The organism is Streptomyces sp. NPDC056128, from assembly GCF_042263835.1.
GTDB lineage: Bacteria > Actinomycetota > Actinomycetes > Streptomycetales > Streptomycetaceae > Streptomyces.
This window is the reverse complement of record NZ_JBHJVQ010000004.1, coordinates 115344-227663: the sequence shown is the minus strand read 5'-3', so window position 1 is coordinate 227663 and position 112320 is coordinate 115344. Positions and strand designations below refer to the sequence as shown.

The following is a 112320-nucleotide window of genomic DNA, read 5'->3' as shown; positions in this document are numbered from 1 at the left end:
GGAGCGGCCGGGGTCCGGTGACCCCACGCTGGACGCGGCGGCGTCCCAGGTCGGGAAGGAACCGGACGAGTCGGTGGAGGACTGGCTGTGGCGCCGGGGGCGGGGGCTGGCGGCCGAGTACCTCGCCGCCGAAGGGGTGGAGGACACCCGCCGCAAGCGGCCGCGCTGGATGGGGCGGCGCGAAGCCGACCGGCCGGCGCCGGCCGATCCGGAGACCCGTCGGCGGGCCACCGACCGCTGGGCCTCCGGCGACCCCGTGCTGGTGGGCCTCGCGGCCGCGGTCGGAATCCACCACGAGTCGGCCGACCGGGTCGAGGATCCCGAGGACGACAGGATCGCCGCCGTGCTCGCCGCCGTGAACGACGCCGTGGTGGAACTGGCCGCCATCAGGCAACGCCGCAGCATCGAGGACGCGGCCTTCGACAACATCTGGCGCGGACTGTGACGGCCGGCCGGAACGCCTGAAGCCACCCGGCGCGCGCGGCCTTCCCGCCCGTCGGCATGTCGCGGCCCGGCCCGCCCTGACGGTCGGCGAGGATTCCGGCAGAGCACGCCTTGGCGAACCCGGACGAACGCGCAGGGAGGCAGCGGTGACGGTCGAGCGGGTCGGACTCGTGGTGCACGGTGGCCGCGAGGGCGCGGCGGCGGCGGCGCGGGACGTCCGGCAGTGGTGCCAGGAGAACGCGGTCGGATGTGCCGACATCGACGTGTGGAGCGGCGAAGGCCGGCACAGCGCCCGGGAGGAGGTCGAAGCGGCCGGCGACCCGGACCTCATCGTCACCCTGGGCGGCGACGGCACCTTCCTGCGCGGCGCCCGGCTGGCGGCCGAGAACGACGCGCTGATCCTGGGCGTGGACCTGGGCCGGGTCGGGTTCCTGACCGAGGTCCCCGCCCCGGCGGTACGCTCCGCCCTCGACGCCGTCCGGGACGGTCACGTGGACCCGGAGAACCGCATGCTGCTCACCCTCAGGGCCTCCCGACTGCTGGAGATCCCGTCGGAGATGGAGGCGCTGCTGCGGTACGGCCGGGGCCCGTTGCTGCCGCCGCCGCGCGTGCGCACGGACTGCGAGAGCGGTGACGAGTGGGGCATCGCGCTGAACGTCACCGCCCTCAACGACGTCGTACTGGAGAAGCTGTCCCGGGACCGGCAGATCTCCGTCGGCGTCTACGTCTCCGGCCGCCTCCTGGCCTCGTACTCCGCCGACGCCCTGCTGGTCGCCACCCCGACGGGCTCCACCGCCTACAGCTTCGCGGCGGGCGGTCCAGTGGTCTCCCCCCGGGCCGAGGCGCTCGTCTTCACCGCGGTGGCCCCGCACATGACCTTCGACCGCTCGGTGGTCACCGCGCCCGACGAACCCGTCGGGCTGCGCATCCTCGAACGGTCCGGACAGGCCGCCGTGAGCATCGACGGACAACTGCGCGGCGTCCTCGACCCGGGGGACTGGCTCGGCGTCTACGCCGCGCCCCGCCGCCTGCGGGCCGTACGGCTCGGGCCCATGGACTTCTACGGACGGCTGCGCGAGCGCATGCGGCTGACCGACGCCCCCGCGGCGGTCGCCGACGGCACCCCCGCGCCCCTGTGGCCGGTGAGCACGCCCCCGCCAGGGGACCTCGCCCACCTGGCGATGCCCCTGCCGGTGGCCGAGGGGACCGCGGCCGAGGATGTCTCGCCGAGCGGCGCGTGACATAACCTCTCCCCAGGAGACGTCAGTTGTGGCGTGGGTCCACGGGTAGGAGGCGATGGTGCTCAGGAAGGGCGGCTCGCGATTGCTCGCATGCGCCGTGGCCGTGGCGTGTCTGCTGCTCCTGGGCCCGAGTGCGCCGGACGGTGGGGCTCCCTTCACCAGGGCACTGCCCGTCGACGCCGTCACGGACGTCGTGCCGAACCGGGTCATGACGTGGAACCTCTGCAACCCCTGCGACGCGAGCAACGTCGACCGCGCCGCGGAGATCGCGACGTACGCCCCCCAGGTCGTCGGCATGCAGGAAGCGTGCGCACGTGACGTCGAGAAGATCCGGGACTACCTGGAGGTCTTCTACGGCCTGCGCTACCACGTCGCGTACGGCTCGGTCCTGCAGAACTGGAGCCGCTGCGGGGGAGCGCCGTGGAACCCGGGCGGGTTCGGCCAGGCGCTCCTGTCGGCGGCGCCGATGACGGACCGCGTCGAGGTGGAGTATCCCGAGGGCGGATCCGAGGACCGCGGGTACATGGCGGTCACCACCACCGTCGGCGGCCAGTCCGTCCGGGTCTTCAACACCCACCTCGCCCAACGCCGCCAGGAGGAGTTCCGCGACGGCCAGACCCGGGTACTGGCGAAGGCCGTCGCCCGGCACGACCGCGCCATCGTCCTCGGCGACTTCAACGCCGTTCCGGACGCGCCCGAACTCAGCCGAATATGGGCCCTGGCCACGGACACGGACCCCGCGTGCCGACCCGCACCGGACGCGGGCTGCGCCCCCACCACCGAATGGCAGAGCAAGTTCGACTACGTCTTCCTGCGCGGCATCGCACCGCTGCGGCACCGGGTACTGCGGAGCGAGTACTCGGACCACTACCTGCTCCACACCGACGTGGACCCGACGCGGCGGGTGGACGAGCCGGGGACGTGAGCCCGACGCGACGTCATGGTTCACAGCCGGGTGCATGAACCGGTCACTGATCGCCTACCTGACCTCGTACGGCTTCTCCACCCTGGGCAACTCCGTCGCGGCGACGTACCGGGGCTCACGGCGCGCGAGGCCCTGGTGCCGCGGGTGGCACGCCGCAGCGGCATGACTCTGGACCGTGTCGTCGCCGGCAAGGAGGGACAGCTCGGCCTGGTGCTCAGCTCGCTGGCCGTCGGCATGCTGATCGGTTCCGGCGTCTACGCGGCGGCCGGAGCGCGCGCGACCAGGCGCACCTGGCTGACGATCGCGCTGCCGGGGTCGGCGGTCGGAGTCGCTCTGATCGGGACGCTGCCGCCGGTGGGTGTCGTCTTCGCCGGAGCGGTCGTCCTCGGCTTCTTCGGCGGCATCCTGAGTACCGTGCTCGGCGTCCTGATGACGGAGCGCATCCCCGACGACCTGCGCGGCCGGGTGATGGGCACCCAGAACGCGATCATGACCGCCGCTCCGTCGGTCGGCCTGTTCGGAACGGGCGTCCTCGTCGAGTACGCCTCGCTCACGGCGGCGGGTCTCGCCGTCGCCGCGATCTGGCTCGTCGCCGTCGTCACCGCACTGCTCGCACCGCCCGGGTGCTGGAGCAAAGTGGTGGCCGACAGGCGCTGTTGGGGAGAGGATGGGAGCCATGACGGGAGAGATTTCCTCCATCGACAGCACCAGGCCCAGTATCGCCCGCGTCTACGACTACCTGGCCGAGAAGGTCCTCCAGGGGACGTTCGGCCGCGGCCGGTGGCGGACCGACGACGAGATCGAGTCCCTGCTGGACGGTTTGGAGATCCTCGAGCCCGGGATCGTCCCGGCGTCCCTGTGGCGCGCCGGGGCGGCCGAGCCGGAACTCACCGTGTGGGAGCGCCTCATCGCCGCCGGGATGGCCCGCAAGCGGTGAAGGGGACGGGCTGGCGGGCCGACGGCGGTCCGGGTAGCGTCACCGTGTGGATCACGACGAACGGCCCTCTCACGCCTCGTCGTTCGGCGCGGCGGCGGTCGAGTACGCCGAACACCGTCCGGACTACGCGCAGGCCGCGGTGGGCTGGGCACTGGCGCCGGCCCCCGGACCGCGCGTGCTCGACCTCGGCGCCGGGACCGGCAAGCTGACCGCCACGCTCGTCGCCCTCGGTGCCGAGGTCGTCGCGGTCGAGCCCGACCCGGCGATGCTCGGCGAGCTGCGCCGCTCGCTGCCCGACGTGCGTGCCCTGCGGGGGAGCGCCGAGGCGATCCCGCTGCCGGACGCCTCCGTCGACGCCGTGCTGGCCGGCAACGCCATGCACTGGTTCGACATGGCCGTCGCGGGACCCGAGATCGCCAGGGTCCTCGCACCCGACGGCATCCTGGCCGGCCTCTGGAACCTCCTCGACGACCGGGCCGAGTGGGTTGCCGGACTCGCCCGGGTGGGCGGCGGCGCGGCCGTCGGCCCGCGCGACACGCCCGCCGCCTGGCGGGCCGAGACGGCCGGCATGCACCTCCCGAAGACATCGGCCGCCGCCCGGTTCGGCTCCCCGGAGCAGGCCGAGTTCCCGCACGCGCAGCGCCGCACCGCCGACTCCCTCGTCGCGACCCTCGCCACACGCGCGGGGGTGCTGGTCATGCCGGAACCGGAACGAGCGGCCACGCTGGACCGGATCCGCGCGTTCCTGGCCGGCACAGCGGAGACCGCCCGCGGCGAGTTCACCCTGCCGATGCTGACGGGGGTGCTCCGCGTCCGGCGGCTGTGAGTCCGTTGCCGGAGTGAGCCCGTCGCCGTAGCGAGTCCGTCGCCCGAGAGAGGTACGGGAATGGCCCAGGTGGGGACGACGGCGGTGCTGGCCGTGCTGCCGGACGCCGAACCGCTGCTCGAGTCGGCGGCCCGCGTGGACCCGCGGGCGGTGCGGCCGGGGGTGCCCGCACACGCCGCGCTGTTCTACCCGTGGCTCGCCGCCGACGAGGTGGGGGAGCGGGAGCTGCGCCGACTGCGGGCCGCGCTGCCGAGCGGGCGTATCCCGATCAGGCTGGCGGCCGTCGAACGGACCGGTGGTTTCGTCGGGATCCCGGTCCCCGAGTTGCGCGGCGTGGCCACCGCCGTCCGTACCGCCTTTCCGGCACCGGCTCCCTACGGCGGCCGGTTCGGCCCCGATCCGCCGGTGCACGTCACCGTGGCTCTGGACGTGGAGCCCGAGGCCGCCGCCGACATCGCCGCCCGCACGGCGGCCCGCCTCCCGATCGTCACCGGGATCGACGCCTTGCACGTGGTCGCCCTGACGCCCACGGGATGGCAGGCCCTCGCCGAGCTGCCGCTCGCCGACGGAGGTCCGATCGGTTCGTACGTTAAACTTACTTAGCGAGCCTCACTGCTTTAACGGGCACGTTCCCGCTCGTCGAGCTCTCACGGCCTTCCTGTGGACCTGCGCCGGGAATCCGCCGCGACTCCCGCCACCGCCAGGAGGGGCATGTGACCGTGCAAGACCCGCCCGCGGCGTTCCTCGACGGCTTCGTACAGGTCCTGGCCGACGCCGCCACCACCGGCCGCCGCCTCACCCGCGAGGAACGCGCCACCCGCCGCGAACTGGGCGCACGTGCCGCGGCCTCGGGACTCGGCTGGCGGGTCCTCGTCCGGGAACACCTCGCCGCCAGCCGCGGCGCGTGGCCTGCCGCGGCGTCGCCCGACCACGTGCTGTCCGTCGTCGAACAGGCCCTGGACGCCTTCGCCGAGGGCTACGAGAGCGCCCAGCGGCTGGTCATCCGCCAGGAGGAGGCGGCCCGGCGGGAGTTCATCGACGACCTGCTCCACGGGCGCGGCGACTCCGGCCATCTCGCCGCACGGGCCGAACGGTTCGGACTGCGCCTGTCCCGCGACCACGCCGTCGCCGTGGCCGAGGGACCGGTCGCCTACGACGAGACCGACTCCGTCCCCCGGCAGGTTCAGGACGCCCTGTTCAGCCACTTCGAGAGCCGGCGTCTCCTGCTCACCACCAAGGACGGCCGGATGGTCTGCATCGCCCCCGGCGACCAGGCGGACGTGCTGACCCGCTTCGCCAAACAGGCCCACGCCGCGACCGATGGCGGCCAGGTCGCCGTCGGCCGCCCCCGCTCCGGCGCGGTGGGGATCGGGCACAGCTACCAGGAGGCGCTCAACGCCTTGGACGTCGCCCACCGGATGGGCTTCGACGACCCGCTCCTGCGCGCCGCCGACCTGCTGGTCTTCCCGGTCCTCGCCCGCGACCGGCCCGCCCTGGTCGACCTCGTGCGCGAGACGCTCAGCCCGCTGGAGCAGGCCCGCGGCGGCGCGCAGCCACTCCTCAACACGCTGAACGAGTACTTCGACGCAGGCTGCGTCGCCGCCGAGACCGCCCGCAGACTTTCACTGAGCGTCCGGGCGCTGACCTACCGCCTGGAACGCGTCCACACGCTGACGGGCGTCGATCCCACGGAGCCCGTACAGCGCTACATGCTGCAGACCGCGGTCATCGGCGCCCGCCTGCTCGACTGGCCGACCAGACCGCTGTGACCGCGGTCGCGGGCAGCCGCTCCGGGACTCAGAGATCGGCGCAGATGCCGCGGGCCTCGCTCAGTTTCGCCTTCACCCCGGCATCGACCTCGAAGACCTGGCGGTGCCGATTGTGCGCGCCGGTCACGGCCTTCGCGAGCGGCTCGTAGGAGGAGTCGCCCGCGGCGGCGGCCGTCGACAGGTCGAAGGCGGCGGCGAAGCGGTACAGCGCCTGCTCGCCCGCCTTGCCGCGCGTCGCCAGCTTCGACTCGTCCATGGCGGTCAGCGCGTCGCACGCGCCCCGGGCGTCGCCCCGCGCGCCGCCACCGCCGGCGGCCTCGTCACCGGTCAGCGCCCAGGCGGCACCCACGCCTCCCGCACCGATCAGCAGGCCCACCAGGACGGCGGTCGCCAGCGGCCACCGGCTGCGGGCGGGCGGAGGCGGGGCGGCGGGGACGTATGTGGGCTGCATGTACACGACGATATCCGGCCGACGTGTGCGGTCGGCGGGTGGGGGAGGAGGGGCTGGGGCGGGGACCGAGGAGCCCTGGACATCGTCCCCATATCAGAGACCTCGTCACCGAGTGAGCCATACCCGTGACTTCAGCCTGATTTCCCTTGGAACGGAGCGATCCGGCCAACCTGCCACCGCTTTCCCCGACCCGGACAACCGGGCATCGCGTCCTCTCCTCTCACAGCGCGGGCACAGCGAGTGCCCCCAACACCCGGAGGACGAGGGATCGATGACCAGAACGCGCACCACCCGGCTGCGGCGTCCGCTGCTCGCCGGCACCACGGCCGTCGCCGCCATGGCCGTGACGGCCGGCCTCGTGGCCGCCACGTCGGAACCGGCGAAGGCGGCGACAGGACCCAAGCTGAGCCTCATCGCCGCGACCAACTCGATCACGCTCACCTCCTGGAAGGAGGAGCCGGGCGTCTACCTCGACCTCGGTACCTACCTCACCGCCGAGGGAACCCCGTTCGAGCTGAAGGTGACCCGGAAGTCCTACAAGGACCCGGTGGCCATCAGCCAGACCGTGTACGAGGGCGGCAAGGCCAAGTCAAAGGCGCTGCCCAAGGGCACGGTGAAGGACTTCGCCGGGCTACCCGGCTTCGCGGAGATCACGGTCACCGACAAGGCCGGCAAGAAGGTCCTCGGCAGGACCGAGGACTTCTGCCCGAACAACGCCAGCGGCCGGGTGCGGCCCGACGCGCCCGCCACCTCCAAGTATCCGGAGAGCTGCCCCACCAACCCGTTCACCCTCGGATCGGTATGGGGAGTCGAGAAGGGCTGGGCGGCCAACACCTACGCGGGCTCCTACACCGAGCCGGTCAAGCTGGCGGCCGGCACCTACACCGCCAAGGTCGGCGTCGCCAAGAAGTACCGCGACCTGTTCGGCATCGCCAACAAGCCCGCCACGGTGAAGGTGACCGTGCAGGAGCGGAGTTACGAGGACGAGGAGGGCACCGCCGAGCCCGCCTCCCGGGCCGCGTCGGCCGGCAAGCACGCCGGGCACGGCGCCGCCCACCAGGCACCGGCCGCGCACGCGGGCCACGGGCCGGGACACGCCCCGACGCCCGCCCAGGCCGGCGCGCCGGTCACCAGCGGCGCCAGCCCCTCGTACAACGTGGGCCACGGGCCGCTGAAGGCCGCTCCGCCGGCCCTGCCGTGGGCGCTGAAGAAGAAGGAGCAGGCCGCGCGCTCGATGCGGGTCGGCGACACGGGTGGCCAGACCGACGGCTCGCGCAAGGCGCCCGCCCTCCAGCCGCTCGCGAAGCGGCCCGCGGGCAAGCCCACCGTGCCGAACGTCCCCAAGCCCGACCTGCGCTCGCTGCCGGCCTACGGCATCGTCATCAGCGACGGCGAGAAGGACATCCCCGGCAAGGACTACCTGGCGTTCAGCGCCAACGTGTGGAACGCCGGCCCGGCACAGCTGGTGGTGGACGGCTTCCGCTCACCCGGCAAGGCCAAGATGGACGCCTACCAGTACTTCTACGACGCCAAGGGCAAGCAGGTCGGCTACACCCCGACCGGCACCATGGAATGGGACCCGCGCCCGGGCCACGTGCACTGGCACTTCACCGACTTCGCCAGCTACCGGCTGCTGAAGGCGGACAAGAAGGAGGCCGTGCGCAGCGGCAAGGAGGCCTTCTGCCTCGCCAACACCGACGCGATCGACTACACGGTGAAGAACGCCAACTGGCACCCGTTCAACACCGACCTGTCCACCGCCTGCGGTGAGGAGAACTCGATCTCCGTCCGCGAGGTGCTGGACGTCGGCTCCGGCGACACGTACTCGCAGGACCTGCCGGGCCAGTCCTTCGACATCACCGACGTGCCCAACGGCACCTACTACATCCAGGTGCTGGCCAACCCGGAGAAGCGGCTCAAGGAGACCAGCGTCGACAACAACAGCGCCCTGCGGAAGATCGTGCTGGGCGGCAAGCCGGACAAGCGGACGGTGACCGTGCCGCCGCACGACCTGGTGAACGCGAACTGACCGCACGCCGCAAGAGCGACTGACCGACACCAGAACGCCGACGGCCACCCCACAGTGGCCGTCGGCCCGGCCGCGCTTGCCTCCGTAACTCCTTCCGGTGGAATGTCCCGTACACCTCCTCGCGGCGACGCGCGCCTCCTACGCTGGATGCCCGCCCAACCGCGAAGGGACGGTCATGCACGTTGAGTTGAGGGCCGAGCCGGACGACGACGTACAGACCGCGCTCGACCTGTACGCATGGCTGCGCAAGGACCCCGACGTCCGCCGCCACGCCGAGCTGACCCTCGGGTCGTCGGACCCCACCGGCGAGGCCATGGGCGCCACCGATATCGTCAACCTCGTACTCGGCCAGACCTTCGCGGCACTCAACCTCGCCCTCGCCTACGCGAGTTGGCGCGCGGCACGACGCACCGCCCCGCCCATCACCATCACCGTCGGCTCCAGGTCGCTCACGGTGGCGGGCGCGTCGGACGAGACCCTGCTGCGGATCGTGGAGCTGCTGGGCGAACCGGGTGGCGAGGACGGACCGGCACCGCGCCCGGACGCTGCGGACGAACCCCCGCGGAGGGACGACGACGAAACCCCGGGGCCGGCGTGACGTCCCTGCCCGACCCCGCCGCCTCCCGCGCGGTGCTCATCGGGGTGGAGCAGTACACCGAACCGCTCCAGCCCCTGCCCACGGTCGCCAACAACCTCACCGGACTCAAGGACGTACTGACCGGCCCCGACTCGTGGCGCCTGCCACCCGAGCACTGCACCGTCCTGTCCAACCCCGAATCGGCCACACAGGTCCTCGACGCCGTGCACGCCGCCGCCACCGAGGCGACCGACGCCCTGTTCGTCTACTTCGCCGGCCACGGCCTGCTGTCCCCGGTCGGCGACCTCTACCTGGCCCTCTCCGACTCGCCGCCGGGCCGGCTCTTCCACGCCGTGGCCTACGACCAGCTCCGCTACCAGGTCGCCGAGGAGTGCGCCGCGCTCAGCCGCGTTGTCGTCCTCGACTGCTGCTACAGCGGCCGCGCCCTGCACGGATACATGGGCGCCCCGCTCGAACTCGCCGACTGCGGCGACATCGACGGCACGTACGTCCTGACCGCGTCCGCCGAGACCAAGCGGGCCATGGCACCGAAGGGCGAGCACTACACGGCGTTCTCCGGCGCCCTGCTGAGAGCAGTCACCGAAGGCGTGCCGCACGGCCCCGAAATGCTGGACATGGAGACCGTCTACCGGCACGTACGCCGGGAACTGCAGGCCAGGAAGCGGCCGGTGCCGCAGCAGCGCGCCCGCAACGAGGGCCACCGCATCACCCTCGCCCGCAACCGGTGGAGCCCGGCAGCCGGACCCGAGGCGCAGGAGTACGCGGCGGCCCTGCGCAAGGCCGTGCGCGACGGCGACAACGCGGCGGACCCGGACACCGCCGCCTACCTCCGCGGCGAACGCGTTGCCCCGCGCGCCTTCGTGAACGCCTTGGCCGACCGCCTGCCCGAGACCGAACTGACCCGCCTGCACGCCCTGCGCCGCACCGCCCAGCGAGCCGCACCCGATGCCGCGACCCAGCTCCAGTACTGGCAGGAGGAGGTGGAACTCCTCACCCACCGCCTCACCCGGGCGGGCGACTACAACCGTGGCATCGAGGGCGAGCTGACGCTGGCACAGGAGCGGGTGCGGCAGCTGGACGTGGAGGTGCGGGTACTGAACCGGCAGGTGCGCCTGCTCCTTGACGAGAAGGGGCGGGACACCACCACCGCCGAGGCACTGGTGGGCGTGGCCTCCACGCAGTCCGAAGCCGCGGAATCGGCGGTGCGCGGCGGCGTACCGCCGAAGACCCCGGCGGCACGGGGCGCGCCGGGCACGACACCTGCCGCACGCCCACCCGCACCCGTGGCCCGCACCTCCTGGACGCTGGCCGTCCTCGCCGTCCTGTACGTCGTGATCGCCTGGGCGTTCACGCTGGACACGGTTGCGCTGACGTACGACTCCGGGCGGAAGCCCGCGTCGATGCCGAGCACGTCCGACCTGGCGAGCGGTGAGGGCCCTCACTACGTCTGGGACGTGGAGACCGACGTGACCAGCACGTTCCGCCCGGACGAGAACGACGCCGCCGACAAGCTGACCGGCGACCTCGTGGTCTCCGTGCCCGGCCCCTGCGAGGACCGGACGATCGAGTGGGAGATCACGGTCGACGGCCGGGAAGGCGACCACGGCTCCCTCACCGGCGACACGGAACACCAGGTGTCCCTCGACGTACCCCTGGACGGGTCCCCGGACCGCGTCACGGTCAGCGCCTCCTGGGCGGGCGGCACCGAAACCTGCCCCAGCTTCGGACTGGTCTGGACGGATCCCCGCCTCGCGGTGAACCTCGACCTGGTCCCGTGGTGAGGAGGAGCGGATGGGATTCACCGACCGCCCGCGCGCCTGGCTCGGCGGCACCACAGCGGGCCTGCTGCTCACCATGGGCGTCCTCGCCGGATTCGCGGCGGCCTGCAGCGTCTCCGGCCGCCAACTGAGATACGACAGCGGGGACCGACCCGTGCAGCAGACCGTCTCCCGCGGCGGCAAGTTCGCCGACCCGGTCTACGCCTACGTCTGGGACGTCCGGCACGACGTCGACAGCACGTTCACCGTCCCGTCGGGCTTCGGCACCGGCGAGGCGTGGCTGCTGAGCAGCACCGTCCGCGTCTCCGTACCGGAGGGCTGCACCGACCACACGGTCCACTGGCAGGTGACCGCCGACGGCGAACACCGCATCGGCCAGGGGACCACCCGATGGCTGCGCCAGTACGACGAGACCTTCAAGCCGCGGCCGCACGGGCTGCACCCCCGGACCGTCACCGTCGAGGCCTGGTGGGACGGCGGGGACGCGGCCTGCCCGTCCTTCTCCTTCATCTGGCAGGACCCGACCCTCTACTTCGAGGCGGACCCGGACTTCCTGGACGGTGACTACTACCCGACTTGACCTTGACACCGTGGCAGGGTCTTCACTGCCCGTCAGGGAGGTGGTCTCGATGACGACCACGACACAGGACGACGCCGACGCCCTCCGGGTGCTGCGGACGCTGGAGGACCACCGTTCGTCGGTGCGGCTGCGGGCCGCGTTGACGGTGGGCACGACACCCGACCCGCGCTTCGTCGACAAGCTCGTCGAGCGAAGCGCGGTCGAGCCCGACTTCTTCGTCCGCGACATGCTGACCTGGGCGCTCACCCGGCACCCGGTCTCCGTGACCCTCCCCGGGCTGGTCCGTGAGGTCCGCTCGGAGCGCGCCCAGGCGAGGAGCCAGGCGTTGCACACACTGTCCAAGATCGGGGACCGGCGGGCGTGGCCGGCCATCACGCCCGCGCTGCTGGCCGACGCCGACGACGAGGTGGCGCGGAGCGCGTGGCGGGCCGCGGTCGTGCTGGTGCCGGAGGGCGAGGAGCCCGCGCTGGCCGCGCTGCTGGTGACGCAGCTGGGCCGCGGTGGGCGGGAGACGCAGCTGAGTCTCAGCCGGGCGCTGGTCGCACTGGGCGAGGCGGTCGTGCCCGCTCTGCGTGCGGTCGCCACGGCCGCCGACCCACTCGTGCGGGCGCACGCCCTCGCCACCGAGCGGCTGCTGCGGGACCCGGACACCGGCTTCGGGTACGCCATCGAGGAGGCGAAGCGCGTGGTGGCCCTCGGCGGAGCCGCCGCCGAGGGCGATGAGGGATGAGGGATGGGGGACGAGACATGAGGCATGAGGGATGATGGGACGTGTTGATCGGTGAGGTGGCGCGACGGTCCGGGGTCAGTGCCCGCATGCTCCGGCACTACGAGTCGCTCGGTCTGGTGAGACCCTCCGGCCGCACCGGCTCCGGATACCGGGAGTACTCCGGGCAGGACATCCGGCGGATCTTCCACATCGAGAGCCTGCGGTCACTGGGACTGTCGCTGCGGGAGATCGGGCGCGCGCTCGACGACCCCGGCTTCATGCCCTCGGAACTCGTCGGCGACCTCATCCACCGGACACGCGAACGCGTCGCGGCCGAGACCGAGCTGCTGACGCGGCTGTCCCGGATCGACGCCGCGGATCCCACCGGCTGGGAGGACGTTCTCCAGGTCGTCGCGCTCCTCCAGGCGCTGGGATCGAAGAGTCCCGGCGCCCGCCAACGCGCGGCCCTCTCCTCCGGCGAGGAGGTCCCGGTGCCGGTGGAGGCGTTGGTCGAGGCGGTGCTGAGCGAGCCGGACCCGATCGTCGCCGGCGCCCTGCGGTGGGCGCTGGCGCGGTCGGGCGACCGGGGCCCGGCGCTCCTGGCCGAAGCCCTCGGCTCACCGGCGGCCGCGGTGCGGGAACGTGCCGTGCAGAGCCTCGCCGAGCTGCCGGGCGACGAGGTCACCGGGTACCTGCGACACGCTCTCACCGGCCCCGACGCCGCGGTGCGCGGGTGCGCGGCGCTGGCGCTCGGGACGCGTGGCGTGGCCGAGGCGGTGCCGGAGCTGGTCGACATGATCGTGGAGGGGCGGAACGACACCGATGCCGCGGACGCCCTGAGCGTGCTGGCCGCCGACACCGCGACGGCGGACCGGATCGCCGGCCAGCTCGTCGGCCGCCTCGCCCACGCCACCACCGGAGCACCGGCACGCGGGCGGCTGACCCAGGCGCTGGCGGGCATCCCGGGAACGAGGGCGTCACATGCCCTGGAGGAACTGTCCCAGGACGAGGACCGTGCCGTCGCGCTGACCGCGGTGTACCTTCGCCGCTTGCGCGCCTGACCAACGCCCCCGCTCCGCGGCGGCGTGCGGGGCCGGGACCCCGTACGTACATTGGAGAGGTGGGTGTGACTGCTGAGCCACCGTGGGCGGGCCAGGTCGACTACGCGGCGCTGTTCGCCGCGACCCCCAGCCCGTACCTGGTCGTCGACCGGGACCTGGTGATCGTGAGCGTCAACGCCGCCTACTGCCGCGTGACGGGCCGGGCGGCGGGGGACCTGCTCGGCCGGTACCTCTTCGACGCCATCCCCGAGAATCCGGCCGACCCCGAGTCCGACGGAGCGCGCAAGGTGTCGGCCTCCCTGCGACGGGTGCTGGCCACGGGGCAGGCCGAGAGCATGGCGGTCCAGCGCTACGACATCCCCAGCGCCGAACACCCCGGGGGCTTCGAGGAACGCTGGTGGTCACCGGTGAACACACCCGTCTTCGGCCCCGAGGACAAGGTCGCGTGGATCATCCACCGGGTCGAGGACGTGACCGCCTTCATCCGCGACCGCCGGCACTGGCGCCGCTCTCCCGTCGACTCCCCGGGCCCGCCGGAAGCCGGCATGGAGGCCGGCATCGAGGCCGAACTGTACGCCCGGGCCAAAGCACTGGAGCGACTGAACGAGGAACTGCGGCAGGCACACGCCCGGGAGCGGCAGGTGGCGATCACCCTCCAGGAGGCCATGCTGCGCTCGCCCGACCTCGCACGCCACCCCGACGTGGCGGTGCGCTACCTGCCTGCCATCGGTTCGCTGAACGTGTGCGGGGACTGGTACGACGCCGTGGACCTGACCGACGGGCGCTTCTTCGTCGCCGTGGGCGACGTGGTGGGCCACGGCCTGGAGGCGGCCACCGTCATGGGAATGCTGCGCAGCGCGCTGTCGGCGGCCAGCCGCACCGTCCCCGGCCCCGCCCAGGCACTGGAGGTGCTGGGCCTGTACGCGCGTTCCGTGGAGGGCGCCCTGGCCGCGACCGCCGTCACCGCCCTCGTCGACACCCGCTCACGGCTGATCATCTACTCCAGCGCCGGGCACCCGCCGCCCGTCCTGATGCACGGCGACGGCACCTGCCACCTTCTCGACCAGGCCACCGACCCACCGCTCGGCGCGCGGCTCACGCACGTGCCGCGCCCCCAGGCCGGCATCTCCTACCAGCCGGGCGACATCCTGGTCCTCTACACGGACGGTCTGGTCGAACGCCGGGAGGAGGACATCGACATCAGCCTGCGGCGCCTGACCGACACCCTGCGCCAGTGCCTCGGCCTGGACCCCGAGCGCCTCGCCGACGTCCTCCTGGAGGGCCTGGGCGTCAGTCACGGCGCCCGCGACGACATCGCCCTGGTCGTGGTGGGACTGTGAGGCGGCGGCCGTTCAGCCCCTGCGTGAACGCCAGAACTCGGTGACCGCGCTCCCCCTACCGCCCACCACCCCACCACCGGGCCCCCATCACTCCACCACCGACCATCACCCCCACGACCACCCCGGCCGCCACCACCCGCCCCGCACCGAACTCCGCCCCGGTCACCGGAGCCACCGCGGCCGCCGCCACCACGCCGGCGCCCGCGCACGCCGCCACCGCCTCTCCCCACACGCGCCCGGTCCCGCGCCCCCACCTCCACGGCCGGCTCTCACTCGTCACCAGGTACGCGACCAACAGCACGACCACCCCGGCGCCCTCCCACCACGCCGGTTCCCCGAACGCGGCGACGACCACAACACCCGCCGCCAGCACGGTCGTCCGGTACCGCATCAGGAGGTGGGACCAGCGGGCCGACTCCAGCGTCGGCCGCCGGTCCAGCGCCGGTGCCGCCCACACCGCGAAGACGACCGCGCATCCGAACAGCAGGGCGTCCCGCGCCCCACCCAGCGTCGCCCACGGCCGCCACGCCATCACGACGGCCGCCGACCCGATCACCCGCACGGGCAGGGTGCCGACCCAGTAACCCGCCCACTCCCGCAGGCTCACCCGCGTCTCGAACACCGTCATCGCCCCCTCCCGCCGACCCGCCCGGACAACAGCGGTGCCAACGCCAGATCCAGCGGATCACCCACGACGTGCCGCAGCACCGGCACCCCGCTGTCCCGCAGGGCGAACCTCATGGCGTCCCGGTCCGCGTGCCACAGCCGCAGCCCCAACTCGCCCGACACGTCACCCGGTTCGACCGGTGGGTCCCCGCTCGGGATCTCCACGACCACCGGCCGGCGTCCCCGCCCCTGAAGATCCCGCAGCACCTTGAGTACCCGGGCGTCGCTCAACGGAGTGAACACGTAGACGAGCGCGCCCTCCGGCAGCGCGGGCGGCGGCACCCGCTCGAGCCCGGGCCCGTCGAAGCGCCGGTCCCTGCGGACGTCGAGGACACTCTCGACGATGCGGTAGAACGCCGCGTCCCCGGTGCCCGGCGCCAGCCAGCGCGTGGTGCCCCCGGTCGAGACGACCCCCACCCGGTCGTGGGTGCGCAGATACGCGCGGGCCAGCCCGGCGGCCGCCCGCACCGTCTCGTCCAGGGACGACACCCCGGTCACCGGGTCGACCACGTCCCCGAACGCGTCGAGCAGCATCACCGTGTCGGCGGCCCGCTCGGCCGCGAACCGGTGCAGTTGCACAGTGCCGCGCCGGGTCGTCGACGGCCAGTGGATGCGCCGCTGCCGTTCCCCGGGCACCCACGCCCCCACCCCGACGACCTCGACGCCCTCTCCGGCCTGTGCGGAGGCGTGTTCGCCGAGCCGCTGCGGCAACCGCGCCGGAATCGGCGTGAACCGCGCCTGGGTGGGGCGCGGGAACACGGACACCTCGGCCGCCTCGACCCGCACGGTACGGCGCACGGTGCCCCCGGCGTCGTACACGTCGAGGTCCACGGGCCCGAGCGACCAGCGCCCCCAGAGCAGCGCCGTATGGCGCAACGTCACCGTGGACGCGCCGACCACGACCTCGTCGAGCCGCAGGCCCGGGCCGAGGGTGACACCGGGATCGAGCCGGACGGCGCCACCGTCGTGGGCCACCGAGATCCGGAGGGTGACGGTGTCACCCTCGAAGCAGCGCCTCGGTTCCACGGCGGCCGACGTCTCGACACGCCGGGCGTACGCGCGTGGCAGCGCGAGCGCGAGCAGCACAAGGGGCGCGGCCGCGAGCGCGAGCAGCCACGCCCGGCCGGTGAGCAGGGCGGCGGACAGCGCGACGACGGCGACCGTCAGCAGGCGCAGCGCCCGTCCACCCGGGCGCGGCCCGCCGGGCGGCGGGGGCGGCGGCTGCGCGGGGGAGGAGCGCCCCTCCAGGGCACGGACCACCGCGGCGCCGGGCCGGGGCGGCGGCGGGGGCGCGGTCACGACGACACGGCGGCCGTACGCCGCGTGGACGGCGTGCCGACGCTGTCGACTATCTCCCGCAGCACGTCGTCCGTGGCCACCTCGCGCACCCACAACTCCGGCCGCAGCGACACCCGGTGGGCCAGTGCGGGCACCGCGAGGGCCTTGACGTCCTCCGGGACGACGTAGTCACGGCCGTTCAGCACCGCGCGGGCCCGCGCGAGCTGGACCAGAGCGAGTGCGCCCCGCGGTGAGGCGCCGATGCTGATCTGGGGGTGCTCCCGGGTCGCGCCGACGAGCGCGACGGCGTACTCCAGCAGGTCGTCGTCGATCTCCACACCCTCCACCACGCGCCGCCAGGCCACGACGTCCGCCGGCCCCGCCAGCGGCTGGAGCACCGCCTCGGGCGCGGCCCGGTCGACCCGGGCCCGCAGCATCGTCAGCTCCTCCCGCGCGCTCAGATAACCCATCCGCACCCGCAGCTGGAACCGGTCGAGCTGCGCCTCGGGCAGCGAGTACGTGCCCTCGTACTCCACCGGGTTGGCGGTCGCGACCACCATGAACGGGTCGGCGAGCGGCCGCGTCTCACCGTCCACGGTCACCTGCGACTCGGCCATCGCCTCCAGCAGCGCGGCCTGCGTCTTGGGCGGCGTCCGGTTGATCTCGTCGGCGAGCAGCAGGTGCGTGAAGACCGGCCCGGGACGGAACACCATCTCGCCGGTGCGCTGGTCGTACAACGGCGCCCCCGTGACGTCCGACGGCAGCAGGTCGGGCGTGAACTGGATCCGCCGGAAGTCCAGGCCGAGCGTGGTGGCGAAGGACCGCGCCAGGAGCGTCTTGCCGAGCCCCGGCAGATCCTCGACGAGGACGTGCCCGCCGGCCAGCACGCCCAGCATCACCAGCTCGAGGGCGTCCGGCTTGCCGACGACGGCACGTCCGATCTCGCGCAGCACGGCACCGGCCTGCTCGCCAACCTGCTCGGGGGTACGGGGCTGAGGCGTGGTGGGACTCGTCACGTCGCTTCTTCCTTGTGAGTGCCGGGGGTACGAGTGCGGGGTGCGCCGAGGTGTTCGAGCCGGTCGACGAGGCGGTGCAGTACGTCGACGGGGATGCCGCCGTCGGGTCCGGTGCGGGGCGTGTCGGACCCGAGCCAGGGCCACAGTTCGGGTCCGATCAGATCGGCGGCGCGTCGGGGCTGCTGGTCGAGTGAGACATGGTGGTGCTCGGCGAGTGCCGCGGCGTAGAGGCGGCGCAGCTCGGGCCGCAGCACTGCGCGGTAGTACAGCGCGCCGTCGGGGCCGGTGGCGGTGCGTACGTTCCGTCGCCATTCGCCCATGCCCGGCGTCCGGGTCCGCAGCAGCCGTACGTCCTCCCGCCGTCCGGAGTCGAGGGCGCCCGCCCCGGCGACGTACCGGGCCACGATCAGCGTCGCGACCGCAAGCAGGGTGACAATGGCCCCGGCCGCCCGGGGGCCGTCGAGGAGCAGGACGAGCAGGACGCCGGAGGCGGCGACCGCCGCGCCGAGCAGACCGAGTAGGCGCAGCGTGAGCGTGTCCTGCCCTGCGGGCCGTTCCGTGCGCCCGTTCACCGCTGCGCCTCCCGTTCCTGGAGCAGCGACGCGATCTCTTCCAGGGCGCCGGCCGCGGCCTCCCGGTGCGAGGGCCCCATCGGATGCGAGGAATAGCGGGCCTCGCGGAACAGCGTGGTGAGCCGTGGCGCGGCCGGGCCCGGGGCGAGGCCCGCGTCGGCGGCGCGGGTCAGCAGGTCGGCGGGACTGTCGGAGGCGTGCCGCCGTACGCCGGACGCGACGAGGGCGTCCTCCATCGCCGCGTAACAGGCGATGACGGCCGTACGGGCGTCACCGGTGTCGGCGAGGGCGCGGCGGCCCGAGTGCACGGCGGACAGGAGCAGACGCGCGTCCTCGTCCTCCGCCGGGGCGCCCGCGCGTTCGGGCAGCGCCGGAACGGTCAGACCCCGCCGCCGCAGCCGCCGCACGACGACCACCGTGACGACCACGACGACCACCGCGGCCAGCAGGCCGAGCAGAACGTACAGCGGCAGGGAGTAGCCGTGCCCGGAACCCCCTTCGGGATCGGTCCTGCCGATAACCGGCGGCGGTGAGACCGGCGGCGGCAGGTCCACCGGCGGGGCGGGTGATGTGCTCCGGTGGTTGAACCGATGCATGACCAGCGCCAGTACGCCGATGACGCCCGGCCCGGCCAGGAGCAGCGGCACAGCCGGCCGCCGCAGCCGTTCCTCGCCCGGTGTCAGCGGGTCGCGCTCGGCCGCGATCCTGGGGCGCAGCCGCTCGACGCCGAGCATCACCCCTACCGCCCAGGCGACGGACGACCCGATCGCGACGATGCCCCAGTGGCCGAGCGGCCCCTGTCCGGAGTGCAGCAGGCCCTCGGCGGGACGCAGTACGAGCGCCGCGACCGCCAGCGCCCCGACCACCCCGGCGGCGACCACCGCCCCGGGCACTGCCCGGCGTCTCTCGTGCTCCCCATGTTCCATGCCGACCCCCCGGCTGAACCCTTTCCCCCAAGGTCAGTTCACCGCATCCTGACACATGAAGAGCCCCGCCGGACGGGCCACCCCGCCCACGGCACGGCACGGCTCGCCGCCCGACTGCCGGACCCGGTCCCGCGCGACATGCCGTCTACCGTCGACGCACGAACCTCGCCCGGTCCTCCGCTCCAGGCGCTCGGTCGCGTGGCGCACGGTCATCCGAGGCAGTTCGGGGGCGTGCCGGTCGAGGAAGTCGACCAACGCCCGTGCGTCGCGGCGGCCGATCTCCCGGAGCATCCACCCCAACGCCTTGTGAATGAGCGGCTCCGGATCCTGGCGGAGCGCGATGACCAGGGAGAACGTCGGCTCGTAGCGGTCCGCGCGAATCAGTGTCAGCGTGGCCACGACGGCGATCCGCCGCTCCCACAGGGAGGCCGACCCGGCCAGTCGGTCCAGCACCTCGTCGAGGACGTCCTGTGACTCCTCCAGCAGCCACGTGCCCAGCACGACCGGCGCGGATCCGTCCACCAGATCCCAGTTGTCCACGCAGTCGGTGTGCGCCAGGTAGAAGTCCACCAGCGTCCCGCGCTCCACGCTGCCACGGGCCAAACGCATCTGCTCCGCCAGCACCAGCAGCCCGGCGAACCGCTCGTCGTGGACGCGGCTGCGCAGCAGGGCGTCCACCTCCTCCGGCCGCAACCCGCGGTAGCGCCGCGCGAGCTTGCGCAGCACCGGGACGCGTACGCCGAGCAGTTCGTCGTCGTCCGCGGGGCTCAGCACTCGTTCGAGCTGGGCGCGTACCTGCGGTTCGGCCAGCTCCCGCAGCTCGGACCGCAGCCGCTCCAGCGGCGCGCTTGAGGAAGACGTCATGTGTCTGGACGCTAGCGCGCCCCGGGACGGCGGGCGTCCCGAGCCGTCCAGGAAGCGAGGATCCGCAGACGCTCGCGGCTGGGGGAGCCCGGCTCGGCGGTCAGGGTGATGAGTTGCTGGTCGGGGTCCGTCGTGGGGGGTGAGGAAGGACCAGTCGAGGGTGAGTCGGCCCACGACCGGATGCTGGAGAACCTTCGTGCCGGTGCCCTGGGTGGCGACGCGATGGGTTCCCCACCAGCGCCGGAAGTCGAAGTTGCGCCGTTCCTCGGGAATCCGCGCAGGCCGGTGCGCAGCGCACGGCGGATGGACGCCATGCCAGCGGGTGTGGTCAAGATCCGCCGGGTTACAGGACTGTCCCAGGGGGCGGCAGTCGCGAACAGGTGAGGAACGGCGGCTGGAGGTGTCTGTCCGGCCGACCGAGGGTGTGCCCTGGCCGGGCGTGCGCTGGTGGTGGTGCGTCGCGCGTCTTGCTGTGCGTGTAACAGGAATGTCTTCAGGGGCGGTTGTGCGGAACGGACTCCCGGGAGGGGTGGCTCTTCGTGTGCACAAACGCCGGTACAGCAGCGACTCGTACCGACGGTCGGCACGCTCAACCGATACTGAGGAAGAAACGATGCGCGTTCACAAGCTCACCTTCGCCGCCCTCGCCGTTGCCGCGAGCCTCTCGCTCACGGCCTGCCAGAACGACGAAGACGCCACGGGGCAGAGCGACCCGTCGGCGGCGTCGAGCGAGGCGTCCTCGGGCGATTCGCAGCAGGGCGCCGGGGACGAGTCTGCCGGGGAGGGCACCGGTGGACAGGGGACGGCAGCGGGGACCGGCTCCGACTCCAGCTCCGGCTCCGGCGAGACCGACAAGGTCGGCAAGTGCCGTACCGACGAGCTGAAGTTCAAGGCGATGGACGCCACCATCGACGGCGACACCGATGGCACCGTCGCGGTGGAACTGACCAACGGCGGCGGCCGGGAGTGCGCGATCTCCGGATACGCAGGCGTCGACCTGAAGACCAACTCGGGCACGCTGTCCGCGAAGCGCAGCGGCGAGCCGGTCGTCCCGGGCACCCTCAAGGACGGGGAGACCGTGGCCTTCGGCATCCACTACCCGATCAACGACTCGGGCGGCTCCGGAGTCCGTATCACCGGCCTCGTTGTCACCCCGCCCGACGAGACGAAGTCCGTCACCCTCGACTGGCCGGGCGCCGCCACGCTGCCCGTCACGGACGGCACCGGTTCCCCCGTGAAGGTCGGCCCGATCGGCAGCGCCGGCCAGGGCGGCTGACGGCGTTCAGCCGCCGGTACCGTGTGCCAGGACCGCCCCCGCTCGATGACGATCTCAACCTGAAGTACCGTCAAACAGCGCAGGGGAGCCGCGATGCGCCGTAGCAGGAAGCGTTCAGGAGAGAGGGGCAGAGCAACACATGCAGGAAGCGGAGTTCCGTCGAGCGGTGACCGCGGCCACGTCGATTGCCTCATCACTCGGCCTGGCCACCGAAGACGTGACCGTTCTCCATGACTCGAACAAGCTCACCCTGCGTCTACTGCCCTGTGACGTCCTGGCCCGGGTGGCACCTGTCGCGCAGCAGGTCGCGGAGTTCGAGGTCGAGCTGGCACAGCGGCTCGCCGCATCCGGGTGCCCGGTGGCCGCCCTCGAACCTCGTGTGGAACCACGCGTTTATGAGCGTGACGGCTTCGCGGTCACGTTCTGGACCTACTACGAGCCCATGGCACCACCCGAGGTGTCACCGGTCGACTACGCCGACGCGCTGAAGCGTCTGCATGCCGGCATGAGTCGGCTCGATGTCCCGACGCCGCACTTCACGGACCGGGTCGAGCAGGCTCAACAACTCATCGCCAACCGCGACCGCACCCCGGACCTCGCCGAAGCGGACCGACAACTGCTGCGCAACACGCTACGAAGCCTGCGGCGTGCGATCTGCGAGCGCGGCGAGCCCGACCAGCTGCTGCACGGCGAGCCGCACGCGGGCAACGTCCTCACGACGCAGCACGGACTGCTGTTCATCGACCTGGAGACGTGCTGCCGCGGCCCCGTCGAATTCGACCTCGCCCATGCCCCCGAGGAGGTCGGCGCACACTATCCGGGCGCCAACCAGCACCTGCTGCGCGAGTGCCGCCTCCTCGTACTGGCGTTGATCACAACGTGGCGCTGGGACCGAGACGACCAGTTCCCCGACGGGCGACGGATGGGAACGGAGTGGCTCAGCCGGATCCGAGCAGAACTCGACGACGACGGGGTGGGCACCCAGCGCTGACCGCGGAGTAACGGCGCCTGAACCGCGTACCGGCTTCGTGCACAGGCCGCCAGGGGAGCACCGCGTGCCTGCGGCGCGTTCTCACACCGTACTGGAAGACCTGGCTCGCGTGGTCGGCGCCACGACTCCCGAGCAGGACGGCTGGTCTTGGACTGCTCCGCCACGCTGTGGTTGCGTGTCGGCACCAGGGTGCCGTCCATGATCAGCACCGTGTCTCCGCGGAAGCGGACCCGCGGCCGACTTGGAGATTCCGGGCCGGGCGGGACCGCCCATGATCATGGCACCGGAAGTCTTTTCCTCCGTTGCCGACGGCCCGCCGCCCGAGTGGGACGCCGAGGAGGAAGAGATAGATCGGCATGTCACCCAGCTCGAAGCGACCAGTAAGCCGGTGACAGGAGAGGAAGCAGCTGCCCTCGTTGCCTGCTTCGGTTCCGAGGACTGCTACGGGGTTGCCTGGACACTCCTGCACCTCATCGAGACCGGCCCCAACCCGGTCCTCAAGACCAAGCCCGCCCCGGACGCCAACGAGCGGCACCACCGGCTCTACGACCGTGCCGTGTTCGAAGAGCCCACGTTAACGACTTGACGCGTTTGAGACGTGAGGTGTCTATGTGTTTGGTCAAGGTCCAAGGTCGTAGGTTCGTGCGGTCGAGGGCGGGCCGAGCCGTGGGGGTGTGCATGAGTGATAGCCAGGTCACGATCAAGCTTTCGAGTGACGAGGCACTGGTGCTGTCGCACTGGCTGGAGAAGCTCCAGATGACGGACCTGAAGGGCGTTGTCGACGATCCGGCGGTCTGGGCGTCGATCCATCGGATCGCCGGAACGCTGGACAAGGCGCTTCCTGAGCTGTTCGCGCCTGATTACGACCGGCGGCTTGAGGCCGCCCGCCAGCGGCTTCGGCCGGAGGTCTGACCGGGCTCTCTGGGCTCCTCACTTGGCCGCAGCCGGTTGGGGCTGGTAGGAGGTTCCGTCGCGGAGCATCACGAAGAGGACATCGGCCCGGCGTCAGGCGAGACAGAGGAGCGCGTGAGTGGGGTGCTTGCCCTGGGCGATTTTCTTGTCGTAGTAGGACTTTCTTGTCGTATTCGGACCGCGATGCCGGGCCGCCCAGAGCGGCGACGCGGAGAGGAGAAAGCCCGTTTGAACGGTTCTTTTCCTCCCTTTGACGGTTGTTCACCGCGGATCAACTCGATCTGGATGCGGGCTCCGGTCCTGACGCCGACTCCCGGCACCGACGTCAGGACCTTCGAAAGAGGGTATGCCTTCACGTCGCCTTCGCTGGGCGTAGACTCCGGCGGGACAGCACGGTGGCCGGAACGAGGAGCACCGCGCCGAGGAAGAAGTAGCCGTTGATCACCATGGTCTTCCAGAAGTCCCATGACCCTGTGTCAGCGGCCTCCTTCTCCATCCCGAGCAGGCCGTGCGGAGTTAGTCCCGTCGCTGTGGTGACGTTCTCGACGAGACCGGGCACGCCCCGCATCGCCAGCGCGCATACCACACCGACCGCCGACATGAGGACGATGAGGGCGTCGTCGGAGAGGAAGAGCCACACCGGAGTGCCGTCGTCGGGACCCATCGAATCCTCGTACATGACACCCATCTGCACGTGCCACACGAAGCACACCACGAACCAGGCGACGGCAGCGTATGCCCAGCGACGGAGAGTTCTCCCGGGTTCGGATTGCATGACCTCGACGCTACGAGCCGGGGCCGGACGAGGCGTCGGCTCGCAGGAGGAGCGCCTCCACCGCACGGGGGAGATGCGCCGACACCGAGCGGGAATGGGCGGCCCGTACGGCGTGCTTGAGCCGTCTGGAATGGGGCCTGATCACGCACCACGAGGTCTGCGAGTATGAGCTGCCCGCGGCTGCGGGGAAGGCCGGCGACCCTAGCTGGGCCGGGTTGGCGCGCCGATACGGGCTCGCCCGACCTCCTCCCCGGCCGGTCAACAAACGACTCCCGTGCCCGCGTACAGAGCCAGACGTCACCTCATCAGGACGGACGTTCTACTGTGGTCGTCGAGCGAAGGGGGGCAGCACATGGCCAACGTCACGGAGCTGATCTGCTATCCCGTCAAGGGGTGCGCAGGCAAGTCGATGAGCGATGCGCTTCTGACGCCGGCAGGCCTCGCGCACGACCGCAGCTTCATGGTCATCAGCCAGGACGGAATCTTCCGCACACAGCGCCGGCACCCCCGCCTCGCCCTGATCCGGCCCGCCGTCAGCACCGACGGCACCCGACTCACACTCGAGTCGGTCGACAGCACGGACCGTCACGGCACGGTACGCCTCGACGTGATGACGTCCGCGCCGCGCCGCGACGTCGATCTGTTCGGCACCGCCTTCCACGGGATCGACCAGGGTGACGACGTCGCCGCCTGGCTCTCGGAGGTCCTCGGCACCCCCAGCCGTCTGGTCCGCGTGCCGCCGGAGCACGACCGGATCGCCGACGGCCTGACCCCTGGCCCGTCCGGCTATGCGGACAGCAGCGCCGTGCACCTGCTGTCCCATGCCTCCCTCGCCCTCCTCAACCGGCGGATGGCCGAGCGAGGCGCGCCACCCCTGTCGATGAACCGCTTCCGCCCGAACATCGTCGTCGACAGCCACGACGGTCACGACCACGACAGTGGCGGCGACTGGGCAGCCCTACCGCACGCCGAGGACCGCGCACGCCGCATCACCATCGGCAGTGCCGAGTTGGGCTATGCCAAGCTCGCGGTGCGCTGTGCCGTCACACTGGTCGAGCAGGAGGTCGGAGCGCGGCAGGGGCCGGAGCCCTTGCGCACGCTCGCCGGCTACCGGCGGGTGGCGAGCGGCGGCGTAGTGTTCGGCGCGAAGTTCTCCGTGATCACGCCGGGGAAGCTGTCGGTCGGCGACGAGGTGGTCATCCAGGAGTGGGGCGACTCCGATCTGTAAGAACACCTAGTGGGATGGCTTCGGATGTCGCCAGCAGATCAGTGCACAACCGAGGGTGTGGAATGCCCCGTCGATGTCGTCGCGGCTCTCCCAGCGGATTCGCAGTACGCCGAAGAGGGGTGGCCTGTGGCGTGAACAGCCGCTGCGGCGCCGGAACTGCGAGGCGACCATCCCCGAGGCCGCGATGTCGTCGAGCGGTCTTGCTCCAGCTGGCCTTGGTGTCGGACCGACTCGCAGAGGCCTTCTAGCCACGGGACTAGATCGGCCAGGATGGATCCGAAGGCGCGCCTTTCGAAGAGGCCAGCCCGCCTACGTCAGGATGCGTCGATGTAGGCGAGGTGGGTGTCGCAGACGGTGCACCGGAAGAGCATGGCGGTGGCGTCCTCGCCCAGGTGGGTCAGGAAACTCTCGGGTCTGTCCTCGTCGTGCCGGCCATCCATGCCCATGTTCGCCCGTAGTTGGGCGAGGGCTTCGGGATGCTCCATCAGTTCGGTGTGCCCGACTTCGCCAAGGAATGCCGCCGCATCGCCGCAGTGGGTGAGCCAGTGCGGATCCTGCCAGGCGTGGAAGGCAGGGGTGCGGCGGGTGACTTCGTGCATGGCGTCCTCGCTGATTCCCTCAAGCCCGTAGGAATCGGCGAATTCCCCCTCGAAGCGTTCAGCCGCGCGTCCGTCTGCGATGCACCATGGGCAGAAGCGGCCGCTGACTTCCTGGGCACTGTAGAAGGAGGCGGTGTAGAGCCAGCCTCTACTGCGCTCGCAACAGGCGCACGGTTCGGCGGCGGCACGGATGGCCCCGCTGGCGACGGGGTCCGGGTGATAGCGGAAGAAGGGCAGGGCAGCACTCATCGTGGGTCTTCGGTTGGCGACGCTGTGGCCATGCCTGTTGATCTCACGGAGGTCAGTCTGTCCGGGTGAACGTCTCCCCATCAAGTGAGCCCTGCTGGGAGAGCACAGGACTCTGCCGGGAAGTTCGGTCCGTGTGGGCACCCGCTTCACCGGAGATGGGTAAGAGCTGCCGCCGCGACGGACGCCCCGGCGGGACAGGTGCCGTCCTGTGAGACCCCGCGTTCCGGAATGGTCGTCGTGCCGACCAGGCGATCGATGTCGTCGACCGCGACGAAGATGAAGCAGATGTTCTGGAACTCGGCCTGGATGGCGTTGTGCTGTCCCACCGGTACTTGCGAGACGCGTCCGTTCTTGGTCATGGTCCGCGCATAGGACAGGGGGAGATCCACTGCGAGGCTGACGCTCTGGCCCGCCAACTTCCACATGCACGAGGCGCCGTGCTTGCCGGCCTCCTGCTTTCCCCGGCCCTTGATTCCGAGGGCGGCGAGGTCGCGTGCGTCGAGTGCTTGGCACGGCCGTGAGGCCAACTCCTTCTGGGTGTACTTGCGAGGTGCGGCGGCGGAGGCAGAGGCGGTTGCGGAGGGTGAGGGCGAGGGCGTGGGGGTAAGGGTTTGCGATGCGGTGGGGGAGGAGGGGACCGGCGAGGTCGATGACGCCGTACCTGTCTGCCCGCCCGAGCACCCGACGCCGAGCAAGCCCACCGCAACAACGAACGCGAGTCCGACGAGCTTTCGGGAGCCGGAGCCCCGGCTCCTGGGATACTGCTGCTCAGAGTCAAGTCGCGGCATTCAGCCGCCCCCTTCGGGTAATGATGGCCGGCTCGGGTTCGATTTCGAGCGCCGGGTCAGAACACGTCGAGGCTGCCCTCCAGGCTCAGCCACGACAGGGACGCAACGGTGCTCAGCGTTGGGCACAGCTCACGCAGCTTGTCCGGACTCGTCTTCGGGGGCTTCGGGCTCATCCCGTAGCAGCCGGCTTTCCGAAGCATGTTCACCGCACGCGCCACCTGACCTGCGGCCTTCTTGGGGTCGGAGTACTCGCTGCCGGGGAAGTGCTTCTGAATGTGCCGGGTCATCGCGTTGGCGACTTCGCCGGCCGCGGTGAGGTCCTTTCCACAACCGGCGTCATCCCAGGGGACACCCGTGCACGCAGGCGTTCCGACGAGGCCGTAGACGGTCTGATAGACCGGCATGATCTCCGGCGGTGTCGCGGGATCGTCCGAGGCTCCGGCACCCGACGGCGACTGCGAGGTCGGGAGGGTCGACGACGGAGAAGGAGAGGGGGAGGTGGTGACGGAGGACGACGCCCCAGGCGACGTACGGCCGTCGTCCGCCTGTCCGTTCCCGTTTCCGCCCCCGCAGGCGGTCAGCGTCAGGACCGCCGTGAGTGTGGTGGTCAAGGTGGTGGCAGCATGCCGGTGCTTGATCATCGGTTCCCTGTTTGGTTGCGTCGGGGCGACCCGGCGCGGCCCGTACGGCCGCCGGGGTAGTCGCGTCCCAGACTCAACCGACTGGCGAGTTGTTCAGCCACGGGAACCGCAGGACTGAACAACGTCCCTCCCCGGATCGGTCATGGTTCGCCCGTGCTCCCGTTGCCCTTCAGACGTTCCAGGTCCGACGCGCGGACCTGGATGACGAACAACGCGATGACGGCGGCCAGCCCGGCCATCACGGCGGCTACGACGAACGCCGCGCTCACGCCCGCGGTAAGCACCTGATCGCCCCAGACCCCCGGCAACTCCCCGGTGCGTTGCGCCTCCGCCTGCTCCTGCGGCGTCGCTTCGGAGAGGAACCTCGGCAGCAACGACTCGGCTTCATTTCGGCTGGCCGTGCCGAAGGTGGTCACCAGAATGGACAGGCCGAGCGAACCGCCGACCTGCTGGGTCGCGTTGAGCACCCCGGACGCCGCCCCCGACTCGCGCTCCGCGACCCCGGAGACCGCCATCAGCGTGAGGGATACGAATTCCATGCCCATGCCGAGGCCGAACACCAGCATCGGCCCCAGCACACTGCCCGCGTAGGTGCTATTGATGTCGGTCAGCGTCAGCCACGACAGGCCCGCAGCCGCGAGCAGTCCGCCGAGCACCATGAACGGCTTGGGGCCCGTTCTCGGCAGCAGCTGCGACGCCAGGCCGGCGCCGACCGCGATCACGGCGCTCACCGGGAGGAAGGCGAGCCCGGCCTCCAGCGGCCCGAAACCCAGCACGTTCTGCACGTACAGCGTGAGGAAGAAGAACATGCCGAAGATGGCCGCGGACAGGCTGAGCATCATCGCGTACGTGCCGGCCCGATTGCGGTCGCGGAACATCCGCAGCGGCGTGATCGGCTGCCGGGACCGCCGTTCCACCAGCAGAAACGCGGCCAGCAGGACCACGGCGCCCGCGAAGGCGACGAGGGTGACCGTGTCCCGCCAGCCGTCCTCGGACGCCCGGATGAAGCCGTACACCAGGGAGACCATGCCGAGTGTCGAGGTCAGCGCGCCGGTGACGTCGAAACGGCCCGGGCGGCGCTGCGACTCACGGATGTACCGTGGCGTCGCCAGCGCGATGAGCAGGCCTATCGGCACGTTCACGAAGAAGATCCAGCGCCAGTCGAGCCACTCGACCAGGACCCCACCCGCGAGCAGCCCGACCGCGCCGCCGCCCGCCGACACCGCGGCGAACACACCGAACGCCCGATTGCGTTCGGGCCCCTCGGTGAACGTCGTCGCGATCAGCGCCAACGCCGTAGGGGAGGCGATGGCGCCGCCCATGCCCTGGACCGACCGGGCCACCAGCAACTCCCACGGGTTCTGCGCCAGCCCGCACAGCAGCGATGCTCCGACGAACAGCAGCACTCCGATGATGAACATCCGCCGTCGGCCCAGGATGTCCCCGGACCGGCCGCCGAGCAGCAACAGCCCGCCGAAGGTGAGGGTGTACGCGTTGATCACCCACGACAGCCCTTCGGTGGAGAAACCGAGCGAGGTCTGGATCTGGGGGAGTGCGATGTTCACGATGGTGATGTCCAGGACCACCATCAGCTGACACGAGGCGATGACCAGCAGTGCTACGCCTCTGCCGCGCTTTCGTCGCGGCTGAGTGATCGAATCGGCCGGGACAGGCTGAGGGTTCGACATGTGCGTTCCCTATGGCGAGGGCCTGAGGGCGGGCTGCACGAGCCCCACGACGACCGTAAGCCCACACCTCGGACTGCACCAATCGGGTGAGTACGGACATCAGCTACCGGCTACCGGCTCGTCGCTACCGGCCACCGCTATACAGCGTGTACGCAATTCGTACGGATGCGGTACGGCGCCGACCCGGTGTCCGTTCGATTGTGACCGCGGCTCGCGTCCCGCGGCTCGCGTCCCGCGCCTCTCGCCCCCGAACCAGGGGGAGGGGGACCCTGACAACCGGATCAGGGAGGTCTGAGGGACGGCCCCGGGCCGTCCCTGATGTCTGGGTCATGGGGCGGCAAGGAGTCTGGGAGCATGTCCCGGACCAAACGTCTACTCATCATCTGCGGCTCCGTCCTCACGGTCCTCTCCCTCCTCGTGGGCGGAGGGTTCCTCTGGCTGTGGACCAGCGCCGACGTGCACACCGTCGGCGAGGAACCGTTCGACACCGCACTCGCGATACCGCCCCTCGCCGAATCCCGCGTCGACAAGGACGGCACGCGCGTGTTCGATCTGCGGATGCGGGCGGGACAGAAGGAGTTCAGGGAGGGACGCAAGACCCGCACCTGGGGCTTCAACGGCGACTACCTCGGCCCGACCCTCCGCGCCGAGCGGGGCGAAAAGGTGCGCGTCCGGGTCCGGAACGACCTGAACGAACCTTCCACCGTGCACTGGCACGGGATGCACCTGCCCGCGAAGATGGACGGCGGCCCGCACCAGATGGTGGCCGCCGGCGCCACTTGGGCCCCGCAGTGGAACATCGACCAGCCGGCGGCGTCCCTCTGGTACCACCCGCATCCTCACGGTGCGACCGAGAAGCACGTCCAGCGTGGCCTGGCGGGCATGTTCATCCTCGACGACGCCGCGTCCAAGAAGTTGGCGCTGCCCAAGCGCTACGGAGTCGACGACCTTCCTCTCATCGTGCAGGACGTCAAGTTCGACGGCGACGACTTCGACCACGGCCGGGGCATGATGCAGGAAGCCGGCTTCCTCGGCGAGCGCACCATGGTCAACGGCACCCTGAGTCCCTACCGGGAGATCAAGGACGAACGCGTACGCCTGCGACTCCTGAACGCCTCGACGGCCCGCACCTACAACTTCGGATTCTCCGACGACCGGGCGTTCGACCTCATAGGTACCGACGGCGGGCTGCTGGAGCGGCCGTCCTCCCTGAAGCGGATTCAGATGTCCCCGGGCGAGCGGGCGGAGATAGTCGTGACCGTGCGGCCCGGAGAGCGGACCGTGCTGCGCAGCTTCCCCCAGGACAACTACGGGGACGCCTGGCAGCAGCGGTTCAACGGCGGTGAGGACTCCTTCGACGTGCTCCAGCTGAGGGCGGCCGAGCGACTGCGGCCGTCCCCCGAACTACCGGCCGAACTGGGCGAACTGGAGGTTCCGGACGGCAGCGAGGCGGTGCGGGGCCGTCATTTCGACCTCAAGCGTTCTGGGATCAACGGCCGTGCCATGGCCATGGACCGGGTGGACGAGACCGTCACGAGAGGAACGACCGAGACCTGGACCGTCCGCAACACCAACGGCATGCCGCACAACTTCCATGTCCACGACGTTCAGTTCCGCGTTCTGGAAGTGAACGGCAAGACACCGCCGGTCGAGCTGAGAGGCCCCAAGGACACGGTGTTCGTGCCGAACGGGACGACGATGAAACTGGCGATGCGTTTCGACGGGCCGGCCGACCCGGACACCCCGTACATGTACCACTGTCATCTGCTGTACCACGAGGACCAGGGCATGATGGGCCAGTTCGTGGTCGTCGAGAAGGGACAGCAGGCGGGCCGCCCCGGCGGACATCAGCACTGACTCCCGCCCCCGCCCGGGAGGGGGAGTGACCGAGCCGTACCGGCTACCTCATCGCGCTCGCCCGCCCGTCTTCACGCGGCCGGCACTCCATCGGCCCGGCAGCCACCAGTTCGCCCGGCCGAGCGCTGCCACCAGCGCGGGGGCCAGGACCCCGCGGACGATCGTCGCGTCGATGACGATCCCGAGGGCGAGGGCCGTGGCGAGGATCTTGACGTCCGTGACCGGGACGCGGGAGAGCGAGATGAACGCCAGGAACAGGATGACGGCCGCGCAGGTGATGAGGCGGCCGGTGCGGGCCACGCCGTCGATGGTGGCCCGGTCGGTGGAGCCCGTCCATAGGTACTCCTCACGGATCCTGGAGAGCAGGAACACCTCGTAGTCCATCGACAGTCCGAACAGGAAGGAGAACACGGCGATCGGCACCCAGGTCGTGATGGCGTCGGAGGCGCTCTGGCCGAAGAGCAGCTCGGTGCCGTGTCCCTCCTGCCAGATGAGCACGGTGACCCCGTACGCGGCGGCGAGGGAGATGACGTTCAGCACCAGTGCCTTGAGCGGGAGCACCACCGACCGCAGCGCGCGGACCAGCAGCACGAACGTCACCAGGACGATGATGCCGCCGATCCACCAGGCGTTGCCGTACACGGCGTCGACGAAGTCGGCGTCCTGCGCGGGCAGTCCGCCGACCCGCTGACCGGCCTCCTCGGCCGCGGTACGGATCCGCTCCGCGGCCGCCGAGCCACCGGACGTGGCGGGATCCTCGGCCGTCCACACGTCGACGACCGTGCGGTCACCGCGCCGCCACTGCTCAGGGCTCGCGGTGCCGGCCACGCCGGGCAGGTCCGCCACGGCGGCCAGCGTCACGTCCGGGTCGGCCGTGAGTACCTCCACCGGCTGGGTGAGGCCCTTGCCGAGACCCGCGTCCTGGACCCGCTGGAGGGCCGCTGCCGCCGGGCCGCCGGCGCTGATCACCGAGTCGTTGCTCGGCGCGCCCAGCCGTAGACCGAGCACCGGCGCGGCGAGCGCGAGCAGGACGACGAGGCTGACCGTGGCGGAGATCCAGCGGTGCCGCACCACGGTCGTCGCGATCCGCCGCCACAGCTTGCTGTCCGGTTCGGTCCGGCGCCGGTGCGGCCAGTCCAGCCGGCCACCGGCGACCATCAGCAGCGCCGGCAGCAGCGTGAGCGCGGTGACCACGCTGACCAGTGGGATCAGCAGGCCCGTGAACCCCACACTGCGCAGGAAGGGAACCGGCAGCGCGATCAGGGCGGCCAGACTGATCGCCACGGTCAGCCCGGAGAAGAGCACCGCGCGCCCCGCGGTGGCCATGGACCGCACGATCGCCTCCTCCGCGCCGGCGCCGTGGCCGCGCTCCTCCCGCCAGCGGGTGACGATCAGCAGCGCGTAGTCGATCGCCACACCCAGCCCGATCAGCGCCAGCAGATACTGCACGATGAACGAGACCTCGGTCAGCGCCGTCAGCCACCACATGATCAGGAACGTCGTGAGGATCGAGACCGCCGCGACGACCAGCGGCGTGACGGCGAGCACCGAGCCGAAGACCAGCACCAGCACGATCAGCGCACCCACACCACCGAACAGGGTCTCGCCCAGGACCCCGGAATCACCGCCGCCGCCCTCGGCGAGCGCCGCCTGCCCCGTCACCGTCACCTCGGTCCCGGACGCGCGGGCCGCCCGCTGGGCCGCGCCCTCCAGGGCGGGCAGCACGTGCGCGTACGGCTCGGGCGCGCCGGGAAGCGGACGCGGATAGACCAGCACCACGCCGGTACGCCCGTCCCGTGCCAGCAGGTCCGGCGCCTGCTCCCACGTGACCAGCCGGCCGCCGGGCCGGGTCCGTTCCACGGCCGCGGCGACCTCACGGGCCTGCGCGGTGCCCAGAGTTCCCCGCTCGGCGGTGACGGTCATCAGCACCGGAGCGTTCTCGCCGCCCGAGTCGAAACGCCTGGCGATCTCCTGATTGGCCTCATAGCCCGGACGCCCGGGCAGCCCGAAGTCGTAACTGAGCGCGTCCGTGGCCCGTGGAGCGGCGAAAGCCCCGGCGAGGGCGAGCACGATCCAGGCGACGACGGTCCACCAGCGGTGCCGCACGACGCATCGGGCCAAGGCGGTCATCGGGTCTCCTCGCACCTGCGCTGTCCGGCTCACCTTCCCCTCAGGGAACACCACCTGACGCACCGCCAGGAGGGGACACGCGGCGCGCGACGCGTGCCGGGCCCGACCAGGCGCCGGGCGCGCAAGTTGCTTCAGAACCCGTCCGGTGCACTCTGGTCCAACCAGTTGACCAGATGCCGCGCACGGTTCAGGCTCTGGGCCATGACAGAGCAGCCGATCCGGCGTGAGGCGGTCTCCGACCAGTTGTTCACGCTGCTGAGAGACCGAATCCTGAGCGGGACGCTCGCCGCCGGAGCGCCCATGACCGCCGAACGGGAGCTGGCCGCAGAGTTCGGGGTGAACCGGCACGCCGTACGGGAGGCGGTCAAGCGCCTGCAGCAGGCGCGGCTCGTCGAGGTGAGCCACGGCGGACGCACCAGGGTCCTGGACTGGCGACGCACCGCCGGACTCGACCTCGCCGTGCAGCTCGCCCGCGCGACCGGGTCCCCCACGCACGACCTGCGGCGGGACGTGCTGGAGATGCGGGCCTCGCTCGGCGCGGACGCCGCCCGGCTGTGTGCGGCCCGTTGCTCGCGCGAGACCGCCGCCGACATTGTCAGCGGCGCGGCCGGGTACATCGGCTGCGGACCCGACCTCGCCGAACTGGGCGCCGCGGACGTCGCGTGGTGGCGGCTGATCGTGGAGGGCTCCGGAAACCTCGCCTACCTCCTCGCCTTCAACACCCTCGTCGACGGCTCCCTCATCGCCGGTGAGGTGCCGATGGAGCTACGCGCGGCCGAACTGCTGGACATCGAGGGCCACGTGCGGCTCGCCGCGCTCATCGGGACGCGCGACGAGCGGGGCGCGGAGGCCGCGGCGCGCGCCCTGCTCGCCCGCAGTGTGCCCACCGCACCCGTCGCCCCCGAGCGCGAAGGAGGACCGGCGTGATACCCGCCGTCGTCTACGCGATACCCGCGTTCCTGCTGCTGGTCGCCGTGGAGGCGCTGTCGTACCGCTTCCTGCCGGACGACGAGGAACGGGGCTACGAGACCCGCGACACCGTCACCAGCATGTCGATGGGCGCGGGCAGCCAGGTCGTCGGCCTCCCGTGGAAGGCGGTCGCGATCGTCGCCTACGCCGGGCTCTACACCCTGGCGCCCTGGCAGCTTTCCCCCGTCTCGGTCTGGACCTGGGTGCTGCTGTTCTTCGCGGACGACCTCGCCTACTACGTCTTCCACCGCGCGCACCACCGGATCCGGGTGCTGTGGGCGAGCCATGTCGTCCACCACTCCAGCGTGCGCTTCAACCTCTCCACCGCGCTGCGGCAGAGCTGGACGCCCATGACCACGCTGCCGTTCTGGCTCCCGCTCGCCCTGCTCGGCGTACCCCCGTGGATGATTCTGCTCCAGCAGTCGATCAGTCTCGTCTACCAGTTCTTCCTGCACACCGAACGCGTGGACAAGCTCTGGCGCCCGATCGAGTTCCTCTTCAACACCCCTTCGCACCACCGCGTCCACCACGGCTCCAACAACGCCTATCTGGACCGCAACTACGGCGGCATCCTGATCGTCTGGGACCGGCTCTTCGGTACGTTCGAACCCGAGGGCGAGCGGGTGGTCTACGGCCTGACGAAGAACATCGACACCTACAACCCGCTGCGCGTCGCCTTCCACGAGTACGCGGCCACCTGGCGCGACGTACGCTCCGCCACCCGCTGGCGGGACCGCGCGGGCCACGTCTTCGGCCCGCCCGGCTGGAGACCGAAGGCGGACCACTGAGCCGCGGCTGCCGCCGGTCGCGCCCCGCCGGCGAGGACAATGGAACAACGCGTTCCCGCGAGAGAGCCGCGACGAAGGTGAGGACGATGGATCCGGGTGAGCACAGCATCGGCGTACTCGTGTTCGACGGGATGAAGATGCTGGACCTGTCCGGGCCCGCCGAGGTCTTCAGCGAGGCCAACCGGTACGGCGCCCGCTACCGGCTGACCCTCGTGTCGGTCGGCGGCGGCGCGGTCGCCACCTCCATCGGCGTCCGCGTCCCGGTCGACGCCGACGTCACCGAGGCCTCCGCCTTCGACACCCTGCTGGTCGTCGGCGGCGACCAGGTGCCCCACGGCACGGTGGCCCCGGACCTCGCCGCCGCCGCACGAGAGCTGGCCTCCCGGTCCGGCCGGGTCGCCTCGATCTGTACCGGTGCGTTCATCCTCGGCTCCGCGGGGCTGCTCGACGGCAGGCGGGCGACGACGCACTGGCAGCACACCGCGCTGCTGGCCCGTCGCTGCCCCGCCGCACGCGTGGAGCCCGACGCGCTCTACGTACGGGACGGCGCGCTCTACACCTCGGCCGGCGTCACCGCGGGCATCGACCTGGCGCTGGCCCTGGTGGAGCACGACCACGGACCGGACCTGGCCCGCGGCGTCGCCCGCTCCCTGGTCGTGTACATGCAGCGGGCGGGCGGACAGTCCCAGTTCTCCGCCTCCCTCCAGGGGCCGCCCCCGCGCACGCCGGTCCTGCGGCAGGTCCAGGACGCCGTACAGGCCGACCCCACGGCCGATCACGGCCTGGAGGCCCTCGCAGCGCGGGTGCGGGTCAGCCCCCGGCACCTGACCCGCATGTTCCGTACGGAGCTGGACACGACGCCGATGAGGTACGTGGAGCTGATCCGCTTCGACATGGCGAAGGCGCTGCTGGACGCCGGGCACAACGCGACGGAGGCGGCCGCGCGGTCGGGATTCCCCAGCTACGAGAGCCTGCGCCGCGCCTTCGCCCGGCATCTGGGCGTCTCACCGACCAGGTACCAGCGCCGCTTCACCACGACCGGGGCGGGTACCCGGGCCGTGCGCGCCTCTCGCTGACATGCCGGGGTGGCCCCGCGCGGCTGTGTCCGTCCGCGAGGGGTTGTCGGCCATCCGTAAGCGGACGCGCGGACGCCGGCGGACGCAGGGTGGAACCCACCGATCACCTCTGCCAAGGAGTGCCGTCATGAGTGAGAAGATCGCCGGCGTCGAGATCCCCGACAGCGCCCTCGTCCGTGAAGCCACGGAGCTGATCCGCACCACCACACCACCGCTGATCTTCCACCACTCCCGGCGGGTCTACCTGTTCGGCAGCCTCCAGGCCACCGCGCTCGGGCTCCGCCCCGACCCCGAGCTGCTGTACGTGGCGGCGCTGTTCCACGACACCGGGCTCGTCCCGCCCTACCGCGGCGACGACCAGCGGTTCGAGATGGACGGCGCCGACCAGGCCCGCGCCTTCCTGCTGGCCCGCGGAGGGTCCGCGTCGGACGCCGAGACGGTCTGGACGGCCGTCGCCCTGCACACCACACCCGAGGTGCCCTACAAGCTGGCGCCGGAGATCGCGGCCACCACGGCGGGGGTGGAGACGGACGTGCTCGGCCTGAACCTGGGCAACCTCACCCGGGCCCAGATCGACGAGGTCACGGCGGCCCACCCCCGCCCGGACTTCAAGCGGCAGATCCTCCACGCGTTCACGGAGGGCTTCAGGCACCGTCCGGCCACCACCTTCGGGACGGTGAACGCGGACGTCCTCGAACACTTCGTCCCCGGCTTCCGCCGCACCGACTTCGTCGAGGTCATAGAGGGCTCCGACTGGCCCGAGTGAGCGGACCCGCGAAGGCTTGCTCTCAGGGGCTGGTCGGCGGCCCACAGGGGGCGCGTGCCGAGTCCGGCGGTGACCAGCGTGGCCGGGTGAACCGGTGGGGGTCGTCCTTGTGCGAAACGTCGGCGACGAGGGGCAGCGGCAGCAGTCCGGGGGCATGTTGGCGTCGTCCAACAGCAGCGCGTTGCCGTTGCCGTTCACCTCGTAGGCGTGGATCAGGCCGAACTCCGGGCGACGGGCGATCCCCGTCCCGCGTGGGGCGGGGTGTTGCCGGGCGGACAGTCGCGGCGGCGGAACCGGTACGCGGATCCGCCCGGTCGCCGCCCAGAACTTGTGGGCGGCAGGAGACCGCACAGGTCGTCCAAGTCGTCGGCCCGCCCCGGACGGACCGGCGTTGAAGGCGTTGGCATGGCGCGGCGGCGGACACGTCCCCGAGGGAGGGGTGACCCGCGAGCCAACACAGGCCGGACGAGCTGCGCAGCAGGAAGCGGCGAAGTCCAACCGGTCGGCGCAGCAGGGAATCGATTCGGCGGGTGAACGGTGTCCGGAGGAGCCGAAACGGCTGCTCCGAGCTGTGAGTCTCGGACACCGACAGCGGATCGGCGGACACCCTGCGGAGGGGACGCCGATCCCCCTACCGTTGGGAGCTCTCCTTGCGTCTTCGTCGTATCGCGACCAGTGCCCTCGGCTCCGTCGCTCTCGTCCTCGCGTCCGCCGGCGCGGTCACCCTGACCGCAGGTCCCGCCGCCGCGAACCCCTGCGGCTTCTACGAGACCGCCTCCGACGCCTACTACAACCACTGCACCTCGGACGGCTCACGCATCGTCATCGAGATCGACGACTGGGGGCCGAACAGCGAGCAGTGCGTGGGCCCGGGCGTGACCTGGATCGGCTCCAGCTCCGGTGTCGACGGCGCCTGGTACACCGGCCGCACGTGCTGACCGGGTAGCGCCCGGTCACCTGACGAGGCCGTAGCACCGAGCGCCGTGCGGGGAGGCCATCGCGAGATCGCGGCCTCCCCGCACGCACTCACTCGTCGATCGCCGCCCCGAACCGCGCATCGGCGGCCAGCGCCCCCTGACGCGCTCGGTCGTAGGGGTGAGGAGAGCGGTGGCCGTGACGGCCGCTTGCCTGGGGTGACGCACAGGAATTCCTCCCTGGTTTCCGAGGCCCGCCCGCGGCGACCGGTCGGTCGCGTCGTGGGCGTGGACGTGCGGCCCTGCCCGGGCGGGAGGGCATTGCGACCATGTGCGCTCCCGCCGTCGGACGGAGCAGTGAGGGCACGGACTTCGCTGCGTTCGCCGGAAGACCTCCGCACGTCGGCAAAGTTGGACGCGCGCCTCTCAGGGACCCCGCTCAACCGTCCTCCGGACCGGCCCGGTTCTGGTCGCGCCACTCCCGGGGCGACATGCCGTACGTCCGTTTGAAGACCTTGCTGAAATGCGTGGCGTTCACGAAGCCCCAGCTGCGGCCGACCGCCGCGATGGTCCGCCGACGACCGGCCGGGCCGGCCAGTTCCCGCCGGCATTCGGCGAGGCGGCGGGTACGGATCCAGTCTCCGAGGCTGATGCCCGAGCGGGCCAGGACGGCGTAGAGGTGGCGCACGGAGATGCCGTGCGCGGCGGCGATCCGGGCCGCCGACAGATCGGCGTCCGCCAAGTGCTCCCGCAGGAACCGGGTGATCCGCAGGCCCAGTGTCGCCTCCAACGGGCCCCTGGCCCGGCCGGAGTTGCCGTGCTGGGTGGTGAGGACCGCACGCAGGAGTTCGACACTGGGCTCCACGACGGCGTCGGCGTTCCCGCCCTGGTGCAAGGCGTCGGTGTCGGCCAGCTGGGAGAAGTAGCTGAAGGCGAGCGGTGCGACCGGGTTGTCGGCTCCCATCGCCACCGCGCCGGTCTCCCGGAGCAACCGGTCCGGCAACGCGAGCGCTGAGCGGGGGAAGCGCAGGAAGTGGTGGTCGACACCGTTGTCGAAGAGCAGCGTGTAGGGAGAGATCGACTCGTAGACGGCCAACTGGCCCGGCTCCAGCACGCACTCGCGGCCGTTCTGCACCACGAGGCTGGTGCCGGCCACCTGGAGGCCGAGGAAGACGGCCGGCTCCTCGTCCTGCCGGGCCAGCCGCTCCGTCCGCCGGACGGTGACCGCGGACGCCCGCGCCGAACAGAACCTCATGGGCCCGACGGCGCCGAGCCCGATGCGGACGGAGATCTCCTCGGCCGGCGGCCGGTGGTCGATGTCGACCGCCACCAGGGACTCCCACACGGCATGCCGGACCACCTCCTCCCGGTCCCGCGGCGAAACGAACGCCGTGTCCAGAACCGGACTCATGAGGCAGACCTCCCGTTGCGCCGGTCATGGCGCCGCCCCCGCGGCTCCTCGGCCCGATCCCCCACAAGTCCCCCTCGGCACGGACGGATCCCGGCCTCATTCTGACCCGAAGCTCACGCGCTGAACAGCGTCTTCGGCATGTCACCGTGGGGCTTCACCCGCCCCTTACGGGCCGGCGACGGCGCGGCGCACACGTTCGCGCACGCCTGACAAAGTACTCCGCACGCACGACAAAACCTCCTCCCCACGACCGCCCTAGGGTCTTCCACGGCACGTCCGGAGTGCCGGCGCACAGACCGCCGATCCTCCGGCCGGGAAAGGTGACACGTTCGTGAGGAAGAAGACCCTCGTCGCCGCCGCCCTCGCCGCGGCGGTGTGCTGCGCGGCCGGCTGCCACGCCCCGGCGGAACGGCAGACCGTCTCGAACACGGAGGCCCGGGACCTCACCGTCGGGGAGGAGATCCGCATCGGGCGCGCCGAGGAGCGGCTCGTGAAGGAGTGCATGGCCGCGAAGGGCTACCCGTACTGGGAGTTGCCGGTCCCCGGCGTCGACGAGCGCAAGGCCGGTCGCTACGTCACCGACGACGTGGACTGGGCGCGGAAGTACGGCTACGGCCGCGTCTTCGAGGAACGCGGCGAAGAGATCCGCAGGACCGACCCGACCACCGTCCACATCAACAAGCTGCGCCCCCGCGAGCGAGCCGCCTACAACAAGGCCCTGGACGGCGACCACCGGAACCGGATGAGCACCGAACTGCCGGGCGGGACGGGCACGGTGGACGCGCCCCGCGGCGGGTGTGCCAACCAGGCACGCTCCACGCTCTACGGTGACGCCGAGAAATGGTTCGCCGCCCGCAAGACCATCGAGGGCATCCTGCCGCTCTACGGCCGGGACCTCATGGAGGACAGCCGGCTCACGACGCCGGTCGCACAGTGGGCGCGCTGCATGAAGGACGCCGGCCGCCCCTTCGACGACCCCGGCCGGCTCCGCCAGGAACGTGCCAGGGCCACGGCTGACATGCCGTCCGCCGAGGCCCACAGGTTCGACAGGACACTGGCGGTGCTCGACGCGACCTGTGCCGGGAAGACCTCCCTCGCCCGGACCATGCGCGCCCTGGAGACCTCGTACCGGGAGAACGTGCTGAAGCGGTACGTGAAGCAGAGGGCCGCCTACCGCACGATGCGCCTGCACGCCCTGCGCCAGGCCGAAGACGTCCTGTCCTGACGCCGGCATCGCGATCACACCCACCGAAGGAGATCCACCATGCGCAAACTGTCTGCCGCGGCCGCCGTGGCCGTGTTCGCCGGCATCAGCCTCCTCGGCCCCGTGCCCGGCGCGTCCGCCGCCGCGGCGGCCACCTGCGCCGACAACTACGAATCGGCGCTCGCCGGCTACATGTACGCCTACAACGGCGCCAACTGCGAGGGACAGCTCGGCCTCGCGCTCGGCAACGACCAGAACTGGGGCGACTCCGCGAGCAGCTTCCAGGGCTCCGACACCAACAGGGCCTCCTCGGTCCTGAACATGGGCCGCTACTCGGAGGTCAAGTTCTTCGCGAACCCGACCACCTTCTCCGGCTTCAACCCCCACATCTGCCTCACCCGAGCGGAGGGCTACGCCTCGAACCTCAGCGACGACTACTTCATGGAGGACCCGATCTTCGGCAGTGCCAACAACAGCATCAGCGCCCACATCTGGGTGGACCGCACCTCGTGCAGCGCCTACGCGGTGTGACGGCCGTCCGACCCGCGTCAGGCGCCGGCCCATCAGAAGGTGCGCTGAGAGACGGCGCATGGTAGGTGGGTGGGGAGCCCGACGTCGCAGTCATGTGCCCCAGTCGTCGGGCCCCTCGCCCCGCCATTCGATGCCCTTGGACCGGACGACGTCCATGTCGTCGAAATCCTGCAACCCGGCCTCCTGTATGAAGGCGGCGATGTCGGTGGTGGTGTAAGCGATGCCGACGAAGTGACCGTTGATGCGGACGCGTCTGCCGCTGTCCGCTCCGGCGGGGTAGATGACGATCGGCTGCTCACTCATGGTCTCAGGGTGGGCCGGACGGCGGCGGCACGCACGCGGAGCGCTCAGGCGCGGAAGTCCTTGCGGAACACCGTGGAGCCGTGCCGCACCGTGATGCCCACTCGCAGGTACAGGTCGAGTGCGCCGGTGTCCGAGTGCGTCCACAGGGTTCAGGAGACGTGGCCCGCCCGATGGAAGGCGCGAAACGTGTGGCGCAGGAGGAGGCGGGCGATGCCGCGGCCGCGATGGTCCGGGGTGCGGTGATCTGCTCGACGCAGCCCTCGTCCGATCCAGGTACCTCCAAACCGAGCGCGGCACCGACCAGTTGATCCCCGCAGAGGGGCACGAACGCCTGGGCAGGCGCGAGCGCGGGTCGTTCGACGGTGTGCGTGGCCCACTCCTCGTATCCTCGCCGCCGCTCCTGCCACTCGTCGAAAGCGTCCTGTACGAGCGCGTGCGCGGAGACGGCGTCGCCGACGCGGAACGTCCGCACCGTCACACCTGCGGAGGCTCGTCACCACGGGCTCGACCGGCAGGGCGAACTCCAGATGCCACGCCGTCACCAGCGGGCTGCACCCGCGCGAGCGCAACAGCGCGACGGCGGCGGCATCCGCGTCCGGAACGGTCTGCACGATGCCGTCGGCGCCTGCCGCCCGCGCCAGCGCCCGGCTCCAGTCGAGGAGCGCCGCGCGCAGGCCCCAGCTTCGGTGGTCGGGGGTGCCCGTCGACCTCGGAGCGCCGGTCGACCCACGCCCAGGCGGCCGGACGGCCGGGTCGAGGACGAGCACGGTGTCCGACAGCGCGGTACGCGAGCCCCAGGACCTCCCGGCATTCACGCGCTGGTCGCGGCCTGCGAGCGGCTGGTGCACGGGCGTGTGCAGAGCGAAGCCGGTGCCGTCGCCGCAGCCCTGGCGCGCCCGGGTCTGGTGCCGGACCTGGTCGACGTTGGCACGCGGACGCACTCGCCTGGTTGCGACGCCGGCGGGTCGTGACCGCGCCGCTCCACGGTAGCCGGGCGGCAGTGGCAGGACAGCGGAAGACCTCACCGGGCCGACCCTGGCGGCTGGGAGGAGGACGCGTGCTCCGGAGCGGACGGCGGGTTCACGAGAGGGCCGTGCCGGGGACGCGGTTGCGGATGGCCTCCATCTCGTCCTACGAGGGAGGCCACGGCGTCGTCGATCTGCCGGATCGAGCCGGAGCCGACGAGACGTGGAAATCACCGACGACGAGGTGAGCCCCCTGGAGGCCCCGTACACGCCCCGGCACGACTGGTAGGGCGTCTGGGACGAAAGGCCAGGCTGCGTCGCCGCCTGCTCCTGCCTCAAGGATCTCCCAGCAAAGGATCTCCCAGCAAAGGATCTCCCAGAGGCGATGGACGGTTCTCGGCCGAATGCCAGCGCCGCACGGGTCGGCGGGCGAGCGCCGGCTGTCGCACGGCGGAGGGCGCCCGGGCGACAGCTGTCGTACCGACGCGACCGGGCCTGCTCGACCGCTCCGAGCCCGGCCATCCCGCGCCATGCCGGTCCCGGGTGATTGAGCCGACACGGCGTCGCGCGTCGTGCTGGACTTGTTGACATGCTCAGCGCCCGTCGCGATCCTGTGACAGCCGACTTCCATCGATGTAAATGCCCGATGTCCGATGCGAGCCGCTCGGCGCACCCCCTCGACGTACCTGCCGACCGCACGGACAACCCGCTCGACGGTCACGGGCCGACCCCACAGACTCCGCCGACCCGCTGCTGACCGGATGCCAGGCCCGACCCGCCACGCCACGGCCGGGCCGGCGTCGAACAGGAGACCGATCAGGGAACGGGACCATGAAACCTATTCGCCTGCTCCACGCCGCCGTCGCCTGCGGACTCTCCGGCATCCTCGCCGCCGCGCTGTCCCTGGCGTCCGCGGAGCCCGCCACCGCGGACCAGACCGGCCTGCGCGCCGCCGACCCGAGCGTCCTGCGCGTCGGCGGCACCTACGTCTCCGTGCAGTCGGCGGGCGGCGGCCTAGTCGTGCGCCAGGCCCCGTCGACGGCCGCGCTGGCCTCGGCGCCCGCCCGCCAGGTCTGGTCGGACACCCGGAACCGCGGGGAGGTGTGGGCCCCCGAGATCGTGCGGGACGGCGGCCGCTACTACATCTACTTCACGGCCGGCCGCGGCGCCGCCCACCGGATGTACGTCATCAGCTCCGCCTTCCCGGACAGCGGATACACCGCCGAGACGAAGCTGGCGCTGCCGGACGACAAGTGGGCCATCGACGGCACCCTGTTCACGTTCAACGGGCAGCGGTGGTTCGTGTGGTCCGGCTGGGCGGGCGACACCAACGTCGAGCAGAACCTGTACATCGCGCGGATGAGCAGCCCCACCACACCGACCGGCGCGCGCCACGTCATCTCGCAGCCGCGGGAGAGCTGGGAGCGCGTGGTCGGCAACCCGTACATCAACGAGGGGCCCGAGCCCATCAAGGACCCCAATGGACAGCTGCACATCGCCTACTCCGCCAACGGCAGCTGGAGCGACCAGTACTGCCTGGCCGACCTGCGGCTGCGGGCCGGCGGCGATCCGACATACGTATGGGACTGGTACAAGTCCAACGGCTGCCTCTTCGGCTCGAACCGCGCCACCATGATGTCCGGCTGGGACCCGACGCTGCACGTCAACGGACCCGGCCACCACACCTTCGTGCTGCTCGACGGCGACATCAACACGAGCCCGCCCGCCGGCCCGCGCTTCCCCCTGATGTTCCACGCGGTGCCGAAGGGCACGCCGTACTCCTGGGAGAACCGGTACTGGTACACCGGCACCTTCGCCTGGTGGGGGAACACCACCTACAGCCGCGCCAACGTGCCCGGCCCCGACAACGACACCGGCTGGAGCCTCAAGTTCTTCGAGTAGCACGCCCGTGCGGCCCGCCTCTCGGCGGTGTGTGCGACCATCCCGGATAGTCCGGTGCCGGTCGGTCACCATGCTTGTCAGCGCCGGGAGACGAGCTGTATAACGTTGTAAACTCGTGCCCAGGGGCTTGGAGTCCGGCTCACCGTGGGGACACCCGCCCCGCACCGAACACCGACTGGGGACGCTTCGGAGGGATTCGACGTGCGGGTCAGCCTCAAGGACGTCGCCGCGCACGCGGGGGTCTCCGTCAAGACGGTCTCCAACGTGGTGAACGACTATCCCTACGTCACCGCCGGAATGCGGGAGCGCGTCCAACGCTCCATCGACGAGCTGGGGTACCGGCCGAACCTGACCGCACGCCACCTGCGCAAGGGACGCACCGGCATCATCGCGCTCGCCCTGCCCGAGCTGGGGAACCCCTACTTCGCCGAGCTGGCCGCCGCCGTCATCGACGCCGCCGCCGCGCACGACTACACCGTGCTCCTCGACCACACCGGCGGGCTGCGGGAGCAGGAGATCCTGGTCAGCCAGGGATTCCGGGCGCGGGTCATCGACGGGCTCATCCTCAGTCCCATCGAGCTGGAGACGGAGGACCTGCGCGACCGTACCGAGAACGTGCCGCTGGTGCTCCTCGGCGAGCGGGACTACGACCTGCCCTACGACCACATCGCCATCGACAACGTCGCGGCGGCGCGCACCGCGGTGCGCCACCTGATCGGCCTCGGCCGCCGGGAGGTGGCGTTCATCGGTGACCGGCGCGGTCGCAGCGAACCCGCCCAGCTGCGCGTGCGCGGCTGGCGCGAGGAACTGGCCGCCGCCGGGCTCCCGGCCGACGACGGACTCGTCGCCGCCACCGACGGCTGGGGACACGCGGACGGCGCGGCGGCCATGGCCCGGATCCTGGAGGCCGGCCGGCGGCCCGACGCGGTCTTCGCCTACAACGACCTCGTGGCCATCGGGGCGATGCGCGTCCTGCACGCGCGAGGGCTGCGGGTGCCCGAGGACATCGCGGTCGTCGGGTTCGACGACGTGGTCGAGGGCCGGTTCGGTGCGGTGACGCTCACCTCGGTGTCGCCGGACAAGGAGGCCATCGGCCGGCTCGCGGTGGAGTCGGTACTGGCCCGGCTGGGCGGCCAGCCGGCCGAACCCCGCCGCTTCCGGGCCGACCACCGGCTCGTGGAGCGGGAGAGCACGCTGGGCCGCGGCGCCGAAGGCGTCTGAACACACGCACCGACCGACACCCGGGGGTGGGCCGTATGACGTAGGTGCTGGTCGAGTTGACATCGTTGTCACGCGCCTCGATGACTCAGTCTCGGTCGAACGGCGGCAACAAGTCAAGAGGCTGCCGCGTGTTCGCCGGGGTTCGGTGAACGGGGCCGCCTGAAAAGCGAGTTCGACCCGCACGCTCTGATCGCAGGTCGCGCACGGGGGGTTTACAGCATCCTTGCAACGATGTAAAACCTCTGTGCGACGGACCGGACAACGTCCGCCGCAGGGGGAGAAGCAGTAGTCGTCGCACGTAGTCCGGCTCCCCAATTCCCTTTCAGCGCCACCCGGATCGGGGTCACCATGCAGCGCACCACTCACCGTCCACACCTCCTCGGCCGCCCGGCTGTCGTGGCCCTGGCCGCCGCCGTGGCCCTCACCGCGACCGCCTGCGCCAAGTCGGAGGACGACGCGTCGGACAAGAAGCAGTCCGGGTCGTCCGCGGCCGGCGCAGAGCAGAAGGCCGTCACGCCGAAGCCGGGCAGCAAGACCTGCACCATCGACGCCTACGGCGCTGAGAAGCTGGACCTGAAGGGTGCGACCGTCGGCTTCTCCCAGTCGGAGAAGGAGGCGAACCCGTTCCGCATCGCCGAGACCCAGTCCATCAAGGACGAGGCGGAGAAGCGGGGCGTCAAGCTGCTCACCGCCAACGCCCAGTCGCAGTTCTCCAAGCAGATCACCGACGTGCAGGACCTGCTCGCCAAGGGCGCCGACCTGCTGGTCATCGCGCCGCTCAACTCCGACGGCTGGGACCCGGTGCTGCAGGCCGCCGCCGCGAAGAAGGTCCCGATCATCACGATCGACCGCAAGATCAACGCCGAGGCGTGCAAGGACTACGTCTCCTTCATCGCCTCGGACTTCGTCGAGCAGGGACGCCGCGCCGCCGACCAGATGATCGAGGCGACGGGCGGCAAGGGTGAGGTCGCCATCCTCCTCGGCGCGGCCGGGAACAACGTCACCACCGAGCGGACCAAGGGCTTCAAGGACCGCGTGGCCGAGAAGGCCCCCGGGCTGAAGGTGGTCTTCGAGCAAACCGGTGACTTCGCCCGCGAGAAGGGTCAGCAGGTCACGGAGCAGCTCATCCAGTCGAACCCCGGCATCAAGGGCATCTACGCGGAGAACGACGAGATGGGCCTGGGTGCGGTGGCCGCGCTCAAGGGAGCCGGCAAGAAGGCGGGCGACGTCAAGATCATCACCGTGGACGGCACGCGCAACGCCGTGCAGGGCATCGTCGACGGCTGGATCAGCGGGGTCATCGAGTCCAACCCGCGCTTCGGACCGCTGGCGTTCCAGACCCTCGACACCTTCACCAAGGGCGAGGCGGTGCCGCAGGACATCGTCATCGAGGACGGCGCGTACAACGCGGACAACGCCAAGCAGGACATCGGCAAGGCCTACTGACCCTCCACGGGGCCCGGGACACCCGGGCCCCGTCGTCCTGCCCGCACCACACTTCCTGGAGGCACAGGTGGCACCCCCCGCCGAAGTCCTCGCCGTCCGCGGACTGAGCAAGACCTTCCCCGGCGTCCGCGCCCTGGACGACGTGGACCTGACCGTGCACGCCGGCGAGGTCCACGCCCTGATCGGCGAGAACGGCGCCGGAAAGTCGACCCTCATCAAGCTGCTCACCGGCGTCTACCGGCCGGACGCCGGCCGCATCACCTTCCAGGACCGGGAGGTCTCCTTCGAGACCCCGCTGGAGGCGCAGAAGGCCGGCATCTCGACCATCTACCAAGAGGTCAACCTCATCCCGCTGCTGAGCGTGGCCCGCAACCTCTTCCTCGGCCGCGAGCCCCGCACCCGCCTCGGCCTGCTCGACTTCGCCCGCATGAACCGCGAGGCCGACGAGATCCTGCGGACCTACGGCGTCCGCGTCGACGTGCGCCAGTCGCTGCGCACCCTCGGTGTCGGCGCCCAGCAGATGGTGGCCCTGGCCCGTGCCGTGGCCACCGACGCACGCGTCGTCATCATGGACGAACCGACCTCCTCCCTCGAACCGCGGGAGGTGGAGACCCTGTTCTCGGTCATCCGCCGCCTGCGCGACCAGGGCATCGCCGTCATCTACGTCAGCCACCGCCTGGACGAGCTGTACGCCGTGTGCAGCAAGGTCACCGTGCTGCGCGACGGCCGCCGGGTCCACCACGGCGACCTGGCCGACCTGGACCGCATCGACCTGGTGTCGACCATGCTCGGCCGCGAACTGGGGGAGGTGCGCGCGGAGGGGCAGACCAAGTTCTCCGGCGACCACCTGATCGCCGACGATCAACCGGTGCTGTCGGCGCGGGAGTTGTCGGCCCGGCACAAGCTGCACGGTGTCTCCCTCGACATCCGGCCCGGCGAGGTCGTCGGCCTCGGCGGTCTCCTCGGCTCCGGACGCACCGAGACCGCCAAGGCCATCTCCGGCGCCCTGGCGTTGAGTTCGGGCAACGTCACGGTGGCCGGGGCACCGCTGCGCGGCGGCTCCACACCCGCCGCCATCCGGGCGGGCATCAGCCTGCTGCCCGAGGACCGCAAGAGCGAGGGCATCGTCCCCGGTCTCTCCGTGCGGGAGAACATCGCGCTCGCCGTCCTGCCCCGGCTCTCCCGCTTCGGGCTGGTCTCCGAGTCCCGCGTCGACGCCGTGGTCGACACCTTCATGAAGCGGCTGCGCATCAAGGCGTCCTCACCCCACCAGAAGGTCGGCGAACTGTCCGGCGGCAACCAGCAGAAGGTGCTCCTGGCCCGCTGGCTGGCGATGAACCCGAAGGTGCTGCTCCTCGACGAGCCCACCCGCGGCATCGATGTCGGCGCCAAGGCCGAGGTGCAGAAACTCGTGGACGAACTGGCCGCGGACGGCCTTGGCGTCCTGCTCATCTCCTCCGACCTGGAGGAACTGATCGAAGGGTCCGACCGCGTGGTCGTACTGAAGGACGGTGCGGTCGTCGGCGAACTGACCGGCGACGACGTCACCGAGGACCAGCTGATGCGCGCCATCGCCGGCGAGGCCCCGCCGCGGGACACGGCCGAGGAGGCGGTCACCCATGGCTGAAGCCACCCTCCGCACCGCCCCACTCGACAAGGCCCGCCTCATGCAGTGGCTGCAGACGTACGGCGTCTACGCCGGCGTGGCACTGCTGCTGATCGTCAACATCGTCATCACCCCGCACTTCCTGTCCGCCGAGAACTTCCGCACCCAGGCCGTCCAGGTCGCCCCGGTCATCATCGTCGCGCTCGGCATGGCCCTGGTCATCGGCACCGAGGGCGTCGACCTGTCCGTCGGCGCCGTGATGGCGCTGGCCGCCTCCGCCACCGCCCTCTACCTCGGATACGGGCTGCTGCCCGCCCTGCTGGTGGTGGCGCTGTTCGCGGCCGGTGTCGGGCTCGCCAACGGAGCGCTGGTCGCCTTCATCGGCGTCCAGCCGATCGTGGCCACTCTGGCCCTCATGGTCGGCGGCCGGGGTCTCGCCCTGGTGCTGCTGCCCCAGCTGGAGGACCTGCGCAACCCCGCGCTCGCCTCCCTCGGTTCGGGCGACGTCCTCGGCCTGCCGTACCTCATCCTGATCGCCGCCGGGCTGGCCCTGCTGGTGGCCTTCGTGGTCCGCCGGACCACCTTCGGCCGCCAGCTCCTCGCCATCGGCGACAGCCGGCCCGCCGCCGAGCTGGCCGGACTCCCGGTGCGCCGTGTGCTCATCATCGTGTACGTGGCCTGCGCCCTGCTCGCGGCCGTGGCGGGGGTGCTGGCGACCGCCCGGCTCCAGGCCAGCGACCCCACCTCGCTCGGCAACCTGATGGAACTCTCGGCCATCACCGCCGTCGTGGTGGGCGGCACACCCCTGACCGGCGGCCGGGTCAACATCGCCGGCACCGTGGCGGGCGCCGTCCTGATCCAGCTGCTCACCGCCACGCTGATCAAGCACGATCTGCCGCCCTCGTGGACCCAGATCGCCCAGGCCATAGTGATCGTGTGCGCCGTTTACGCGGCACGAGGACGGGGGAAGCGATGAGCGCGACGAAGACGGACGCGCCCATGGTCACCGCGAGCAACGAACCGACGGACGCCACCGAGCCGGCCGGCTCCGCGCGCTCCGAGCGGCTGAGCGCCCTGGTCCAGCAGCACGGCGCCCTGGCCGTCCTGGTGATCGTCTCCCTGGTGGCGTCGTTCTCCTTCGACTCCTTCGCCACCGGCGACAACATCACCAACATGGCGACCAGTTCGGCGTTCCTGGCCATCGTCGCCCTCGGCATGACCTTCGTCATCATCACCGGCGGCATCGACCTCTCCGTCGGCTCCCTGTTCGCCCTCGGGGGCGTCCTCGCCGCCTGGGGATCACGCCACGGCACCCTGGTGGCCCTGCTGCTCCCGCTGGCGGTCTGCGGACTGATCGGCGTCGTCAACGGACTGCTCGTGGCGCGCTCCCGTCTCGCCCCCTTCATCGTCACCCTGGCCGCCATGCTGGGCGCCCGCGGCCTGATGCTGGCCATCACCGACGAAGGCGCGAACACGTACCTCATCGCCAAGGGCTCCTTCCTCGCCGAACTCGGCCAGGGCAGCACGCTGGGCCTCGGCAACCCGGTGTGGATCACGGTCGCCCTCTTCGCCGCGGGCGCCGTGGTCCTGCGCCGCACCCGCTTCGGCCAGCACGTGTACGCCGTCGGCGGCAACGAGGACGCGGCGGCCCTGATGGGGGCGCCGGTCGCCCGCACCAAGATCCTCGTCTACACCCTGTCCGGGCTGCTGGCCGGACTGGCCGGCGCCCTGAACGCCGCCTGGCTCGCCTCCGGCGTGACCATCCTCGGCAACGGCATGGAGCTGGACGCCATCTCCGCCGTCGTCATCGGCGGCACCCTGCTCACCGGCGGCCTCGGCTACGTCAGCGGCTCGCTCGTCGGCGTCCTGCTGCTCAAGGTCATCCAGAACGTCATCAACCAGATCGGCTCCCTCGACTCCTCCTACCAACTCGTCGTCAGCGGCGCCTTCCTGGCCCTCGTCGTCATCGCCCAGACCTGGCTCGGGCGCAGACGCAGGCTGATGTGACAAGCCCCGGATGCGGCAGCCGTGCCTCACTCGCCCCGGCTGCCGCGTCCGGTTTCCACGGCCGGTGCCACGTCCACCCGCCGGCCGGTGTACCCCCCACCACCGACCGACAGGAGAAGCCCAGCCATGACCACCGTCAAAGCGACCGGGCTCGTAGCCAAGTCCTGCGCATCGTTACTCGCCGGCGGACTGATCGCGATGCTCTCGCCCTCCGCCGCCGTCGCCGCCCCCGAGTACTCGACCTCCGAAGCGGGCAACCCCTTCGTCGACGGCTGGTACGCCGACCCCGACACCGCGCGCTACGACGGGCGCTACTGGGTCTTCCCGACGACCTCCAAGAGCTACGCCGAACAGACCTACCTCGACGCGTTCTCCTCGACGGACCTGGTCCACTGGACCAAGCACAGCGAGGTCCTCAAGACGGCCGACGTCTCCTGGGCCAAGTACGCCCTCTGGGCGCCGGCGCCGATCGAGCGCGACGGCAAGTACTACCTGTACTTCGCCGCCAACGACATCCAGAACGACTCCCAGCTCGGCGGCATCGGAGTGGCCGTCGCGGACCGCCCGGAAGGACCGTACAAGGACGCCATCGGCCGCCCGCTCGTCTCCCGCTTCCACAACGGCGCCCAGCCCATCGACCAGGACGTCTTCATCGACGACGACGGACAGGCGTACATGTACTACGGCGGCTGGGGACACGCCAACGTCGTCAAGCTCAACCGGGACATGACCAGCCTCGGCACCTTCGCCGACGGGTCGACGTACAAGGAGATCACACCGGCGGACTACGTCGAGGGGCCCCAGATGTTCAAACGGGGCGGCAAGTACTACCTGATGTGGTCCGAGGGCGGCTGGACCGGACCCGACTACTCGGTGTCCTACGCGATCTCCGACTCACCGACCGGCCCCTTCGAGAAGATCGACCGAGTGCTCGCCCAGGACCCCGCGGTCGCCAAGGGATCCGGGCACAACTCCGTGATCAATGTGCCGGGTACCGACATCTGGTACATCGTCTACCACCGCCGCCCGCTCGGCGAGACCGACGGCAACCACCGCCAACTCGCCTATGACCGCATGTACTTCAACTCGGACGGAACCATCCGACGCATCCAGATGGGCGTGAAGGACAACTTCGCCGACGACAATGCCCTCGGCTGGCGGACCTACGGCGGCTCCTGGTCGGCCGACGGCGGACGCTACCGGGCGGGACACTCGCTGGGCGGCAAGGCACTCCTCGACACCGACTTCGCCGACTTCACCTACGACGCCGACGTACGCCTCGGCTCGGGCAACGGCGACGCGGGCCTGACCTTCCGGGTGACCCGGCCGTCGGTCGGCGTGGACGCCTACACCGGGTATTACGCGGGCATCCGCCGGGACGGCCGGGTCGTGCTCGGCCGGGTCGCCGACTCCTGGACACCGCTGGCGACCGCGCACACGTCCCTTGACCCCGGGGCCACCCACCGGGTGAGGGTCACGGCCGTCGGTCCCTCCATCAAGGTGTACGTGGACGACATGACGACCCCGAGGATCTCCGTCACCGACGCCACGTACCGCAGCGGTGCCAACGGCGTCCGGGTCTTCGACACCGGTGCCTCCTTCGACAACGTGGCGGTCGGCCCGGTCCGCTGAGACATCCGGCGGGAAGCGGGGCGAACCCGCTTCCCGCCGGGACCTCGGAGGGCCTGGAACCTACGGCCTCTCCTCGGAGTACAGAGCCCTCACCTCCTCGGCGGTGAGGGCCTTGTCGTAGGCGTGGACCTGGTCGACCGCCCCGTTCCAGAAGTCCGTCGGGTTGCCGTCCCACTGGGCGCGGCCCACGGTCAGCGGGCCGGTGCTCGGGTAGGCCGGTCCCGCGGCCGACGTGGCGGCCGGCTCACCGTCGACGTACAGGCTGAGCCGGTTGTCCGCGCCGTCACGCACGCCGACGAGGTGGTACCAGCGGCCCGTCTCCGGAGTGGTCTCCATCCGGGCCCGCTTCTCGCCGGGCGTGCTGAAGGCGAAGGCGCCCTGACCGTACTGAAGGTAGAACGGGCTGGCCTGGCGCCGCGTGTCCTGACTGACCGCGGTGGCGTAGTTGCCGGGAAGCTCGTCGAGCCGTACCCAGGCGGACACCGAGTAGCTGCTGGTGGTGTCGAGCACCGGCCCGTCCGTCTGCGCGGACTGGCCCTGACCGTCGAACTTCAGCGCGCTGCCGCTGACGCCGGGGGTCCAGGCCGTGCCCGCGGCGAGCGTCAGGTCCCGGCCGCCTGGCCCGCCGTCCTCGGCGGTGGTGCCGGAGCCCTCGTCGAGGGACCAGCTGCCGCCGCCCGTCAGCGGCTCCCGGTCGCCCGCGGCCGCGCCGGCCGCGATGACCTTGCGGTTGACCTCGCGGACCCGGACCGGATCGACCTTGATCTCCCGGCGGTCGTACGTGTACAGACCGTTGAGCTCGTTCTCCAGGTCGGTGATCTGCGTGTACACCGAGCCGGACAGCTCCGCACCGGCCTGGGCCAGGTAGAACTCCTCCGTGTTCGCCACGTACTTGCGGGTCAGCGCCTCCTTGTCGGCGACACCGCTGTAGATCACGGTCGGCGCGCCCGGCCACATGTGCCCCGGCGTGCGCAGCGTGAAGCCACCGTGTTCGCCGTCCATGGCGGCCCTGGTCTCGTCGGGGAAGGGCGGATCCTCGTTGTTGTAGTCGTGGTGGTCGATGATGTCGCCCTTGCCCGAGTCACCCTTGGAGTTGCAGCAGTTGACACCGCTGTGGGCGTTGACGATCCGGGACGGGTCGGCGGCCTTCACGGACTCGGCGAGACGGCCGGTGGCCTCCCGGTTCCACTCGCCCCAGCCCTCGTTGAAGACGATCCACCCGATGATGGAGGGCGAGTTGTGATGCTGCCGCATCATCTCCGTGCCCTGCTCGACGAACGCCTGCTGCCCGGACTCGTCGGGGAAGTTCCCGGAGACGAAGTCCTGCCACACCAGCAGCCCGAGCCGGTCCGCGTGGTAGAACCAGCGCGGCGACTCCACCTTGATGTGCTTGCGCACGGCGTTGAAGCCGAGCTTCTTGTGGGCCTCGAGGTCGAAGGCGAGCGCGTCGTCGCTCGGTGCCGTGTACAGACCGTCCGGCCAGAAGCCCTGGTCGAGGGTGGCGAGCGAGAAGACGGGCTTCCCGTTCAGGACCAGCTTCGGGAACCCGCCGACCTTTTCGACGCTGATCTTCCGCATGCCGAAGTAGCCGCCGACCCGGTCGGTGGACCTGCCGTCGACGAGCTTCACGTCGAGGTCGTAGAGGTACGGGTCGTCGGGGCTCCACAGGTGCTGCTTCGCGACGGGCAGCCGCAGCTTCTCGTTGGCCGGCCCGCTGACCCTGCCGACCACCTTGCCGCGCTTGTCACGCGCGACGGCCTCGACCCGTGCCTTGTCGGAGGCGTCACCGGACTCGACGGTCACCGCGAGGCTGCTGGTGTCGATGTCCGGGGTCGTGACTACGTTGTCAACGGACGCGCGGGCGACGGGTTCCATCCACACCGTCTGCCAGATGCCGGAGGACTGGGTGTAGAAGATGCCGCCGGGGTTCCGGGACTGCTTGCCCATCGGCTGGTTGGCGCCGCCGGTGTCGGTCACCGCGACGACGACCTCCTGCGGTCCCTTGCCCTTCAGCGCGTCGGTGATGTCGGCACTGAAGGCGTTGTATCCGCCGGTGTGCTCCGCGACCTTCTTGCCGTTGACGAAGACGCGTGCCTGGTAGTCGACGGCGCCGAAGTTGAGCTTCAGGCGGTTGCCGGCCTTGTCGCTCTTGCCGACCTTCCAGCTCTTCGGCACCTCGACGAGCTTGCGGTAGAACATGTGGTCCTCGTGCCGCTCCAGCCCGGAGAGCTGCGACTCGACCGGGAACGGCACGATGATCTTCTCGTCGAGGTTCTTGCCGAAGACCGGCTGCTCCCCGGCCTCCGCGGCGCTGAACTGCCACGGCCCGTTGAGGTTCTTCCACTTCGACCGTACCTGCTGGGGGCGCGGGTACTCGGGCAGCGGGTTCTTCTCGTCGAGCCGGTCGCCCCACGGGGTGGTGAGCCGGTGGGTGGACTCGTTCTGCGCGTACCGGACGACCTGGGGCACCGTCTCGCCGCCGTCGGTGAGGCCGCCCTCGCCGTCGTAGGAGAACTTGACCTGCTGGTTCTTCTGGATCGGCTCCGCGAGCGTGATGAGGAGCGAGTTGCGGTCCCCGGGCGCCACCCGGACCGACTTGATGGGCATCGCGGTCGTGTCGGCCTCGACCTTCAGGTGCTTCGCGAGCCCCCTGACGTCGCCGACCCTGTCCTCGAAGCTGGCCCGCACCTGCCGGCCGTCCTCGCCGACGTTCAGCGCCAGCGGGTAGACCTCGAAGTCGTCCGGCGGGGTGAACGCCGACATCGGCACGAGCTGCTTGGCCGTCGTCGGCGTCGACCAGCGCAGGAACATGTTGGCGCCGCCGGTGTCCTGGAACATCTCCAGGCGGAAGTCGTGCTTCTCACCCGCCTTCAGGTGGACCGCCGCGCTGGTCTGCTCGTTGTCCCAGTCCGGCTGCCAGTGGTCGATGACCGGCTCGCCGTCGATGAAGAGCCGGAAGCCGTTGTCGCCGATGGCGTGGAAGGTGTAGTCGCCGGTGGCAGGTGCCGCGATCTGCCCGGTCCAGCGGGCGGTCGTGTGCTCCGTCTTGCCGGTCAGCTCCTGGAAGGTGCTGGTCAGACCGGAGAAGTTGACCTGCGGGTCGAGCACGGTACCGCCGAGTTCGGCGAAGTCCCTCGCCCCCGGCGCGGACATGCTGAAGTACTCGCCCTTCAGGCCCTGCACCTCGACGGCGGCCGGGCCGTCCTTCTCGGCCTGGACCGCGGACGTGCCGGTGGCCGCCTCCGCGGCCGTGGCGGAGGCCGTGAGGCCGCTCGTGGGCAGCACCAGGGCCGCCGCTGTCAGGATTGCCCACACTCTGGCTCGTGGGCGGGTGTGTGGTCTCGTCATCGGACCCTTCCTCGGAAGCCATCTTTGCAACGTTGGAAAGCTTTTGTCAGCGGAATGACAACACGCCCCTCCGCGCCTGTCCAGACCTCGCGCACCACTTCACTGATCCGCCGTCAACCCAGGCGCGGCAAAGGCTCACTCCCGACGCGTCACAGGAACTTCCAGAGGTGGTCGGCGGTCCCGTTGTCGTCGAACTGGACGACCTGCGCGCTGTTGCCGGTCGACATGCCGTCGACGCCCAGGACCTTGCCGCTGTGCCGGTTCCGGATGCGGTACCAGCCGTCCCCGTCGTCCACCAGCGTCCACAGGTGGTCGGCGGTGCCGTTGTCCTCGTACTGGACGACGCGGGCGCTGTTGGCGGTGGACATGCCGTCGACGCCGAGGACCTTGCCGCTGTTGCCGTTGCGGATCAGGTACCAGCCCTCACCCCGGTCCACGAGCTGCCAGGCGTGGTCGCTGGTACCGGAGTTGTCGAACTGCACGACGCGCGCGCTGTTCTCCAGGGACATGCCGTCCACGGCGAGGACCTTGCCGCTGTGCTTGTTCTGGACGCGCCGGAACGGGGGTTCGGGCGTCCAGGTCCTGCCGTCGGGCGTGGCCGTGGGGAACGAGGTGATGCGCAGCCTGGCGGCGCCCATGGGGACGAGCGTGACCGTCTCGGCGGGGGAGTCGCTGCGCGCCGGCCCGGCCTGCAGGGGCGCGACCACGTTCTCGTCGTCCGCGATCCACTCCTCGACGCGACGGGCCTCGGCGCTGATGCGGACCGGGACCGTGTCGTGGGTGAAGGGATTGTCGGGCACGGGACCGCGCGCCGGGGTGAACTCCAGTCGGGGCGACGCGGCGAGACCGTAGTTCCACGGCGAGGTGGCGTGCACCGCGTACTCGGGGAAGGTGTCGTCGCCCCCGTACCGCTCGTACCGCTCGCCGATCCGCAGGGAGTAGGTGAGGGGCCCGTGCTGGACGCTGACGGCGTCGTGCTGGTCGGGCCAGTGGCGCAGTGTGGTCCGCTGGGGGAGGCGCAGGGTCACCGTGTCGCCGCTGCGCCAGGTCCGCCGCACGGTGACCCAGCCGGGTCCGACCGGCGCGGCGACGGAGCGGCCGTTGACGCGGACCTCCGGCCCGTCGCACCAGCCCGGCACCCGCAACCGCAGCGGGAAGGAGACCGGGCGCGGCGTGGACACGGTCAGCGCGACGGTCTCGGTGAAGGGATAGCCGGTGTCCTCGGTGACGGTGACCGTCGTGCCCCCGGCGACCTGCGCGCGGACCTCGCTCGGGGCGTACATCGCCGCCGCCAGTCCGCCGTCCGGGGTGGCCAGCCACAGCTCCTCGGTGAAGTAGGGCCAGCCCATGCCGTAGTTGTGCGGACAGCAGCGGTACTGGTCGACGCCGGGCTGGAAGGACTGCATGGCGAAGCCGTTCTGGAACTGCCCCTGCGTCTTCGGCCGGTTGTCCAGGTCGATGCCGTTGGCGCTGGTGACGTAGTGGATGGCCTTGCCCCGCGGGTCGAGGGAGGCGGGCAGCATGTTGAAGGCCAGGTCCTCGCACCGGTCGGCCCAGACCGGGTCGCCGGTGATCCTGGTGAGCAGTTCGTGGCTGGCCATGAATTCGACGATCCCGCAGGTCTCGAAGCCCTGCCGCGGGTCGGTGAACCCGGGCCGGTAGTTCTCGTCGCCTGCCATGCCGCCGCCGGGGAACCGCCCGTAGACGTCCATGACCCGGTCGTAGGCCCGGTAGGTGGCCCGGATCAGCTCCGGATCACCGGTCACCTGCGCGTACTGCGCGGGCTCACGGAAACCCTGGGCGATGTTGACGTTGTGCCGGGAGGGTGTGGGACCCGTCCAGTCGGCGCCCAGGGTGTGCATCTTGGTGGCCAGGTCGAGCAGGAACCCCTCGCCGGTGCGGCGGTGCAGCCACAGGGCGACGTCGAGGCCGTCGCCCCAACGGTAGGAGACCCAGCTGGTGTTGAAGGCGCCGGGGCCCTGGGCGTTCATGAAGCGAAGGAACCGGGTGATGAAGGGGACGACGCGCTCGTCCCCCGTGTACTCCTCGTGCGTGCGCAGGGCCTGGAGGAGCGGCAGGAACGGCCAGAAGTCCGGACCGCCGTTCAGCGACGTACGCAGCGCGCGCGGCCCGAAGAAGCCGTCGCTCTGCTGGGTGGCCAGGATCGCCTCGATCCACGTGTCCGAGCGCGCGAGCGCCTCCCGGTCCCCGGTGGCGACCGCCATGGGCACGTATCCGCGCAGCCAGTACGGCACTTCCTCCCACGCCCCGCGCTCCGGGTGCACCCAGCCGGTCGCGGAGAAGTCGAGGAAGTGCGACAGGCTCTCGAACCGGCCGCACAGGCCGTCGAGCTGGAGTCTGAGCTGACCGGCGAGCCAGCCCCGGGCGGTGACGCTGCCGGCGGGCAACTTCCGGAAGGCGTCCGGCGCGAGCGCGCCGGTCGCCCTCGTCGTGGCGGCGGACGCGGAGGTGATGAGCGGGCCGCCCAGCGCCGCCGTGCCGAGGGCCAGGGCGCCGGTGCCGAGGAGGGCGCGTCTGCTGACGGACATTGCGGGTCTCCTGACTGTGGACTCGGATCCTTCAGTGCCGCCGGTCCCACCACGGGCCGCACGGGGGCAGGGCACCGTGCCGACGGGCGTACGAGGTCGCGGAGTTGTACATCGTTGGAAGACGGGAGCGCACTGAGGATCAGAGCACACCCCCGTGACGACCGTCCAGGGGTGTGACTCGCCCGATCCGGCCGGACGCGTGCTTCCGGCCAACGGCTCAGGGCAGCGGCTCAGGACCGCCCGGGATGGTCGGAATCAGGCACCGCGACGGGCCGGAGCACCGTCAGGGGCCCCTCCTGACGAGCCACCATGGCGAACGGGAACCTGTCGACCTCCAGGCAGAGACCGACGTCATCGGGGTGGAACCCGCTCCGCAGCCCTCCGGCGAGTTCAGCCGCGGCGCGAGAGTTGCGCGCACGGTGGACATACGGGGCAGCGTCGACACCGCCGCCGTCGATACCGCCGCCGTCCACACAACGGCCGATGTACTCGGCACAGGCCAGGTCCTCGTCGGCCCTGCCGTCCTCCCCGGTGACGACGAACGTGACCGGACCGGCCTCCTGGCTCCGCAGGAACCGCGCGGTAGGTCCGGCCACCACGAAGCTCGCGCACAGGACCAGCGGCGCGTCCGCGACGGCCAGCGCGCCCACGGTTCCCGCCGTCGTCTTCTGCACCAGCGTGCGACCGGCGAAATCGGCGGACCTGAGCAGGCCCGGCGAGTTCACCGCGTCGAACCCCGCCGCCGGAGCCCCGTCCTTCAAGGCGAGCCAACCGGGCCGGCTCTCCTTCAACTCCAGCGCCTCACGCTCCGTGGAGGCCAGGACAATCCTCTCCACTCCACGCGAGAAGGCCCAGGCGGCCACGGTGAAGGCCCGCATGACGTCGATGACGACCGCGACACGCGGAACGTCGGTCAACTCCGGTATGCCAACGAACTGATGATCCATCGTGCCATTGTGCCGCCCGGTCAGTCGTCGAGTGCTTCGGCCATGGCGTCGAGGTCGGCGAGGAGCGAGGGCAGGCGGTCTGCGGGAACCTTGCTGATCATGCGTGTCTCGATGGCGTAGACGGCCTCCCGGGCGGCATGGAGGCGTTCCTGTCCGGCCGGGGTGAGGTGGACGGGCAGGGCGCGGCCGTGCTCGGCGGACTCCGGCCGGGTGATCAGGCCGGAGTCCTTGAGGCCGCGCAGGACGACGTTGGCGGACTGCCGGGTGACGAAGGTGCCGCGGGCGAGGTCGGCGTTGGACAGGCCGGGCCGTTGATCGAGCAGTTCCAGGCAGGAGTACTGCGGGACGGTCAGCCCGTGTTCGCGCAGTGCCTTGTCCATGCTGTTGCGCAGGGCGGCCGCGGTGCGTTTGAGGCGGTATCCCACGTGCTCGGTGATGGTGTGGGCGGGATGCGGCGGGGGGACGGGCGTCCGGTCTTCCATGTCAGCATTTTGACATGCGCGCCGGCAGCCGCCTACAGTCCTCAATGTCAAAGTCCTGACATGCTCATCTCTGGAGGAACCATGACCGCCACCGTCCACGGCCCCGACTTCATCGCCCTGCAGGTCAAGGACGTACCGGCCGCCGCGGCCTTCTTCGAGGAGCACCTCGGCCTGGACCGCGCCCCGGCCTCTCCGCCGGGCGCGGTGGTCTTCGCCACCACCCCGATCCCCTTCGCCGTGCGCGAGCCGCTCCCGGGCACCGACCTGGCCGACGGCTCCATCCCGGGCCTGGGTGTGGCGCTGTGGCTGCGCACCGACGACGCCGACAAGCTGCACGCACAGCTGGTCGCGGCGGGTGTCGACGTCGCCGGACCGGTGCAGGACAGTCCCTTCGGTCGGACGTTCACCTTCACCGGCCCCGAGGGCTACCGGCTCACGGTCCACGGAGGCTGACCGCGGCCCGTCCCAAGCTCTTGCCGTAACCGCAAGATTGTGTGCCAGGTCATGGGGCGGCTGGCAAGACTGCGACCCATGACCACAGCACCACGGCCGATGCCGCACCGCTTCCGGCGCTCCGCGCGAACGGTGGCGAGCGTTCTCCTCACCCTCCTGCTCGCCATCGCCACCGGGGCCTGTTCCACACCGGCAGCGGAGGACGACGCCCCCGCGTACGCAGCCGTCACCCAGGACGATCCTAGGTTCGAGAAGACCTTCCGGCACGAGTTCGCCGACGTCGACGGTGTCCGTATGCACTACGTGAGGGGCGGCAGCGGCACGCCGGTCGTGCTGATTCACGGTTGGCCGCAGACCTGGTACGGCTGGTGGCCGATCATGCCGGAACTCGCCAAGCACCACACCGTCTACGCCGTCGACCTACCCGGACTGGGCGACAGCACCGGCTCCCCCTCCGGCTACGACAAAGCCACGCTGGCGCGGTACGTGCACAAACTGATCGCCGATCGGCTCGGGCTGGACGACGCCCGTGTCATCGGACACGACCTCGGTGCCGCGGTGGCATTCCAGTACGCGAGCCAATTCCCCGACGACACCGCGCGCCTGGGCTACCTGGACCTGCCGCTGCCCGGGCCCGCGATCGACGCGCCGACCTACCGCTCACTGAGCTGGCACATCGCCTTTCACGCCCAGCGGCGAGTCCCCGAGGCGGTCGTGGGCGACGACGTCAGGGAGTACCTGGCGCTGTTCTACCCCCAGGTCTCATACCGTGGTTCGGCGTTCGGCGGGACGTCCGACGACTCCCCGTTCACCCGCGCGGAGATCAACGAGTACGCGCGAACCTACAGTCGGCCCAAAGTCCTCTCGGGCGGCTTCGAGCTCTACCGCGCCCTCGACCAGGACGTCCGCGACACCGTGGCCGCGGCACCGGTACGTGTCCCGACCCTGCTCATGACCGCGGAAGGACAACTCGACGCGATCCGGGGCACAGTGGCCCCCCGCATGACCAACATCGAGCGGGCGGTGGACGTTCCGAAAGCCGGACACTGGCTCGTCGAGGAGAACCCCCGCTTCGTTACCGCCGAACTCCTGAAGTTCCTCGACGGATGACCACGCCGGCTGCGCGAGCCGGCCGCCGTGGTCCGAGGTGGACAGCCTGGACACGACACGGTCGGTCGGCCTCGACCCTCTGTGCCTCGATCCGCCGTGCCGGGGTAGTCGTGACAGAGGACGGGAACCGGAGCAGGAGGTGCCGACGGTGAGCGGATCATCCCTACGGGCAGTGGGCTGGGCAAAGTCGTTGCCGCTCACCAGCGATGTGAGAACGGCACGTGACTGGGCCCGCGGCCACCTGCGGAAGATGCGGTGGACCGCCACGGCTCCGGAGACGGTGGACGCCGTGCTGCTGACCGTGTCGGAGCTCGTCACCAACGCGCAGGTACACGCCCGCAGCAGCGCACAGTTGATGATGACGTGGGACGAGCGCTGCTTGCACATCGCCGTGCACGACTCTTCCGGCGACCTCCCCCTGCCCCGGGCGGCGAGCACCGACCGCCTGGGCGGGCGCGGGATGTTCCTCGTCGATGCGCTGGCAGACGACTGGGAGGCCCGTAGGTGTCTCGACGGCAAGACCGTCATAGCCTGTTTCCGTCCGCCCGCCGCGACCTCGTAACTCCCTCTGGCCTCGCAGTGACTCACGTCTGATCGCTCGCCTGCGGAGAAACCTGCCGCTCGAAGAACGTCTCCAGCACAACCGTCGCACTGGTGCCGTTGACCCCGTCGATGGCGTAGATCCGGCGCAGCACGTCCTGCAGCTGCTCGGTGGTCGCGGTCCTGACCTTCACCAGCACCGAGGCGCTGCCGGCGATGATGTGCGCCTCCAGGATCTCGGGCAGCGCGGCGAAGTCCTGCGCGGAGTCGCCCATCCACGCCGTCGAGTCGACCATCACGTAGGCGAGGACACCGCCGCCGACCGCCGCCGGATCCACTTCGGCCGTGGTGCGTCGGATGACGCCCCGCTCCCGCAGCTTGCGCACGCGCTCATGTGCCGCCCCGGCGGACAGGCCCACGGCCTGGCCGAGCGCGGCGTAGGACTGCATGGCGTCCTGCTGGAGTCGCGTCAGGAGGACACGATCAATGTGATCCACAATTCTCCATTCGGACTACAGACGCATGGACCATACGTCATCTTAGAATATGCGTGACAGGCCGAAGATGGTTCGGCTCATCTCTAGGAGGGGACCCATGACCGGCGAGAGCCCTGCGCTGTACGAGATGCTCGACGACCGGTTCCGTACCGGGCGGTGCATGAACGGCGACGACGGCCTGGAGGTGCTGTACACCGGCTGCCGCTGGGCCGAGGGACCCATCTACCTGCCTGCCTGGCGGCAGGTGATCTGGAGCGACATCCCCAATGACCGGATGCTGCGCTGGGACGAGGAGACCGGTGCCGTCAGCGTCTTCCGCCGTTCCGCCGGGCACACCAACGGCAACACGCTCGACCGGCAAGGCCGGCTGATCACCTGCGAGCAGGGCAACCGCCGGGTGACACGGACCGAGCACGACGGCACGGTCACGGTGCTGGCCGACCGCTGGCAGGGCAAGCGCCTGAACAGCCCGAACGACGCGGCGGTGAAGTCGGACGGCTCCATCTGGTTCTCCGATCCGGACTTCGGCATCACCAGCGACTACGAGGGCTACCGCGCCGAGAGCGAGATCGCGGCCAACAACGTCTACCGGATCGACCCGGACAGCGGTGAGGTGGATCTGGTCGCCGACTGCTTCGCGGCGCCGAACGGGCTCGTCTTCTCCCCGGACGAGCGTCAGCTCTTCGTCTCCGACACCCGGGCCGGCTGCGTCCGGGTCTTCGACGTACGGGACAACGGCACCCTCTCCGACGGCAAGATCTTCGCCGAGGCCGCCCGTCGCGCGAACGCCCGCTTCGACAACCTCCGATTCGACGCCGACGGCCGGCTCTGGGCGGCCGCGATGGCCGACGGGGTGCACTGCTACGACCCCGACGGCACCCTGATCGGGCGACTCAACATCCCCGAGACGGTGGCCAACATCTCCTGGGGCGGCCCCAAGCGCAACCGCCTCTTCATCACCGCGGAGACCAGCCTCTACTCGGTCGTCATGGGCGTCACGGGCACGCACCCGACCGGCCCAGGGCGGCGGCCCTGGCTGGACCCGGAGTCCAGGTGATCGTTGGGCCGAGGTCCACGCCGAGGGCGGTCCGGACTTGCGGGGAGCCGTGCGCGCGAGCACGGTGGAGACATGAGTGGTAAGGACGGTCCCACACTCATCTCGTCGGTGCAGCGAGCCTTCCGGCTGATGGAAGCGGTCGGCGCGCACGAAGGCGGCGTCCCGGCCAAGCAGCTGGCACGTGAGACGGGGCTGGCCCTGGCCACCACCTACCACCTCCTGCGCACGATGGTGCACGACGGCTACGTGCGCAAACTCGACGACGGCTCGTTCGTGCTCGGCGAGAAACTGGGCGCGCTGCATGGCGGAAGCCGCGAACAGGCGGCACTCAGCAGGGTCCGTCCGACGCTCACCGAGTTGCGCGACGGCCTGTCGGCCGCGGCCTACCTGACCTTCTACGAGGAGGGCGAGATCCGGGTCGCGGAGATCGTGGACGGCCCGAAAGCCCCACGTGTCGATCTATGGGTCGGCTTCGAGGACGCGGGACACGCCACGGCGCTCGGCAAGTGCGTGCTGCGGGAGCTGGGCCAGGAGGCGCGCGCCGACTACCTCTCCCGTCACACGCTGCACGACCTCACCCCGCGCACCATCACATACCGTCGCGAACTGCTACGACGCCTCGACGCCGCGGCTCAGGGACCTGCCGTGACCGACGTCGAGGAGTACGCCCTCGGCACCGCGTGCGTGGCGGTGCCCGTCCGCCAGGGCGACACCATCGGCGCGCTCGGGATCTCCCTGAACGTCAGCCGTTCCGCCTCGCTCGACGATGCCGTCGCGCGGCTGCTCGTCACCGCGGAACGGGTGTCCCGGGGGCTCTCGCTCACCATCTGAAATCCGGGCCCTTGTGAGGGGGTGGCCGCGTCCCGTTTCCTGGATGAGACGGGGCAAATCGGACAACGGTGTGAGGGATGGATAAGTGACTGACCAGAGCCTGGCAGGACCGTACGAGTACGGATCGGTCGCCCACCACGTGACGAACGGCTGGACCGTCGTCGGCGCCAGTGGTGAGATCGACATCGCGTTTGCGCCCGTCGTGCGAGCCGAGGTGGTCCGGCTCCTGGACGAGGGCCACCGGCATTTCGTCCTGGACCTGTGCGGTACCCCGTTCCTGGACTCGGCGGGCCTCGGCATGATCGTCGCGGTCACCAAGCGTATCCAGGCACACCACGGCTCGCTGCGGATCGCCTGCGACGACGAGCGGCTGCTCCGCGTCTTCACCCTCGGCGGGCTGCGTCCCGTCTACTCGTTCCACGACACCGTGGATCAGGCCGTCGCACAGCCCGCCGGTGCCGAGGAACTCGCCGACTGGCCGCACATGCGGCACTGACGTACGCGGTGCCTCTGCGTGGGCGTCGCACGGGTGCGGGTACCGGTGCGCCGGTGAGCCAGGCGATCGTGGACTCTAGACTCGCCGCTATGAACCGATGGGAACAGCTGACCGGTGGCACGTCCGGTGAGCAGTACGCCGCGCGTTTCGCGGAGCTCGCGGAACACGGACAGGACGTACACGGTGAGGCGCGGCTGTGCGCCACGCTGGTGCCCCGCGGGGCACGTGTGCTGGACGCGGGCTGCGGCACCGGCCGGGTCCTGATCCAGCTCGCCCGACTCGGATACGACGGCGTCGGCGTCGACCGTGACGCCTCCATGCTGGCCGTGGCCCGGAGAAGCGCGCCACGGCTGACCTGGCTGGAAGCCGATCTGTCGGACTTCGACCCGGCCGCCGTCGGCATCACCCCTGGCTTCGACCTCGTCGTCGCCGCGGGCAACGTCTTTCCGCTCCTCGCTCCGGGCACCGAGGCCGACGTTGCGGCCACGCTGGCCCGCGCGCTGCGCCCGGGCGGCCTGCTCGTCGCGGGCTTCGGCCTGGACCGGGACCATCTGCCCGTGGCGCCCCACCTCACCCTGGCGCAGTACGACGCCCACTGCACCGGAGCCGGTCTCACCCTGACCGACCGCTTCGCCACCTGGGACGCCGACCCGTATGACGGTGGCGGCTACGCGGTGAGCGTCCATCGCCGCTGACCGCCCTGCCCGCACCTTCATGAAGTGCCGGCGTGCTCCCGATGCCGCCGAAACTCGATCCGGTCGGGCCCGTCGGACTCCAGATGCCCCGCCACCGACCAGCCGCACGCCTCATAGAACGCGACGGCCGTGACATTGCCGGCAAAGGTCTCCAGGCGGATTTCCTCATACTCGGCGAAGAGCAACCGCTCGGCCTGCGCCAGCAGCAGCCTCCCGAGCCCTTGGCGTTGACGGTCCGCGTCGATCATCAGCAAGTCGACGGTGGACTCCTCTGTGATCAGCAGCCCCACGAGATCCCCACCCGCCTCCAGGCAGTGGAGGTGCCCCTGGCGAAAGTGCGACTCGATGTGATCATCAGAGGCCCCGCTGCTGATGAACCAGTTGACGCCCTCGTCTCCCAGAAATGGACGGTAGCGCGCGTCGATGGTGCGCCGGGCAAGCTCCTGAAGAACCACGACGTCCTCCCCGAGGGCAGGACGGAGGAGCGGGACCGGCCGGGGAAGCGGCATGTCAGAGAGCTCCAGACGGGAACAGGCCGAGACGAACCACGCCAGTCTGCCAGCCACCCACTCGCAGCGGCACGTCACGGTGCGCGTGGCATCGGCCGGACACTGCGGGTCAGAAGGGCATGCGGCCACGAGCCCGGCGACCGGCCGAACCGCTGCGACCGACGGCCTTGGAGCTGCTGCGGAACGGCTTGCTGAGTGCGCGGCCCAGGATGCCGGGTGCCTTGCCGCCGGCCCGGGACCCGACGCCCAGCGTTTGCTGGGTACCGCGTTGCGGACGATGAGACAGACGCGGCACGAGGAACGCGAGCACCGCGAGAACGACGCACACGGCGACGATTCCGACGATCATCATGATGGAACTTCCTAACGCGAGACGTGTCTGTCGGTTGCCCTGGGGATGAGGGACCATGCGTGCCGGGCGGAACAGCTCGTAGGCCGAGCGCCTTCGTTCTAGGGACTGTCCACGCAGGGCAGGGTGGTGAGGCTGGCGTCCGTGCCCGCTTCAGTGGCGCGTCTGTTCGCGCTGACAGCGTCGCCCTGGCCGAGGAACTCGCCCGCCGCGCGGCCCGCGCTGCCCCACGTGCCCGGGCGCCGACGTAGCCTCCTTCTACCACCCGGCCGGCGAAGGACTCGACATCGGGGGCGACTTCTCCGACATCCTGCGGCTCCCCGACGGCCGGTGGGCCTTCATGCTCGGCGACGTGTGCGGACGCGGCGCCAACGCCGCCGCCACCCTCGTCCGCCGCACCGCACGCCCCGTCGCCCCACTCCCGCCCGACCCCGAAGCCGTCGTGCAGGCCGTCAGCAGCGCCCTGTGCAACCGGCCCGACAGTCATGGGAGCGGCATCGTCACCCTCGTCTACGGCCACCTCACTCCCGCCCCCAACGGGCTGGACATCGAGCTGATCCGCGCCGGACACACCCTCCCGCTCATCCTCGGCACCCACCACACCACCCACACCGTCGAGGCGGACGGGTCCCTGCTGGGCACCCCCCCCGACACCCACCTGCGTCCCCACCGTCTCCACTCAGGCCCGCGGGAGAGCCTGCTGCTCTACACCGACGGCGTCTTCGAGGCCTGTGACACCGACGGCGAACAGTTCGGCGAAGAGCGCCTCGCCGACGCCGTGACGAGCGCACTGCACCGGCCCAGCGCGCACGACGTCATAGACGCCCTGGCCCGAGCGGTCCGCACCTTCACCGGCGACCACGAGATCGACGACGATCAGGCCGTCCTCCTGCTCACCGCCACCAGCCGCTGACCGTGCGGCGCGCACCGGTCAGGTGGCCAGGTCCAGCCATGCTCCGACGGCCAGCACATGCGCGCGCCTTCCGGCGTGCGCACGGGACTCGTTCTCCGGGTCGGCGACTTCGGCGGAGCCCGCGATCTGTCCGGCTGCTCGGTGTCGTAATGCATCGGCACCGCGTACCAGGCGTCGAGGATCTCCGCCGCCGCGGCGGCCTGTCTCGGGTCCAGCGCGGCGGGCAGCGGGCTCGGCGGCCGCAGGTGCGGCGCGTCGCCCTCCGCGACGTCGGCGGGCAGGAACACCGCGTCGAACGGGCTGAACCGGCGCGCGACGAGCCACCCACAGCCGTGGAACATTGTGTCGCCGCCCTGGAAGACCCGCTGCCCGTCGGCCTGCACCACCCAGTTCAGCTGCGGGTCGCCCAGGCCGTCCACGGCGGACACCGCGGTGACGCGGAACAGCCCGATCTCGCGGGTGGACCAGGCATCCACGACCTCGGCGGCCAGCCGGTGCTGGACCAGCTCACGCTCGGTCACCACCGTCGTCACGTTCTCCACGTCGTCGCCATGACCGGGCGCCGGTCGCAGCACCGGCGCCCTCGGCGGCAGCCCGTCCGCGAGCGCGGCGGCGGCGGTGTGGGCGCCGGTGCAGGTGGGTCACCAGCGCGGCGCCGACCTCGCCGCTCGGCACCTCCAGCCCCTCGCCCGGGCTTCCACCCCGGGAACAGCGGTGAGAGATCACGCACGTAGTCGATCACCAATCGCTCGCCGCCCGTCTCGATCTCCCGTCCGGCCCAGCCCAGTCGTCGCACCCGCATCTCGCGCACGAACGCCTTGTCCAGCGTGGAGATCTGCAATGACTCCTTGGTGCCGAAGTGCTCGTGCACCCCGGATTTGCTCCTCTCCAGTTCTTCGGCGAGGCGGCCGATGGTGATGCCCTCCATGCCTTTTCGGAGGCGATCTCGGTGGCGAGATCGAGGATCTGGCCCGACTTCTGGCACCGGGCGGTCGAACCGGCGTTGGCCGAGCCGGCGGGACTGTGGCGGCTGCGCGCGGTGTGCGTCAACTCCGTGGGCTGCCTGGAAGCGCCACTGCTGCCCGGGGGCTGCCCTGTGCCCGCGGCGCTGGAGAACGGCGAACTGCCCGGCGGGTTCGACGTCGACCTGGCGCTGTCCGAGATCGTCGCCGCCGGGCCGGCACTGAACGCGGCCAGGCAACTCCAGCACGACCGGACGGCCGCGGGCCGCGCCCACCGCGCGATCGAACGAGCCTTGGACCAGTCCTGACCGCAAGGGCGCCGAGCAAGGAGAATGGCCGCATGGCCATGGTGAAAGACGTCGATGTTCGGCGTGCCGAGCACTGCGAGACGGCGGCGCTGGGTGTCCTGCTGCGGCATGAGGGACTCGACCTGTCCGAGCCCATGCTCTTCGGGCTCGGCTCTGGCTTGTCCTTCGTCTACTGGGCGAGCAAGAACATGGACTTGCCCTTCCTGGGCGGCCGGGTCAAGGCGTTCGAACTCACCAGAAACCTGGCCGGCGCACTCGGACTCGAGCTGCGGGTCGAGGAGACCACATCCCCGCGCAAGGCATGGCAGAACGTCGCGGCACCCATCGACGCCGGCCGGCCGGTGGGTCTGCAACTCGACAGCTACCACCTGGACTACTTCAGCACCAAGGTGCACTTCGGCGGACACATCGTGGCCATGTACGGCTACGACGAACACGACGCCTACCTGGTGGACACCTCCCAGCAGGGCGGATCGGTCTCCACGAGCCTCGCCGCCCTGGCCGGTGCCAGGGCCGCGCGCGGCCCGATGACCGCACGGCACCGCTCCTTCACCCTCACAGTGCCCAGCGGCCTGACGCCACCGCAGGACCATCATCCCCGCGATCAAGAGCTGCGCCGACGCCTTCCTGAATCCGCCCATCGCGAACCTGGGCCACCGGGGCATCGAGAAGGCCGCCACACAAGTGCCGAAGTGGCTGGAACGTACCGGCAATCCGCAGGAGGACCTACCACGGGCCGCCGTCCTCATGGAGAGAGCCGGCACCGGCGGCGCCCTGTTCCGCAACCTCTACCGGGACTTCCTCGCCGAGTGCGCTCAGCAGATCGACGACGACCGGCTGCGCACCGGACACAGCCTGTATGCCGACGCGGCCACCCTCTGGACGCAGGTGGCCGCACTCGTCGCCGCAGCAGGCGAATCCGGAGACTCGAAGAGCCTCAGAAAGGCCGGCTCCATCCTCCACGAGGTCTCACGCATCGAACGCGATGCCATGCACGCACTCAGCCTGCTCCAGGACTGTCCTTCGCATCGTTCTCGAAGTTGAGCTCTCGTTGGACAAACTGTTTGAAACTTGTCGGACTGCGACCCAGCAACCATGTGAGTACGTTGGAATTCCCAATGAAATCGTGGCTGCTGTAGCGCTTGCTGATCGCTCGCGCCGCTTCCGTATGGTATGGGAATGCGCTTTCGTGGTCTGCGCCTAGGGATGCCGTCGTGAATTCGTCAGCCTCGATTTGCTTGGCAGGTACCTTTCGGCCCACAACTTCGGATATGATCGCCGCGATGTCGTGTGCGGTGTAGCGACCAGGCGCAACCAGTTCGTAGGTCGCGCCACTGTGGTGATCACTGTCTTCCAGTACGGCAGCGGCCACATCGGCGATGTCGCTCGGGTCGACCATCGACTGGTATCGGTCGAGTGCCCACGAGAGAAGGAAAACTCCTTGCCCCAGAACAGGCTTGAGCCTGTGGCGCAACATATAGTTTGCGGGCTGGAGAATCGTGAACTCCATGCCGGAGGAGAGCAGATATTCCTCTATATCGCGCTTGATCTCATGCTGAGTCAGGTCGGTAAGAATCGCATGCAGCACCGAGCTGAAGACGAAATGCTGCACGCCGGCTTCGCGTGCGGCATCAATGGCAGCGAACCCCATCTCCCGCTCTTGGGGATGGAGAGTGGGTCCGACGTAATAGACCTTTTCGACCCCGTGCATGGCGCGAGTCATTGCGCCGGGATGGCTGATATCCCCGACAAGGACCTCAGTTACGCCAGCAGTGCGAAGAGCCTGCGCTGATTCCTCGGATCGGACGCAGGCGCGCACCACCTGACCCGTAGCCATGAGCCGCGGGATCAGAAACTTTCCTTGGTTGCCGTTGGCTGCGGTGACCAGTATCACGAGAGAATCCCCTTGCATCGGCTGACAGGTGCCCGGACCCCAGCGCTATCTTCGCGCGCCCGGAAGCAAAGTGTCAACACTTTGCTCGACTAGAGGCGTTACCGCCGTCAGTCGCGGGGCAGCGACACGGCGAAAGCGAAGGCGAGAAGAGCGGCGCCGGCGCCGATGGCCATGGTGGTGCGGAATCCGCTCTCGGATGGCAGGGCCAGGAGGCCGACGCTGATGGTCATCTGGGAGAGGAGGACGCCGACGGCAGCGCTGGACACGGATGCCCCGAGTGAGCGCATCAAGGTGTTGAGGCTGTTGGCCGCAGCGGTGTCGCAGGCAGGTACCGCACCGTTGATGAGGGCCGGCAGGGCGCCATAGGCGAAGCCGACGCCCGCGCCGATGATGCCGGAGACGAGGATCAGATGCCACACCTCGGACATCAGGGTGAGGTTGAGGACGTAGCCCGAGGCGACGACGAGTGCACCCGTCATCAGAGTGATCCTCGGCCCCTTGGACTTGGTGAGGATCGCGGAGAGGGGAGCGGTGAGCATCATGATCAGGCCTCTGGGCGCCATGACGAGGCCGGCGACGAGCATCGACTTGCCGAGGCCATGTCCCGTCTCCTGGGGCAATTGGATCAGCTGAGGTGTGACCAGGGAGACGGCGAACATCGAGATGCCGAGGGCAAAGGAAGCGAGGTTGGTGCAAAGCACTTGGCGGCGGGCGGTGATACGCAGGTCGACGAGCGGCTGGGCGGCACGCAATTCGAAGCGGCCCCACGACACCAGGATGATGGCGGCCGCGGCGAACAGCGAGAGCGTCAGGGCACTGCTCCAGCCCCAGTCGGCACCCTCGGAGATGGCCAGCAGCAGGCATACCAGTCCTGCGGACAGGCCCACGGCCCCGGTCAGGTCGAAGCGCTGACCGGTACCGGAGGCGGCTTCCGGGATGAAGAACCACACGAGCAGTGCGCCCAGGGCTCCCAGGAGCCCGGAGAGCCAGAACAGCGCGTGCCAATCGAACGAGCCGGCGATGAGGGCGGCGGCGGGCAGACCGAGTGCTGCGCCGATGCCGAGCGAGGCGCTGATGACCGCGGTAGAAACGGCGAGCCTCTCGGGAGGTATCTCGTCGCGCAGTACAGCGATGCCAAGGGGCAGGACACCAGCCGCCAGGCCCTGCATGGTTCGTCCGACGATGAGCGGCGCGAGGGAGTCGCTGAGCGCGGCGGTGCAGGATCCGGCCACCAGGAAGGAGAGGCTGACGAGCAGCATGAGACGTTTGCCGTACATGTCGCCGAGGCGGCCCATCACCGGGGTGACGACCACGGAGGCCAGCAGGGTGGCGGTTACGGCCCAGGCGGTGTCCGATGGCGCGGCATTCACCAACCGGGGCAGCTCGGGTGCGATCGGGATGACGAGCGTTTGCATCGTCGAGACGATGAGGCTGATGAGAGCGGTCACCGTGACCACCGCAATGGACCTGGACGGCGCGGACTTGCGGCTGGTCGAGGCCGGGGAAGCAGTGGACATAGTCTCCGGGTCCGGCCGGGGCGGTACAGCAAGCCGTAAGCCGGCCGGGGTGCTGTTCAGGGGCGCCGGACCGGAGAACGGCCCTTCGCAGCCGAAACGCCATCCTGGCAATCCGAGGTCAAAATGTCAACACTTTGCTCGGCCGGGCCGTCCATCACCTCTGCTCAGCCTCAATGCTCTCGCCGGAGACTCGCAGGTCAGCGGTCGGCTGACACCCGATCCGGGATGACGTCGGGCCCCCGGTGCCCGCCCGCTTGCGGCGCCTCCAGACCCTTGACATGCAGGTCCACCCGGCATGAGAGTAGCAAAAGACTCGAAACATACGGGTGTTTAGAGTCGGAGCGAAATAGAATCAGGCGAGGAGAGCTGCATGTCTGAACCCATCGACCCCCAACACTTTCGTCACGTGCTTGGGCATTTCCCCACCGGTGTCGCGGCGGTGACCTCGTGTGCTGAAGATGGCGGCCCGGTGGGAATGACGGTCGGTTCCTTCGTCTCCGTGTCTCTCTCGCCACCGCTGGTGGCTTTCCTGCCAGGCAAGCAGTCCAGCACCTCGGTGAAGATTCTCAAGAACGGCCGCTTTTGCGTCAACGTACTGGGAGCGCACCAGGAGTCGGAGTCCCGGTCCTTCGCCACGGGGGGCGACCGCAAGTTCGAGGGTCTTGAGTGGGCACCGTCCACCACTGGTCTGCCGCGGCTCAAGAACGCCGTCGCCTGGATCGAGTGCTCGGTGGATTCGGTCCACGATGCCGGCGACCATTCGATCGTCATTGGCCGGGTCACGACGCTGGACGCGGCGGGGTCGTCGTTGCCTTTGCTCTTCTTCCAGGGCGGTTATGGGCAATTCGCCCCCCTGTCGCTGGCGGCAGCGGGCGAACCTGACCTCATCGAGCATCTTCGGCTGGTCGACGTGGCACGGCCGTTCATGGAGGAGGTCGCATCACGCCACCGGGTCGAGTGTCTCGCCTCCAGCGCGGTCGGCGACGAAATCGTCCTGTTGGCCACCGCCGGCACTCCGGCCGGGGGCCGCGACTACAGCCGTGTCGGTCAGCGGCTGCCGCACATCCCCCCTTTGGGCACTGCGTTGGTGGCCTGGTCCGAGGAGGCCAAGGAGGCGTGGATCAGACGGGCGGCAGACTCCCAGTCATCCGTCACGCGGTCCGATCCGCAGCAATTGGTCGATCGGGTCCGCAAGCGAGGCTGGTCGATCGCTACGTGGAGCGACAGTCTGCGCAGGCTGGAATCCAGCGTCGACGAGACCACCCTGAAGGGGCTGACACCGCACGGACGGCGGGCGATCCGGCAATTGGTCGATCAGCTGGGGAGCGAACACGAGCCTGACGAACTGCGTGACGCGAACGAGCAGCACCAAATCCGCAGCGTGTCTGTTCCCGTGTTCGACTCCCGAAAGGAGGTCGTGATGCAGTTGACCGTCGACGGCCTCCCTCCCGACGCCGGACAAGCTGACGTCCAGAGGTATGTCACGCATCTGAAGGACGCCGCCGAACGCGTGACTCAAGGGCTGGCCGGTGCAGGGCAGGCGGCCCGGTGACGCCCTGACTACTTCGTAGCCCCCTGCGCGAACCCGTTGTATATGTAGCGCTGCAGGAACAGGAAGATCACAAGGGTCGGCGCGATGACGAGGACTGTACCGGCGGAGATGTACTCCCAGTGTGCCCCGAACGGTCCCTTGAACCGGAAGAGGGCCGTCGACATGGTCCCCATGTCCTCGGAAGGCATGTAGAGGAAGGGGATGTAGAAGTCGTTGTACGTGGTGATGCCCTTGATGATGACCACGGTTGCTATCGCCGGTTTCAGCAGCGGGAAGATGATCCTTCGGTAGATCGTGAAGGAATTGGCGCCGTCCAGCCGCGCCGCTTCGTCCAGGGACTTGGGGATGCCGCGGATGAACTGCAGGAAGATGTAGATCGACACGATGTCCGTCCCCATGTAGAGAAGGATCGGCGCCCAGCGGGTATCGAACAGGCCGAAGCTGTTCACGACCTGGAAGGTGGCGACCTGGGTGGTCACACCGGGGACCAGGGTGGCGATCAGGAACAGCGCCATGACGAGGCTCTTGAAGCGAAAGTCGAAGCGGTCGATGGCGTACGCCGTCATGGAGCCGATGATCACGGTTCCGGTGATGGAGAACAGCAGGATGAAGGCCGTGTTGCCGAAGGCCGTGAGCATGTGTCCGTCGTTGAACGCCGTTGTATAGTTGGAGAAGTTGAGCCAGTCATCGGGCAGGGACAGGGCTTGCCGGCCGTCGGAGATCTCGTCGTAGGACTTGAGCGAGGTGAGGAAGACGACGAGGAGCGGGACCAGGACGACGAGGGATGCGACTACGAGGGACACGTAGGTGAGTGCGGTGCCGATACGGTGGTTTCGGCGGCCTCGTTCCCGGGACCGGGCGGTGATGGTCATACGAGGTCCACCCTTTCGTCGGGCACGAGGCGGCGCTGGATCCAGGTGATGAGCAGGATGATGGCCAGCAGCACCACGGCACAGGCCGAGGCCAGGCCGGTCTTGTTGAACTGGAAGGCGAACTTGACCGTCTGGATCACGAAGGTCGACGTCTCGGTCGCGCCGCCGGTCATGATGTACGGGATCTCGAAGACGGACAACGAGCCGGAGATCGCCAGGATGACGCTCAGGCTCAGCACCGGACGGATGCTCGGCGCGATGATGTGCCGGAACCGCTGCCATCTGGTCGCGCCGTCGAGCTGGGCGGCCTCGTAGAGCTCGCCGGGAATCGACTGGATCGCGCCGAGGAACAGGACGAAGTTGAGGCCGGTGAAACGCCACACGGACACGCCTGCGAGTGCGGTGTTGGCCGACTCGGGGCTGCCCAGCCAGGCGTGGTCGGCGTCGGCGCCGAACCACGACAGGACGGAGTCGAGGGTGCCGCCGTCCTGGAAGAAGTACAGGAACACGAAGCCGATCGCGACGCCGTTGATCAGGTAGGGGAAGAACAGGATTCCCTTGAACAGGTTCCTAAAGCGCAGGTCGAAACTGAGGACGGTGGCGAAGTACAGGGCGATGACGATCTGTACGACGGATGCGGCGAGGTAGTAGAGGCTGACGGCGAAGACCTTGAAGAGTTCGGGCCTGGTGAACACCTGGGTGTAGTTGTCGCCGCCCACGAAGTTCCGTTTAGGGCTGACCCCGTCCCAGTCGGTGAAGCTGTAGTAGATCATGTTGCCCACTGGCACGTAGGTGAACGTGACCAGCAGGGCGAGGGGGGCGAGGAGGAACAGCCACGGGGTGATACGGCGTAGCGGCCGGTCACGCCAAGGGGCTTTGCCCCGCGCGCGGTCGCCGGATCGTCGTCCGTCGGTCGGGCCTGGTTCGGTGGCCTGGGTGGGAGGTGCCGCGGTGGATGCGCTGCGGGTCATGGCGGAGCCGGGGCCTTTCGTCGTCCGCTGAGGAGCCGCCGCTGAGCAGCGGGCTGGGGCGAGGGGCCCCTCCCGCCGGGTAAGAATCCGGCTGAGGAGGAGCCGGCTGGGGCCGGTTCAGGAGCCGGCCAGTTGCCTGGCCTCGGACCAGCGCTTGTTCAGGTCGTCGAAGTACTCGTCCAGCGATCCGTCCACAGCACCGCGGGCGATGTCGATCAGCTTCTTGCGGTAGTCCGGCTTGGTCAGGCCGATCTCGGAGGCGTTGTCGATGGCGTTGACCTCGGCCGTCCCGGCCGCGGAGCGCTCGATCATCTTGACATCGTTGTCGACAAAATCGTCGAGCGTCTTTGGCAATGCCCCAGCCCTCAGGACGGAGACGGCGCCCTCCTTCGCCGCGTACCCGGACTTCTCGGTGAACCAGTCGATCCAAGCACGGGCGGCACTCTTGTGGTCGGAGTGGATGTTCACGGCCTGCTGGTAGTCGGAGACCAGGGTGGTGCAGAAGCGCCCGTTCTCCTGAGCCGGCACGGGCATGAAGCCGATGTCGTCGGGGTTCTGGCCGGCCTTCTCGGCGGCGTCCCGCATCTGGTCGATGGCCCAGGAGCCGAGCAGCATGCTGCCCACCTCGCCCTTTGCCAGGAGGGTCTTGGAGCTCTCCCAGTTGGTGGTGGCCGGGTCCTTCTCCGAGAGCTTCTCGTGAACGATGTCGTGCAGCAGGGTGTCGAGCGTGTGGAGGTCGTTGCCCTTGCTCCAGGGCTTGTCCATCTCGGCCAGCTTGTCGTGGGCCTGGGTGTCGCAGCTGACGGACCCGATGCTGTTGGTCCAGGGGCTTTCGAGGGGCCAGCCGTCCTTGAAGTTGGTGTAGTACGGAGTGGCACCGGTCTTCTCCTCGACGGCCCTCAGGTCGTCAAGGAACTGCCGTGGCGTCGTCGGCCACTCCGTGATGCCGGCCTTCTTCCACAGCGCCTTGTTGTAGACGAAGCCGTTGGCGGTGCCGAACGTGGCGATTCCGTAGGTCGTACCGTCGATGTCGGTCTTGTCGGTGAAGCGGTAGGTGTCCTTCATCGAGGAGGTGTCGCCGAGCGGAGCGAAGAACTTGGGGTAGTCCCCCTTGGCGATCACCGAGGGGATCAGCAGGACATCGCCGTAGTCCTCCGTGTTCATGCGGATCTTCACCTCACCCTCGTAGTCGGTGAGCCCCTCGAACCTGACCTTCACCTCGGGGTACGTCTTGTTGAACTCCGCCGCATACCGCTTCATCGTCCCGTCCTGGACCAGGTCGGTGCGATTGGTCAGGACGGTGATGTCTCCCGAGACGCCGTCCGGATTCACCGGGGCGGCGGCGGTCTCGCCGGCGTTCGGGCTGCCCCCTCCACTGCACCCCGCGACGGTCAGCATCGCGGTGGCGAGGAGAGCGATGCCCAGCGTCTTCTTCCCCATGTGCCCAGCTCCTTCCAGGACTTGCGGCTCAGGCTCTGGTGGTTGACGGCGACTATGTCAGGCGGTGGTTAACCGGTAAAGCCGCGTGACGCAGCGCGATGCGCAATCGTTACTGCCTTGCATGTGCCCCCATGGAAACACCTCGCTGCCGTAAGCATTATTGCCCTAGTTCCCGCCTGTCGGACAAGGACTAGACCGGTTCACTTATGTGGAGTTAGGTTGTGTCGCATTGAGCAACGAACGAGGTCCGTCCCGCCTAAGGAGCCGCACATGAGGGAAGTCGCCCAGCTCGCCGAGGACTGGAGGCTGCGCCACGGCGACAGTCTGCTGCCCGCTCAGGTCCCCGGCTGTGTCCACACCGATCTGCTCACCGCCGGTCTGATCCCGGATCCCTTCCTCGGCGTCAATGAGACGGACGTCGCGTGGGTCGGCCAACGTGCCTGGGCCTATCTCCGGGACGTGGCGGCCCGTGACACCGCTGAAGAGGGTCATGAGCGGACCGACCTGGTATTCGAGGGACTCGACACGGCGGCGACCATCACCCTGAACGGGCGGGAGTTGGGGCGAACCCGCAACATGCATCGCCAGTACCGCTTCGATGTAACCGATCGCCACGGGCTGCTGGAGGTGGACTTCGCATCCGCCTACGACGAGGCAGCGGCAGTACGGGCCTTGACGGGCGAGCGACCCAACGTCTATCCGGAGCCTTTCCAGTACATCCGCAAGATGGCGTGCAGCTTCGGCTGGGACTGGGGACCGACGCTGGTGACCGCCGGAATCTGGCGTCCGGTGCGGCTGGAGCGCTGGTCGACGGCGAGGCTGGCCGGCGTGCGTCCCCTGGTGACGGTCGACGGCGAAACCGGCCGGGTCGAGGTGCGGGTCGAGGTCGAGCGAACGGAGCGGGGCGCGGACCGTGCTCTCGCCGTCCGGGCCTCCGCCGCCGGGGTCGAGGCCCATGCGGCCGTCGACGGCACGCGGGCCGTGCTGGCCCTCGACGTACCCGACGTCTCCCTGTGGTGGCCACGCGGCCACGGCTCACAGCCGCTGTACGAGTTGGAGGTCACGCTGGTCGAGGAGGGTCCGGAGGAAGGCTTGCTGGACTCCTGGCAGCGACGCATCGGGTTCCGGAACGTGGAGCTGGACCGTTCCGAGGACGAGCACGGAACCGGGTTCACTCTCGTCGTCAACGGTGTACGTGTCTTCGCCCGCGGGGTGAACTGGATCCCCGACGATGTGTTCCCCTCGCGCATCACGCCCGAGCGGTACCGCACGAGGTTGCGTCAGACGGCCGAGGCCGGCGTGGACCTGGTGCGGATCTGGGGCGGCGGGATCTACGAGGACGACGCCTTCTACGACGCCTGCGACGAGCTGGGGCTGATGGTCTGGCAGGACTTCCTGTTCGCCTGCGCCGCCTACCCCGAGGAACAGCCCTTGCGCGGCGAGGTGGAGGCGGAGGCCAGGGACAACGTTGTCCGGCTGATGCCGCATCCGAGTCTCGTCCTCTGGAACGGCAACAACGAGAACCTCTGGGGCTTTCGGGACTGGGAGTGGGAGCAGGCACTCGCCGGCGACTCTTGGGGTGGTGGCTACTACCTCGACCTGCTGCCTCGCGTCGTCGCCGAGCTCGACCCCACCCGGCCGTACACCGCGGGCAGCCCCTGGTCCGGGTCGTGGGACCACCACCCGAACGACCCGGAGCACGGTACCCACCACTCCTGGGAGGTCTGGAACCGCCAGGACTACGCCGAGTACCGCGAATCGGTGCCCCGCTTCGTCTCGGAGTTCGGCTGGCAGGCACCCCCAGCCATGGCCACGCTGCGGCGCGCGCTGCCCGGTGAACGACTCGCCCCCGACTCGCCTGGCATGCTGCACCACCAGAAGGCCGAGGACGGCAACGGCAAGCTGAACCGGGGCGTGGAACGCCACTTCGCCCTGCCCACCGACGACTTCGACCGCTGGCACTACCTCACTCAGGTCGTCCAGGCCCGCGCGATCGCCGCCGGCATCGAGCACTGGCGTTCGCACTGGCCGGTCTGTGCCGGCACCGTCGTCTGGCAGATCAACGACTGCTGGCCGGTCAGCTCCTGGGCCGCCATCGACGGCGACGGCAGGCTCAAGCCCCTCTACCACGAGCTGCGACGCGTCTACGCGGACCGCCTCCTCACGCTCCAGCCGGAGGCCGACGGGCCGGTGCTGGCCGTCGTCAACCAGGCCGCCGAGGAGTGGCAGGCTGCGGTGACTGTGCGCCGGATGCGGGCGGACGGCACCGAGGTGGCAGGAGTCGTCATCGACGTGACCGTCCCGGCTCGTTCGGTGCACCGGCATCGCGTGCCGGAGGCACTGGTGCCCGACGAGCTGTCGGGGAAGGAGTTCCTCGTCGCTGACTGTGACGACCTGCGCGCGCTGCACGTTCCCGTGCCGGACAAGGACTTCGCGTACCCGACTCCGCACTACGACGTGGCCGTGCAGTCCCCGGCCGGCAGTGTTACGGGTAGTGTCGAGGTCGTGGTGAAAGCGCACACTCTCGTACGGGACCTACTCCTGCAGGCCGACCGGCTCGGCCCCGAAGCAGGCTGCGACAGCGGACTTCGCACCCTCCTTCCTGGCGAACAGGCCCGCCTGCGGGTCACGAGTGCGGCCGAAGTCGGAGCCAACGCAGTGCGCGCCGCGCTGTACTGCGTGGAGCCGGCGTGAGCGCATCTCCCGAGCGCGTCACCATCAAGGACGTGGCGGCCGCCGCTGGCGTGTCGAAGGGTGCCGTGTCGCTGGCCTTCAATCACAAACCGGGCGTCTCCGAGGCCACCCGGGAACGTATCTTCGCGGCGGCCCGGCGCTTGGGATGGGCGCCGAATTCGTCGGCCCGCAGCCTGTCGCGCCAGTCGGTCGACACCGTCGGGCTGGCCATCTGCCGGCCGGCCCGCCTGCTGGGCCTGGAACCCTTCTACATGGAGTTCATCTCCGGTATCGAGAGCGTGCTGTCCGAGCGGGACTGCTCCCTGCTCCTGCGGTTGGTCGACTCGCTTCAGGAGGAGATCACTCTGCAGGAGCGCTGGTGGAGGGAGCGGCAGATCGGCGGCTCGATCCTGGTCGACTTCCACCAGGAGGATCCGCGCGTGGAACCGCTGCGAGAGCTGGGCCTGCCGGCCGTGGCGGTCGGCCACCCCTCGCTCACCGGGGGCTTCCCGTCCATCTGGACCGACGACGCGGCCGCCGTCGCCGAGGCGGTGCGCTACCTGGCGGCCTTGGGACACCGCCGCATCGCACACGTGGGTGGCCCCCGCGGCCTGGGGCACAGCGCCATCAGGACGACCGCCTTCGAACAGACCATGAGCGAACTCGGCCTCCGGAGCGGCCCGCACATCGAGACCAGTTTTTCCGGCGACGACGGAGCACGTGCCACGCGCTCCCTCCTGCTGACGCCGGAACGGCCCACGGCGATCCTCTACGACAACGACATCATGGCGGTCGCCGGACTCGGTGTCGCAACCGAGATGGGCATCTCCGTACCGGATGACTTGTCCCTGCTGGCCTGGGACGACTCACAGCTGTGCCGGCTGACCCATCCGACGCTGTCGGCGATGAGTCACGACGTGCACGGTTTCGGGGCTCAGGTCACACACGTGCTGTTCGATGTCCTCGATGGCCGCCAGGCCGCCTCCCGGCCGGTGGCCACACCCTCTCTCGTGCCGCGCGCATCGACGGCCTCGCCCCGTTCGTCGACCCGGTGATGTACCGGTTCACCAAGTGAGTGACAGAGAGTGTTGCTACAGCCTGCTTTCCGTTACATAGGCCATATTTTCGCTGATGGTAAATCGCCATGCATGCGCCTGATGACTGATCAGGTAGTTTAGCGGTTTAGCTGAGGGACGTCTCCGTGTCCGTCACGGGGATCGCGAACCGCCTATTGACATGGGTGCAACGAGCGTTGCCTCATGGTGTGACGACGGCCCGGGAGAGCCTCCCAGGGGCCGATGTCACATGCGAACGCGCGCAGTTGATCGGCGCCGCCCCCCACCCGCGACGCCTGCGAACCATGCCCTCAGCGAGGGCTCCGCTGAGGAAGTCCTGTCCCCTGGAGTCGTTCCGCACCGCATCCGCACGCGAGGAGACATATGCGAAAGCTGAAGAGCACCCTGATCACGACGGCGGGCGTGACGTTAGCCGCCGTCCTGAGCCTGCTGGTCTCAGTGACCGGTCCCTTCGCCGAAGAGGCGGATGCCGCGCCGACGGGCATCCGTGTCAGTAACGGACGCGTCGTCGAGGCCAACGGCAACGCGTTCGTCATGCGTGGTGCCAACCACGCCCACGCCTGGTTTCCCGACCGAACGAGCTCCATCGCCGACATAGCGGCCAAGGGAGCCAACACCGTCCGCGTCGTCCTGAGCAACGGTGATCGATGGACTCGTACCAGCACTGCCGAGGTCTCCTCGCTCATCCGCCAGTGCAAGGCCAACCGGGTCATCTGTGTCCTGGAGGTGCACGACACCACCGGATACGGCGAAGACGGCGCAGCCACCACCCTCGACAAGGCTGCCGACTACTGGATCGGCGTGAAGAGCGCCTTGCAGGGCCAGGAGAACTACGTCGTCGTCAATATCGGCAACGAACCGTTCGGCAACACCAACTACGCCGCATGGACCGACGCCACCAAACGTGCGATCGGGAAGCTCCGGAACGCCGGCATCAGCCACGCGCTGATGGTCGACGCCCCCAATTGGGGTCAGGACTGGTCCGGGACCATGAGGGACAACGCGGCATCGGTCTTCGCCTCCGACCCCGACCGCAACACCATCTTCTCGGTCCACATGTACGGGGTCTACGACACCGCCGCAGAGGTGCAGGATTATCTCAACCACTTCGTCCGCAGCAGACTGCCCATCGTCGTCGGCGAGTTCGGCAACCAGCACGGCGACGGCAATCCTGACGAGGACGCCATCATGGCCACCGCGCAGTCCCTGGGCGTGGGTTACATCGGCTGGTCCTGGAGCGGCAACGGCGGCGGTGTCGAGTACCTCGACATGGTCAACGCCTTCAACGCGAACTCTCTGACCGGCTGGGGCCAGCGCTTCTTCAACGGCGCCAACGGCGTCGCCGCCACGTCCAAGCCCGCCACCGTCTACGGCGGCGGGAGCGGCACCGCGCCCAATGGCTATCCGTACTGTGTCAACGGCGGCTCGTCGGATTCCGACGGTGACGGTTGGGGCTGGGAGAACAACCGGTCCTGTGTGGTCCGGGGAAGCGGCGCCGACGGCTGACCTCCGCCCATGCTTCCGGACGCGGGAACGCGGCAAGGCCCCGGACGAATAGGTCCGGGGCCTCCGTAGTGCCCGGCGGTGGCGCCTTGGCCGCTCAGCTGATGAGTACCGGATCCAGCCCAGGATGCGCCGCCTCGCCGCGGAAGTCCCGGTTCTCCAGTTCCGTGCAGCCCCCGGCGTACAGCGCGTGGCGGGCGTCCTCGGGCCGAGCCGTCCAGACCACCTCGCAGTCACGCAGCCGTACGTCGTGGACGTTCTCCAAGTGGAAACCGTCCGTAGGTATCGCGGGGAAGCCTTCAGCGCGCCGCGGGCGCAGGTCGGCATGGCCACCCGGCCAGCGGCTCCAACGGTCGATCTCCACGCGGACACCGTCGAGGACCAGTCCTTCGACGCGTCCCGGGTCCTGGGCGACGACGAGGACGCCGTTCTCGGAGCGGCACAGGATGTTGCGGAAGCGGATGTTGCGGATGGTGCCGCAGTTCTCGGTCCAGGGCACGGCCATGATCGCGATCGGTTCGCCCCGGCCCCACCAGCCCTCGTGGAAGAAGCGGGTCTCGACGGTGATGTCGCTGAAGAGGACGTTCTCGATGTCGCCGCCCTCGCCCAGGCGGACGGCGAGACCGCGGGCGCTGGCGCGGATCACACAGGACGAGAAGACGACGTTGCGGATCTTGCTCTGCCCCTCCACGCCCGCGATGAGCGCGCTTGAGGTGGTGGTGATGGTGCAGCCGGTGACGGTGACGTCCTCGCACACGGGGGCGGTCTCGCGGTCGGTGCCGGTGTGTTCCAGGCAGGCCTTCAGGCAGATGGCGTCGTCGCCGGCGACGATGTCGCAGTCGCTGATGCGCACGCGGCGGCAGCAGTCGAGGTCGATCGCGTCGCTGTTGGGTGTCTTGAGGTCATTGTGAATGCGGATGCCATGGATCAGGACGTCGTCGCACAGGGACAGGCGCAGCGTCCACACGGCGCCGTCGACGATGGACACGTCGCGGAAGGTGACCTTCTGGCAGTCCCGGAAGTAGACGGTGAAGGGCCGCTGCTGGTCCATCGTGTAGATGTAGCCGTTGTCCGAGATGACGAAGTGGCGGCCGGCGCCGTCGATGGTGCCCGCCCCGGTCACGGAGATGTTCTCGGCGCCCTCGGCGTTCAGCAGGACGCCGGTGGGATCAGCGCCCCACCGGGGCGTGCCGTCGTTGAGGACTACACCGCCGAACCGCACGGTGTAGTCGGAGAATTCCGGGCTGCCGGCGAGGGTTGCCCCGTGTTCGAGGTGCAACTCTACGTGGGAGCGCAGGGTCACGGTGCCAGTGCGGAAGGTGTGGCCGCCGGGCAGCACCACTCGGCCGCCGCCGGACGTGGCGCAGGCATCCACGGCCTTCTGTACCGCGGCGGTGTCGTCCACGACGCCGTCACCGACGGCTCCGAACTCCCTGACGTCGTACATGCTGGTTCCTTTCGGGAAGTGAGGGCTGCGGGCCGTTCAGGCGGTGACGAGGCTGAGGACGCGGACGCCGAACGCCGGCAGGGTGAGCTTGTTCAGGGGCGCGCCCTCCTCGTCGTGGAGCGCGAGGCCCCTGGTGAGGACCGGTTTCGCGGTCACCGTGTTCTCGTGCTGGCTGATGAACCAGACGAAGCGCCGACCGTCCGCATGGGCCAGTTCGCCGACGAGGACCGCCGGGTCGGCGACGGTGACGTCCTGGCGGACCCCTGTTTCGCGCGCGAGGGCGGCATACGGCAGGTGGGTGGCCTCCGGGTTGACGAACGGCGAGGCGGCGGCCATGTGCTCGACGGGGTAGGTGCACAGGGCCATCGAGCCCGTGCCGACGCGACGTCGCAGCAGGGCGGGCCTGCCGTGGCCGTCTGTTGGTTGCGCCGCATGACGTGAGCGTTCCTTTCCGGCCGTGCGGCCGATGCGTGCTCGGCAGTCGTCGGTTCTCGCACCATCACAGATATATCGTTCCACTTAGTGGCGAACAAGAGAGCCTTCCAGTCTCGTCTGATCGAGTAGATCCGCCATTCAGTGGGGATTGACGCCGCCAGAGGGGGTCCTTAGGCTGCGCGAAACCGTTCTACCAAATGGTTTGACGCGGCGATCGGGAGGACTCCGGAGTGCGGCGTAGAAATCTACTCAAGGGCTCGGTTTCGGCCACGCTGGCTCCCGTTCTCGCGGGGTGCGGCGCGCTGAGTCCGGATGACGACGACCCGAACACCCTCGTGGTCCACAACATGCTCACCGCCGGCTCGGCGAACGCGACGGTCTACGACCGTCTCTGTGACCAGTTCGAGCGCGGCAACCGAGGGTCCCGGATCAAGAATCTCGTCTCCGGCGGAACCGACCTCATCAACGTGTACGAGACCGCGCGGCTGGCCCACGAGGAAGCCGACGTCGTGATGGTCAACCTCGCCGAGAAGTCACTCTCCTGGACCGACCTCAAGGCAACCGTCCCCGTCAACCGCTACCTCGACGTGTGGGGCCTGCGCGACGTGTTCCTGCCGCAGGCACTCGAGGAGTGGACCGACGCCCGTGGCCGGATCGCCGGTTTTCCGTGGAACGGCTTCACCTGGCCCGTCGCCTACAACACCGACCTGCTGCGGCGTTATGGCATCCCGCGCGTACCCGTGACCACTGAGGAGCTGGTCACCGCCGCCCGCAAGGTGCGGGCGGCCGGCGGCCGGGGGCTCGTCAGCATCGGCGGTAACGACTGGTCGGGACAGAAGCTCCTGATGCAGATCATGCAGGCGTACCTGCCGGCCGAGGATGCCGCCCGCCTCTTCCGGCAGGCCGGCTTCGCGGCGGATCCGCGCGCCGTGCGCGGCTTGGAGCTGTTCACGCGGCTGCGCGATGCCGGCGTCTTCTTCAAGGGCGCCCAGGGACTCAGCGCCGACTCCATGAACACCGACTACTACACCGGGCGCGCCCCGGCCATATCGGCGATCTCCTCGACCCTCATCAACGTCCCGCCGAAGATCGCCGCCGTGACGGAACTGGGCGGCTGGCCGGTGCCTCCCGACGGGGTCTACCACGCACCCACCGCGTTCCGCGGCTATACCGCCACCGGCATCTGGATCAGTCCCAACGGCGTGAAGAAGATCGACCTCGTCAGGCGCTTCATCACCTTCCTGTACCGGCCCGCCAGCAGCCGCGCCTTCGTCGAGGACGCCGGTCAGGTGATGGCCGTGTGCGGCGCCACCGAGAGCCCCCGCTTCCCGCTGGTGTCCGCCTCCCTGAGGCTGCCGGATGCGCGGATCGACTACGCGGTCCTGCCCGATCTGTACGTGCCGCCCGCGGTCTCCCAGCCGCTGATCCGCGCCAGCAGTCTGGCCTACCAGCCCGGCCGCGGCGCCGACTCCATCGCGGCGGCCATGGACGCGGCCTACCGCAGCTGATCCTCACCCCCGACCGGTCCCGGACAACGACCGGCCCCCTGCGGAAAGGGCATCCTCCGATGGCGCACATCAGCCCCCCAACACCGGCCCCGGCGGCTCTCCAGCCCCACCCAGAACCGCCCGCGCGGATCCGGACGGCCACCGAGAGCCGCCGCTCCACCGTCACCCTGCTCGCGGTGCCCGCGCTGCTCTGGTACCTGCTCTTCATGGCGGGTCCCCTGATAGCGATGTTCGTCATCAGCGGCCTGCACTGGCCCGGCATGCTCGCCCACCGCTCCTGGGCGGGCTGGGCCAACTACTCGACCGTACTGGGCGACCCGTTGTTCTGGACGGCGGCCCGCAACAGCGCCGTGCAGCTCGGCGTCGTGCTGCCGGTGCTCATCGTGACCTCCTTCATGGTGGGCTACTACCTCACCCTCCGGCCGCGCGGCCATCGCCTCCTCCGCGTGGTGCTCTTCACCCCAGCCCTGATCTCGGCCTCCGCGAAGGCGATGCTCGCCTACGGCGTCCTCGCGCCCAACGGCCTGCTCAACGGACTCCTCAACAGCGCCGGACTGGACGCGCTCACCCGCTCCTGGCTCGCCGACGAACACACGGCACTCGCCTGCATCATGGCCCTGGACCTGTGGAGTGGCATCGGCTTCACCGCCGTACTCTTCGCCGCCAGGCTCGGCAGCATCCCGCGGGAAATCTACGAGGCCGCGGAACTCGACGGTTCGGGTCACTGGCGCCGCATGTGGGGCATCGCCTTCCCCGTCGCCAAGGACTACGTCGGCGTCACCACGATGCTCCAGTTCCTGTGGATCCTGTTCTCCTCCGCCCAGAACGTGCTGCTGCTGACCCAGGGCGGCCCCGGAAACGCCACGACGAACCTGTCCTTCCTGGTCTACAACAAGGCGTTCGTCCAGTCCGACCTCGGGTACAGCCAGGCGGCCGGCGTGCTTCTCTTCGCCATCGGGCTGCTCGGCATGCTCGTCATCCGCCGCGTCCTGCGGCAGACCTACTGACCGCCAGGAGCAGCCATGCCCACCGCGCACACTCCCACCACCACGCCCTCCGCCACCCGCCGTCCGACGAGGCGCCGGCCGGGCAGCCGCCGCCCCAGCGGCCTCGGCCGCTGGCTGGCCGGGCTGAGCCACACCATGGTCTGGCTCTACGCCCTCGTGCTCGTCGTGCCGCTCTACTACCTGCTGATCTCCTCTCTCAAGACCACCACAGAGATCTTCGACTCCCCGCTCACCCCACCGGACCATCCCAAATGGCATTACATCGGCGACGCGCTGCAATACGCCCGCCTGGACCTGGCGCTCATCAACTCCGCGCTCGTCACCGCGGTCGCCCTCGCTCTGACACTGCTGCTCGCGGTGCCGGCCAGCTTCGCGCTGGCCCGCGGCCACGGCCGTGCCGCTCGCCTGCTTGAACGCCTCTTCTCGCTCGGCTTCCTCGTCCCCACCTTCGCCGCGCTGGTGCCCACCTTCCTCATGGCCGCCTATACCGGCCTCTTCCACACCCGCACCTTCGTGATCCTCCTGCTGCCTGCCGGGGCCCTTCCGCTGTCGGTGGTGGTGCTGACCCAGTTCATGCGCACCATCCCGGCCGAGCTGGAGGAGAGCGCCCGGGTCGACGGCGCCGGCACGCTGACCGTGCTGCGCAAGATCTTCGTACCGCTGTGCATGCCGGGCATCGCGACGATCCTGCTGCTGAACTTCCTCAACTTCTGGAACGAGTACTTGTACTCGCTCGTCATCATCGGCCCCGACACCAGCCAGCGGACCATTCAGGTCGCTCTGCCGACACTGCAGAGCAACCAGTCCACCGAGTACGGAGTGCTGATGGCCGGCACGGCTCTCACCCTCGTTCCGGTCTATATCGTGTACGTACTGCTCCAGCGCCGGATGGAGGAAGCATTGATCAGCGGTGCCATCAAGGCGTGACACTTGCGGGCTCCGCGCCACCGCCACCTGCCCGATCGGCGCTCGGAGAGGAAACATGAACCGGAGGTCCACTGCATGAGCACCGAACGGGACGCAGCGACGGCTGCCTCGCCGCCGCGCATCCGTCCGGCGCAGCCCACGATCATCGACGTCGCCGCGCTCGCCGGGGTGTCGAAGTCCGCCGTCTCCAAGGTCTTCAACAACCGTCCCGGCATCTCGGAGCCGACCCGGGAGCGGATCCTCGACGCGGCCCGCAAACTCGGCTGGTCGCCCAGCGCCTCCGCGACCGCGCTACGGGGCGAACGCACCCGTACCGTCGGCCTGGTGGTCTCCCGTGCCCCCGATCTGCTCACTACCGACCCCTACTTCGCCGAACTGATCGCCGGCATGGAACAAGAGCTCGGCCCGCTCGGTTACGGGTTGCAACTGCACCTCATCGGTGCCGACGCCGACCACGAGGAGCGGCTGTACGGCCGCCTCGCGCGCGAACGCCGGGTGGACGCCTTCGTTCTCACCGAAAGCCGTCTCGGGGACACCCGTCCCGGCCTCCTGCACCGGTTGCACATGCCGGGACTGATGGTGGGCCGGGCCTGGGACGACCGGTCGACGGCGAGCGGCACCGTGGAAAGCCTGCACGTCGAGGGCCAGATGGAAGCGGTCACCGCGGCCGTGGACCACCTCGTCGCCCAGGGGCACCGGTCGATCGCGTCGGTGGCGGGACCCGAAGACCGCGTGCACAACGTACTGCGCCGCCGCGCCCTGGAGGACGCCCTCGCCCGGCACGGCCTGCGCCCGCACGCGGTCCTCACCGGTGAGTTCGGCAATGCCGCGGCCGACCGGGCGACCAGCGCACTCTTCCGGTCACCACACCCGCCGACCGCGATTCTTTATGCCAACGACGCAATGGCCCTGACGGGCATGGGCACCCTGGCCCGCCTCGGTCTGCGCGTGCCCGACGACGTCTCCGTCGTCGGCTACGACGACCTGCCGATCGGGGTGTGGATGCATCCCCGCCTCACCACGATCAGCCAGGACGTCCAGCTCATCGGCAGAGCAGTTGCCCTGCGCCTGCTCACCACACTCGGCGAGAAGGTACCGCCCCCTCCGGAGGTACCCCCGCCGCACCTGGTCATCAGGGAGTCGACGGGGCCGGTCGTCCGTCAGAGCGCGTCCGGACTCCCGCCGCGGCTGACCGGACGGTAAGCGAGAGAAGGGCGGCTGCCGCTGCGGCAGCCGCCCTCCTGCTTGCAGGCCCAAAGAGGCGCGCTCCTGTTCCACCGAGCAGAGACGCGGGAGGGATGCGCCGCTGGTTCCTGTATAGCTGCAGGGGCAGCTCATTAGGCAGGCCGGGGCGTGTCGCGTGAGACGTCCCACCAGTCGCTTCCCTCGGTGAGGCCGACGGGGACGCGGGTGATGAGGGTGATGGCCAGTCCGAGGCCGAGCATCCACTCGTTGCTGCGGTCGTCTTCGGCGACCTCGCCGGTCAGTTGGGGCTTCACTCGCTCTTGACGGTCGTAGGTGATGGGCGATGCGATTTCCCGTGTCGGCGAGCCGCTCGGTGCGGGTCATCTAAAGGGGCCCCGTGGCGGCGTCGCAGTCCAGGGCGTGGTCGTAGTGGGTCTTGGTGGTGGTGTGCGTCATCCCGTCCGAGTCGGTGTGCGTGCTCGTCTCCACCCGGACGTTCACCTCGGTCACCGTGCACGTCGTCGCATCACCTGGGGACCTCAGCGCTGCCTCCTCGACCATCCCCGCGGCCCCGATACAGGCGACGAGCAGGTAGATGCCGCTCAAGAACGCCAGCACGTTGTCGTAGAGGGCGCTCGAGAACAACGCCCCGGCGTAGGCGATGAGGACGATTTCCCCGCGACCAGCTCACCCGGCCAGCGTTTGGGGCCGAGGACCGCCAGAAGACGGTCTCCGGCCGCCGCCCCTATGGTGAGCAGCGGCAGCCACGCGTGGGTCGAGGAGCCGGCAGCCCGCCATCCGGTGGGTGGCTTACCACTCTGGAAGTCCTCGGAGCGCCGCACCACGAGCGGCACGGTCCGCTCGCCGCCGCCCCGGAAGAGTACGCTCCACCGGCACCCCGAACGTCTCGGCGAAGTTGTCCTGTGGCTTCAAGTTGGCGGAGGCTCAGTGGGGCGCATCAGGTGCCTCGGCCACGCGCACCACGCCGCCTGAACAGCAGAGGTCCCCGCCGGAGCGCGGGTGCGGAGGGGGTCATGCTGTGGCCGGGAGGTAGGGGCCGGGGCCTTTCAGGGTGCGGTGGACGGGCGAGGTAGCCGTGTGCCGCAGGCCAGGCAAGGTGGCCACCGACCTGGTCAGGTAGCGGTAGAAGTCCTGTGCGCTCGTGACCGCCACGCTGGCGTAAAGATTGGCCGTGCCGGTCACGGCGGCGGCGTAGGGAACCTCGGGATGGGCGGCCAGCGCACTGCCCGCGTCTGCGAGGCGGGCCGGGTCGACCTCCAGCCACAGTGCCGCCCGAAAGCTCTGCTGGAGAACGCCGGGGTGGTACTCGACGTCGAAGTAGAGGACGCCAGCCGCTCCCAGCTCGGTGATCCGGCGGCGCACCGTCGACGGTGACAGTCCGGTCGCGGCAGCCAGATCCGCCGGCGCCGCCCTGCCGTCCCGGGCCAGCAGATCGAGCAGATGCCGGTCCTCGCTGTTCAGCGCCACCGCCGGGGCCGCGTCCTTCCCCGGCTCCTGCACAGGGCGCGGTGAGAGCGCCGGGACCTGTGCGGACGTCAGCGGTCCGCTCTTGTTGATCGAGCTGAGGTGCCTGCCGAAGAAGACGTGCAGCAGGCAGTGCGCCGAGACATCCATCACCTGCGGCGTGCGCGGCAGCTTCTGCAGAAGCAACGGCTCCCGCAGCCCCGGTCCCCGGGCCCGTACGGCGCAGACGAGTTCGGTGCCGCCGGAACTGAGGCTGACCCAGCTGGTGTCCGTGCGCCGGGCCAGCGCCTCTCCGATGGAGGCGGCCGCATCAGGCGTGCATCGGATGCGCACCACCCAGGAGGAGTCGCCGAGTCGAAGCGGATCGGTCAGGCCCAGGACCCTGAGCTTGCCGGTAGACCGCAGGCGGGACCAGCGGCGCGCGGCGGTCTGGTCGGACACCCCCAGGGCTCTGGCGATCTCCTGAAACGAGGCCCGCCCGTTGATCTGGAGGGCGTGCGCGAGCTTCGTCTCCTCGTACGACAGTGCACGGTCCGCGTCATCAGTCGTGTCGAGATACGTCTTCATGGATTCCATTATGTCGAATCTGCGCAACCTGACATCTCTTCCTTATTGAATGAGCCGAGGCATCCGAAGCTCGCTGGAGAGCCGGTGCGGGTGTGGTTGCACTCACCGGCCGTCCCGGACAGCACGCACGATGCGAACGGAGAACGACATGCGCAAGTGGTGGCCCCTGCTGGCCGTCTGCCTTGGCGCCTTTATCCTTCTGGTGGACGTGACCATCGTGAACGTCGCCCTGCCCAGCATGGCCAGTGATCTCGATGCCTCCTTCACTTCATTGCAGTGGGTGATCAACGGATACGCCCTGGCCCTCGCCGCTCTGCTCCTGGCCTGCGGTTCCCTGGCGGACCGGTTCGGGCACCGGCGGCTCTACGTCTACGGCCTGGGGCTCTTCGGCCTCGCCTCCCTCCTGTGCAGCCTCGCCCCCGACGCGGGCGTACTGATCGCCGCCCGCGTGGTGCAGGGCGTCGGAGGCGCCGCCATGTTCGCCACGGCTCCAGCCCTGCTGATGTCCTCCTACCAGGGCAGGGACCGGGGCACGGCCTTCGGTGTCTGGGGCGCCGCGAACGGCGCCGCCGCCGCGGTTGGCCCTCTGCTCGGCGGCCTGCTCACCGAGCACCTGAGCTGGCAGGCGATCTTCTGGGTCAATCTGCCCATCGCGGCCGTCGCCATCGCCATGACGGTGCGGGCAGTACGCGCCGACCAGCCCGGCGACCCGTCCGCCACCGGCGCGCCGGCCCGCGTCGACCTCCCCGGCGCGACAGCCTTCACCGTCGCCGCCACGACCCTCACCTACGGGCTCATCCGCGGCCCTGAAGCGGGCTGGACCTCGGCGGAGATCCTTACGATCTTCGCCCTCACCATCATGGCCCTGACCGCGTTCGTGGTGATCGAGCACCGCATGGCACGGCGCGGCGGTGCCCCGATGCTGGATCTGGCATTGCTGCGACGCCCGTCGTTCGCGGGGCTGATGAGCGCTGCGTTGATGCTCCAGGGAGTCGCCTTCGGCTGTCTGGTACTGGTCTCCGTGTGGCTGCAGTCCGTGCTGGGCCTCAGCCCGGTCGCCGCGGGCCTCGCCCTGACTCCGATGGCAGGCGCGTCATTCCTGGTGGCCGCCGGGGCCGGCCGCCACATCCAGCGGTTCGCCCCCCGTCTGCCGATTGGCCTGGGGCTCCTCTTCATCGCGGCCGGCATGCTGCTGATGCGTGCGGGTATGACGGCCGACGCGCAGAGGGCCGCCCTCGTCTGCGGCCTCGTGGTCACCGGGATCGGTGTGGGTCTGGCCACCCCTGTGCTGGTCTCCGCCGCCACCTCCGCCGTACCGCCACGGCAGGCGGGGATGGCAGGAGGGGCTGTCAACACCTTCCGCCAACTGGGCATGACCCTGGCCATCGCCGTACTCGGCGCGGTCTTCACCAGCCGGACGGCCGAGGTTCTCACCGCGTCCAGTGCCGTTCCTGATCCCGACATGGGCGCCGCGGCCCTGGCCGCGGGACAGGCCGGGCCCCTGGTACAGGCGGCGCCCCCAGCCCACCGCACGGATGCACAACACCTGGTGCACCAGGCCTTTGCGACCGGCCTCGACAGTGTCTTCCTACTCTCGTCCGTCGCGGCCGTCCTCGGCGCACTGATCGTCCTGACCCTGGTGCGATCGCCGGGCCGGACGGCCACACCAGCGCCCCAGGACAGCCTCCCCGCCACCCCACGTGCCCCGGCGCCCACCTGCCACGCCTCACGGAACCCGGCCGCCAACCCCACAGCGGACCCGCCCGCCCAGGCTGTTGCCCGGGCCCAGCGCCGATAACGACCCGCCACCACCAGGGAGCACCGTCATGCCCGACCCCGCAGTACGCCCCTCCTTCCTCCTCGTCCATGGCGCCTGGCACCAATCGGGGTGCTGGACCCGTCTTCAGGCCGCCCTCACCGCCGACGGCTTTCACTCCCGCACGGTCGACCTGCCCAGTGCAGGGCCCGCGCCCAGCGCCGGCATGTACGACGATGCCGAGGAAATCGCCGCGCACCTTGAGCAGACGGAGGGTCCCGTGATCGTCGTAGCCCACTCCTACGGCGGCTTCCCGGCCACGCAGACCGCCGCCCGTCCAAGCCTCGCTCACCTCGTCTACCTCGCTGCCTACATGCCGGCCGAGGGCGACTCCGTCGGCAGCATCCACGGCCACCCCGCGGGCAGGGGCCACGAGTTGGACGGTATCGCTCCCGTCTCCTTCGAAGATCCCCGCGAAGCCCTGTACGGGGACCTGCCTGGTCACTGCGCCGAGTACGCCATGAGCCAACTGATCGGGCAGAGCCGGAGGTCGTTCGGGGAGCAGGTGACCCGTGCCACGTGGCGGACCGTACCTTCCACCTATGTGCTCTGCGAACGCGACCAGGCCCTCCGGCCGGCGCTGCAGGCGGAGATGTCCGTACGTGCCACGCACGTCGCACGGCTCGACGCCGGCCACTGCCCCTTCCTGTCAGCACCCGCCCAACTGGCCACGCTCCTCGGCGACATCTCCCGCGCCGCCGAAGCCTGACTCGGCCCGACTCAGCAGGACCCCTGTACAGCTCAAGAGGCCGCCCAGCAGGGCTGGCGGCGCCACATTTCCCGGCAGCCGCCGGCTCATGGACACCTTCGGCAGGCTCACTCAGCGCCTGACACCGGCACTGCCCCTGAGGCCGCCACAGTGCTCTCAACAGCGCCACCGGCTCGCGGGTTCCCATTCCTGACAAGGTGCGCGCGTGGCCTTCGAAGAAGACAAGCTTCCCGCAGGACCGGGAGATCCGGTGCACCCACCGGCACGACTCGCCGTGGCTCGGTTCGACGTGCACCTTCTTTACAACTACGACGCGCTCCAGGACTTGGTCGGCAGCGAGCCAGAGCGTGCCCACGCCCCCGCGGCCGACAGCCGTATCTGCTCCGCCCCGGACGTACCCTGTCCGAGGTTGCCCTGCCTCGCGGTCGAGGCGGTCCCTACCCGCCGACTCGACCGTCGCGGGCCCGGCCGTTTGAGCCTCGCCCAGCGTGGCTGCCGTGCTCCGCAGAGACCAACAGCACGGGACTCTTCGGCGTGTGCATCAACGGTCTGGCACCAGGTGACGGCCGGTGAAGGCGCGCACCGCCCCTGACAGTTCGTCGGATCTGCTGATCAGCATGACGTCCAGCCTGGCGACTGGCCCGTTCAAGGGCCGATAGGTGATCTCTGGCAGCCCGATGCGTTCCGTCGCTGCGGGCACGACGGCTACCCCGGCGCCCGACGCGGCGAGGGCGAGAGCGCCGAGCGTGGTGCCCACCAGACGGATCCGACCCCGGTCCACACCCGGGACGGCGTCCAGCCGTAGGGGCAGGAACTCGTCGTTCTCATCGGCCGCGTAGACGATGAGGTGCTCGTCCGCGAGATCGGCGACCGTAATCGCCGTAGCCGTGGCCAGCGGGTGCCCGGTCCGCACGGCGATCGACAGAGAGGTCTCCAAACGCCGGACCACGGTCAGGTCCGGCACGTCGTCGGGACCGAGGTGAGGGCAGTAACCGACATCGATCGTTCCCTCGCGAACCCCCTGCACCTGCGAGGCCGGGGGAAGTTCGGTCACTTCGACCTGCACCTCAGGGTGGGCCCGGTGGAAGTCCCGCACATCTTCCGTCAGTACGCTCTCCAGTACTGCGACACCGGAGAACCCGATCCGCAGCGTCCCGATCCCTCCGCTGACCGACTGCCGGGCGACATCAAGTGCGCGATCGGCCTGGGCCAGCGCACGACGCGCCTCGACCAACAGCAGTCCACCCGCCTCAGTCAGCTCGACCCGCCGACTGGTCCGGACGAATAGCGGCCCACCCACCTCTCGTTCCAGACCCTGCACCTGCGCGCTGAGCGTCGACTGCGTCACATGCAGCCGGGACGCTGCGCGGCCGAAGTGCCGCTCCTCCGCGACTGCCACGAAATACCGCAAATGGCGCAACTCCATCTCTCTCCCATCGCCTGAAACGATCGACCATTCGTATTAATCTACTGGACCGATCTTCGAGGTGAGCGCAGGCTGGATGCATGGACGCAACGCTTCAGGGCCGGCAGGACATCGCCGACCTCATGACCGGATGGATCCACCGCGACCTCGGGGAGTGGGAACAGCTACGCCGGCTCTTCCACCCCGACGGGCGGATCGAGGTGACCTGGTTCGAGGGCCTCGCGTCCGAGTTCGTAGATGCGTCCGCCCGCATGGGCGCCTCAGACCTGCGCACCAAGCACCTCGTCACGGCGCCGGTCGCGACGTTCTCCGCAGACGGCACCCGAGCGCTCGCCGAGACCAATGCCGTGATCATCGGCGAGAACGTGAAGCTCGCACTCGGCTGCAACGCTCACAGCCGGTTCTTCGACCGGATCGAGCGGAGGGACGGCTCCTGGCGCATCCTCGACCGCAGGTGCATCTACGACGTGGCCACCTTCACCTACCCTGGCGCTCCCGTGGACATCGATGCGGTCGCCCTCGCCAGGCACCCGCGCGAGTACGGGGCGCTGGCGTATCTGCTCGACGCGAGCGGCTTCCCCGTCCAGCGCACCTTCCCGACCAAGGGCAGCGGCCAGGAACGCGACATCAAGCAGGCGGCACGCGACTGGCTGAACGGACAGGACCACGCATGAAGACGACCACAGTCACGGACGTCGCCGTCTTCGACGGCACCGACCTGCTCGACGGACGCCACGACGTCTCCTTCGACGAGTCGGGAATCGCCGCCGTCACCCGGACGGGCACACCCCCGGTCGACGGCGTCACCATCGACGGCACCGGCGCCACGCTGCTGCCCGGCCTGATCGACGCACACGTGCACTTCCGCGACCCTCAGGAACAGTCGACCCTTGCCCGGTTCGGCGTCACGACCGCACTGGACATGGGCATCTGGCCGCCGGAGTTCCTCGCCGCGCTCCGCGCCGGCGACCACGGAGCGGACATCCGCAGCGCCGGCACCCCGCTCGTCGGGCCCGGCGGCCCTCACTCGCGCATCCCCGGCTTCCCCGCCGAGGACATCGTGGCCACAGCCGAGCAAGGCCGGCGACGGGTCGCCGCCCGCTCCGCCGAGGGCGTGGACTACGTCAAGCTGGTCCTCGAGCGGCCGGGGGCGGGCGGCCCCGAAAAGGACACCGCCACCGCCGTGGTTGACGCCGCCCACGAGGCGGGTCTTCGCGTGGTGGCCCATGCCAGCAACACGGGCGCCATCGCGCTCGCTGTCCAGGCCGGGGTGGACATTCTCACCCACGCGCCGCTCGATGCCGACCTGGGTGAAGACCTCGTGCAGGCCATCACCGAGGCAGGACGTGTCGTCGTTCCCACGCTGACCATGATGATGGGCACCGCACGCAACCTCGGCGGCCCCCACCTGTCCTACGATCACGCGCGCAACACCGTCACGGCACTGTACCGGGCCGGCGCCATCCTCGTGGCCGGAACCGACGCCAACGAACAGCCCGGAGTCCCCGCGGGGGTGCCGCACGGAAGCAGCCTGCACGACGAGCTTCACCTGCTCGTCGAAGCCGGACTGCGCCCCCTGGAAGCGCTGCGGTCAGCAACAAGCATCAGCGCCACCGCGTTCGGCCTCGAAGACCGCGGCCGCATCCAACCCGGCCTGCGCGCCGATCTCGTCCTCGTCATGGGCGACCCGGTATCCGACATCGCGGCGACCCGCGGCATCCAGGCTGCCTGGACGCTCGGCCGGCACGTCGACGCCGCAGCGTCTTGATCAGCGCCAGGAAATCCAAGAGGTTGGTCCGCAGAGGCTGGCAGAGCACTCCCGGGCATCCGCTCCCTTGACGCGGGGACGCGTGCACTGGGTTGGCTGATCATTTCAGAGTGCGTTGAGTTGCGGTCTGGTGCTTGACGATCTTGGTCAACAGGCGGTGCCGCTATCCGGGACAGTTGCGTGTTCCGGACCGAACGGCGCCCGCGAACGTCCTGTACGTGCTGTCGCTCGCCCGTAGGCCGGGCCGGTCCCGGCTCCAAGCACCACCTGATCGCCGACCGTCACGGGACTGCTGGACGCGGTCCACACCGATCCGGGAGCGCGGTTGACCTGTCAATCCGGGGGGCGCAGCCCGAGCATAAAGCGGCGCACTACCTCACCGCGCGTCTGCTCCACCACACGCCGACACACAGCCGGACACTTCGGGACGTTCCTCAGCGACGAATCGACGCTCAGGTGGGTTCGTGGACCGGAGCCTCAACGCTGCGGCTGTTGGCCACCATGAGGGGCGCGACGATCACGTCGACGATCGTGTCGATCCGCTCGTCAGGGAGGACACCCCGGATCGCGAACTCGTGCCGGGCGAGGTCGAACGGCAGGGCCAGGATGGAGGTGGGGATCATCCCCGTGCCGAGCTGGCCGCGCGCCCGGGCCTGGGTCACCACCGGCTCGACGAGGTCGGCTCCCCATCGGTAGATGAGCGCTCGGATCGTCTCGGCGGCGTCCTGGTTCGACTCGGCGAGCAGTCCGAGCATCGTCGAGCGGTCCGTAGGGCCGAAGTTGTCCCGCATCGACCGCAGGAGTGCCTTGAGGTCCTGGACGAGGTCGCCGGTGCTGGGGGTGGCGACCACCTCGGTGGTCGAGGCGATGACGGCCGCCAATACCATCTCGGCTCGGGTCGGCCACCGCCGATAGAGCACCGGTTTGCTCGTCGCGGCGCGCGTGGCGACCCCGTCATACGTTACCCCCGAGTAGCCACGCTCTCGGAGCTCGCTCATCACGGCTTCGGAGATCGCGCCCTCCAGTTCGCGACCGTGCCGTCGGGTGGCCCTCATAATTCCTTCTCTTCGATACGTTGCGTTTCTTCGCGGATGAGCCTACCTTCCTGCTGAAGAAACGGATCGTTTCTTACGCGGGACGAACAATGAGACCGCGAGGCAGGTCAGGTAGCGCCGAAAGCACCCGAACTTTCGTGCTCAACCTCTTGACGCCCTACCGAGGTAGCTCCCTCCCCCCACAGTGCCCGTTGACGCTGCCATCGCTTGATGGCGGTGCTGAGTCACACGTTCTTCCACGAGATGGGGACCGATGAGAGTCCGTACTGCAGTCCTGCCCCCGGCCCTGGCGGTACTGGCCGCCCTCACCACCACAGCCTGCGGTTCTGCCGAAAAGAAGGAGGCCGGAACCGGCGGCCTCGTCAAGGTCAACCTTGCCGCGATGGCGATCGGACAGACCGCCACGATCGTTGCGGCCAAGGAGCAGGGCATCTTCGAGAAGCACGGCATCGACCTGGAGATCTCCTACGTCGAGCCGGCTGCTCTCGTACCCGCCCTGATGAGCGGAGACGCCGACTTCGTCTGGACCAATGCGCCGGCACTGCTGGCCGCCCGCGCCAACAATGTGCCGCTCAAGTCCGTCACCACGGTCTCGATCGCCGGTGACGACCCCGCCAGCTTCCCCATCCAGGTGATGGTTCCGAAGGACAGCGACATCAAGTCGCTCAAGGATCTCGGCGGAAAGGAAGTGGGGACGGCCTCGCTGTTCCAGCTCAACGACCTGGCACTGATGGAGTCGCTCGACCAGGCCGGCGTTGACGCTCAGTCGGTCAAATTCGTGGAGATACCCTTCCCGAACATGGGGGAGGCCCTGAAGGCCGGCCGCGCGGACGCCATCATCGCGACCGAGCCCTTCACCACCATCATGAAGTCCAAGGGTGAAGTGGTCCCCTTGGTATCGGTCTCGGAAGGGCTGTCGCCCACCACGTCCATCTCGTCGATTGCCTCCTCGGACAAGTTCATCGGCGCCAACTCGGAGCTGATCGAGGACTTCCGCGCCGCGGTCGACGAGGCGGCCGATTACGCCGTGACCCATGACGACGAAGTCCGCGCGACCATCCCGAAGATGACCGAGCTCACGCCCGAGCTGTCCGAGGTGATCTCCCTCGCGCCGGTCGACACCACGGACGACCCCGCCGCGTGGAACGCCTGGGCGGAGCTGCTCGTCGAGGTCGGCGTGCTCGACAAGAAGGTGGACAGCGCAGATGCCTTCCTCGCCGACTGAGCGGGCGGCGGGCGCGCGGCGGACGCTCAAGGCGTTGGCCGGGCTGGCGCTGCTCGTGCTCACCTTTGAGGCGCTGCGGGTCACGGGAGCGCTGCCTTCGACCAGCGTGCCCTCTACCGCGGCGATCCTCGACGCACTGGCGACGTCGGTGCGCGAGGGCGACATGGGGGCGGCGGTCGGCAACACCGCCCTCGCCTGGCTCGGTGGGCTCCTGCTGGCCTGCGCCATCGGGATCCCCCTCGGGATCGTCGTCGGTCTGTCGGACCTGGCGGACAGCGCGACCGAGCGGGCCGTCGAGGTCCTGCGTCCGATCCCTGCCGTGGCTCTGGTGCCGATGGCGATCGTGCTGTTCGACATCGATCTCGGGATGCAGGTGTTCCTCATCGCCATCGCCTGCGTGTGGCCCCTGCTGCTCGGCACCCGAGGCGGAGTGCGCGCCGTCGATCCGCAGCAGATCGACACCGCTCGGTCCTTCGGACTGAGTTCTGTCGCCACCGTGCGCCGGGTGGTGCTGCCGGCATCGGTCCCGTCGATCGCGACCGCCCTTCGGCTCAGCGCGAGCCTCGGTGTGGTGGTCGCGGTCGGAGCACAGCTGATCTCGGGCAGCCCCGGGCTGGGGAGCCTGCTCGTCAGCAGTCAGAACGCCGACCGGAACGACGTGGTGTGGGCCTGCCTGCTCGTGACCGGTGTGTTCGGCGTGACCATCAACCTGCTGCTGGCAGCTGCCGAACGTGGTGTCGCCGGCTGGCAGGAACTCTCGACGGAGGGCCGACGATGAAGCGTCCGACGGCGCGATCCCTCGCGCGTCAGTTCCTCGGCTGGGCATTCGTCATCGCGCTGCTGGGGCTGTGGGAGGTGTTCGGACGCCGCGACACCAGTGGACTGTTCCCGCCGTTCTCCGACGTGCTGGTCGAGATCTGGGACCTGGTGCGCTCCGACGCGCTCACCGCCGACATCCTGCCCTCCGTGGTCAGGGCGCTCGTCGGCTTCGTCGCGGGCGCCGCGGCGGCGATCGTGCTCGGGGTCGCGCTGGGCTGGTGGCGGGCACTGGAACCGTGGACCACGGCCACGTTGGAGTTCCTCCGGGCGGTCCCGGTGCCGGCGCTGGTCCCGCTCGCCGTCGTCCTCTACGGCTCGACCGACGTGATGAAGGTCGGGATCATCGCGCTGGGCGCCTTCTGGCCGGTACTGCTCAACACGGCCGACGGCGTCCGGCGGGTGGAGCCGGGCTACATCGAGAGTGCCCGCGTCTACACCTCCGGCTCTCACCTGGCGGTACTGCGCCGTGTGGTGCTGCCGGCGGCTACACCGCAGATCATGATCGGTCTGCGGATCGGTCTGGCCGTCTCCCTGATCCTCATGGTGGTCAGCGAGATGTTCGGTGCCTCCTCGGGTCTGGGCTACTTGATCCTCCAGGCACAACGGCTCTACGCGCTCACCTCGATGTACGCCGGTGTCGTGATCCTCGCCCTCATCGGGCTGCTGCTGACCGGGCTCTTCTCGGCGATCGAGAAGCGCGCCATGTTCTGGTTCGACGGAATGAAGGGCCGCACGTCATGAACCACACCAACACTCCCGAACTCCTGCGGGCCGACGGCATCGGCAAGACCTACGTCAGTGAGAGAGGAACCCGGACAGAGGCGATCGGCTCGGTTTCCTTCACCCTCAGCGAGGGGGAGTTCGTCGCCATCGTCGGTCCGTCCGGCTGCGGCAAGACCACCCTGCTGCGCACCATCGCCGGCCTGTTGAAGCCCAGCCACGGTGAACTCACCTTCGACGGACAGCCGATCCGGAAGGTGCCCGACAGGTTCGGCATCGTCTTCCAGGAGTACAACCGCAGCCTCTTCCCCTGGCTCAGCGTGCGCAAGAACGTCGAGTTCGGACTGAGCGGACTGTCCCGGCAAGAGCGCCACGAGCGGGTCTCCGAAGGGCTTGAGCGAGTGCACCTCAGCGATGTCGAGGGGCACTATCCCTGGCAGCTGTCGGGCGGTATGCAGCAGCGGGTCGCGATCGCGCGGGCGCTCGCCACGCACCCCCGGGTGCTCCTCATGGACGAGCCGTTCGCGTCGGTCGACGCCCAGACCAGAATCAAGCTGGAGCTGATGACCGCCGAGATCTCGGCCGAGCTCGGGCTCACGACCCTGCTGATCACGCACGACATCGACGAGGCGATATTCCTCGCCGATCGCGTGATCGTGCTCAGCGCCCGGCCCAGTCACGTGGTCACCGAGGTCGCGATCGAGCTCGAACGGCCGCGCGACGAGCTGGCCGCGAAGGCCGACACGCGGTTCCTGGAATATCGCCGCGTCATTTACGACGCGATCGTGCACCCGGACAAACCCGGAGCGGCCGTCGAGTCCACTCTGACCTGAGGGAATGTGTCGGCCGGCGCCGTGGCCTGATGACTCGGCTCGATTTCACCGGCTGGTAGCCTTGGAACTAGGTAATATCGTTCATATACTCAGTTCCATCGCGCCTGTCGTGGGACGCGACACCTGCACACAAGGAGAGAACCCAGTGGCCGAGCTGTTCTACGACGCCGACGCCGACCTGTCCATCATCCAGGGCCGCAAGGTCGCGGTCATCGGGTACGGCAGCCAGGGCCACGCCCACGCCCTGTCGCTGCGCGACTCCGGCGTCGACGTGCGCGTCGGTCTGCACGAGGGCTCGAAGTCCAAGGCCAAGGCCGAGGAGCAGGGCCTGCGCGTGGTGAGCCCGTCCGAGGCCGCCGCCGAGGGCGACGTCATCATGGTCCTCGTCCCGGACCCGATCCAGGCCCAGGTCTACGAGGAGCACATCAAGGACAACCTGAAGGACGGCGACGCGCTGTTCTTCGGTCATGGCCTCAACATCCGCTACGGCTTCATCAAGCCCCCGGCCGGCGTGGACGTCTGCATGGTCGCCCCCAAGGGCCCGGGCCACCTGGTGCGCCGTCAGTACGAGGAGGGGCGCGGGGTGCCGTGTCTCGTGGCGGTCGAGCAGGACGCCTCCGGCGACGCCTTCGCGCTGGCCCTGTCGTACGCGAAGGGCATCGGCGGCTCGCGGGCGGGGCTTATCAGGACGACCTTCACCGAGGAGACCGAGACCGACCTCTTCGGCGAGCAGGCCGTCCTCGCCGGTGGTACCGCGGCGCTGGTGAAGGCGGGCTTCGAGACCCTGACCGAGGCCGGCTACCAGCCGGAGATCGCCTACTTCGAGTGCCTGCACGAGCTGAAGCTGATCGTGGACCTCATGTACGAGGGCGGCCTGGAGAAGATGCGCTGGTCGGTCTCGGAGACCGCCGAGTGGGGCGACTACGTCACCGGCCCGCGGATCATCACCGACGCCACCAAGGCCGAGATGAAGAAGGTCCTCGCGGAGATCCAGGACGGCTCGTTCGCCCAGGGATGGATGGACGAGTACCACGGTGGTCTGAAGAAGTACAACGAGTACAAGAAGCAGGACTCCGAGCACCTGGTGGAGACCACGGGCAAGGAGCTGCGCAAGCTCATGAGCTGGGTCGACGCAGAGGCGTAGACGTCACACCCTGGGGGCCGGAGCGGTGCCGCTCCGGCCCCTTCGGGTGCCACGAACGACACGTCACTCCTGCACCTCGATGGAGCGTGACGGGCACAGATCGGCTGCCCGATGCACCTCTTCACGCAGTTCGGCCGGCGGTTCGTCCTGGAGGACGATCACCAGGCCGTCGTCGTCCTGATCGAAGACGTCGGGGCTCAGCATCGCGCACTGACCGGAGCCCACGCACCGGTCGTTGGCCGCGTTGACACGCATGGTGGATATCCGATTCGGTTCGGCCGTCACCAGGTGACGGGCAACTCGTAGACGCCGTAGACCATGGCGTCGTCCTTGAAACGGAGGCTCTCCGCGGGCACGGCCAGCCGGAGACCGGGGATGCGGCGAAGCAGTGTGCCGTACACGATCTCCAGCTCCGCACGGGCCAGGTTCGCCCCGATGCACTGGTGGATCCCGTAGCCGAACGCGAGGTGGCTGCGTGCCTCCTTGCGGTGGAAGTCCAGTGTGCCGGGGTCGGAGAAGAGCCGCTCGTCGTGGTTGGCGGCGTTGTTCAGGGCCAGGATGCCCTCGCCGGCCCGGATGGTGACTCCGCCCACCTCGATGTCCTCGACCGAGACCCGGGCGGTGCCGGAGTCCGAGATGGAGAAGACCCGCAGCAGTTCCTCGATGGCGTTGGGCAGCAGTGCCGGGTCGGATCGCAACTCGGCCATGTGGTCCGGATGTTCCAGCAAGGCCAGTACGCCGAGTGCGATCATGTTGGCGGTCGTCTCGTGACCGCCGACCAGCATCATCCTCGCCATCGTCACCACGTCCGCGTGGTCGGCGACCTGCTCGGCGGCGTTCTTCTCCAGGAAGCGGCTGATCAGGTCGTCTCCCGGCTGGCTCTCCTTCTGGGTGACGAGCTTGTCGAGGTACATGTCCAGCGACTGCACCGCGGCGCCGTATTCCTCGGGGCTGAGGTCGTGGTTCATCATCGCCGCCGACCAGCCCTCGAACTCGGCGTGGTCCTCGTAGGGGACGCCGAGCAGCTCGCAGATCGTCAGGGACGGCACCGGCAGGGCGAGCGCGGCCACCAGGTCCGCCGTGTCGCCGGAGGCCAGCATGGCGTCGACGCGCTCGTCGACGATCTCCTGGATGCGCGGACGCATCTCCTTCACCCGGCGGGCGGTGAATTCCGGAATGAGCATGCGCCGCTGTGCGCTGTGGTCCGGCGGATCCATGGACAGCATCATCAGCCGGGCGTGGGCCAGCATCTCGTCGGAGATGTGGAACTGGTGCGGGTAGCCGGGCCGCTTGAGGTTGGAACTCACCCGTGAGTCACCGAGCACCTGGCGGACGTCTTCGTGCCGGGTGACCAGCCACGTCGGTTTGCCGTTCACCTTCAGCGCGGCGCGGGAGACGGGACTCTCCTCGCGCATCCTGGCGTACTCGCTCGGTTCGCTGAACGGGCAGGTGCGCCGCATGGGGAATTGGGGAAGCTGCGTCGGATTGTCGGGCGCCGCGTCGGCGGGCTCGGTCATGAGTGCCTCTCGAAGGATTCGGTGAACGAAGGGCGCCCGGTCGGGGGCGGCTTCACCATGTGACGGGCAGCTCGTACAGGCCGTAGACGATGGCGTCGTCCTTGAAGCGCAGTTCGTCGGCGGGCGCGGCCAGCCGCAGTGTCGGTATGCGCCGCAGCAGTGTCGAGTAGACGACGTCGAGTTCCATACGTGCCAGGTTCTGGCCGATGCACTGGTGGACGCCGTAGCCGAAGGCCAGGTGGCTGCGGGCCTCGCGGCGGACGTCGAACCGGTCGGCGTCGGGGAAGACCCGCTCGTCGTGGTTGGCGGCGTTGTTCAACGGCAGGATGCCGTCGCCGGCCCGGATGGTGACGTCGGCCAGCTCGATGTCCTCCAAGGCCACGCGCGCCGTGCCGGCGTCGGAAATGGAGAACAGGCGCAGCAGTTCCTCCACCGCGCCTTGCATCAGCTCCGGCTCCGCACGCACGGCGGCGAGCTGTTCGGGATGTTCGAGCAGAGCCATGACGCCCAGCGCGATCATGTTCGCGGTGGTCTCATGACCGGTCACCAGCATCAGCTTGGACATGCTGACGATGTCCGAGTGCTGCACCGCCGGAGTCTCCCGGTTGAACGCGATCAGCCGGCTGATCATGTCGTCGCCGGGTTCGCTCTCCTTCTCGGTGACCAACCCGTCGACGTAGCGGTCGAGTTCGTAGTGCGCCAGGCCCCTTTCCTCGTCGCTCACGTCGTGGTTCATGATGGCCCAGGCCCACTTCTCGAAGCGCGGGTGATCCTCGTAGGGGACGCCGAGCAGTTCGCAGATGACCAGGGACGGCACCGGTAGCGCGAGGGCCGTCACCAGGTCCACCGGCGACTCGCCGCCCTTGGCGAGCATGACGTCGATCTGCTGGTCCACGATCTCCTGGACCCGGGTCCGAAGCTCCCGCATCCGCCGCACACTGAACTCCGGAGCCAGCATGCGACGCTGGACGGTGTGGTCCGGCGGGTCCATGGAGAGAAAGGTGAGCGGTACCGACTGGAGGGTCTCCTCGGGTACCGGCACCTGGAGCGGGTAGCCCGGCAGCTTCAGGTTCGCGCTCACCCGTGAGTCGCCCAGCAGCTTCTTGTACAGGTCGTGCCGGGTGATCAGCCAAGTCCGTTTGCCGTTGACCCGAAGACGGGCCTGAGAGACGGGTTCGGCCTCACGCAGCTCGGCGTAGTCGGTGGGAGGGCGGTAGGGGCAGGCCCGTCGCATCGGGAACTCCGGCAGGGCGTCCTCATGGGCCGCTTCGGCAGGTGTACTCATGAAAGTCCTGTTCGCACGGTCGGAAACGGGACGCCGACGCCGGGGAAGGGCCACCAGCTCCGCGCCCGTGGGCCGAGGCCGGCGTTGCTCCGCACGCTAGGCAGCGGCCGTCATGAACGCCCACCCCTAACCGCCCCTAGACCCCCGAGCCTCGGTGCGCACCACACGTGGCGGCCGTCACGTCCGGTGCCACTAGGGGCATTTAGGGGGCTGGCGAGGTCGGGGCGGCGGCTAGCGTCGGCTGCGGAGTACGGCGGGTGCACGGTGCGCCCGCTGTCGCACCCCCCAGCCCCGGCCGGCGGTCCTCCACCGGACGCCGCCGTCCTCCCGAGTCCAGGAGAGGTGATCACCGTGTGCCCGGAACCCAGCACGCCGGGTCTCGTCCCGAGCGTCAAGGGCACCGTGCCCTTCGGGGACCATCGGACCTGGTACCGGCTGACCGGTGAGACAGGCGGGCCACGTCCGGTGGTCGTCGTCGTGCACGGCGGCCCCGGCAGCACCCACGACTACCTGCTACCGCTGACCCGCCTCGCCGAAGACGGCTGGCCCGTCCTCCACTACGACCAGCTGGGCAACGGCGGCTCCACCCATCTGCCGGAAAAGGGCGCGGAGTTCTGGACCGTCGACCTCTTCCTCGACGAACTGGACAACCTGCTCGCGGAAGTGGGTGTCAGCCACGACTACGTCCTGTTCGGGCAGTCCTGGGGCGGCCCGCTGTGCGCCCGGCACGCCATGCGACGTCCACCCGGGCTGCGCGGTCTTGTCGTCGCCAACGCGCCGGCCTCCTACCCCGTGTGGCTGGAGGAGATGGCCCGGCTGCGAGCGGAACTGCCGCCGGACGTGCAGGAGACCCTGCTGCGGCACGAGGCGGCCGGTACCTACGACACCGATGAGTACCTGGCGGCCATGAAGGTCTTCTACGAACGCCACGTGTGCCGGCTCACCCCCTGGCCCCGTGACTTCCTCTCCTCCTTCATGGAGATCTACAACGATCCGACGGTCTACTACGCAATGAACGGCCCCAACGAGTTCCACGTCATCGGCTCCTTGAAGCACTGGTCGATCGTCGAGGAACTCGACTCGGTGCGCACACCCACCCTCGTCCTCAGCGGCCGTCACGACGAGGCCACCCCCACCGTCGTACGGCCCTACTACGACCGTGTCCCCGGAGCCCGCTGGGAGATCTTCGAGAACTCCAGCCACCTGCCCCATCTCGAGGAACCCGACAGGTTCTTCGAGGTCATGACCGACTTCCTCACCGGCCTGTGACGTGCCAACCGAAAGGAGGCGGGACACCGCCATGGCGTACGCCACCGCTCTGGTCTTCCCCGGCATGGGACCCGTCCCGTTCTCCGAGGTCGGCCGGTTCATGGTCGCCAACCCGCACGCCCGGGACCTGGTCGCCGTCGCCGACGAAGCCCTCGGCTACTCCCTCGTGGACGCCTTCCGCACCGCCGAGGGCGACTACTCGGAGGCCGCCCAGGTCGCCTTCCTCGTGAACTGCCTGGCCAGCGCCTACTGGGCACGAGAGCATCTCGACGTGTCCCCGGACATCGTGGCCGGACCGAGCTTCGGGGAGAAGGCGGCCATCGCCTACACCGGTGCCCTCGACCTGCCCGACGCCGTGCGTCTCACCGCCGAGATCGCCCGGTGCCTGGAGACCTATTTCGCCTCGCATCACCAGGACATCGTCACGCTCTCCTTCGTCCGCGCGCCGCGCGAGGAGCTGGACCCGATCCTGTCCGAACTCGGCGAGGCGGGGGAGTGGTACGAGATCTCCTGCTACATCGACGACGGCTTCTGGATGGTGTCCCTGGCCGAGCGGCGGGTGGAGTGGCTGCTGGAGCGACTGCGCGGGATCGGCAGCCTTCCCCTCTACAGCATGCGTCCCCCCATGCACGCGTCGCTGTTCGCACCGCTGCGCGCCATGGCGGAGCGCGAGGTCATCTCCCGGTACACCTTCTCCGACCCCAAGCTGCCGGTCGTCGCCGATCAGGACGGCACGCTGCTGCACACAGGTGAGGAGCTGCGCACCATGCTCCTCGACAGCTTCGACCACCCCATGAACTGGCCGAGCGTCACCACGGCTCTGGAGGACGCGGGCGTCGGACGTCTGTGTGTCGCCGGGCCCGACAGCCTCTTCGGCCGAGTACCCCGCACCGTCCGCACCTTTCAGGTCATCGCCGCGCACCCCCGCCTGGCGATGACACCACGGCGCGACGCGCGCCCCGTCTGACCCCCCCGCCGATCCCCAGGAGGCACACCCATGTGGGACGACCAGTTCGAAGAGATACTCCGCACCTTCCTGCCGTTCCTGCCGCCCCAGGAGCCGCTCCCTGCCGACGAGGAGCTGAAGGACCTCGGCCTGGACTCCCTGGGCACCGTCCAGTTGCTCGGAGGGCTGGAGGAGACGTATCAGATCCGCTTCCGGGACAGTGCTCTGACCATGGAGACCTTCCGCACCGCGGGCGTGCTGTGGAAGACCGTCGAGAGCATGCTCCAGCGCAGCGCGAGCTGACGGGACGGACAACGTGGACCCCACCGTCGACGGCACGCTGTCCGGACGGTTCCTGCGCGGGCTGGCCCGGTCACCCGACCGGACCGCCCTGCGGGCCGACGGCGACGCCCTCACCTACCGCGAACTGCACGAACGCGCCCTCGTGCTCGCCGGTTCGCTGCTGGCCCACTTCCCCGGCCCGCCGCCCGCCGTGGGTGTGCTCGGGGGCAAGGGACCATCGGCGTACACGGCCCTGCTGGCCGGTCTCTACAGCGGTGCCACCGTCGTCCCCCTGCAACCGGCCTTTCCCGCCGCCCGCACCCAGCAGATGATCGAGGCGGCCGGCGTGGGCGCGCTGCTCGCCGCCGACGAGACCCTGCCCGCCCTCACCGCACTGCACGAACAGGGCGTCACGCTGCCCACGCTGTACGCCGCCGGAGAACAGCCACATCCGTCAGTCCCCGTCGACGCGGACCGGGCGCTGAAGGCCCCCATGCCGACGCGTCCGACGGACGTCGCCTACGTGCTGTTCACCTCCGGCTCCACCGGCCGTCCCAAGGGCGTGCCCGTCACCCACGCCAACACCGCGCACTACTTCGCCCTGCTCGACGAGCGGTACGACTTCGGCCCGCGGGACGTGTTCTCACAGACCTTCGACCTCAACTTCGACTGCGCGTTCTTCGACCTGTTCTGCGCCTGGGGCGCCGGGGCCACGCTGGCGCCCGTTCCGGCGCACGCCTACGCACACCTCCCGCGGTTCGTGGCCGAGCAGGGTCTCACCGTGTGGTTCTCCACGCCCAGCGCGATCGCCCTGGTACGGCGCACCGGTGGACTGCGGCGCGCGGAGATGCCGACCCTGCGCTGGAGCTTCTTCGCGGGGGAGGCGCTCAGCTGCCCGGACGCCGAGGACTGGGCGGTCGCCGCGCCGGGCACGAAGCTGGAGAACCTGTACGGGCCCACCGAGCTGACCATCACGGTCTCCGCGTACCGATGGCGGCCCGGCCGGCGCCACCTGCACGACATGGTGCCGATCGGCACCGTGCACGCCGGACACCCCACACTGCTGCTGGACAAGGACGGCGCACCGAGCACGACCGGAGAGGGCGAGCTCTGCGTCGCGGGGCCGCAGCTGACATCCGGCTACCTGGACCCGGCCGACGACGCGGGACGGTTCCTCGACCGGGACGGACAGCGCTTCTACCGCACCGGTGACCGGGTCCGCCGCACGGACGAGGACGGCCTGCTCTATCTCGGCCGGCAGGACGCCCAGGTCCAGGTGCACGGTGTGCGCGTGGAGCTGGCCGAGGTCGACGCCGCGGTGCGCACCTGCCCGGGCGTAGAGAACGCGGTGACGGTGGCGGTACCCGTCGACGGCACGGTCGAACTCGCCGTCTTCCACACCGGCGATCCCGTTCCGCCCGCGCGACTCGCCCGTCATCTGCGCGAGCTGCTGCCCGCCGCTGTCGTTCCCCGCGCCTACCACCATCTGGACGCGCTTCCGCTCAATCCCAATCGCAAGACCGACCGCAGGAATCTCACCTCCCGTGCCACCACCCTGAAGCAGCAGCCCGCAGGGTCCGGGAACGGGACCGAAGGACGACAGGAGTCGTCGTGACCGCTGGACCGAAGGCGCAGGCCCGCACCGAGGCACTGGTGCACGACCTGCTCGACGAGGCGACCGCCGACCACCCCCACGGGACGGCGGTCGCCGACGCGACCGGAAGCTGGACCTATCTGGAGCTCACGCGCTGGAGCCACGCCGTGGACGCCTGGCTCCAGGAGCAGGGCGTCGGACACGGCGACCGGCTCCTCGTACAGGTGCCCAGCGACCGTGAACTGGTGGCACTGCTGTACGGCACCGCCCGCCGCGGCGCGGTCCTCGTCCCGGTCAACACCGGCATGAAGGACTACCACCTGCGCGCGGTCGTCGAGAACTGCGAACCCTCGTTGGTCATCGTCAGCGACCCCGCCGCGGCCCGCGTCTCCTCGCTCGCGCAGGCGGTCCCCGTCCTGGGTCTGAGCGAGGCCTGGCGGGGCATCGCCGAGCTGCACGCACAGGACGCCCGCGGAGACGGCCATGCCGTGGAGCACGAGGACATCGCCGTCCTCGTCTACACCTCGGGCTCCACCGCGGCACCCAAAGCCGTCGTGTGCCCGCACGGCCGTATGGTGTTCGCGACCGAGGCGATCAACCTGGAACTCGGCTACCGCTCCGACGACGTGGTGTTCTGCCGCTTTCCCATCTCCTGGGACTACGGCCTCTACAAGGTCCTTCTGACCGCGGCCGGCCGCAGCAAACTGGTCCTCGCCGACGGTGAGTCCGATCTCGTGCTGCTGCGCCGTATCCGCGAGACCGGTGCCACCATCGTGCCCATCGTGCCGTCCCTGGCCACCATGATCTGCTCGCTCGCGGAACGCGAACCGCCCGCCGGCTCGACCGTGCGCATGTTCACCAACACCGGCGCCGCCCTGCCCAAGGCCACCGCCGACGCACTGCGCACCGCCTTCCCCGGGGCGGACGTGGTCATTCAGTTCGGGCAGACGGAGTGCAAGCGCGTCTCCGTACTGCCGCCCGCCCACCAGGACGCCCGGCCCGACTCGGTCGGCCGGCCGCTCCCCGGCACCCGGGCCTTCGTCGTCGATGACGCCGGGCACCGGCTGCCGCCCTGGCAGACCGGCGAGATCGTCGTCGAGGGACCGCATGTGATGCCGGGCTACTGGCGCGCACCGCAGGAGACCACACGTGTCTTCCGGCTCACCCCCTTCGGCGGACTCCGTCTGCACACGGGCGACTTCGGGCACGTCGACGAAGAGGGGTTCCTGTATTACGAGGGCCGCCGGGACGACATGTTCAAGCACAAGGGCGTACGCATGAGCACCACCGAGATCGAGGCTGCCGCCACCGACGTTCCCGGCGTGCGAGCAGCGGCTGTGCTGCCGCCCGCCGACGGACGGGACCTCACGGTGTTCGCGGTGGGCGACATCGACCCTCATGTGCTGCTCAGGGAACTGTCCCTGCGGCTGGAGCCGGCCAAGGTACCCGGCGTCAGCCATGTCCTGGACGAGCTGCCGCTGACCGCGCACGGCAAGCACGACCGCAAGCAGCTCATCCGTCTCCTGGAAGGAACGACGCCGTGACGCGCACCGCCGAACTCGCCGAACGCTTCGGTACGCCCTCCTATGTCTACGACCTGGACAGGATCGCGACGGCGCGGGACGACCTGTTCGCCGCCCTGCCCGACGAAGTGGCGGTGTTCTACGCGGCCAAGGCCAACCCGCACCCGGAGATCCTGCGCCAGATGCGTACCGGCACCGGCCGCGTCTGCGGCGCCGAGATCAGCTCCGTCGGTGAACTCGACGCCGTGTTCCAGGCCGGCTACGAGGGTACGGACGTGCTCTACACCGGTCCCGGGAAGACCTCCGAGGAACTGACCGAGGCGATGTCCAGCGGCGTACGGACCTTCTCCGTGGAGTCACCCGGCGACCTGCGACGCGTCGGCGAGACGGCATCGCTGCTCGGCGTCACCGCCGAATGTCTGCTCCGCGTCAACAACGCCACGGGAGCGGCGGCCACCAGCATCCGGATGACCGGCGTGCCCTCGCAGTTCGGATTCGACGCCGAGACCCTGGCGGAACACGCGGCCGATCTGCGCGAAGTGCCCGGCACCACCCTCGCCGGGCTGCACTTCTTCCCGCTGAGCAACGCCAAGGACGAAGCGAGCCTCATCGCCGAGTTCCGGCACACCATCACGACCGCCGCCGCGCTCCAGCAGACGCTCGGTGTGACGTTCCGCCTCATCGACCTCGGCGGCGGCTTCGCCGCACCGTACGCGGTGCGGGGAGAACGTCCCGTCTACGGCACTCTGCGCGACGCCCTGGCCGTGTCCCTCGACGAGCACTTCCCCGGCTGGCGCGACGGCGCCCCGCGCATCGCCTGCGAGTCGGGCCGCTACCTGGTCGCCGACAGCGGGGTGCTCCTCACCCGCGTCGTCAACGTCAAGGACAGCCGCGGCACCCGCTACGCCGTCCTCGACGCCGGCATCAACACCTTCGGCGGCATGTCGGGCCTCGGTCGCATCATGCCGGTCTCCGTCGAGCCGCAGGAGTCCCTGGCAGCGGACGGCGCCCCGACCCACCTCGCCGGACCCCTGTGCACCCCGGGAGATCTGCTGGGACGCAATGTGCCGCTGGCCGACCCGAAACCCGGAGACCTGCTGACCGTCCCCAACGCCGGGTCCTACGGACCCACCGCCAGTCTCCTGATGTTCCTGGGCAGGCCCGCCCCGACGGAGATCGTCGTCCGCGGCGACGACGTCGTCTCCGCGTCCCGCATCCAGCACGTACGAACCTACGAACACGGACAGGCCCTGCGATGAGTGACATCCCCCTCCGTACCCCCGGCCCCGCCGAGCAGCCCGTCGTCGTGGCCGGCGGCATCTCCGACTCCCACACCTGGAACCTCGTCTACCTCCAGCTCCTGATCGAGGAGCACGGCCGTCGCGTCATCAACCTCGGCCCCTGCGTGCCCGAGGACCTGCTCATCGAGCAGGCCCTGACACACGATCCCGTGCTGATCGTGGTCAGCAGCGTCAACGGGCACGGCTACCACGACGGCATGCGCACCATCACGCGGCTGCGCGAGCACCCCGGGCTCACCGCGGTGCCCGCCGTCATCGGCGGCAAACTCGGCATCGCCGGACCCTGCGACGACCAAGAGGCGGCCGCCCTGCGCGCGGCCGGCTACGACGCGGTGTTCGACGACACCAGCGACGGCATCGCCACCTTCCGGCTCCTGCTCGACTCCCTGCCCCAGCGGACCCTGGTGTGACCGGCGTTGGGTTCGGCACCTTCGTGCGCCGAGCCCACGACGCCGGGCGGCTGGTCGTCCAGCCCCGGATGGGGATGAGTCATCCGGATCGTATGCGGGCCGGGCTGCTCGCCACCCGGGACGCCGACGCGACGACGGTCGGCACCCTCACCCTGGACAGCTACACCCGGGTCGGAGACCTCGAGTCGGCCCAACTCGCCATCCTGGAGGGCGCCGACCTGAACGGCTACCCGCTGGCCAGCCATGAGCCGGCCACCACCCGCAGGGTCCTCGACGGCATCCACGGACCCGGGTTCCCGGTGCAGGTCCGGCACGGCTCGGCGGCACCGCAGCACATCTTCCGGGCCCTCGCCGCCGTGGGGCTCGACGCGTCCGAGGGCGGGCCCGTCTCCTACTGCCTTCCCTACGGCAGGGTCCCCCTGCGCGACTCCGTCGCCCACTGGTCCCAGTCCTGCGAGCTGTTCGCCGAGCTGTCCGCCACCGGCTCGGAGCCGCACCTGGAGACCTTCGGCGGCTGCGTGCTCGGCCAGCTCTGCCCGCCCGGACTGCTGGTGGCGGTCAGTGTCCTGGAGGCGATCTTCTTCCGACGGCACGGCATACGAAGTATTTCCGTGAGCTATGCCCAGCAGACCAACGCGCGCCAGGACAGGGAAGCGATCGCGGCCTTGCGCAGCCTGTGCGCGCAATT

107 protein-coding genes and 6 pseudogenes (2 of these 113 running past the window's edge) are annotated in these 112320 nt (G+C 69.8%); 71 read left to right on the top strand and 42 right to left on the bottom strand.

The features are described 5' to 3' along the window. The 9 genes and pseudogenes from ACFC1X_RS11725 to ACFC1X_RS11685 all read left to right on the top strand — a co-directional run. On the top strand, positions 1-445 hold the 3' portion of the coding sequence (locus ACFC1X_RS11725) for a GPP34 family phosphoprotein (RefSeq protein ID WP_376351472.1). 158 nt of this gene lie to the left of the window's left edge; 445 of the gene's 603 nt are visible here — the last part of the coding sequence; the start codon falls outside the window, past its left edge; it ends in the stop codon at positions 443-445. Between the two features lie 145 nt (positions 446-590). After that, complete coding sequence (locus ACFC1X_RS11720) at positions 591-1685, top strand: NAD(+)/NADH kinase (RefSeq protein ID WP_376351470.1); 1095 nt, start codon at positions 591-593, stop codon at positions 1683-1685. Positions 1686-1740: 55 nt separating this feature from the next. Beyond that, on the top strand, positions 1741-2610 hold the full coding sequence (locus ACFC1X_RS11715) for an endonuclease/exonuclease/phosphatase family protein (protein ID WP_376351467.1): 870 nt from the start codon (positions 1741-1743) through the stop codon (positions 2608-2610). A gap of 34 nt (positions 2611-2644) precedes the next feature. Next, positions 2645-2776, top strand: a complete 132-nt coding sequence (locus tag ACFC1X_RS11710) for a hypothetical protein (protein ID WP_376351464.1) — start codon at positions 2645-2647, stop codon at positions 2774-2776. Continuing rightward, positions 2773-3162 (top strand): annotated as a pseudogene (locus tag ACFC1X_RS11705) (MFS transporter); the annotation flags it as partial. The gene ACFC1X_RS11710 and the pseudogene ACFC1X_RS11705, both read left to right, overlap by 4 nt. A gap of 190 nt (positions 3163-3352) precedes the next feature. Beyond that, positions 3353-3547 (top strand): annotated as a pseudogene (locus ACFC1X_RS11700) (SAM-dependent methyltransferase); the annotation flags it as partial. A 46-nt stretch (positions 3548-3593) separates the two neighbouring features. After that, positions 3594-4373 carry a class I SAM-dependent methyltransferase gene (locus ACFC1X_RS11695; RefSeq protein WP_376351462.1) on the top strand — a complete coding sequence of 260 codons (780 nt, stop codon included), beginning with the start codon at positions 3594-3596 and terminating at the stop codon, positions 4371-4373. Positions 4374-4433: 60 nt separating this feature from the next. Next, a complete protein-coding gene (locus ACFC1X_RS11690) occupies positions 4434-4976 on the top strand; it encodes a 2'-5' RNA ligase family protein (RefSeq protein ID WP_376351459.1) in 543 nt (180 codons plus the stop codon). A 110-nt stretch (positions 4977-5086) separates the two neighbouring features. Next, the gene (locus ACFC1X_RS11685) at positions 5087-6142 is read left to right on the top strand and encodes a PucR family transcriptional regulator (protein WP_376351456.1); all 1056 of its coding nucleotides are present in this window, start codon (positions 5087-5089) and stop codon (positions 6140-6142) included. A 28-nt stretch (positions 6143-6170) separates the two neighbouring features. On the opposite strand, the gene ACFC1X_RS11680 is transcribed toward ACFC1X_RS11685, so the two are convergent. Beyond that, positions 6171-6593 (bottom strand): hypothetical protein, encoded by a 423-nt coding sequence (locus ACFC1X_RS11680; RefSeq protein ID WP_376351453.1) that lies wholly within the window; start codon positions 6591-6593, stop codon positions 6171-6173. A gap of 271 nt (positions 6594-6864) precedes the next feature. Between ACFC1X_RS11680 and ACFC1X_RS11675 the strand changes: the two genes are divergently transcribed. The 7 genes from ACFC1X_RS11675 (at position 6865) to ACFC1X_RS11645 (ending at position 14688) form a co-directional block, all read left to right on the top strand. Then, positions 6865-8622, top strand: a complete 1758-nt coding sequence (locus tag ACFC1X_RS11675; protein ID WP_376351450.1) for a lysyl oxidase family protein — start codon at positions 6865-6867, stop codon at positions 8620-8622. 175 nt (positions 8623-8797) lie between these two features. Beyond that, a complete protein-coding gene (locus tag ACFC1X_RS11670) occupies positions 8798-9220 on the top strand; it encodes a hypothetical protein (protein WP_376351448.1) in 423 nt (140 codons plus the stop codon). Further along, positions 9217-11001: a caspase family protein gene (locus ACFC1X_RS11665; protein ID WP_376351446.1), complete on the top strand. Its 1785-nt coding sequence runs from the start codon at positions 9217-9219 to the stop codon at positions 10999-11001. Before ACFC1X_RS11670 ends, ACFC1X_RS11665 begins: the two co-directional genes overlap by 4 nt. A 10-nt stretch (positions 11002-11011) precedes the next feature. Then, positions 11012-11578 (top strand): hypothetical protein, encoded by a 567-nt coding sequence (locus ACFC1X_RS11660; protein ID WP_376351443.1) that lies wholly within the window; start codon positions 11012-11014, stop codon positions 11576-11578. Positions 11579-11627: 49 nt separating this feature from the next. Beyond that, complete coding sequence (locus ACFC1X_RS11655; RefSeq protein ID WP_376351440.1) at positions 11628-12308, top strand: HEAT repeat domain-containing protein; 681 nt, start codon at positions 11628-11630, stop codon at positions 12306-12308. A 41-nt stretch (positions 12309-12349) separates the two neighbouring features. Further along, positions 12350-13348 (top strand): MerR family transcriptional regulator, encoded by a 999-nt coding sequence (locus tag ACFC1X_RS11650; protein WP_376351437.1) that lies wholly within the window; start codon positions 12350-12352, stop codon positions 13346-13348. Between the two features lie 65 nt (positions 13349-13413). Beyond that, positions 13414-14688 carry a PP2C family protein-serine/threonine phosphatase gene (locus ACFC1X_RS11645; protein ID WP_376351434.1) on the top strand — a complete coding sequence of 425 codons (1275 nt, stop codon included), beginning with the start codon at positions 13414-13416 and terminating at the stop codon, positions 14686-14688. A gap of 55 nt (positions 14689-14743) precedes the next feature. Here ACFC1X_RS11645 and ACFC1X_RS11640 read toward each other — a convergent pair whose 3' ends face one another. The 7 genes and pseudogenes from ACFC1X_RS11640 to ACFC1X_RS11610 all read right to left on the bottom strand — a co-directional run. Beyond that, positions 14744-15316, bottom strand: a complete 573-nt coding sequence (locus ACFC1X_RS11640) for a hypothetical protein (RefSeq protein WP_376351431.1) — start codon at positions 15314-15316, stop codon at positions 14744-14746. Continuing rightward, positions 15313-16653, bottom strand: coding sequence for a DUF58 domain-containing protein (locus ACFC1X_RS11635; protein ID WP_376351428.1), 1341 nt, complete (start codon positions 16651-16653; stop codon positions 15313-15315). Before ACFC1X_RS11635 ends, ACFC1X_RS11640 begins: the two co-directional genes overlap by 4 nt. After that, positions 16650-17648: an AAA family ATPase gene (locus ACFC1X_RS11630; protein WP_376351425.1), complete on the bottom strand. Its 999-nt coding sequence runs from the start codon at positions 17646-17648 to the stop codon at positions 16650-16652. The genes ACFC1X_RS11635 and ACFC1X_RS11630 overlap by 4 nt, the downstream gene beginning before the upstream one ends. Next, positions 17645-18220: a hypothetical protein gene (locus tag ACFC1X_RS11625; RefSeq protein WP_376351422.1), complete on the bottom strand. Its 576-nt coding sequence runs from the start codon at positions 18218-18220 to the stop codon at positions 17645-17647. Before ACFC1X_RS11625 ends, ACFC1X_RS11630 begins: the two co-directional genes overlap by 4 nt. After that, positions 18217-19146: a DUF4129 domain-containing protein gene (locus ACFC1X_RS11620; RefSeq protein ID WP_376351419.1), complete on the bottom strand. Its 930-nt coding sequence runs from the start codon at positions 19144-19146 to the stop codon at positions 18217-18219. Before ACFC1X_RS11620 ends, ACFC1X_RS11625 begins: the two co-directional genes overlap by 4 nt. A gap of 33 nt (positions 19147-19179) precedes the next feature. Beyond that, positions 19180-20010, bottom strand: a complete 831-nt coding sequence (locus ACFC1X_RS11615) for a DNA alkylation repair protein (RefSeq protein WP_376351417.1) — start codon at positions 20008-20010, stop codon at positions 19180-19182. Positions 20011-20021: 11 nt separating this feature from the next. Further along, positions 20022-20259: pseudogene (locus ACFC1X_RS11610) on the bottom strand (transcriptional regulator); the annotation flags it as partial. A 364-nt stretch (positions 20260-20623) separates the two neighbouring features. On the opposite strand from ACFC1X_RS11610, the gene ACFC1X_RS11605 reads away from it, so the two are divergent. Together ACFC1X_RS11605 and ACFC1X_RS11600 are read left to right on the top strand one after the other, a co-directional pair. Further along, complete coding sequence (locus ACFC1X_RS11605) at positions 20624-21286, top strand: DUF4232 domain-containing protein (protein WP_376351415.1); 663 nt, start codon at positions 20624-20626, stop codon at positions 21284-21286. Between the two features lie 139 nt (positions 21287-21425). Then, entirely contained in the window at positions 21426-22277 is an 852-nt protein-coding gene (locus ACFC1X_RS11600; protein WP_376351413.1) for a phosphotransferase, read from the top strand. Positions 22278-22414: 137 nt separating this feature from the next. Here the strand turns inward: ACFC1X_RS11600 and ACFC1X_RS11595 are convergent. Further along, positions 22415-22513, bottom strand: a pseudogene (locus ACFC1X_RS11595) (IS5/IS1182 family transposase); the annotation flags it as partial. 35 nt (positions 22514-22548) lie between these two features. Here ACFC1X_RS11595 and ACFC1X_RS11590 point away from each other — a divergent pair. Further along, entirely contained in the window at positions 22549-22863 is a 315-nt protein-coding gene (locus tag ACFC1X_RS11590; protein WP_376351411.1) for a hypothetical protein, read from the top strand. A 92-nt stretch (positions 22864-22955) separates the two neighbouring features. Then, positions 22956-23189 carry a hypothetical protein gene (locus tag ACFC1X_RS11585; protein WP_376351408.1) on the top strand — a complete coding sequence of 78 codons (234 nt, stop codon included), beginning with the start codon at positions 22956-22958 and terminating at the stop codon, positions 23187-23189. Between the two features lie 352 nt (positions 23190-23541). Here ACFC1X_RS11585 and ACFC1X_RS11580 read toward each other — a convergent pair whose 3' ends face one another. Further along, positions 23542-23964, bottom strand: coding sequence for a hypothetical protein (locus ACFC1X_RS11580; RefSeq protein WP_376351406.1), 423 nt, complete (start codon positions 23962-23964; stop codon positions 23542-23544). A gap of 352 nt (positions 23965-24316) precedes the next feature. On the opposite strand from ACFC1X_RS11580, the gene ACFC1X_RS11575 reads away from it, so the two are divergent. Next, positions 24317-25192, top strand: coding sequence for an MOSC domain-containing protein (locus tag ACFC1X_RS11575; protein WP_376351405.1), 876 nt, complete (start codon positions 24317-24319; stop codon positions 25190-25192). Positions 25193-25506: 314 nt separating this feature from the next. Here the strand turns inward: ACFC1X_RS11575 and ACFC1X_RS11570 are convergent, their stop codons facing one another. The 4 genes from ACFC1X_RS11570 to ACFC1X_RS11555 form a co-directional block, all read right to left on the bottom strand. Then, on the bottom strand, positions 25507-26040 hold the full coding sequence (locus tag ACFC1X_RS11570; RefSeq protein ID WP_376351402.1) for a CbrC family protein: 534 nt from the start codon (positions 26038-26040) through the stop codon (positions 25507-25509). A gap of 146 nt (positions 26041-26186) precedes the next feature. Then, positions 26187-26828 carry a DUF3558 family protein gene (locus ACFC1X_RS11565; protein ID WP_376351399.1) on the bottom strand — a complete coding sequence of 214 codons (642 nt, stop codon included), beginning with the start codon at positions 26826-26828 and terminating at the stop codon, positions 26187-26189. A 56-nt stretch (positions 26829-26884) separates the two neighbouring features. Beyond that, positions 26885-27232, bottom strand: coding sequence for a hypothetical protein (locus ACFC1X_RS11560; protein ID WP_376351396.1), 348 nt, complete (start codon positions 27230-27232; stop codon positions 26885-26887). A gap of 377 nt (positions 27233-27609) precedes the next feature. Beyond that, positions 27610-29157 carry an MFS transporter gene (locus ACFC1X_RS11555; protein WP_376351394.1) on the bottom strand — a complete coding sequence of 516 codons (1548 nt, stop codon included), beginning with the start codon at positions 29155-29157 and terminating at the stop codon, positions 27610-27612. A 354-nt stretch (positions 29158-29511) separates the two neighbouring features. Between ACFC1X_RS11555 and ACFC1X_RS11550 the strand changes: the two genes are divergently transcribed. Then, complete coding sequence (locus tag ACFC1X_RS11550; protein ID WP_376351391.1) at positions 29512-31014, top strand: multicopper oxidase family protein; 1503 nt, start codon at positions 29512-29514, stop codon at positions 31012-31014. A 48-nt stretch (positions 31015-31062) separates the two neighbouring features. On the opposite strand, the gene ACFC1X_RS11545 is transcribed toward ACFC1X_RS11550, so the two are convergent. Continuing rightward, positions 31063-33144 carry an MMPL family transporter gene (locus ACFC1X_RS11545; protein ID WP_376351389.1) on the bottom strand — a complete coding sequence of 694 codons (2082 nt, stop codon included), beginning with the start codon at positions 33142-33144 and terminating at the stop codon, positions 31063-31065. Positions 33145-33345: 201 nt separating this feature from the next. Here ACFC1X_RS11545 and ACFC1X_RS11540 point away from each other — a divergent pair, with 201 nt between their 5' ends. From ACFC1X_RS11540 to ACFC1X_RS11525, 4 genes are all read left to right on the top strand, one after another. Next, the gene (locus ACFC1X_RS11540; protein ID WP_376351386.1) at positions 33346-34071 is read left to right on the top strand and encodes a FadR/GntR family transcriptional regulator; all 726 of its coding nucleotides are present in this window, start codon (positions 33346-33348) and stop codon (positions 34069-34071) included. Beyond that, the gene (locus ACFC1X_RS11535) at positions 34071-34901 is read left to right on the top strand and encodes a sterol desaturase family protein (RefSeq protein ID WP_376352139.1); all 831 of its coding nucleotides are present in this window, start codon (positions 34071-34073) and stop codon (positions 34899-34901) included. Before ACFC1X_RS11540 ends, ACFC1X_RS11535 begins: the two co-directional genes overlap by 1 nt. An 86-nt stretch (positions 34902-34987) precedes the next feature. Further along, positions 34988-35977, top strand: coding sequence for a GlxA family transcriptional regulator (locus ACFC1X_RS11530; protein ID WP_376351383.1), 990 nt, complete (start codon positions 34988-34990; stop codon positions 35975-35977). Positions 35978-36104: 127 nt separating this feature from the next. Then, positions 36105-36743, top strand: a complete 639-nt coding sequence (locus ACFC1X_RS11525; RefSeq protein ID WP_376351380.1) for an HD domain-containing protein — start codon at positions 36105-36107, stop codon at positions 36741-36743. Positions 36744-36905: 162 nt separating this feature from the next. Here the strand turns inward: ACFC1X_RS11525 and ACFC1X_RS11520 are convergent. Then, positions 36906-37094, bottom strand: a pseudogene (locus tag ACFC1X_RS11520) (hypothetical protein); the annotation flags it as partial. A gap of 299 nt (positions 37095-37393) precedes the next feature. Between ACFC1X_RS11520 and ACFC1X_RS11515 the strand changes: the two are divergent. After that, positions 37394-37681, top strand: a complete 288-nt coding sequence (locus tag ACFC1X_RS11515; RefSeq protein ID WP_376351377.1) for a DUF6355 family natural product biosynthesis protein — start codon at positions 37394-37396, stop codon at positions 37679-37681. Between the two features lie 415 nt (positions 37682-38096). Here ACFC1X_RS11515 and ACFC1X_RS11510 read toward each other — a convergent pair whose 3' ends face one another. Continuing rightward, positions 38097-39068, bottom strand: coding sequence for a helix-turn-helix domain-containing protein (locus ACFC1X_RS11510; protein WP_376351374.1), 972 nt, complete (start codon positions 39066-39068; stop codon positions 38097-38099). A gap of 331 nt (positions 39069-39399) precedes the next feature. On the opposite strand from ACFC1X_RS11510, the gene ACFC1X_RS11505 reads away from it, so the two are divergent. Next, a complete protein-coding gene (locus tag ACFC1X_RS11505) occupies positions 39400-40293 on the top strand; it encodes a hypothetical protein (RefSeq protein ID WP_376351371.1) in 894 nt (297 codons plus the stop codon). A 39-nt stretch (positions 40294-40332) separates the two neighbouring features. Then, complete coding sequence (locus ACFC1X_RS11500; RefSeq protein WP_376351369.1) at positions 40333-40803, top strand: hypothetical protein; 471 nt, start codon at positions 40333-40335, stop codon at positions 40801-40803. Positions 40804-40893: 90 nt separating this feature from the next. On the opposite strand, the gene ACFC1X_RS11495 is transcribed toward ACFC1X_RS11500, so the two are convergent. Beyond that, on the bottom strand, positions 40894-41106 hold the full coding sequence (locus ACFC1X_RS11495) for a hypothetical protein (RefSeq protein ID WP_376351366.1): 213 nt from the start codon (positions 41104-41106) through the stop codon (positions 40894-40896). A gap of 1796 nt (positions 41107-42902) precedes the next feature. On the opposite strand from ACFC1X_RS11495, the gene ACFC1X_RS11490 reads away from it, so the two are divergent. The 7 genes from ACFC1X_RS11490 to ACFC1X_RS11460 all read left to right on the top strand — a co-directional run bounded on the left by ACFC1X_RS11490 (position 42903) and on the right by ACFC1X_RS11460 (position 51885). Further along, entirely contained in the window at positions 42903-43973 is a 1071-nt protein-coding gene (locus ACFC1X_RS11490; RefSeq protein ID WP_376351363.1) for a glycoside hydrolase family 43 protein, read from the top strand. 201 nt (positions 43974-44174) lie between these two features. Beyond that, positions 44175-45194, top strand: a complete 1020-nt coding sequence (locus tag ACFC1X_RS11485) for a LacI family DNA-binding transcriptional regulator (RefSeq protein ID WP_307008854.1) — start codon at positions 44175-44177, stop codon at positions 45192-45194. 348 nt (positions 45195-45542) lie between these two features. Beyond that, positions 45543-46640, top strand: a complete 1098-nt coding sequence (locus tag ACFC1X_RS11480) for an ABC transporter substrate-binding protein (RefSeq protein WP_376351360.1) — start codon at positions 45543-45545, stop codon at positions 46638-46640. A gap of 67 nt (positions 46641-46707) precedes the next feature. Then, the gene (locus ACFC1X_RS11475) at positions 46708-48267 is read left to right on the top strand and encodes a sugar ABC transporter ATP-binding protein (RefSeq protein WP_376351358.1); all 1560 of its coding nucleotides are present in this window, start codon (positions 46708-46710) and stop codon (positions 48265-48267) included. Beyond that, positions 48260-49222, top strand: coding sequence for an ABC transporter permease (locus ACFC1X_RS11470; protein ID WP_376351355.1), 963 nt, complete (start codon positions 48260-48262; stop codon positions 49220-49222). Before ACFC1X_RS11475 ends, ACFC1X_RS11470 begins: the two co-directional genes overlap by 8 nt. Beyond that, a complete protein-coding gene (locus tag ACFC1X_RS11465) occupies positions 49219-50253 on the top strand; it encodes an ABC transporter permease (RefSeq protein ID WP_376351353.1) in 1035 nt (344 codons plus the stop codon). The genes ACFC1X_RS11470 and ACFC1X_RS11465 overlap by 4 nt, the downstream gene beginning before the upstream one ends. Positions 50254-50379: 126 nt before the next feature. Beyond that, entirely contained in the window at positions 50380-51885 is a 1506-nt protein-coding gene (locus tag ACFC1X_RS11460; protein ID WP_376351351.1) for a glycoside hydrolase family 43 protein, read from the top strand. A gap of 60 nt (positions 51886-51945) precedes the next feature. Here ACFC1X_RS11460 and ACFC1X_RS11455 read toward each other — a convergent pair whose 3' ends face one another. The 4 genes from ACFC1X_RS11455 to ACFC1X_RS11440 all read right to left on the bottom strand — a co-directional run bounded on the left by ACFC1X_RS11455 (position 51946) and on the right by ACFC1X_RS11440 (position 59211). Further along, positions 51946-55233 carry a LamG-like jellyroll fold domain-containing protein gene (locus ACFC1X_RS11455; protein WP_376351349.1) on the bottom strand — a complete coding sequence of 1096 codons (3288 nt, stop codon included), beginning with the start codon at positions 55231-55233 and terminating at the stop codon, positions 51946-51948. A gap of 149 nt (positions 55234-55382) precedes the next feature. Further along, positions 55383-57782, bottom strand: a complete 2400-nt coding sequence (locus tag ACFC1X_RS11450) for a beta-L-arabinofuranosidase domain-containing protein (RefSeq protein WP_376351347.1) — start codon at positions 57780-57782, stop codon at positions 55383-55385. Between the two features lie 230 nt (positions 57783-58012). After that, entirely contained in the window at positions 58013-58729 is a 717-nt protein-coding gene (locus tag ACFC1X_RS11445) for a 2-phosphosulfolactate phosphatase (RefSeq protein WP_376351344.1), read from the bottom strand. 20 nt (positions 58730-58749) lie between these two features. After that, positions 58750-59211, bottom strand: a complete 462-nt coding sequence (locus tag ACFC1X_RS11440) for a MarR family winged helix-turn-helix transcriptional regulator (protein ID WP_376351342.1) — start codon at positions 59209-59211, stop codon at positions 58750-58752. Positions 59212-59292: 81 nt separating this feature from the next. Between ACFC1X_RS11440 and ACFC1X_RS11435 the strand changes: the two genes are divergently transcribed. The 3 genes from ACFC1X_RS11435 to ACFC1X_RS11425 all read left to right on the top strand — a co-directional run bounded on the left by ACFC1X_RS11435 (position 59293) and on the right by ACFC1X_RS11425 (position 61336). Next, the gene (locus tag ACFC1X_RS11435) at positions 59293-59664 is read left to right on the top strand and encodes a VOC family protein (RefSeq protein ID WP_376351339.1); all 372 of its coding nucleotides are present in this window, start codon (positions 59293-59295) and stop codon (positions 59662-59664) included. 78 nt (positions 59665-59742) lie between these two features. After that, positions 59743-60774, top strand: a complete 1032-nt coding sequence (locus ACFC1X_RS11430; protein WP_376351336.1) for an alpha/beta fold hydrolase — start codon at positions 59743-59745, stop codon at positions 60772-60774. Positions 60775-60922: 148 nt separating this feature from the next. Next, a complete protein-coding gene (locus ACFC1X_RS11425; protein WP_376351334.1) occupies positions 60923-61336 on the top strand; it encodes an ATP-binding protein in 414 nt (137 codons plus the stop codon). A gap of 22 nt (positions 61337-61358) precedes the next feature. Here ACFC1X_RS11425 and ACFC1X_RS11420 read toward each other — a convergent pair whose 3' ends face one another. Further along, positions 61359-61811, bottom strand: a complete 453-nt coding sequence (locus ACFC1X_RS11420; protein WP_376351331.1) for an Lrp/AsnC family transcriptional regulator — start codon at positions 61809-61811, stop codon at positions 61359-61361. A 97-nt stretch (positions 61812-61908) separates the two neighbouring features. On the opposite strand from ACFC1X_RS11420, the gene ACFC1X_RS11415 reads away from it, so the two are divergent. From ACFC1X_RS11415 to ACFC1X_RS11400, 4 genes are all read left to right on the top strand, one after another. Beyond that, positions 61909-62868, top strand: coding sequence for an SMP-30/gluconolactonase/LRE family protein (locus ACFC1X_RS11415; RefSeq protein ID WP_376351329.1), 960 nt, complete (start codon positions 61909-61911; stop codon positions 62866-62868). 72 nt (positions 62869-62940) lie between these two features. After that, on the top strand, positions 62941-63699 hold the full coding sequence (locus ACFC1X_RS11410) for an IclR family transcriptional regulator (RefSeq protein ID WP_376351327.1): 759 nt from the start codon (positions 62941-62943) through the stop codon (positions 63697-63699). An 85-nt stretch (positions 63700-63784) separates the two neighbouring features. Continuing rightward, entirely contained in the window at positions 63785-64195 is a 411-nt protein-coding gene (locus ACFC1X_RS11405; protein WP_376351324.1) for an STAS domain-containing protein, read from the top strand. An 89-nt stretch (positions 64196-64284) separates the two neighbouring features. Further along, positions 64285-64890, top strand: a complete 606-nt coding sequence (locus ACFC1X_RS11400; RefSeq protein WP_376351321.1) for a class I SAM-dependent methyltransferase — start codon at positions 64285-64287, stop codon at positions 64888-64890. 17 nt (positions 64891-64907) lie between these two features. Here ACFC1X_RS11400 and ACFC1X_RS11395 read toward each other — a convergent pair whose 3' ends face one another. Continuing rightward, the gene (locus ACFC1X_RS11395; protein ID WP_376351318.1) at positions 64908-65345 is read right to left on the bottom strand and encodes a GNAT family N-acetyltransferase; all 438 of its coding nucleotides are present in this window, start codon (positions 65343-65345) and stop codon (positions 64908-64910) included. A 163-nt stretch (positions 65346-65508) separates the two neighbouring features. After that, positions 65509-65751: a DUF6411 family protein gene (locus tag ACFC1X_RS11390; protein WP_376351315.1), complete on the bottom strand. Its 243-nt coding sequence runs from the start codon at positions 65749-65751 to the stop codon at positions 65509-65511. A gap of 337 nt (positions 65752-66088) precedes the next feature. On the opposite strand from ACFC1X_RS11390, the gene ACFC1X_RS11385 reads away from it, so the two are divergent. Further along, positions 66089-66661: a PP2C family protein-serine/threonine phosphatase gene (locus ACFC1X_RS11385; RefSeq protein ID WP_376351312.1), complete on the top strand. Its 573-nt coding sequence runs from the start codon at positions 66089-66091 to the stop codon at positions 66659-66661. Here ACFC1X_RS11385 and ACFC1X_RS11380 read toward each other — a convergent pair. Continuing rightward, positions 66625-67203: an MBL fold metallo-hydrolase gene (locus ACFC1X_RS11380; RefSeq protein ID WP_376351309.1), complete on the bottom strand. Its 579-nt coding sequence runs from the start codon at positions 67201-67203 to the stop codon at positions 66625-66627. The genes ACFC1X_RS11385 and ACFC1X_RS11380 overlap by 37 nt on opposite strands. Continuing rightward, entirely contained in the window at positions 67191-67589 is a 399-nt protein-coding gene (locus ACFC1X_RS11375; RefSeq protein ID WP_376351306.1) for a hypothetical protein, read from the bottom strand. Before ACFC1X_RS11375 ends, ACFC1X_RS11380 begins: the two co-directional genes overlap by 13 nt. A gap of 21 nt (positions 67590-67610) precedes the next feature. Between ACFC1X_RS11375 and ACFC1X_RS11370 the strand changes: the two genes are divergently transcribed. Then, on the top strand, positions 67611-67931 hold the full coding sequence (locus tag ACFC1X_RS11370; protein ID WP_376351303.1) for a hypothetical protein: 321 nt from the start codon (positions 67611-67613) through the stop codon (positions 67929-67931). Between the two features lie 32 nt (positions 67932-67963). Further along, a pseudogene (locus ACFC1X_RS11365) lies at positions 67964-68975 on the top strand (BtrH N-terminal domain-containing protein). Here ACFC1X_RS11365 and ACFC1X_RS11360 read toward each other — a convergent pair. Together ACFC1X_RS11360 and ACFC1X_RS11355 are read right to left on the bottom strand one after the other, a co-directional pair. Beyond that, entirely contained in the window at positions 68932-69825 is an 894-nt protein-coding gene (locus tag ACFC1X_RS11360; protein ID WP_376351300.1) for an SDR family oxidoreductase, read from the bottom strand. The pseudogene ACFC1X_RS11365 and the gene ACFC1X_RS11360 overlap by 44 nt on opposite strands. Positions 69826-69932: 107 nt before the next feature. Continuing rightward, complete coding sequence (locus ACFC1X_RS11355) at positions 69933-71342, bottom strand: MFS transporter (RefSeq protein WP_376351297.1); 1410 nt, start codon at positions 71340-71342, stop codon at positions 69933-69935. A 370-nt stretch (positions 71343-71712) separates the two neighbouring features. Between ACFC1X_RS11355 and ACFC1X_RS11350 the strand changes: the two genes are divergently transcribed. After that, positions 71713-72894, top strand: coding sequence for a flavin reductase (locus tag ACFC1X_RS11350; RefSeq protein WP_376351294.1), 1182 nt, complete (start codon positions 71713-71715; stop codon positions 72892-72894). Positions 72895-72902: 8 nt separating this feature from the next. On the opposite strand, the gene ACFC1X_RS11345 is transcribed toward ACFC1X_RS11350, so the two are convergent. The 3 genes from ACFC1X_RS11345 to ACFC1X_RS11335 form a co-directional block, all read right to left on the bottom strand. Then, the gene (locus tag ACFC1X_RS11345) at positions 72903-73766 is read right to left on the bottom strand and encodes a carbohydrate ABC transporter permease (RefSeq protein ID WP_376351291.1); all 864 of its coding nucleotides are present in this window, start codon (positions 73764-73766) and stop codon (positions 72903-72905) included. Continuing rightward, positions 73763-74737: a carbohydrate ABC transporter permease gene (locus ACFC1X_RS11340; protein ID WP_376351289.1), complete on the bottom strand. Its 975-nt coding sequence runs from the start codon at positions 74735-74737 to the stop codon at positions 73763-73765. The genes ACFC1X_RS11345 and ACFC1X_RS11340 overlap by 4 nt, the downstream gene beginning before the upstream one ends. A 117-nt stretch (positions 74738-74854) precedes the next feature. Further along, positions 74855-76177 (bottom strand): ABC transporter substrate-binding protein, encoded by a 1323-nt coding sequence (locus ACFC1X_RS11335; RefSeq protein WP_376351286.1) that lies wholly within the window; start codon positions 76175-76177, stop codon positions 74855-74857. Between the two features lie 270 nt (positions 76178-76447). On the opposite strand from ACFC1X_RS11335, the gene ACFC1X_RS11330 reads away from it, so the two are divergent. The 3 genes from ACFC1X_RS11330 to ACFC1X_RS11320 all read left to right on the top strand — a co-directional run bounded on the left by ACFC1X_RS11330 (position 76448) and on the right by ACFC1X_RS11320 (position 81432). After that, the gene (locus ACFC1X_RS11330) at positions 76448-78871 is read left to right on the top strand and encodes a glycoside hydrolase family 2 protein (protein ID WP_376351284.1); all 2424 of its coding nucleotides are present in this window, start codon (positions 76448-76450) and stop codon (positions 78869-78871) included. Further along, positions 78868-79905, top strand: a complete 1038-nt coding sequence (locus ACFC1X_RS11325; protein ID WP_376351281.1) for a LacI family DNA-binding transcriptional regulator — start codon at positions 78868-78870, stop codon at positions 79903-79905. Before ACFC1X_RS11330 ends, ACFC1X_RS11325 begins: the two co-directional genes overlap by 4 nt. Before the next feature lie 384 nt (positions 79906-80289). Further along, positions 80290-81432, top strand: a complete 1143-nt coding sequence (locus tag ACFC1X_RS11320) for a glycoside hydrolase family 5 protein (RefSeq protein ID WP_376351279.1) — start codon at positions 80290-80292, stop codon at positions 81430-81432. 94 nt (positions 81433-81526) lie between these two features. Here the strand turns inward: ACFC1X_RS11320 and ACFC1X_RS11315 are convergent, their stop codons facing one another. Together ACFC1X_RS11315 and ACFC1X_RS11310 are read right to left on the bottom strand one after the other, a co-directional pair. Beyond that, entirely contained in the window at positions 81527-82876 is a 1350-nt protein-coding gene (locus ACFC1X_RS11315) for a glycoside hydrolase family 28 protein (RefSeq protein WP_376351276.1), read from the bottom strand. Between the two features lie 36 nt (positions 82877-82912). Next, positions 82913-83242 carry a hypothetical protein gene (locus ACFC1X_RS11310; RefSeq protein WP_376351273.1) on the bottom strand — a complete coding sequence of 110 codons (330 nt, stop codon included), beginning with the start codon at positions 83240-83242 and terminating at the stop codon, positions 82913-82915. A 299-nt stretch (positions 83243-83541) separates the two neighbouring features. Between ACFC1X_RS11310 and ACFC1X_RS11305 the strand changes: the two genes are divergently transcribed. The 4 genes from ACFC1X_RS11305 to ACFC1X_RS11290 all read left to right on the top strand — a co-directional run bounded on the left by ACFC1X_RS11305 (position 83542) and on the right by ACFC1X_RS11290 (position 87956). After that, positions 83542-84819: an ABC transporter substrate-binding protein gene (locus ACFC1X_RS11305; RefSeq protein WP_376351270.1), complete on the top strand. Its 1278-nt coding sequence runs from the start codon at positions 83542-83544 to the stop codon at positions 84817-84819. A gap of 59 nt (positions 84820-84878) precedes the next feature. Beyond that, positions 84879-85826 carry a carbohydrate ABC transporter permease gene (locus ACFC1X_RS11300; protein ID WP_376351267.1) on the top strand — a complete coding sequence of 316 codons (948 nt, stop codon included), beginning with the start codon at positions 84879-84881 and terminating at the stop codon, positions 85824-85826. A gap of 135 nt (positions 85827-85961) precedes the next feature. Further along, on the top strand, positions 85962-86753 hold the full coding sequence (locus ACFC1X_RS11295; protein ID WP_376352136.1) for a carbohydrate ABC transporter permease: 792 nt from the start codon (positions 85962-85964) through the stop codon (positions 86751-86753). Positions 86754-86828: 75 nt separating this feature from the next. Continuing rightward, positions 86829-87956, top strand: coding sequence for a LacI family DNA-binding transcriptional regulator (locus ACFC1X_RS11290; protein WP_376351265.1), 1128 nt, complete (start codon positions 86829-86831; stop codon positions 87954-87956). 134 nt (positions 87957-88090) lie between these two features. Here the strand turns inward: ACFC1X_RS11290 and ACFC1X_RS11285 are convergent, their stop codons facing one another. The 3 genes from ACFC1X_RS11285 to ACFC1X_RS11275 all read right to left on the bottom strand — a co-directional run bounded on the left by ACFC1X_RS11285 (position 88091) and on the right by ACFC1X_RS11275 (position 89990). After that, positions 88091-88252 (bottom strand): hypothetical protein, encoded by a 162-nt coding sequence (locus ACFC1X_RS11285; RefSeq protein WP_376351263.1) that lies wholly within the window; start codon positions 88250-88252, stop codon positions 88091-88093. 70 nt (positions 88253-88322) lie between these two features. Next, the gene (locus tag ACFC1X_RS11280) at positions 88323-88583 is read right to left on the bottom strand and encodes a hypothetical protein (protein WP_376351261.1); all 261 of its coding nucleotides are present in this window, start codon (positions 88581-88583) and stop codon (positions 88323-88325) included. 387 nt (positions 88584-88970) lie between these two features. Beyond that, complete coding sequence (locus ACFC1X_RS11275; RefSeq protein WP_376351259.1) at positions 88971-89990, bottom strand: Lrp/AsnC family transcriptional regulator; 1020 nt, start codon at positions 89988-89990, stop codon at positions 88971-88973. Positions 89991-90138: 148 nt separating this feature from the next. Between ACFC1X_RS11275 and ACFC1X_RS11270 the strand changes: the two genes are divergently transcribed. Together ACFC1X_RS11270 and ACFC1X_RS11265 are read left to right on the top strand one after the other, a co-directional pair. Next, entirely contained in the window at positions 90139-91788 is a 1650-nt protein-coding gene (locus ACFC1X_RS11270; RefSeq protein ID WP_376351257.1) for an MFS transporter, read from the top strand. A gap of 28 nt (positions 91789-91816) precedes the next feature. Then, complete coding sequence (locus ACFC1X_RS11265) at positions 91817-92515, top strand: alpha/beta hydrolase (RefSeq protein ID WP_376351254.1); 699 nt, start codon at positions 91817-91819, stop codon at positions 92513-92515. 541 nt (positions 92516-93056) lie between these two features. Here the strand turns inward: ACFC1X_RS11265 and ACFC1X_RS11260 are convergent. Next, complete coding sequence (locus ACFC1X_RS11260; protein ID WP_376351251.1) at positions 93057-93941, bottom strand: LysR family transcriptional regulator; 885 nt, start codon at positions 93939-93941, stop codon at positions 93057-93059. Positions 93942-94021: 80 nt separating this feature from the next. Here ACFC1X_RS11260 and ACFC1X_RS11255 point away from each other — a divergent pair, with 80 nt between their 5' ends. Both ACFC1X_RS11255 and ACFC1X_RS11250 read left to right on the top strand, forming a co-directional pair. Continuing rightward, positions 94022-94615: a nuclear transport factor 2 family protein gene (locus ACFC1X_RS11255; RefSeq protein WP_376351249.1), complete on the top strand. Its 594-nt coding sequence runs from the start codon at positions 94022-94024 to the stop codon at positions 94613-94615. Next, positions 94612-95709 carry an amidohydrolase family protein gene (locus ACFC1X_RS11250; protein ID WP_376351246.1) on the top strand — a complete coding sequence of 366 codons (1098 nt, stop codon included), beginning with the start codon at positions 94612-94614 and terminating at the stop codon, positions 95707-95709. The genes ACFC1X_RS11255 and ACFC1X_RS11250 overlap by 4 nt, the downstream gene beginning before the upstream one ends. Positions 95710-96161: 452 nt before the next feature. Here ACFC1X_RS11250 and ACFC1X_RS11245 read toward each other — a convergent pair whose 3' ends face one another. Continuing rightward, positions 96162-96707 (bottom strand): TetR/AcrR family transcriptional regulator, encoded by a 546-nt coding sequence (locus ACFC1X_RS11245; RefSeq protein ID WP_376352133.1) that lies wholly within the window; start codon positions 96705-96707, stop codon positions 96162-96164. Between the two features lie 310 nt (positions 96708-97017). Here ACFC1X_RS11245 and ACFC1X_RS11240 point away from each other — a divergent pair, with 310 nt between their 5' ends. From ACFC1X_RS11240 to ilvC, 5 genes are all read left to right on the top strand, one after another. Then, complete coding sequence (locus ACFC1X_RS11240) at positions 97018-97989, top strand: ABC transporter substrate-binding protein (RefSeq protein WP_376351243.1); 972 nt, start codon at positions 97018-97020, stop codon at positions 97987-97989. Further along, positions 97970-98767, top strand: coding sequence for an ABC transporter permease (locus ACFC1X_RS11235; RefSeq protein WP_376351240.1), 798 nt, complete (start codon positions 97970-97972; stop codon positions 98765-98767). Before ACFC1X_RS11240 ends, ACFC1X_RS11235 begins: the two co-directional genes overlap by 20 nt. Beyond that, positions 98764-99549 carry an ABC transporter permease gene (locus tag ACFC1X_RS11230; RefSeq protein ID WP_376351238.1) on the top strand — a complete coding sequence of 262 codons (786 nt, stop codon included), beginning with the start codon at positions 98764-98766 and terminating at the stop codon, positions 99547-99549. The genes ACFC1X_RS11235 and ACFC1X_RS11230 overlap by 4 nt, the downstream gene beginning before the upstream one ends. Then, on the top strand, positions 99546-100361 hold the full coding sequence (locus tag ACFC1X_RS11225; protein WP_376351235.1) for an ABC transporter ATP-binding protein: 816 nt from the start codon (positions 99546-99548) through the stop codon (positions 100359-100361). The genes ACFC1X_RS11230 and ACFC1X_RS11225 overlap by 4 nt, the downstream gene beginning before the upstream one ends. Before the next feature lie 145 nt (positions 100362-100506). Further along, complete coding sequence (ilvC, locus tag ACFC1X_RS11220; RefSeq protein ID WP_376351233.1) at positions 100507-101505, top strand: ketol-acid reductoisomerase; 999 nt, start codon at positions 100507-100509, stop codon at positions 101503-101505. Between the two features lie 63 nt (positions 101506-101568). Here ilvC and ACFC1X_RS11215 read toward each other — a convergent pair whose 3' ends face one another. Genes ACFC1X_RS11215 through ACFC1X_RS11205 form a run of 3 tightly spaced genes read right to left on the bottom strand, consistent with a single transcriptional unit; the run spans position 101569 to position 104307 of the window. Beyond that, on the bottom strand, positions 101569-101760 hold the full coding sequence (locus ACFC1X_RS11215) for a ferredoxin (RefSeq protein WP_376351230.1): 192 nt from the start codon (positions 101758-101760) through the stop codon (positions 101569-101571). Between the two features lie 26 nt (positions 101761-101786). Beyond that, positions 101787-103022, bottom strand: coding sequence for a cytochrome P450 (locus ACFC1X_RS11210; protein WP_376351227.1), 1236 nt, complete (start codon positions 103020-103022; stop codon positions 101787-101789). Positions 103023-103074: 52 nt separating this feature from the next. After that, on the bottom strand, positions 103075-104307 hold the full coding sequence (locus ACFC1X_RS11205) for a cytochrome P450 (protein ID WP_376351224.1): 1233 nt from the start codon (positions 104305-104307) through the stop codon (positions 103075-103077). A gap of 351 nt (positions 104308-104658) precedes the next feature. On the opposite strand from ACFC1X_RS11205, the gene ACFC1X_RS11200 reads away from it, so the two are divergent. The 8 genes in view from ACFC1X_RS11200 to ACFC1X_RS11165 are tightly spaced (at most 31 nt apart) and all read left to right on the top strand, a layout consistent with a single transcriptional unit that may run on beyond the window. After that, positions 104659-105576 carry a proline iminopeptidase-family hydrolase gene (locus ACFC1X_RS11200; RefSeq protein ID WP_376351221.1) on the top strand — a complete coding sequence of 306 codons (918 nt, stop codon included), beginning with the start codon at positions 104659-104661 and terminating at the stop codon, positions 105574-105576. Positions 105577-105607: 31 nt separating this feature from the next. After that, a complete protein-coding gene (locus tag ACFC1X_RS11195) occupies positions 105608-106543 on the top strand; it encodes an ACP S-malonyltransferase (RefSeq protein WP_376351218.1) in 936 nt (311 codons plus the stop codon). A gap of 30 nt (positions 106544-106573) precedes the next feature. Continuing rightward, entirely contained in the window at positions 106574-106825 is a 252-nt protein-coding gene (locus tag ACFC1X_RS11190) for a phosphopantetheine-binding protein (RefSeq protein ID WP_376351215.1), read from the top strand. 13 nt (positions 106826-106838) lie between these two features. Continuing rightward, on the top strand, positions 106839-108419 hold the full coding sequence (locus ACFC1X_RS11185; RefSeq protein ID WP_376351212.1) for an amino acid adenylation domain-containing protein: 1581 nt from the start codon (positions 106839-106841) through the stop codon (positions 108417-108419). Next, on the top strand, positions 108416-109942 hold the full coding sequence (locus tag ACFC1X_RS11180; RefSeq protein WP_376351210.1) for an AMP-binding protein: 1527 nt from the start codon (positions 108416-108418) through the stop codon (positions 109940-109942). Before ACFC1X_RS11185 ends, ACFC1X_RS11180 begins: the two co-directional genes overlap by 4 nt. Continuing rightward, positions 109939-111180, top strand: coding sequence for a type III PLP-dependent enzyme (locus ACFC1X_RS11175; protein WP_376351207.1), 1242 nt, complete (start codon positions 109939-109941; stop codon positions 111178-111180). The genes ACFC1X_RS11180 and ACFC1X_RS11175 overlap by 4 nt, the downstream gene beginning before the upstream one ends. Next, the gene (locus ACFC1X_RS11170; RefSeq protein ID WP_376351204.1) at positions 111177-111632 is read left to right on the top strand and encodes a cobalamin B12-binding domain-containing protein; all 456 of its coding nucleotides are present in this window, start codon (positions 111177-111179) and stop codon (positions 111630-111632) included. Before ACFC1X_RS11175 ends, ACFC1X_RS11170 begins: the two co-directional genes overlap by 4 nt. Beyond that, on the top strand, positions 111629-112320 hold the 5' portion of the coding sequence (locus tag ACFC1X_RS11165) for a methylaspartate mutase (RefSeq protein ID WP_376351201.1). It continues 577 nt past the right edge of the window; the window shows 692 of its 1269 coding nt (coding positions 1-692); its start codon is at positions 111629-111631; the stop codon falls past the right edge of the window. The genes ACFC1X_RS11170 and ACFC1X_RS11165 overlap by 4 nt, the downstream gene beginning before the upstream one ends.

Bases quoted from the DNA above. Each gene is read 5' to 3' on its own strand.
- ACFC1X_RS11715 (WP_376351467.1), top strand. From the start codon at position 1,741: ATGGTGCTCAGGAAGGGCGGCTCGCGATTGCTCGCATGCGCCGTGGCC.
- ACFC1X_RS11710 (WP_376351464.1), top strand. From the start codon at position 2,645: ATGAACCGGTCACTGATCGCCTACCTGACCTCGTACGGCTTCTCCACC.
- ACFC1X_RS11690 (WP_376351459.1), top strand. From the start codon at position 4,434: ATGGCCCAGGTGGGGACGACGGCGGTGCTGGCCGTGCTGCCGGACGCC.
- ACFC1X_RS11680 (WP_376351453.1), bottom strand. From the start codon at position 6,593: ATGCAGCCCACATACGTCCCCGCCGCCCCGCCTCCGCCCGCCCGCAGC.
- ACFC1X_RS11675 (WP_376351450.1), top strand. From the start codon at position 6,865: ATGACCAGAACGCGCACCACCCGGCTGCGGCGTCCGCTGCTCGCCGGC.
- ACFC1X_RS11670 (WP_376351448.1), top strand. From the start codon at position 8,798: ATGCACGTTGAGTTGAGGGCCGAGCCGGACGACGACGTACAGACCGCG.
- ACFC1X_RS11660 (WP_376351443.1), top strand. From the start codon at position 11,012: ATGGGATTCACCGACCGCCCGCGCGCCTGGCTCGGCGGCACCACAGCG.
- ACFC1X_RS11655 (WP_376351440.1), top strand. From the start codon at position 11,628: ATGACGACCACGACACAGGACGACGCCGACGCCCTCCGGGTGCTGCGG.
- ACFC1X_RS11640 (WP_376351431.1), bottom strand. From the start codon at position 15,316: ATGACGGTGTTCGAGACGCGGGTGAGCCTGCGGGAGTGGGCGGGTTAC.
- ACFC1X_RS11620 (WP_376351419.1), bottom strand. From the start codon at position 19,146: ATGGAACATGGGGAGCACGAGAGACGCCGGGCAGTGCCCGGGGCGGTG.
- ACFC1X_RS11615 (WP_376351417.1), bottom strand. From the start codon at position 20,010: ATGACGTCTTCCTCAAGCGCGCCGCTGGAGCGGCTGCGGTCCGAGCTG.
- ACFC1X_RS11605 (WP_376351415.1), top strand. From the start codon at position 20,624: ATGCGCGTTCACAAGCTCACCTTCGCCGCCCTCGCCGTTGCCGCGAGC.
- ACFC1X_RS11600 (WP_376351413.1), top strand. From the start codon at position 21,426: ATGCAGGAAGCGGAGTTCCGTCGAGCGGTGACCGCGGCCACGTCGATT.
- ACFC1X_RS11590 (WP_376351411.1), top strand. From the start codon at position 22,549: ATGATCATGGCACCGGAAGTCTTTTCCTCCGTTGCCGACGGCCCGCCG.
- ACFC1X_RS11585 (WP_376351408.1), top strand. From the start codon at position 22,956: ATGAGTGATAGCCAGGTCACGATCAAGCTTTCGAGTGACGAGGCACTG.
- ACFC1X_RS11580 (WP_376351406.1), bottom strand. From the start codon at position 23,964: ATGCAATCCGAACCCGGGAGAACTCTCCGTCGCTGGGCATACGCTGCC.
- ACFC1X_RS11575 (WP_376351405.1), top strand. From the start codon at position 24,317: ATGGCCAACGTCACGGAGCTGATCTGCTATCCCGTCAAGGGGTGCGCA.
- ACFC1X_RS11570 (WP_376351402.1), bottom strand. From the start codon at position 26,040: ATGAGTGCTGCCCTGCCCTTCTTCCGCTATCACCCGGACCCCGTCGCC.
- ACFC1X_RS11565 (WP_376351399.1), bottom strand. From the start codon at position 26,828: ATGCCGCGACTTGACTCTGAGCAGCAGTATCCCAGGAGCCGGGGCTCC.
- ACFC1X_RS11560 (WP_376351396.1), bottom strand. From the start codon at position 27,232: ATGCCGGTCTATCAGACCGTCTACGGCCTCGTCGGAACGCCTGCGTGC.
- ACFC1X_RS11555 (WP_376351394.1), bottom strand. From the start codon at position 29,157: ATGTCGAACCCTCAGCCTGTCCCGGCCGATTCGATCACTCAGCCGCGA.
- ACFC1X_RS11550 (WP_376351391.1), top strand. From the start codon at position 29,512: ATGTCCCGGACCAAACGTCTACTCATCATCTGCGGCTCCGTCCTCACG.
- ACFC1X_RS11545 (WP_376351389.1), bottom strand. From the start codon at position 33,144: ATGACCGCCTTGGCCCGATGCGTCGTGCGGCACCGCTGGTGGACCGTC.
- ACFC1X_RS11540 (WP_376351386.1), top strand. From the start codon at position 33,346: ATGACAGAGCAGCCGATCCGGCGTGAGGCGGTCTCCGACCAGTTGTTC.
- ACFC1X_RS11530 (WP_376351383.1), top strand. From the start codon at position 34,988: ATGGATCCGGGTGAGCACAGCATCGGCGTACTCGTGTTCGACGGGATG.
- ACFC1X_RS11525 (WP_376351380.1), top strand. From the start codon at position 36,105: ATGAGTGAGAAGATCGCCGGCGTCGAGATCCCCGACAGCGCCCTCGTC.
- ACFC1X_RS11510 (WP_376351374.1), bottom strand. From the start codon at position 39,068: ATGAGTCCGGTTCTGGACACGGCGTTCGTTTCGCCGCGGGACCGGGAG.
- ACFC1X_RS11500 (WP_376351369.1), top strand. From the start codon at position 40,333: ATGCGCAAACTGTCTGCCGCGGCCGCCGTGGCCGTGTTCGCCGGCATC.
- ACFC1X_RS11495 (WP_376351366.1), bottom strand. From the start codon at position 41,106: ATGAGTGAGCAGCCGATCGTCATCTACCCCGCCGGAGCGGACAGCGGC.
- ACFC1X_RS11490 (WP_376351363.1), top strand. From the start codon at position 42,903: ATGAAACCTATTCGCCTGCTCCACGCCGCCGTCGCCTGCGGACTCTCC.
- ACFC1X_RS11480 (WP_376351360.1), top strand. From the start codon at position 45,543: ATGCAGCGCACCACTCACCGTCCACACCTCCTCGGCCGCCCGGCTGTC.
- ACFC1X_RS11470 (WP_376351355.1), top strand. From the start codon at position 48,260: ATGGCTGAAGCCACCCTCCGCACCGCCCCACTCGACAAGGCCCGCCTC.
- ACFC1X_RS11465 (WP_376351353.1), top strand. From the start codon at position 49,219: ATGAGCGCGACGAAGACGGACGCGCCCATGGTCACCGCGAGCAACGAA.
- ACFC1X_RS11460 (WP_376351351.1), top strand. From the start codon at position 50,380: ATGACCACCGTCAAAGCGACCGGGCTCGTAGCCAAGTCCTGCGCATCG.
- ACFC1X_RS11455 (WP_376351349.1), bottom strand. From the start codon at position 55,233: ATGACGAGACCACACACCCGCCCACGAGCCAGAGTGTGGGCAATCCTG.
- ACFC1X_RS11450 (WP_376351347.1), bottom strand. From the start codon at position 57,782: ATGTCCGTCAGCAGACGCGCCCTCCTCGGCACCGGCGCCCTGGCCCTC.
- ACFC1X_RS11445 (WP_376351344.1), bottom strand. From the start codon at position 58,729: ATGGATCATCAGTTCGTTGGCATACCGGAGTTGACCGACGTTCCGCGT.
- ACFC1X_RS11440 (WP_376351342.1), bottom strand. From the start codon at position 59,211: ATGGAAGACCGGACGCCCGTCCCCCCGCCGCATCCCGCCCACACCATC.
- ACFC1X_RS11435 (WP_376351339.1), top strand. From the start codon at position 59,293: ATGACCGCCACCGTCCACGGCCCCGACTTCATCGCCCTGCAGGTCAAG.
- ACFC1X_RS11430 (WP_376351336.1), top strand. From the start codon at position 59,743: ATGACCACAGCACCACGGCCGATGCCGCACCGCTTCCGGCGCTCCGCG.
- ACFC1X_RS11415 (WP_376351329.1), top strand. From the start codon at position 61,909: ATGACCGGCGAGAGCCCTGCGCTGTACGAGATGCTCGACGACCGGTTC.
- ACFC1X_RS11410 (WP_376351327.1), top strand. From the start codon at position 62,941: ATGAGTGGTAAGGACGGTCCCACACTCATCTCGTCGGTGCAGCGAGCC.
- ACFC1X_RS11400 (WP_376351321.1), top strand. From the start codon at position 64,285: ATGAACCGATGGGAACAGCTGACCGGTGGCACGTCCGGTGAGCAGTAC.
- ACFC1X_RS11390 (WP_376351315.1), bottom strand. From the start codon at position 65,751: ATGATGATCGTCGGAATCGTCGCCGTGTGCGTCGTTCTCGCGGTGCTC.
- ACFC1X_RS11385 (WP_376351312.1), top strand. From the start codon at position 66,089: ATGCTCGGCGACGTGTGCGGACGCGGCGCCAACGCCGCCGCCACCCTC.
- ACFC1X_RS11375 (WP_376351306.1), bottom strand. From the start codon at position 67,589: ATGGAGGGCATCACCATCGGCCGCCTCGCCGAAGAACTGGAGAGGAGC.
- ACFC1X_RS11355 (WP_376351297.1), bottom strand. From the start codon at position 71,342: ATGTCCACTGCTTCCCCGGCCTCGACCAGCCGCAAGTCCGCGCCGTCC.
- ACFC1X_RS11350 (WP_376351294.1), top strand. From the start codon at position 71,713: ATGTCTGAACCCATCGACCCCCAACACTTTCGTCACGTGCTTGGGCAT.
- ACFC1X_RS11345 (WP_376351291.1), bottom strand. From the start codon at position 73,766: ATGACCATCACCGCCCGGTCCCGGGAACGAGGCCGCCGAAACCACCGT.
- ACFC1X_RS11340 (WP_376351289.1), bottom strand. From the start codon at position 74,737: ATGACCCGCAGCGCATCCACCGCGGCACCTCCCACCCAGGCCACCGAA.
- ACFC1X_RS11335 (WP_376351286.1), bottom strand. From the start codon at position 76,177: ATGGGGAAGAAGACGCTGGGCATCGCTCTCCTCGCCACCGCGATGCTG.
- ACFC1X_RS11330 (WP_376351284.1), top strand. From the start codon at position 76,448: ATGAGGGAAGTCGCCCAGCTCGCCGAGGACTGGAGGCTGCGCCACGGC.
- ACFC1X_RS11320 (WP_376351279.1), top strand. From the start codon at position 80,290: ATGCGAAAGCTGAAGAGCACCCTGATCACGACGGCGGGCGTGACGTTA.
- ACFC1X_RS11315 (WP_376351276.1), bottom strand. From the start codon at position 82,876: ATGTACGACGTCAGGGAGTTCGGAGCCGTCGGTGACGGCGTCGTGGAC.
- ACFC1X_RS11310 (WP_376351273.1), bottom strand. From the start codon at position 83,242: ATGGCCCTGTGCACCTACCCCGTCGAGCACATGGCCGCCGCCTCGCCG.
- ACFC1X_RS11300 (WP_376351267.1), top strand. From the start codon at position 84,879: ATGGCGCACATCAGCCCCCCAACACCGGCCCCGGCGGCTCTCCAGCCC.
- ACFC1X_RS11295 (WP_376352136.1), top strand. From the start codon at position 85,962: ATGGTCTGGCTCTACGCCCTCGTGCTCGTCGTGCCGCTCTACTACCTG.
- ACFC1X_RS11290 (WP_376351265.1), top strand. From the start codon at position 86,829: ATGAGCACCGAACGGGACGCAGCGACGGCTGCCTCGCCGCCGCGCATC.
- ACFC1X_RS11275 (WP_376351259.1), bottom strand. From the start codon at position 89,990: ATGAAGACGTATCTCGACACGACTGATGACGCGGACCGTGCACTGTCG.
- ACFC1X_RS11270 (WP_376351257.1), top strand. From the start codon at position 90,139: ATGCGCAAGTGGTGGCCCCTGCTGGCCGTCTGCCTTGGCGCCTTTATC.
- ACFC1X_RS11265 (WP_376351254.1), top strand. From the start codon at position 91,817: ATGCCCGACCCCGCAGTACGCCCCTCCTTCCTCCTCGTCCATGGCGCC.
- ACFC1X_RS11260 (WP_376351251.1), bottom strand. From the start codon at position 93,941: ATGGAGTTGCGCCATTTGCGGTATTTCGTGGCAGTCGCGGAGGAGCGG.
- ACFC1X_RS11255 (WP_376351249.1), top strand. From the start codon at position 94,022: ATGGACGCAACGCTTCAGGGCCGGCAGGACATCGCCGACCTCATGACC.
- ACFC1X_RS11250 (WP_376351246.1), top strand. From the start codon at position 94,612: ATGAAGACGACCACAGTCACGGACGTCGCCGTCTTCGACGGCACCGAC.
- ACFC1X_RS11245 (WP_376352133.1), bottom strand. From the start codon at position 96,707: ATGAGCGAGCTCCGAGAGCGTGGCTACTCGGGGGTAACGTATGACGGG.
- ACFC1X_RS11240 (WP_376351243.1), top strand. From the start codon at position 97,018: ATGAGAGTCCGTACTGCAGTCCTGCCCCCGGCCCTGGCGGTACTGGCC.
- ACFC1X_RS11235 (WP_376351240.1), top strand. From the start codon at position 97,970: ATGCCTTCCTCGCCGACTGAGCGGGCGGCGGGCGCGCGGCGGACGCTC.
- ACFC1X_RS11230 (WP_376351238.1), top strand. From the start codon at position 98,764: ATGAAGCGTCCGACGGCGCGATCCCTCGCGCGTCAGTTCCTCGGCTGG.
- ACFC1X_RS11225 (WP_376351235.1), top strand. From the start codon at position 99,546: ATGAACCACACCAACACTCCCGAACTCCTGCGGGCCGACGGCATCGGC.
- ACFC1X_RS11215 (WP_376351230.1), bottom strand. From the start codon at position 101,760: ATGCGTGTCAACGCGGCCAACGACCGGTGCGTGGGCTCCGGTCAGTGC.
- ACFC1X_RS11210 (WP_376351227.1), bottom strand. From the start codon at position 103,022: ATGACCGAGCCCGCCGACGCGGCGCCCGACAATCCGACGCAGCTTCCC.
- ACFC1X_RS11205 (WP_376351224.1), bottom strand. From the start codon at position 104,307: ATGAGTACACCTGCCGAAGCGGCCCATGAGGACGCCCTGCCGGAGTTC.
- ACFC1X_RS11195 (WP_376351218.1), top strand. From the start codon at position 105,608: ATGGCGTACGCCACCGCTCTGGTCTTCCCCGGCATGGGACCCGTCCCG.
- ACFC1X_RS11190 (WP_376351215.1), top strand. From the start codon at position 106,574: ATGTGGGACGACCAGTTCGAAGAGATACTCCGCACCTTCCTGCCGTTC.
- ACFC1X_RS11170 (WP_376351204.1), top strand. From the start codon at position 111,177: ATGAGTGACATCCCCCTCCGTACCCCCGGCCCCGCCGAGCAGCCCGTC.